This is a genomic window from Sphingomonas sp. UBA978 (assembly GCF_002292295.1).
GTDB lineage: Bacteria > Pseudomonadota > Alphaproteobacteria > Sphingomonadales > Sphingomonadaceae > Sphingomonas.
In genome coordinates this window covers 1-95,045 of record NZ_DBBS01000014.1, presented here as the reverse complement: position 1 = coordinate 95,045, position 95,045 = coordinate 1, and the positions used below count along the sequence as shown (strand labels likewise).

General features: G+C 68.3%; 73 protein-coding genes and 2 pseudogenes. 33 read left to right on the top strand and 42 right to left on the bottom strand.

Annotated elements, in window-relative coordinates; translation table 11 throughout:
• Positions 1-147: 147 nt before the first annotated feature.
• Genes B2515_RS06860 through B2515_RS06850 form a run of 3 tightly spaced genes read right to left on the bottom strand, consistent with a single transcriptional unit; the run spans position 148 to position 3,933 of the window.
• Positions 148-2,397 carry a xanthine dehydrogenase family protein molybdopterin-binding subunit gene (locus B2515_RS06860; protein WP_293875132.1) on the bottom strand — a complete coding sequence of 750 codons (2,250 nt, stop codon included), beginning with the start codon at positions 2,395-2,397 and terminating at the stop codon, positions 148-150.
• Positions 2,390-3,448, bottom strand: coding sequence for an FAD binding domain-containing protein (locus tag B2515_RS06855; RefSeq protein WP_293875129.1), 1,059 nt, complete (start codon positions 3,446-3,448; stop codon positions 2,390-2,392). The genes B2515_RS06860 and B2515_RS06855 overlap by 8 nt, the downstream gene beginning before the upstream one ends.
• The gene (locus B2515_RS06850; RefSeq protein ID WP_293875126.1) at positions 3,445-3,933 is read right to left on the bottom strand and encodes a (2Fe-2S)-binding protein; all 489 of its coding nucleotides are present in this window, start codon (positions 3,931-3,933) and stop codon (positions 3,445-3,447) included. The genes B2515_RS06855 and B2515_RS06850 overlap by 4 nt, the downstream gene beginning before the upstream one ends.
• A gap of 176 nt (positions 3,934-4,109) precedes the next feature.
• On the opposite strand from B2515_RS06850, the gene B2515_RS06845 reads away from it, so the two are divergent.
• Complete coding sequence (locus B2515_RS06845) at positions 4,110-4,622, top strand: TetR/AcrR family transcriptional regulator (RefSeq protein ID WP_293875125.1); 513 nt, start codon at positions 4,110-4,112, stop codon at positions 4,620-4,622.
• A 19-nt stretch (positions 4,623-4,641) separates the two neighbouring features.
• On the opposite strand, the gene B2515_RS06840 is transcribed toward B2515_RS06845, so the two are convergent.
• Entirely contained in the window at positions 4,642-5,640 is a 999-nt protein-coding gene (locus B2515_RS06840; RefSeq protein ID WP_293875124.1) for a LacI family DNA-binding transcriptional regulator, read from the bottom strand.
• Positions 5,641-5,809: 169 nt separating this feature from the next.
• Here B2515_RS06840 and B2515_RS06835 point away from each other — a divergent pair, with 169 nt between their 5' ends.
• The 18 genes from B2515_RS06835 (at position 5,810) to B2515_RS06750 (ending at position 22,450) form a co-directional block, all read left to right on the top strand.
• Positions 5,810-7,024: an MFS transporter gene (locus tag B2515_RS06835; RefSeq protein WP_293875122.1), complete on the top strand. Its 1,215-nt coding sequence runs from the start codon at positions 5,810-5,812 to the stop codon at positions 7,022-7,024.
• Between the two features lie 5 nt (positions 7,025-7,029).
• Positions 7,030-8,085, top strand: a complete 1,056-nt coding sequence (locus B2515_RS06830) for a sugar phosphate isomerase/epimerase family protein (RefSeq protein WP_414711371.1) — start codon at positions 7,030-7,032, stop codon at positions 8,083-8,085.
• Positions 8,082-9,233 (top strand): Gfo/Idh/MocA family protein, encoded by a 1,152-nt coding sequence (locus B2515_RS06825; protein WP_293875120.1) that lies wholly within the window; start codon positions 8,082-8,084, stop codon positions 9,231-9,233. The genes B2515_RS06830 and B2515_RS06825 overlap by 4 nt, the downstream gene beginning before the upstream one ends.
• Positions 9,230-9,619 (top strand): c-type cytochrome, encoded by a 390-nt coding sequence (locus B2515_RS06820; protein ID WP_293875119.1) that lies wholly within the window; start codon positions 9,230-9,232, stop codon positions 9,617-9,619. The genes B2515_RS06825 and B2515_RS06820 overlap by 4 nt, the downstream gene beginning before the upstream one ends.
• Positions 9,616-10,527, top strand: a complete 912-nt coding sequence (locus B2515_RS06815) for a hydroxypyruvate isomerase family protein (RefSeq protein WP_293875118.1) — start codon at positions 9,616-9,618, stop codon at positions 10,525-10,527. The genes B2515_RS06820 and B2515_RS06815 overlap by 4 nt, the downstream gene beginning before the upstream one ends.
• 25 nt (positions 10,528-10,552) lie before the next feature.
• Positions 10,553-11,119: a gluconate 2-dehydrogenase subunit 3 family protein gene (locus B2515_RS06810; RefSeq protein WP_293875117.1), complete on the top strand. Its 567-nt coding sequence runs from the start codon at positions 10,553-10,555 to the stop codon at positions 11,117-11,119.
• Positions 11,116-11,949 carry a sugar phosphate isomerase/epimerase family protein gene (locus tag B2515_RS06805; protein WP_293875116.1) on the top strand — a complete coding sequence of 278 codons (834 nt, stop codon included), beginning with the start codon at positions 11,116-11,118 and terminating at the stop codon, positions 11,947-11,949. The genes B2515_RS06810 and B2515_RS06805 overlap by 4 nt, the downstream gene beginning before the upstream one ends.
• Before the next feature lie 26 nt (positions 11,950-11,975).
• A complete protein-coding gene (locus B2515_RS06800; protein ID WP_293875115.1) occupies positions 11,976-13,652 on the top strand; it encodes a GMC family oxidoreductase in 1,677 nt (558 codons plus the stop codon).
• A gap of 141 nt (positions 13,653-13,793) precedes the next feature.
• A complete protein-coding gene (locus B2515_RS06795; RefSeq protein ID WP_293875114.1) occupies positions 13,794-15,236 on the top strand; it encodes a methyl-accepting chemotaxis protein in 1,443 nt (480 codons plus the stop codon).
• Positions 15,237-15,269: 33 nt separating this feature from the next.
• Entirely contained in the window at positions 15,270-15,557 is a 288-nt protein-coding gene (locus B2515_RS06790; RefSeq protein ID WP_293875113.1) for an STAS domain-containing protein, read from the top strand.
• A gap of 3 nt (positions 15,558-15,560) precedes the next feature.
• Positions 15,561-17,756 carry a chemotaxis protein CheA gene (locus tag B2515_RS06785; RefSeq protein WP_293875112.1) on the top strand — a complete coding sequence of 732 codons (2,196 nt, stop codon included), beginning with the start codon at positions 15,561-15,563 and terminating at the stop codon, positions 17,754-17,756.
• Positions 17,753-18,613, top strand: coding sequence for a CheR family methyltransferase (locus B2515_RS06780; RefSeq protein ID WP_293875110.1), 861 nt, complete (start codon positions 17,753-17,755; stop codon positions 18,611-18,613). Before B2515_RS06785 ends, B2515_RS06780 begins: the two co-directional genes overlap by 4 nt.
• A complete protein-coding gene (locus B2515_RS06775) occupies positions 18,610-19,638 on the top strand; it encodes a protein-glutamate methylesterase/protein-glutamine glutaminase (protein WP_293875109.1) in 1,029 nt (342 codons plus the stop codon). The genes B2515_RS06780 and B2515_RS06775 overlap by 4 nt, the downstream gene beginning before the upstream one ends.
• Entirely contained in the window at positions 19,635-20,195 is a 561-nt protein-coding gene (locus B2515_RS06770; RefSeq protein ID WP_293875108.1) for a chemotaxis protein CheD, read from the top strand. The genes B2515_RS06775 and B2515_RS06770 overlap by 4 nt, the downstream gene beginning before the upstream one ends.
• The gene (locus tag B2515_RS06765) at positions 20,195-20,593 is read left to right on the top strand and encodes a response regulator (RefSeq protein ID WP_414711370.1); all 399 of its coding nucleotides are present in this window, start codon (positions 20,195-20,197) and stop codon (positions 20,591-20,593) included. The genes B2515_RS06770 and B2515_RS06765 overlap by 1 nt, the downstream gene beginning before the upstream one ends.
• A 22-nt stretch (positions 20,594-20,615) precedes the next feature.
• Complete coding sequence (locus B2515_RS06760; protein ID WP_293875107.1) at positions 20,616-21,059, top strand: chemotaxis protein CheW; 444 nt, start codon at positions 20,616-20,618, stop codon at positions 21,057-21,059.
• A 36-nt stretch (positions 21,060-21,095) separates the two neighbouring features.
• A complete protein-coding gene (locus B2515_RS06755) occupies positions 21,096-22,109 on the top strand; it encodes a chemotaxis protein CheB (RefSeq protein ID WP_293875106.1) in 1,014 nt (337 codons plus the stop codon).
• On the top strand, positions 22,106-22,450 hold the full coding sequence (locus tag B2515_RS06750; RefSeq protein ID WP_293875105.1) for a hypothetical protein: 345 nt from the start codon (positions 22,106-22,108) through the stop codon (positions 22,448-22,450). Before B2515_RS06755 ends, B2515_RS06750 begins: the two co-directional genes overlap by 4 nt.
• A 30-nt stretch (positions 22,451-22,480) precedes the next feature.
• Here B2515_RS06750 and B2515_RS06745 read toward each other — a convergent pair whose 3' ends face one another.
• Positions 22,481-23,230, bottom strand: coding sequence for a haloacid dehalogenase type II (locus B2515_RS06745; RefSeq protein ID WP_293875104.1), 750 nt, complete (start codon positions 23,228-23,230; stop codon positions 22,481-22,483).
• A complete protein-coding gene (locus tag B2515_RS06740) occupies positions 23,227-23,727 on the bottom strand; it encodes a winged helix-turn-helix transcriptional regulator (protein ID WP_293875103.1) in 501 nt (166 codons plus the stop codon). The genes B2515_RS06745 and B2515_RS06740 overlap by 4 nt, the downstream gene beginning before the upstream one ends.
• 128 nt (positions 23,728-23,855) lie before the next feature.
• Between B2515_RS06740 and B2515_RS06735 the strand changes: the two genes are divergently transcribed.
• Together B2515_RS06735 and B2515_RS06730 are read left to right on the top strand one after the other, a co-directional pair.
• Positions 23,856-24,701: an alpha/beta fold hydrolase gene (locus B2515_RS06735; RefSeq protein WP_293875102.1), complete on the top strand. Its 846-nt coding sequence runs from the start codon at positions 23,856-23,858 to the stop codon at positions 24,699-24,701.
• Between the two features lie 45 nt (positions 24,702-24,746).
• Positions 24,747-25,103 (top strand): hypothetical protein, encoded by a 357-nt coding sequence (locus B2515_RS06730; RefSeq protein ID WP_293875101.1) that lies wholly within the window; start codon positions 24,747-24,749, stop codon positions 25,101-25,103.
• 42 nt (positions 25,104-25,145) lie between these two features.
• Here B2515_RS06730 and B2515_RS06725 read toward each other — a convergent pair whose 3' ends face one another.
• From B2515_RS06725 to B2515_RS06710, 4 genes are read right to left on the bottom strand one after another with little or no spacing between them, the layout of a single operon-like run.
• Complete coding sequence (locus tag B2515_RS06725; protein WP_293875099.1) at positions 25,146-26,561, bottom strand: uracil-xanthine permease family protein; 1,416 nt, start codon at positions 26,559-26,561, stop codon at positions 25,146-25,148.
• Between the two features lie 26 nt (positions 26,562-26,587).
• Complete coding sequence (locus B2515_RS06720; RefSeq protein ID WP_293875098.1) at positions 26,588-27,955, bottom strand: 8-oxoguanine deaminase; 1,368 nt, start codon at positions 27,953-27,955, stop codon at positions 26,588-26,590.
• A 47-nt stretch (positions 27,956-28,002) separates the two neighbouring features.
• Entirely contained in the window at positions 28,003-29,091 is a 1,089-nt protein-coding gene (locus B2515_RS06715) for a purine nucleoside permease (protein ID WP_293875097.1), read from the bottom strand.
• Positions 29,092-29,109: 18 nt separating this feature from the next.
• Positions 29,110-31,602 (bottom strand): TonB-dependent siderophore receptor, encoded by a 2,493-nt coding sequence (locus B2515_RS06710; protein WP_293875096.1) that lies wholly within the window; start codon positions 31,600-31,602, stop codon positions 29,110-29,112.
• Between the two features lie 409 nt (positions 31,603-32,011).
• Here B2515_RS06710 and B2515_RS06705 point away from each other — a divergent pair, with 409 nt between their 5' ends.
• A complete protein-coding gene (locus B2515_RS06705; protein ID WP_293875095.1) occupies positions 32,012-32,953 on the top strand; it encodes a LysR family transcriptional regulator in 942 nt (313 codons plus the stop codon).
• On the opposite strand, the gene B2515_RS06700 is transcribed toward B2515_RS06705, so the two are convergent.
• From B2515_RS06700 to B2515_RS06620, 17 genes are all read right to left on the bottom strand, one after another.
• Complete coding sequence (locus tag B2515_RS06700) at positions 32,907-34,070, bottom strand: nucleoside hydrolase (protein ID WP_293875094.1); 1,164 nt, start codon at positions 34,068-34,070, stop codon at positions 32,907-32,909. The genes B2515_RS06705 and B2515_RS06700 overlap by 47 nt on opposite strands.
• Positions 34,054-35,349 (bottom strand): guanine deaminase, encoded by a 1,296-nt coding sequence (gene guaD, locus B2515_RS06695; RefSeq protein WP_293875092.1) that lies wholly within the window; start codon positions 35,347-35,349, stop codon positions 34,054-34,056. The genes B2515_RS06700 and guaD overlap by 17 nt, the downstream gene beginning before the upstream one ends.
• A complete protein-coding gene (gene xdhC, locus B2515_RS06690; RefSeq protein ID WP_293875090.1) occupies positions 35,346-36,272 on the bottom strand; it encodes a xanthine dehydrogenase accessory protein XdhC in 927 nt (308 codons plus the stop codon). The genes guaD and xdhC overlap by 4 nt, the downstream gene beginning before the upstream one ends.
• On the bottom strand, positions 36,269-38,575 hold the full coding sequence (xdhB, locus tag B2515_RS06685; protein WP_293875088.1) for a xanthine dehydrogenase molybdopterin binding subunit: 2,307 nt from the start codon (positions 38,573-38,575) through the stop codon (positions 36,269-36,271). The genes xdhC and xdhB overlap by 4 nt, the downstream gene beginning before the upstream one ends.
• A complete protein-coding gene (gene xdhA, locus B2515_RS06680) occupies positions 38,568-39,983 on the bottom strand; it encodes a xanthine dehydrogenase small subunit (RefSeq protein ID WP_293875087.1) in 1,416 nt (471 codons plus the stop codon). Before xdhA ends, xdhB begins: the two co-directional genes overlap by 8 nt.
• 1 nt (position 39,984) lies before the next feature.
• The gene (uraH, locus tag B2515_RS06675; protein ID WP_293875085.1) at positions 39,985-40,320 is read right to left on the bottom strand and encodes a hydroxyisourate hydrolase; all 336 of its coding nucleotides are present in this window, start codon (positions 40,318-40,320) and stop codon (positions 39,985-39,987) included.
• The gene (locus B2515_RS06670) at positions 40,317-41,750 is read right to left on the bottom strand and encodes an FAD/NAD(P)-binding protein (protein ID WP_293875083.1); all 1,434 of its coding nucleotides are present in this window, start codon (positions 41,748-41,750) and stop codon (positions 40,317-40,319) included. Before B2515_RS06670 ends, uraH begins: the two co-directional genes overlap by 4 nt.
• Complete coding sequence (uraD, locus tag B2515_RS06665; protein ID WP_293875082.1) at positions 41,747-42,214, bottom strand: 2-oxo-4-hydroxy-4-carboxy-5-ureidoimidazoline decarboxylase; 468 nt, start codon at positions 42,212-42,214, stop codon at positions 41,747-41,749. Before uraD ends, B2515_RS06670 begins: the two co-directional genes overlap by 4 nt.
• Complete coding sequence (gene hpxZ / locus B2515_RS06660) at positions 42,211-42,603, bottom strand: oxalurate catabolism protein HpxZ (protein ID WP_293875080.1); 393 nt, start codon at positions 42,601-42,603, stop codon at positions 42,211-42,213. The genes uraD and hpxZ overlap by 4 nt, the downstream gene beginning before the upstream one ends.
• Positions 42,600-43,490: an allantoinase PuuE gene (gene puuE / locus B2515_RS06655; protein WP_293875078.1), complete on the bottom strand. Its 891-nt coding sequence runs from the start codon at positions 43,488-43,490 to the stop codon at positions 42,600-42,602. The genes hpxZ and puuE overlap by 4 nt, the downstream gene beginning before the upstream one ends.
• Complete coding sequence (locus B2515_RS06650; RefSeq protein ID WP_293875076.1) at positions 43,487-44,728, bottom strand: pyridoxal-phosphate-dependent aminotransferase family protein; 1,242 nt, start codon at positions 44,726-44,728, stop codon at positions 43,487-43,489. Before B2515_RS06650 ends, puuE begins: the two co-directional genes overlap by 4 nt.
• Positions 44,725-45,984 carry an allantoate amidohydrolase gene (locus B2515_RS06645; RefSeq protein WP_293875075.1) on the bottom strand — a complete coding sequence of 420 codons (1,260 nt, stop codon included), beginning with the start codon at positions 45,982-45,984 and terminating at the stop codon, positions 44,725-44,727. Before B2515_RS06645 ends, B2515_RS06650 begins: the two co-directional genes overlap by 4 nt.
• Entirely contained in the window at positions 45,981-47,582 is a 1,602-nt protein-coding gene (locus B2515_RS06640; RefSeq protein WP_293875074.1) for a gamma-glutamyltransferase family protein, read from the bottom strand. The genes B2515_RS06645 and B2515_RS06640 overlap by 4 nt, the downstream gene beginning before the upstream one ends.
• A complete protein-coding gene (locus tag B2515_RS06635) occupies positions 47,579-48,928 on the bottom strand; it encodes an NCS2 family permease (protein ID WP_293875073.1) in 1,350 nt (449 codons plus the stop codon). Before B2515_RS06635 ends, B2515_RS06640 begins: the two co-directional genes overlap by 4 nt.
• On the bottom strand, positions 48,921-50,255 hold the full coding sequence (locus B2515_RS06630) for an AtzE family amidohydrolase (RefSeq protein WP_293875071.1): 1,335 nt from the start codon (positions 50,253-50,255) through the stop codon (positions 48,921-48,923). Before B2515_RS06630 ends, B2515_RS06635 begins: the two co-directional genes overlap by 8 nt.
• Positions 50,252-50,413: an AtzG-like protein gene (locus tag B2515_RS06625; RefSeq protein ID WP_293875069.1), complete on the bottom strand. Its 162-nt coding sequence runs from the start codon at positions 50,411-50,413 to the stop codon at positions 50,252-50,254. The genes B2515_RS06630 and B2515_RS06625 overlap by 4 nt, the downstream gene beginning before the upstream one ends.
• 79 nt (positions 50,414-50,492) lie before the next feature.
• A complete protein-coding gene (locus tag B2515_RS06620) occupies positions 50,493-52,013 on the bottom strand; it encodes an adenosine deaminase family protein (protein WP_293875068.1) in 1,521 nt (506 codons plus the stop codon).
• Positions 52,014-52,365: 352 nt separating this feature from the next.
• Between B2515_RS06620 and B2515_RS06615 the strand changes: the two genes are divergently transcribed.
• Genes B2515_RS06615 through B2515_RS06595 form a run of 5 tightly spaced genes read left to right on the top strand, consistent with a single transcriptional unit; the run spans position 52,366 to position 58,708 of the window.
• Positions 52,366-54,798, top strand: coding sequence for a DUF1592 domain-containing protein (locus B2515_RS06615; RefSeq protein WP_293875066.1), 2,433 nt, complete (start codon positions 52,366-52,368; stop codon positions 54,796-54,798).
• Positions 54,799-54,808: 10 nt separating this feature from the next.
• Complete coding sequence (locus B2515_RS06610) at positions 54,809-56,170, top strand: DUF1552 domain-containing protein (protein WP_293875065.1); 1,362 nt, start codon at positions 54,809-54,811, stop codon at positions 56,168-56,170.
• Entirely contained in the window at positions 56,163-57,506 is a 1,344-nt protein-coding gene (locus B2515_RS06605; RefSeq protein WP_293875063.1) for an ankyrin repeat domain-containing protein, read from the top strand. The genes B2515_RS06610 and B2515_RS06605 overlap by 8 nt, the downstream gene beginning before the upstream one ends.
• Positions 57,507-57,536: 30 nt before the next feature.
• The gene (locus B2515_RS06600) at positions 57,537-58,013 is read left to right on the top strand and encodes a c-type cytochrome (RefSeq protein WP_293875061.1); all 477 of its coding nucleotides are present in this window, start codon (positions 57,537-57,539) and stop codon (positions 58,011-58,013) included.
• A 5-nt stretch (positions 58,014-58,018) separates the two neighbouring features.
• Complete coding sequence (locus B2515_RS06595; RefSeq protein WP_293875059.1) at positions 58,019-58,708, top strand: cytochrome b/b6 domain-containing protein; 690 nt, start codon at positions 58,019-58,021, stop codon at positions 58,706-58,708.
• Between the two features lie 126 nt (positions 58,709-58,834).
• Here B2515_RS06595 and B2515_RS06590 read toward each other — a convergent pair whose 3' ends face one another.
• Complete coding sequence (locus tag B2515_RS06590) at positions 58,835-60,358, bottom strand: alkaline phosphatase D family protein (protein WP_293875057.1); 1,524 nt, start codon at positions 60,356-60,358, stop codon at positions 58,835-58,837.
• Positions 60,359-60,526: 168 nt separating this feature from the next.
• Between B2515_RS06590 and B2515_RS06585 the strand changes: the two genes are divergently transcribed.
• Positions 60,527-62,818 carry a TonB-dependent receptor gene (locus B2515_RS06585; RefSeq protein WP_293875056.1) on the top strand — a complete coding sequence of 764 codons (2,292 nt, stop codon included), beginning with the start codon at positions 60,527-60,529 and terminating at the stop codon, positions 62,816-62,818.
• A 728-nt stretch (positions 62,819-63,546) separates the two neighbouring features.
• Here the strand turns inward: B2515_RS06585 and B2515_RS06580 are convergent.
• Entirely contained in the window at positions 63,547-66,414 is a 2,868-nt protein-coding gene (locus B2515_RS06580) for a TonB-dependent receptor (protein ID WP_293875054.1), read from the bottom strand.
• 240 nt (positions 66,415-66,654) lie between these two features.
• Between B2515_RS06580 and B2515_RS06575 the strand changes: the two genes are divergently transcribed.
• Together B2515_RS06575 and B2515_RS06570 are read left to right on the top strand one after the other, a co-directional pair.
• Complete coding sequence (locus B2515_RS06575; RefSeq protein WP_293875052.1) at positions 66,655-68,172, top strand: tryptophan halogenase family protein; 1,518 nt, start codon at positions 66,655-66,657, stop codon at positions 68,170-68,172.
• Positions 68,169-69,764: a tetratricopeptide repeat-containing sulfotransferase family protein gene (locus B2515_RS06570; RefSeq protein WP_293875051.1), complete on the top strand. Its 1,596-nt coding sequence runs from the start codon at positions 68,169-68,171 to the stop codon at positions 69,762-69,764. The genes B2515_RS06575 and B2515_RS06570 overlap by 4 nt, the downstream gene beginning before the upstream one ends.
• Before the next feature lie 788 nt (positions 69,765-70,552).
• Here the strand turns inward: B2515_RS06570 and B2515_RS06565 are convergent.
• The 11 genes from B2515_RS06565 to B2515_RS06515 form a co-directional block, all read right to left on the bottom strand.
• A complete protein-coding gene (locus B2515_RS06565; RefSeq protein ID WP_293875049.1) occupies positions 70,553-71,776 on the bottom strand; it encodes an MFS transporter in 1,224 nt (407 codons plus the stop codon).
• Entirely contained in the window at positions 71,766-72,593 is an 828-nt protein-coding gene (locus B2515_RS06560; protein ID WP_293875048.1) for a Rossmann-like domain-containing protein, read from the bottom strand. Before B2515_RS06560 ends, B2515_RS06565 begins: the two co-directional genes overlap by 11 nt.
• On the bottom strand, positions 72,590-73,876 hold the full coding sequence (locus B2515_RS06555; RefSeq protein ID WP_293875046.1) for an ATP-grasp domain-containing protein: 1,287 nt from the start codon (positions 73,874-73,876) through the stop codon (positions 72,590-72,592). Before B2515_RS06555 ends, B2515_RS06560 begins: the two co-directional genes overlap by 4 nt.
• Before the next feature lie 5 nt (positions 73,877-73,881).
• A complete protein-coding gene (locus B2515_RS06550) occupies positions 73,882-74,952 on the bottom strand; it encodes a pyridoxal-phosphate dependent enzyme (RefSeq protein ID WP_293875044.1) in 1,071 nt (356 codons plus the stop codon).
• Positions 74,925-75,827: a hypothetical protein gene (locus B2515_RS06545; protein WP_293875042.1), complete on the bottom strand. Its 903-nt coding sequence runs from the start codon at positions 75,825-75,827 to the stop codon at positions 74,925-74,927. Before B2515_RS06545 ends, B2515_RS06550 begins: the two co-directional genes overlap by 28 nt.
• Position 75,828: 1 nt before the next feature.
• Positions 75,829-77,745, bottom strand: coding sequence for a TonB-dependent receptor domain-containing protein (locus B2515_RS06540; protein ID WP_293875040.1), 1,917 nt, complete (start codon positions 77,743-77,745; stop codon positions 75,829-75,831).
• On the bottom strand, positions 77,742-79,226 hold the full coding sequence (locus B2515_RS06535) for a DUF3526 domain-containing protein (protein ID WP_293875038.1): 1,485 nt from the start codon (positions 79,224-79,226) through the stop codon (positions 77,742-77,744). Before B2515_RS06535 ends, B2515_RS06540 begins: the two co-directional genes overlap by 4 nt.
• Positions 79,223-80,623, bottom strand: a complete 1,401-nt coding sequence (locus B2515_RS06530; RefSeq protein ID WP_293875036.1) for a DUF3526 domain-containing protein — start codon at positions 80,621-80,623, stop codon at positions 79,223-79,225. The genes B2515_RS06535 and B2515_RS06530 overlap by 4 nt, the downstream gene beginning before the upstream one ends.
• On the bottom strand, positions 80,620-81,336 hold the full coding sequence (locus tag B2515_RS06525) for an ABC transporter ATP-binding protein (protein WP_293875034.1): 717 nt from the start codon (positions 81,334-81,336) through the stop codon (positions 80,620-80,622). The genes B2515_RS06530 and B2515_RS06525 overlap by 4 nt, the downstream gene beginning before the upstream one ends.
• Before the next feature lies 1 nt (position 81,337).
• A complete protein-coding gene (locus tag B2515_RS06520) occupies positions 81,338-83,590 on the bottom strand; it encodes a TonB-dependent receptor (protein WP_293875032.1) in 2,253 nt (750 codons plus the stop codon).
• Between the two features lie 534 nt (positions 83,591-84,124).
• A protein-coding gene (locus B2515_RS06515; RefSeq protein WP_293875030.1) for an IS3 family transposase occupies positions 84,125-85,254 on the bottom strand; the annotation gives its coding sequence in 2 pieces (ribosomal slippage) (positions 84,125-84,993 and positions 84,993-85,254; 1,131 coding nt in all).
• A gap of 176 nt (positions 85,255-85,430) precedes the next feature.
• On the opposite strand from B2515_RS06515, the pseudogene tnpB reads away from it, so the two are divergent.
• Positions 85,431-85,586, top strand: a pseudogene (tnpB, locus tag B2515_RS06510) (IS66 family insertion sequence element accessory protein TnpB); the annotation flags it as partial.
• Positions 85,577-85,675 (top strand): annotated as a pseudogene (locus B2515_RS17360) (IS481 family transposase); the annotation flags it as partial. The pseudogenes tnpB and B2515_RS17360, both read left to right, overlap by 10 nt.
• On the opposite strand, the gene B2515_RS06505 reads toward B2515_RS17360, so the two are convergent.
• Together B2515_RS06505 and B2515_RS06500 are read right to left on the bottom strand one after the other, a co-directional pair.
• Positions 85,672-87,039, bottom strand: a complete 1,368-nt coding sequence (locus tag B2515_RS06505; protein WP_293875026.1) for a calcium-binding protein — start codon at positions 87,037-87,039, stop codon at positions 85,672-85,674. The pseudogene B2515_RS17360 and the gene B2515_RS06505 overlap by 4 nt on opposite strands.
• A complete protein-coding gene (locus B2515_RS06500) occupies positions 87,024-93,623 on the bottom strand; it encodes a calcium-binding protein (protein WP_293875024.1) in 6,600 nt (2,199 codons plus the stop codon). Before B2515_RS06500 ends, B2515_RS06505 begins: the two co-directional genes overlap by 16 nt.
• Between B2515_RS06500 and B2515_RS06495 the strand changes: the two genes are divergently transcribed.
• Positions 93,568-95,045, top strand: a 1,478-nt coding sequence (locus B2515_RS06495; protein WP_293875022.1) for a recombinase family protein, incomplete at its 3' end; no start/stop codon positions are given. The genes B2515_RS06500 and B2515_RS06495 overlap by 56 nt on opposite strands.

Genomic DNA, 95,045 nt, shown 5'->3' with positions numbered 1-95,045 from the left:
GGCGGACCCCGGTGGCGTGCCAGATCTGGCGGTAACGCCAGCGTTCCGCGCTCGCCCTCACCCTTTCGGCGCTACGCGTCTCTTCCCTCTCCCGGCGGGAGAGGGAAGAGACGGCGAAGCCGGAGAAAAGGTGAGGATGGGGGCCGCTTACACCAACGTCTCGATCGCGATCGGGAAGCGGCGTGGGCGGACCCCAGTGGCGTGCCAGACCGCATTCGCGACCGCGCCGGCGCTGCCGGTGATGCCGATCTCACCGACGCCCTTGATCCCGAGCGCGTTGACGTGGGCGTCCTCCTCGGGAATCTGGATGCATTCGAGCGAGGGCACGTCGGCGTTCACGGGTACATGGTATTCGCCGAGGTTCGGGTTCATCACCCGGCCGCTGCGCGGATCGACCACCGCCGCCTCGTGCAGCGCGAACGACACGCCCCAGATCATGCCGCCGTACAGCTGGCTGTCGACCATGCGCGGGTTGATGATCCGCCCCGCGGCAAAGGCGCCGACCAGCCGCGTCGCGCGCACCTGACCCAGTTCGGGATCGACCTTCACCTCGGCGAAGACCGCGCCGTGCGCGTGCTTCGAATAGGCCTCGCTTGCCGGGTCGGCGGCGGCATGGCCGTTGCCCTCCACCTCCGTCTTGCCGGCGCGGCGCAGGATCGCGGCATAGCTTTCGCCGCGGCTCTCGTCGTCGCGGCGATACAGATGCCCGTCGCGGGCGACCACGCCGGCATTGCCCGCGCCGTAGAGCGGCGAATCCGGCCGGTCGACCGCCAGCGCGGCGAGCGCGTCGATCACCGCGGCGCCGGCCTCGTGGATCGCCATGCCCGCGGTCGCGGTATGCCCCGATCCGCCGGCGATGCCGGCATCGGGCAGGTCGGAGCTGCCCGAGCGGAAGTCGGTGTCGGCCATATCGAGCCCGAGGCTGTCGGCGGCGATCTGCGCCAGCGCGGTCCACGCGCCCTGCCCCATGTCGTGCGCGCCGATCTCCACCGTCCCGCGCCCGTCGTCGCGAATCACCGCGCGGGCGTTGCCCTCGAACATCAGCGCCGGGAAGATCGCGGTGCCCATGCCCCAGCCGACCAGCAGCCCGTCGGCATCGCGCATCGTGCGCGGCTGCAACGGCCGGTCGGACCAGCCGAAGCGCGCCGCGGCCTGCGCATAGCATTCGCGCAGCGCCTTGGAGGAAAAGGGCTTGCCGTCGAGCGGATCGACCTCGGCATAATTGGCGAGGCGGAAGGCGAGCGGGTCCATCCCGCAGGCATAGGCCGCCTCGTCGATCGCGCATTCGAGCGCGATCGATCCGCTCGCCTCGCCCGGCGCGCGCATGAAGCCGGGCGTGCCCGAATGGACGCGGACGACGTCGTGGCTGGTCGCGATCGCACCCGCCGCATAGACCGACTGGCTGGTGTTGGACGAGGGTTCGAAGAAATCGTCGAACACGCTCGACACGGTGCGGGTGTGATGGCCGAGCGCGGTCAGCCGCCCGTCCGCGTCGGCGCCGATGCGCAGGTCCTGCCGGGTCTGGCCGCGGTGGCTGACCGCGCCGTACATATGCTCGCGGCGCAGCACGAGCTTGACCGGCCGGTCGACCAGCCGCGCGGCGAGGATGCCGAGCACCATCGGCCCGGCCACCATCCCCTTCGATCCGAAGCCGCCGCCGAGGAACGGGCTGCGGATATGGATGCCGGCGGGATCGATGCCGAACAGCCCGGCGATGCGGCCCTGCGCCATCGCCATGCCCTGACTCGGCATGTCGATCGACAGCGTGTCGCCGTCCCAGGCGGCGACGATCGCATGCGGCTCCATCGGGTTGTGATATTGCGCCGGCGTCTCGTAGCGCGCCGCGATCCGCACCGCCGCATCGGCCAGCCCGGCATCGAGGTCCCCCGTCGCCGCGGCGGCGGGCGCGCCCGCGCCGACGACCGGCGGCACGAACGGGTCGGCGGCGTCGAGGCCGATCAGCGGCGCCTCCGCGTCATAGGTCGGCGCCAGCAGCGCCGCGCCCTCGGTCGCCGCCTCCAGCGTCTCGGCGATCACCACCGCGATCGCCTGTCCGGGATAGCGGACGCGGTCGTTCTGCAGCAGGTCGAGCCGGAACATGAAGGGATGCTCCTTCGCGTCCGGGTCCATTGCCAGCGGCGGGCGGTTGGCGGGGGTCATCACCGCGACGACGCCGGGGTGCGCCTGTGCCGCGGCGACGTTCATGCCGACGACGCGGCCGTTGGCGATCGTCGCGACCCGCATCACCGCGTGCAGCAGGCCGTCGGGGTGGGCATCGGCGGCATAGGCCGCGCGGCCGGTGACCTTCAGCATCCCCTCGGCGCGGGTCAGCGGCTGACCGATATTGGAGCCGTGGCGGCGGTGGAGCGGAGCGGGCGTCAGCGTCAGGTCAGCCATGATCGATTTCTCCGGCAGCGGCGGCGAAGGGCGAGGCGGGTAACGGCGGCAGGCGGTCGGGCGTGCCCGCCGCGGCGCGGATCAGCGCGCGGACCGCGATGCGGCGTGCGAGCGCGATCTTGTAGCCATTGTCGCCGGAGGCGCGCGCATCGGCGAGCGCGGCCTCCGCCGCTCGTTCGAAGGTGGCGCGGGTCGGCGCCTCCCCGGTGAGCAACGCCTCGGCGGCCGCGGCGCGCCACGGTCTGGCCGCGACCCCGCCCAGCGCCAGCCGGCCGGCGCGGATGCGGCCGTCGGCGATGTCGAGCGCTGCCGCCGCGGAGACGACCGCGAAGGCATAGGAGGTCCGCTCGCGCACCTTGATGTAGCGCTGGTGCGCGGCGAACGCGCCCGCCGCGGCGGGCAGCCGGATCGCGACGATCAGTTCGCCGGGCATGAGGGCGGTTTCGACATGCGGCGTGTCGCCGGGCAGGCGGTGCAGCGCGGCGAGCGGCACGTCGCGGCGACCGTCGACGCCCTCGACCTCGACGATCGCGTCGAGCGCGACCAGCGGCACGCAGAAATCGGAGGGATGCGTCGCGATGCATTGCTCGCTCCAGCCGAGCACCGCGTGCAGCCGGTTCTCGCCGTCGCGCGCGTCGCAGCCCGATCCCGGCACGCGCCGGTTGCAGGCGCTGGCGGTGTCGTAGAAATAGGCGCAGCGGGTACGTTGCAGCAGGTTGCCGCCGACCGTCGCGGCGTTGCGCAGCTGCGGCGACGCGCCCGACAGCAGCGCCTCGGCCACCGCCGGGAAGCGCGCGGCGAAGCCGGGATCGAAGGCGAGCGTGCTGTTGCGAACGAGCGCGCCGATCCTGACGTCGCCATTGGCCAGCGTCTCGATCCCGTCGAGTCCGGGCAGCCTCGTCAGGTCGACCAGCCGCACCGGCTGCGTCACCCCGCCCTTCATCAGGTCGAGCAAATTGGTCCCCGCCCCCAGATAGGCCGCGCCGTCCGCGCTGCCGGCGCCGACCGCCTCCGCGACGCTCGTCGGTCGATGATAGTCGAAGCGGTTCATGCGAGCTCTCCCGCCGCCATCGCGCGCTGCGCGGTGCAGACCGCCTCGGTGATCCCCTTGTAGGCGCCGCAGCGGCACAGGTTGCCGCTCATCCCCTCGCGCACCCGCTCGGGGTCGTCGCCCGCCTGCCCCTCGGCGATCAGGCCGATCGCGCTCATGATCTGGCCGGGCGTGCAGAAGCCGCACTGGAAGCCGTCATGCGCGATGAACGCCTGTTGCACGGGGTGCAGCGTATCGCCGTCGGCGACGCCCTCGATCGTCAGCACCTCGGCGCCGTCATGGCTGAGCGCCAGCGCGAGGCAGGCGTTGATCCGCCGTCCGTCGACCAGCATCGTGCAGGCGCCGCACTGCCCGCGGTCGCAGCCCTTTTTGGTGCCGGTCAGGTGCAGCCGCTCGCGCACGAGGTCGAGCAGGGTGACGCGCGGATCGTCGAGCGTGATCGCGTGATGCTGGCGGTTGATCGTCAGGCCGATGGAGAATGTCATGCCGCGACTCCGATCGAGTTATGATAGCAAGGATGCCCGGGCCGTTTATACGGAGGATGCCTCCGTTTTTCAACGGTGCTTTTTCAAAGGGGTATGACGGATCAGGGATGGAGACTGCGCCGACACGCCCGACACGCCGGACGAGAGCCGATGCGACGCGCAATCGCGAAACGCTGGTGACCGCCGCTAAGGCCGTGTTCGCGCGGGACGGCGCCGCCGCGAGCCTCGAGGCCGTGGTGCGCGAGGCGGGGTTCGGCATCGGCACGCTCTACCGCCACTTTCCGACGCGCGAGGCGCTGTACGAGGCGGTCTATCGGCGTGACATCGAGCAGCTGGTCGCACTGGCCGATGCGGCGACCGACAGCGGCGATCCGGTCGCGGACCTGCGCCGCTGGCTGCACGCGATGGTCGACATGGTCGCGACCAAGAAGGGGATGATCGCCGCCTTCGCACTGGCCGCCGACACGACGTCGGCGATCTCGGCGCGCTGGACGGGATCGCTGACCGGCGCGCTCGACGCGCTGCTCGACCGCGCGGTGCGCGCCGGCCGGGTCCGGCCGGACATCCGCGGCGAGGAATTGCTGCTCGCGGTCGTCGGCATGTGTATGCTGCGCGACCAGCCCGGCTGGCAGGCGAGCGTCGCCCGGCTGATCGACACCCTGGTCGACGGCCTGCGCATCCCGGACTGACGCCCTCCCCCACCTTCCGTCAGGGCACCCGCGCGGTGCTGCCGCGGACGACCAGTTCGTGATCGAGGGTGACGTGGCGGCTCGGACTCTTGACGTTGCGCAGGATGGCGACGAGCAGTTCGACGGTGCGGCGGCCGATCATCGCCTTGGGCTGGGCAATCGTGGTCAGCGGCGGCTGGAAATAGCGGGCGAGCGGCAGGTCGTCGAACCCCGCCACGGAGATGTCGCCGGGGCAGGACAGTCCGCGCGCCGCGACCGCGGCGATCGCCCCCAGCGCCATTTCGTCGCTGAAGCAGAACAGCGCGGTGACGCCCGCGTCGAGCAGCGCCGCCGCCTGCTCGAACCCCGACCGCGCCGAATAGTCGCCGGTCCGCACCGCCACTTGCTCCGCCAGCCCGGCCCGCTGCGCCGCCGCCATCGCACCCGCCAGGCGGTCGCGGCTGATCGGGCTGATCGCCGGGCCGGTGACGAGGCCGATCGCACGATGCCCGAGCGACACCAGATGATCGACCATCGCCGCACTCGCCGCCGCATTGTCGATATGGACGCTCGGCACGCCGATGTCGGGGCTGTATTCGCAGCCGTTGACGATCGGCGCGGCCGCGCCCTGCTGCGCGAGCAGCGGCGCGAGGCTGGCGGGCAGGCGATGGCCGAGGAAGATCAGCCCGTCGACCTCGCGCCGCGACAGCATCTCGGCATATTGATCCTCGACCTCCGGGTCGTGGCGCGTGTCGCCGACGACCACCGCATAGCCGGCATCGCGCGCCGCCTCCTCCGCGCCGCGGATGACGCTGGCGAAGAACGGGTTGGAGATGTCGGGCACGGTCAGCAGGATCCTGGCGGCCCGCAGCGTGCGCAAGGTCCGCGCCGCGACATTGGGCCGGTAGCCGAGCGCGCGCACCGCCTCCAGCACCCGGTGGCGGGTCGATTCGGCGACGCGATCGGGCTGGCTGAGCACGCGCGACACCGTCGCGGTGGACACGCCCGCCCGGGCGGCGACGTCGATGATCGTCGGCATCGCGCGGTCATGGATCGGGACGGTGACGCTGTCGATCGCGATCGTATGTAATCCTTTACATCGTTGGAGGACCTGCCTAGCCTGATCCCCGTCAAGCAGGCAAACTGCGATGGAGGGGATGGCGATGGCCATAGCGCAAGGTGCTGCGAACGCTGATGGAACCAGGGCCGTGCCCGGGGCCGACGGCTGGCTGACCGGCCGGCTCAGCGCGCTGATGTTCATGCAGTTCTTCGTCTGGGGCGCGTGGAACGTCACGCTCGGCCTCGTCATGCAGACGGTCGGCATCGGCAGCCTGATCGGCAACGCCTTTTCGGTCGGGCCGATCGCCTCGATCGTCGGATCGTTCCTGCTCGGCATGGCCGCCGCCCGCTACGTCGCGCCGCGCATGCTGATGGTGATCCTGCATCTGGTCGGCGGCGCCATCCTGTTCGCGCTGCCCGCGCTGGTAACGCCGGAACATGGCGCGACCTTCGTCTGGCTGCTGCTCGGCTATATGATCCTCTACATGCCGACCGTCGGCCTCGCCAACACGATCGCGCTCAAGAGCTTCGGCGAGCGGACCGACAATTTCCCCTTCGTCCGCGCCTTCGGCACGCTGGGCTGGATCGCCGCGGGGCTGATCGTCGGCTGGGCGGGCCTGTCCGCCAGCCCGGCGATCTTCCAGGTCGCGGCCATCGTCTCGGTCGCGCTCGGCCTCTACAGCTTCACCCTGCCCAACGTCTCCGCCGACGCGCCGCGCGACGAGAGCGTGCTGCGGCAGGTGCTGTGCGTCGAGGCGTTCGGGCTGATGCGGCAGCGCTCGTTCCTGATCTTCATTCTGTGCGCGACGCTGATCTCGATCCCGCTGGCGATGTATTATGCCTATGCCTCGCCTTATGTCGGCGCCGCGGGGATGAGCAACGTCGGCGGCACGCTGGCGATCGGCCAGATGTCCGAACTCGTCTTCATGTTCTCCATGCCGTGGCTCTATCGCCGCTTCGGGGTGAAGCCGCTGCTGCTGGTCGGCATGGCCGCCTGGGCGCTGCGCTATGCGCTGTTCGCGATCGGCGACGGCGGTGCGGGGCTGTGGGCGGTCTATCTGGGCGTCGCGCTGCACGGCGTCTGCTACGATTTCTTCTTCGTCGCCGGCGCGATCTACACCGGCACGATCGCCACGCCCAAGGGCGTGAATGCGCAGGCGCAGGGGATGCTGACCCTGTTCACCTATGGCGTCGGCATGCTGCTGGGGTCGCAGATCGGCGCGGCGCTCTATGCGCAGCTGCCCGCCAACCCGACGATCGCCGACTGGCATGCGATGTGGTGGTATCCCGCGATCGCCGCGGCGCTGATCGCGCTGCTGTTCCAGCTCACCTTCCGGGACGATCGCAAGGGGGTGATGGCGTGACCGCGATGCAGGGGCCGGGCATCTTCCTCGCCCAATTCCTCGGCGATGCGCCGCCGTTCGACACGCTGGAGAATCTCGCGCGCTGGGCGTCGGGCCTCGGCTATGCCGGCGTCCAGATCCCGTGCGATTCGCGGCTGATCGACCTGCGTCAGGCGGCGGAGAGCCAGGCCTATTGCGACGACCTGACCGGCATGCTCGCGCAGCACGATATCGCGATCACCGAATTGTCGACGCATCTGCAGGGGCAGCTGGTCGCGGTGCACCCCGCCTATGACGCGCTGTTCGACGGCTTCGCCCCGCCCGAGGTGCACGGCAGGCCCGCCGAGCGCCAGCGCTGGGCGGTCGAACAGGTCACGCTCGCCGCGCGCGCCAGCGCCAGGCTGGGCCTCAAGGCGCATGCGACCTTCTCCGGCGCACTCGCCTGGCCCTATGTCTATCCCTGGCCGCAGCGCCCCGCCGGACTGGTCGAGGAGGCGTTCGCCGAACTCGCCCGGCGCTGGCTGCCGATCCTTAACGTGTTCGCGGACGCCGGCGTCGATTGCGCGTTCGAGGTCCACCCCGGCGAGGATCTGCACGACGGCGCGAGCTGGGAACGCTTCCTCGAGGCGGTCGGCGGCCACCCGCGCGCGCGCCTGCTGTTCGACCCGTCGCATTTCGTGCTGCAACAGCTCGACTATCTCGACTTCATCGACCGCTATCACGACCGGATTTCCTGCTTCCACGTCAAGGATGCCGAGTTCAACCCGACCGGCCGGTCGGGCGTCTATGGCGGCTATCAGAATTGGGTCGATCGTGCCGGCCGGTTCCGTTCGCTGGGCGACGGGCATGTTGATTTCACGCCCATCTTCAGTAAGTTGGCGCAATATGGCTATCAGGGCTGGGCGGTCCTCGAATGGGAGTGCGCGCTGAAACGCAGCGACGACGGCGCGCGCGAGGGCGCGCCCTTCATCCGGGATCACATCATCCGGCTGACCGATCACCCGTTCGACGATTTCGCCGCGAGCGGCGTCGACCGCGCGGCGATCCGCGCGTTCCTCGGCCTGCCCGGGGACGCGGCATGACGGCGACGCGGCATCCGCTCCGGCTCGGCATGGCCGGCGGTGGCGAGGGCGCGTTCATCGGCGCCGTCCACCGCAAGGCCGCGGCGCTCGACGGCGACTGGCGGCTGGTCGCGGGGGCGTTCAGCACCGATGCCGATCGCAGCCGGCGCAGCGGCGCCGCGCTCGGCCTCGATCCGGCGCGCGCCTATGCCTCGATCGACGCGCTGATCGCCGGCGAGGCCGCGCTGCCCGCGGACGAGCGGATCGATGCGCTCGCGATCGTCACCCCCAACCACCTGCACGCGCCGATGGCGATCGCCGCGCTGGAGGCGGGATTCCACGTCTTCTGCGAAAAGCCGATGGCGATCAGCAGCGACGAAGCGCGCGCCATCGCCGCCGCCGCCGAGGCGAGCGGACGCCGGTTCGCGCTCGCCTTCACCTATAGCGGCTATCCGCTGGTGGAGGAGGCGCGGGTCCGCGTCGCGCGCGGCGACCTCGGCGCGATCCGGCTGGTGCAGGTCGAATATCTGCAGGGCTGGCTCAGCCTGCCGATCGACGGCGAGGGCAACAAACAGGCGGCGTGGCGCACCGACCCCGCGCAGGCCGGCCCCGGCGGCTGCCTCGGCGATATCGGGACGCATGCCTTCCATCTCGCCGAGCATGTCTCCGGACTGCGGGTCGAGGCGGTCGCCGCCGATCTCGCCACGCACGTCGCCGGGCGCCGGCTCGACGACGACGTCGGCGCGCTGCTGCGCTTCAACAATGGCGCGCGCGGGCTGCTCAAGGCAAGCCAGGTCGCGGCCGGCGAGGAAAACGGGCTCAAACTGCGCATCCATGGCGAGCGGGGCGGGCTCGAATGGGCGCAGATGGAGCCGAACACGCTGACGCTGCGCTGGCTCGATCGCCCGGCCGAGACGATCCGCGCCGGCGGTCCCGGCCTCGATCCCCGCACCGGCGCGCTGCTGCGCACGCCGTCGGGGCATCCGGAGGGCTATATCGAGGCCTTCGCCAACCTCTACCGCGCCTTCGCCGCGACGATCCGGGGCGAGGACGCCTGGTATCCGGGCGTCGGCGACGGGTTGCGCACGATGGCCTTCATCGACGCCATCGTCGCCAATGCCGCATCGGACCGGAAATGGACGACTATCCCCTCGGGAGAGACCGAATGAAATTGTTGCTGGCCCTTGGCGCGGGCACGATCGCCAGTGCGGCGCTGCTCGCCGTCGCCGCGCCCACCCTCGCGCAGACGACGGCGGCCGCCGCGCCGCCCGCCTTCGCCGCCTGCCGCGCCTGTCACACGGTCAACAAGGGCGGGCGCAACGGCATCGGCCCGAACCTGTACGGCGTCGTCGGCCGGCCCGCCGCGGCGGCGCCCGGCTTCAACTATTCGCCCGCGATGAAGGCGAGCAAGCTGCGCTGGGACGAGAAGACGCTCGACACCTATCTCGCCGGCCCGGCGAAGGTCGTGCCCGGCACCCGCATGCCGATCGCCACGCCCGATGCGGCGAAGCGCGCGACGATCATCGCCTATCTGAAGGCGGAAGGCGCGAAATGACCCTCTCCCGCCGCACGCTGATCGCCGCGGGTGCCGCCGCCGCCGGCGCCTCCGGTCTGGCCATGGCGCAGGGCCGCCGGTCGAACGCCGCGCGCTTCTCGCTCGGCTTCGCGCCGCACGAGGGCAGCTTCGCCAGCCGCGGCGACCGGATCGAACAGATCGCCTATGCCGCCGACCAGGGCTTTACCGCCTGGGAGGACAATGAGGCGGCGGGCCGGCCGGTCGCCGAGCAGGAGGCGATGGCGAAGGCGCTGCGCCAGCGAAACATGACGATGGGCGTGTTCGTCGCCAGCATGCCGAAATGGTCGCAGTCCCGCCCTCTGCTCGGCGCCAACGACGGGGCGGAGCGCGAGGCGTTCCTCGCCGATATCCGCGCGTCGATCCCGGTCGCCAAGCGGCTCGACGCGACGCGGATGACCGTCGTCACCGGCTTCACGGATCCCAAGGTGCCGGTCGACATCCAGACCGCGCGCGTCATCGACGTCATGCGCCGCGCCGGCGACATCGTCGCGCCGCACGGCATCGCGATGGTGATGGAGCCGCTCAACACCCGCACCAACCACCCCGGCGTCTATATGCGCTCGATCGCGCAGGGCTATGCGGTGGCGCGCGGCGCGAACAGCCCGGCGGTCAAGATCCTCGCCGACCTGTATCACGAGCAGATCCAGTCGGGGAATCTGATCCCGACGCTGGACATGTGCTGGGACGAGGTCGGCTACATCCAGTTCGGCGACAATCCAGGCCGCAAGGAGCCGGGCACGGGCGAGGTCAATTTCGCCAATATCGTCAAATGGCTGCGCGTTAGACGCTATGCCGGGGTGATCGGCATGGAACATGGCAATTCGGTTCCGGGCCGCGCCGGCGAGGACCGCCTGATCGCCGCCTATCGCACGATCGACCAGGCATGACGCAATCGAGGACAGGAGAGCCGCAATGATCGACCGCAGGACCGCGCTCGCCGGCGTCGCCGCCTTGTTCGGGACGACGGTCTTCGCGCCGATCGCGCGCGCCGCCGGGCTGGTGCCGGGCACGCTGCCGACGATCAGCGAAGGCCCGCCGAGCGCCGCGGTGTTCACCGCGCCCCAGCGCGCGCTGATGACCGCGCTCAGCGAACGCGTCATCCCGACCACCGACACGCCGGGCGCGATCGCCGCGGGCGTGCCGGCCTATATCGAGAAGCTGCTCGCCGACTGGGCCTATCCCGCCGACCGCGTGCCGATCCTCGCCGGCCTCGACGCGATCGAGGCGCGCAGCGTGCAGGATTACAGGGTTGCGGCCGCACAGGCGACGCCGGCGCAGCAGGACGCGCTGCTGACGCTGGCGATGGACGACCGGATCCCGGGCGGCGGCCTGTTCTTCACTGCCTTCCGCCAGCTCGTCATCACCGGCTATTATACGTCGGAGATCGGGATCACCCAGGAACGCGAATATCTGCCGGTGCCGGGCGAATACAACGGCGCCTTCCCCTATGCTCAGGTCAACAAGGTCTATAGCGCATGATCCTCGATCGCAGGCACCTGCTCGCCGGCGCCGTCGCGCTGCCGGCACTCACCCTGCCCGGCATCGCCGCCGCCGCCCGGCTCGGCGCGATCGGGCTGCAGCTCTATACGGTGCGCGAGCTGTTCCAGAAGGACCCGGTCGCAACGCTGGAGGCGGTGGCGCGTATCGGCTATCGCGAAGTCGAATATGGCGGTGGCGGCTATGACGCCATGGACCATGCGATGCTGCGCCGGACGATGGATCGGCTCGGGCTGAAGGCGCCGTCGGTCCACATCGCCTATGACGCGCTGCTCGGCCGGTTCGACGCATCGGTGGCGATGGCGAAGACGCTGGGTGCCGACACCGTCGTGCTGCCCTATATGACCGACGAGCATCGCAACGAGGCCGCGTGGCAGGCGGCGCTGCCGAACTTCAACCGCATCGCCGCCGACCTGAAGACGGCCGGGCTCGGCTTCGCCTATCACAACCACGATTTCGAATTCACCAACCGCCCCGGCGGCGTCAGCCTGTACGACCGGTTCCTCAAGGACACCGATCCGGCGCTGGTGACGGTGGAGCTCGACCTCTATTGGGTCGCGCATGCCGGCGTCGATCCGGCGGCGCTGATCGAGCGGCTCGGCCGTCGCCTCTACGCCTTCCACGTCAAGGATACGCGCGCCGACGGCGACATGGCCGCGGTGGGCGCGGGCAAGACCGACTTCGCCCGGCTGTTCCGGCTGAAGGGCGCCGCAGGCGTCCGCCATTTCTACGTCGAGAACGATCGCGCGCCCGCGCCCTATCTGCCCGACATCACGACCAGCTTCCGGACGCTGCGCGCCCTGCGCGTCTGACCACATAACCCTGGGAGGGGATCATCATGGCTGCCACCGACAGGTTCGACGCGATCGTCATCGGATCGGGCATCAGCGGCGGGTTCGCCGCCAAGGAACTGACCGAAAAGGGCATGCGCGTGCTGATGCTCGACCGCGGCACGATGGTCGAACATGCCGAGGGCTATCCCTATGACGGCAAGCCCGCCTATGAGGTGCCGGCGCGCAACGTGATGCCCAAGGCGCTGGTCGACAGCGACTATTTCATCTCGAAGCACGGCTATGTCGCGCCGAGCAACCGCAGCTTCTACAACGATGACCGGCTCAACCCCTATGCCTATGACGAGGGCAGCAAATTCTACTGGATCCGGCCCGCCGCGGTGGGCGGCAAGTCCCTGATCTGGGGGCGCTGGACGTTCCGCTGGGCGCCCGAGGACTTCGCCGCGAACAAGCGCGACGGCGTCGATGGCGAATGGCCGATCGGCTATGACGACGTCGCGCCCTGGTACAGCTATGTCGAGAAATATATCGGCGTGTCGGGTTCGCGCGAGAACCTGCCCTATCTGCCCGACAGCGAGTTCCAGCCGCCGATGCCGATGAACGTCGCGGAGACGTGGCTGAAGCAGCGGCTGGAGACGCAATTCCCCGGGCGCAAGCTCATCAACACCCGCCTGTCCAACATGACCGAGGACAAACCGGAGCAGAACCGCACCAAATGCCAGTTCCGCAACCAGTGCAGCAACGGCTGTTCGTTCGGCGCCTATTTCTCGACGCAGGCGGTCACCCTGCCCGCGGCGCGCGCGACCGGGCGGCTGACGCTGCGGTCGGACGCGGTGGTCACCAGCCTCGACTATGACGCGGCAGGCAAGCGCGTCACCGGCGTCCGCTTCGTCGATGCGAAGACGGGTCAGGCGGAGGTGGTGCGGGCCGACATCGTCTTCCTCTGCGCCTCGGCGATGGCCTCGACCCAGATCCTGATGAATTCGCGCGCGCCCGGCGGCGAGCGCAGCCATTTCGATGAGAGCAACACGCTCGGCCGCTACGTGATGGACCATATCTTCCGCGTCAGCATCAACGGCGAGATTCCAGGGATGCAGGACCTGATCGAATATGGCCGGCGGCCGGGCGGCGTCTACATTCCGCGCTTCCGCAACATCGGCGGCGAGGAGGGCGTCGGCTTCAAGCGCGGCTATGGCTATCAGGGCAGCGCGCGCCGCGATCCACTCGGCCCGGTCGGCTTCGGCGCGACGATGAAACACGGCATGCGCCGCTATGGTCCGTGGAAGTTCGGCATGATGGCGTTCGGCGAATGCCTGCCCTATGCGGACAACCGCGTGTCGCTGCACCCCACCAAAGTCGACCGGTTCGGGATGCCGCTGATGCGCTTCGACGTCACTTTCCGCGACAACGAGCTGCGGATGATGGCGGACGCGCGGACGCAGGGCGAGGCGATGCTGCGCGGCGCGGGCCTCGCCAACGTCACCAGCACCGAGGGCGAACACGTCCCCGGCGACGCGATCCACGAGATGGGCGGCGCGCGCATGGGCCGCGATCCGCGCAAATCGGTGCTCAACGCGTGGAGCCAGGCGCATGCAGCGAGCAACCTCTACGTCACCGATGGCGCGCAGATGGCCTCGGTCGCCTGCGTCAATCCGTCGCTGACCTTCATGGCGCTCACCGCGCGGGCGGTCGACCATGCCGTGGCCCGGGCGCGCAAGGCGTAGCGATTATCCGACAGGGGTCATGTCCATATCGGGCGTGTTTAATACGAATTTAGGCAATTAGGTCCAGAACGCACATAAGGATCGATTCGTGATCCTTAGCCTGCCCGGGATGGTCCCTCGCAGGTAGCGAAGGATCTGCGAATGTTCTCTTGGTTTGAAAAAACGGCACCGATCCGTACCAAGTTCAAAGTGCTCCTGGCGATTCACGGCACCGTAGCCGGCGCGGGCGTCGCCACCACCTATCTTGCCGCAAAGGCCAGTCCGGCAGAGGCGATGGTGTACCTCGGCGTCGCCGGCACGCTGTTCGTGCTGACGGTCGCCATCGTCCTCGCCAGCGGCAAGATGATAACCGATCCCTATGTCGCCACGGTCGCGCGTATGGAAGGCCTCGCCGCGGGCGACCTCGCCACGCCGATCGCCTATACCGACTATCGCGACTGCGTCGGCCGGATGACCCGGGCGATGGAGGTGTTCAAGGTCAACGCCGAAAACGTCCAGGCGGCCGCAACGTCGCAGCAGGTCGTCGTCGGCGCGCTGGGCGAAGGGCTGGACCGGCTGGTATCCAGCGACCTCAGCTATCGCATCGACCAGGCGTTCCCGGCCGATTACGAGCGGCTGCGCACCGACTATAACCGCGCGATGGACGCGGTCGCGTCGACGATGAGCGCGGTGACCGAGGCCACCAACGGCATCAACAGCGGCGCGACCGACATCCGCCAGGCGTCGGACGACCTGTCGCAGCGCACCGAACAGCAGGCCGCCAGCCTCGAGGAAACGGCCGCCGCGATGGACGAGATCACCTCGACCGTCCGCCAGACCGCCGCGGGTGCGGTGCGCGCCAACGGCGTCGTCGAGGACGCCCGCGTCGAGGCCGAACGGTCGGGCGAGGTCGTCCGTCGCGCGGTGCAGGCGATGAGCGATATCGAGCGCGCCTCGAACGAGATTTCCGAGATCATCTCGGTCATCGACGGGATCGCGTTCCAGACCAACCTGCTCGCGCTCAACGCGGGCGTCGAGGCGGCCCGCGCGGGCGAGGCGGGCCGCGGCTTCGCGGTCGTCGCATCGGAAGTGCGCGCGCTGGCGCAGCGCTCGGCGGACGCCGCCAAGGACGTCAAGACGCGCATCACCGCATCGACCCAGCAGGTCGATACCGGCGTCGAACTGGTGAGCGAAACCGGCAAGGCGCTGGACCGCATCATCGCACGCATCGCCGAGATCAACACGCTGGTCGGCCAGATCGCGGTCGCCGCCGAACAGCAGGCGACCGGCCTGCAGCAGGTCAACACCGCGGTCAGCGAGATGGACGGCGTCACCCAGCAGAACGCCGCGATGGTCGAGGAATCGACCGCCGCCGCACGCAGCCTCGCGGCCGAGGCCGACGAACTCGCCCGTCACGTGTCGCGATTCAAGATCGACGCGAACGCCGGCCAGGGTGCGGCCGGCGCCGCGCTGCCGTCGGGCCGTCCGGTCGTGCATCAGCTGCAACAGCGTGCCGCCGACGCCGGCCGCCGGATCGCGAGCCAGTCGCGCCGCAACGGGTCCGCTGCCGTCGCCGTCGCGACGGACGACTGGTCGGAATTCTGATCCAGCCAGCCGTCATTCGCGAAGGACCACCCCATGCCTGCCCATCCGCTGCCGACCACCCTCGATACCGACGCCGCCGGCCCGCTGCGTCAGGCCCTGCTCGCCCGCATCCAGCGGGGTGAGGACATCCACTGCGACGGGGTCGAGGTGTCGCGGATCGGGCAGGCGTGCCTGCAGATCCTGGCGAGCGCGCGGGCGACCGCCCTCGCCCGCGGCCTCGGTTTCCGCATCGACAATCCCAGCGATGCGATGAACCGGATGATCGCGGTCGCGGCGCTGTCCGATGCGCTGGCCCCCGTTACCGCCGCCGGAAAGGCCTGAGCCATGAACCTCGACGAGATCCAGCAGATCTTCTTCCAGGAATGCGACGAGGGGCTCGCGACGATGGAGGCGAGCTTCGCCACCATCCGCCAGGGCGCCGACGATCCCGAGACGATCAACACGATCTTCCGGTCGGTGCATTCGATCAAGGGCGGCGCCGGTGCGTTCGGCCACGAACGGCTGCAGGCCTTCACCCACGAATATGAGACGCTGCTGGACCTCGTCCGCAACGGCACGCTGTCGCTGTCGTCGGACCTGCTCGGCACCATCGTCGGCGCATTCGACATGCTGACCGACCATGTCGCCGCCGCCCGCGACGGCGGCGATGCGCCCGCCGATGCGGCGATGCTCGCCCGGCTGGTCGCCGCGTCGAAACCCGAGGCGCAGCCGCAGCCGGCCGCGCAGCCCGCCGCCGCCGCGCCGGCCCCGGTCGAGACGCCGGCCGCCGCCGCCGCTGCGCCGGGCGACGATTTCGACGACCTGTTCGCGCTGTGCGAACCGGCCGCCCCCGCGACACCCGACGAGAGCGCCGACTGGGTGGTGACCTTCTGCCCCGGCGAATCCGCGCTGGAGAACGGCGGCGACCCGCTGCTGCTGCTGCGCGAGCTGACGATGCTGGACGGCGAGGTGATCGCCGTCGACACCGCGCGCCTGCCGCTGCTCGACGATCTGCACCCCGAACGCTCCTATCTCGGCTGGACCGTCAGCGTTCCCGCCGCAGCCGCCGAGGACGACATCCGGTCGATCTTCGAATTCATGGGCCCGTGCGACCTCGAGCTGGTCCGCCCCGGCGCGACGGCCGACGATGCCGCCGCCGACGCCACGGACATGTCCGGCGACCTGCTGGTCGACCTGCTCGACGAACCCGCGCCGGTCGCGGCGACGCCGGTCGCGGTCGCCCCGGTCGCACCGGTCGCCCAGGCGGCACCGGCGCCGGCGCCCGAACCGGTCGCGAGCCCGGCCGCCGCGACGGTCGAACCCGCCGGCCCCCGCTCCGCGGTGGCGCCGCCCGCGCAGACGATCCGCGTCGACCTCGACAAGCTCGACCGCCTCGTCAACCTCGTCGGCGAGCTGGTCATCACCCAGGCGATGCTGGCGCAGCGCCTGTCCGAACACGGCATGGCCGGGATCAGCGAGCTGACCGACCTCGATCACCTGACGCGCGAGCTGCAGGAATCGACGATGGCGATCCGCGCGCAGCCGATGAAGACCGTCTTCAGCCGCGTGCCCCGCATCATCCGCGAACTGGAGGTCGAGACCGGCAAGCGCGTTCGCCTCGATATCGTCGGCGAGATGACCGAGGTCGACAAGACCGTGGTCGAGCGCATCGGCGAACCGCTGACCCACCTGATCCGCAACGCGGTCGACCACGGGCTGGAGACGCCCGCCGACCGCCTCGCCGCGGGCAAGTCCGAGGAAGGCGTCGTCACGCTGTCGGCGGCGCACCATTCCGGCCGCATCGTCATCACCGTCGCCGACGACGGCCGCGGCATCGACCGCAAGCGCGTCCGCGCCAAGGCGGTCGAGCGCGGCATCATCGCGGCGGATGCGATCCTGACCGACGAAGAGGTCGACAATTTGATCTTCGCGCCCGGTTTCTCGACCGCGGCGACGGTATCCAACATCTCCGGCCGCGGCGTCGGCATGGATGTGGTGCGCAAGAACGTCCAGGCGCTGGGCGGGCGGATCGGCATCAATTCCAACCTCGGCTCGGGCAGCAGCTTCGCTCTGTCGCTGCCGCTGACGCTGGCAGTGCTCGACGGCATGATCGTCACCGTCGGCGACCAGACCTTCGTCATCCCGCTCGGCCATATCGTCGAAAGCCTGCGGCCGAACGACGAGGGCGTGAAGGTGCTCGGCCCGACCGCCTCGCTGCTCGACGTGCGCGGCTCGTACGTGCCGGTGCATCGCGTCGCCGAACAGCTCGGCATCCACGGCGCGCAGCGCGATCCGACCCAGGCGGTGCTGATCGTGGTCGAATCCGACACCGGCCAGGCGGTGCTGATGGTCGATTCGATCCAGGACCAGCGGCAGGTGGTGGTGAAGAGCCTCGAGGCCAATTACGAGGCGATCCCCGGCCTTGCCGGTGCGACCATCCTCGGCGACGGCCGCGTCGCGCTGATCCTCGACGTCGATGCGCTGATCTCGCGCTGGCGCCGCGATCCGCGTCTCGCCGCGCCGCTGGACCTCGCCGCATGACCGCGGTGACGATGACGGCGAGCCGCCAGACCGAGTTCCGCTTCGACCCCGCCGATCACGCCACGATCAGCGCCTTCGTCTACGACGAGGCGGGCATCCTGATGCCGCCGGGCAAGATGCAGCTCGTCTATGGCCGGCTGGCGCCGCGGGTGCGCGCCAGCGGCCTGACGACCTTCGCCGATTATATCGCGCTGATCGAGGAGGATGGCGACGAGCGCACGCGCGCGATCGACGCGCTGACCACCAACCACACCAGCTTCTTTCGCGAATCGCATCATTTCGACCATTTCCTCGAACATGCCTGGCCGGCGCTCGACCAGCGGCTCGCCGCGCGCGGCAAGGTGCGGATCTGGTCGGCGGCCTGTTCGAGCGGCGAAGAGCCCTATTCGCTGCTGATGGCGATGTTCGGCAAGGATCGCGGCAACGGCCAGCGGCTCGCGCGCACCGACCTGCGCGTGCTCGCCACCGACCTGTCGACCGAGATCCTCGCTGCGGCGCGGGCCGGGCGCTACACGCTCGACACCGCATCGGGCATTCCGATGTCGCTGCGCCAGACCTGGGTGAAGCGCGACGGCGACATGGCGGAGGTGCATCCGCTGCTGCGCGAGCGCTGCGCCTTCCGCAAGCTCAACCTGCTCGAAGCCTGGCCGATCCGCGGCCTGTTCGATGCGATCTTCTGCCGGAACGTCATGATCTATTTCGACGAAGCGACCAAGGAGCGGTTGCAGACGCGGCTCGCGGACCAGCTGGTGCCGGGCGGCTTCCTGTATATCGGTCATTCCGAGCGGCTCTCCGCCTCGGTCGCGCCACGCTTCACCTGCGTCGGGCGCACCACCTTTCAGAAGGTGGCGGCATGACCGCCGCCCGTCCGGTGCGCGCGCTGGTCGTCGACGATTCGGCGACGATGCGCGCGATCGTCGCGCACAGCCTGTCGCAGGATGCCGGCATCGAGGTCGTCGGCACCGCGGACGGCCCGCATTCCGCGCGCGAGATGATAAAGAGCCTCAATCCCGACGTCATCACGCTCGACATCGAGATGCCGGGGATGAACGGCCTCGAATTCCTCGACAAGATCATGCGGTTGCGGCCGATGCCGGTGGTCATGCTGTCGACGCTGACCGGTCGCGGGGCGGAGGCGACGATCCGCGCGCTGGAGCTGGGCGCGTTCGACTGTTTCGAAAAGCCGACGCAGGCGGTGCGCAACGGGCTGGGCGAGGAACTCGCCGAACTGGTCAAGGCGGCGGCGAAGAGCCGGGTGCGGCCGCGCCACGTCGCTTCGCCCGCAGCGCAGCCGGCGGCCTATACGCCGCGCGCCGATGCGATGATCGCGATCGGCGCGTCGACCGGCGGGGTCGAGACGCTGATCGAGCTGCTGCGCGGCTTTCCGGCGAACTGCCCGCCGACGGTGATCGTCCAGCACATGCCCGAAACCTATGTGCCGACCTTCGCCGCGCGGCTCGACCGGCTGTCCGCACCGACGGTCAGCGTTGCGCGGACCGGCGCGCCGCTGGAGGCGGGGCAGATCTACGTCGCGCCGGGGGGCTCGCACCATCTCGAGATCGGCGGCGGCACGGTCCGCCGCTGCCGGCTGGTCGCGGACGAGAAGATGAGCGGTCACCGCCCCTCGGTGGACCGCCTGTTCCTGTCGGTGGCGCGCTGGGCCGGTGCCTCCGCGGTCGGCGCGATCCTGACCGGCATGGGCGCCGACGGCGCGCTCGGCCTGAAAACGATGAAAGAGAGGGGAGCGATGACGATCGGCCAGGATGAGGAAAGCTGCGTGGTCTATGGCATGCCCGCCGCCGCCAAGCAGATGGGCGCGGTGACGGTGCAGCTGCCGCTGTCGCGCGTCGCCGCCCGGCTGCTGTCGGAGTGCCGCGCATGAGCGCGCTGCCGCGACCGAGCGACGGGCTTACCCGCATCACGATCATGCAGGGCGAAACCCGGATCTCCGACGATCCGTCGGTGATCCTGACGACGGTGCTCGGCAGCTGCATCTCGGCCTGCCTGTACGATCCTTTGGTCAAGGTCGGCGGGCTCAACCACTTCCTGCTCGCCGAGCCGGGTAGCGGCGACACCGACATCCAGTCGCTCCAGCGCTACGGCGTCTATGCGATGGAGGTGCTCATCAACGCGATGATGGCGATGGGCGCGACGCGGTCCAACCTGAAGGCGCGGATCTATGGCGGCGCCAGCCTGCGCGACGGCTTCCGCGACATCGGCGCGACCAACGCGCTGTTCGCGCGCCGTTTCCTGCGCGACGAGCGGATCGCCCTGGTCGGCGAGGACGTCGGCGGCACCGGTGCGCGCCGCGTCGAATTCCGTCCGACACTGGGCCTCGCCCGCTGTCGCGTCGCCGATACCCGCCCGGTCGAACCGGCGCGGTTGCGGGTCGCCCCGCCGCCGCCGCCCGCCTCGCTCGGCGACGTGGAGTTCTTCTGATGACCTTTCCCCTATCCAACGAAGGAAATCCCGTGCCGAGCACGATCATGACCGTCGACGATTCCCCCAGCATGCGGATGCTGCTGAAGGCTGCGCTGACCGACCTCGGCTACAAGGTGCTGGAGGCCGAGGACGGCGTCGAGGCGCTGGAGCGGCTCGGCGGGGTGGAGCCCGACCTGCTCATCACCGACATCAACATGCCGCGCCTCGACGGGTTCGGCCTGATCGAGAAGGTGCGCGAACAGGACCGGCACCGCAACCTGCCGATCCTGGTGCTGACCACCGAAAGCTCCGACGAGAAGAAGCAGCGCGCGCGCTCGGCGGGCGCGACCGGCTGGATCGTCAAGCCCTTCCACCCCGACAAGCTGGCCGCGGCGATCCGCCGCGTCCTGCACTGATCGTCCTTTCAGGAGCCAATCCATGTCCCGTCAGCTCATCACCTTCCAGATCGGCGAGCAGGTCCTCGGCGTCGATATCATGGCGATCCGCGAGATCCGCGCCTGGTCGCCGGCCACCCCGTTGCCCAACGTGCCGCCGCACGTCCGCGGCGTCGTCAACCTGCGCGGCGTCGTGCTGCCGGTGCTCGACCTCAGCCACCGGCTCGGCTGGGGGATGACCGATCCCTCGTCGCGCCACGTCATCATCGTCGTGCGGATCGGCGACCAGCTGCAGGGCCTGATCGTCGATGCGGTCAACGACATCGTCACCATCCCGACCGACGGCATGCAGCCGCTGCCCGATATCGGCGAAACCCCGGCGGCGCATTTCCTCGAAGGGCTCGCCACGATCGACGAGCGGCTGATCCTGGTGCTCGCGCTGGACCGCCTCGCCGACACGTCGATCACCCTCGCGGATGCCGCCTGAGCCTCCCCCGTCATCAATCCAAGGAAAGTTTAGGTCATGGCTGCCCCGGTCAAGGTTCTCGTCGTCGATGATTCGCTCACCATGCGCGCGTTGCTGTCGGGTGCGCTCGAACGCATTCCCGGCGTCACCGTCGTCGGATCGGCCAACGGCGCCGACGAGGCGCGCGCGATGCGCGAACAGCTCTGCCCCGATGTCATGACGCTCGACGTCGAGATGCCGGGGATCAGCGGCCTCGAATATCTCGCCGAGATGATGGAAAAGCGGCCGATGCCGGTCATCATGTTCTCCACCCGCACCGATGCGGGGGCGGAGGCGTCGATCGAGGCGCTGCGGCTCGGCGCGATCGATTGCTTCCCCAAGCCCAAGGTCGCGGTGGCGGCCGAGTTCGACAAGATCCTGAGCAAGCTCGGCAAGCGCATCAAGGCCGCCAAGGGCGCGCCGGTGAAGAGCACGGGCGGCACCAAGGCCACCGTGGCCGCCCCGCCGCTCGACTGGAACGGCCGCATCCTCGCGATCGGCGGCGAGGCGGCGGCGACGCAGGCGATGTTCGACCTGTTCGGCAGCTTCCCGGCGAACTGCCCGCCGACCGTCGTCGTCCAGCATCTGGGTCAGGGACTCGCGGGCACGATGATCGACGCGCTCGGCGCCGCGATCGCGCCGCGCATCGTCCTTGCCGAGGACGGCATGGCGGTCGAACAGGGGACGATCTATCTCGCGCCGCCGGGCGACCATCACGTCGTCGTCGACGCCTGGCCGAACGGCACGCTGCGCATGCTGCCGCGCGATCCGGTCGCGGGCGAACGGCCGTCGATCTCGATCCTGTTCGCCTCGATCGCCAAGGCAGCGGGGGCGGAGGCGATCGGCCTGCTGCTCGGCGCGGACGGCGAGGACGGCGATGCCGGCGTGCGCGCGTTGCAGGCCGGCGGCAGCTATTGCATCGTTCCGGCCGAGGTCCGCTCGGAAGGCTTCGTGCTGTCGCGACGGATCGCGGCGCAGGCGGTGCCCGCGGACCAGCTGGCGCGCAGCATCCTCAAGCTGGTCAGCAAGTGATCCAGCGCGCCATCGACGCCGCCGGCGCGGAGCCGCTCGGCTGGGCGATCGGGCCGGAGCGCGCGCTGGCCCATGCGCTGGCGGACGAGCTGGTCGCGCTCACCGCGGCGCTCGCCGACCTCGCCTATGACCTCGCCGGCAATCCGGACACGCTGCGCCACCATATGCACAGCCTGCAGAGCGTCGACCGGATCACGCAGACGCAGCTGGCGATCGCCGACCTGCTGCGCTCGCCCGCGCCGGTCGGCGACGCGCTGCAGGCGGTGACGCTGGAGGAACTGGGCAGCAGCGTGCGCGCGGCGGTCGAGCGCTATCGGCAGGACGGCGTCACCGACTATTGATGCCGGCGCGCACCGCCGGCGCCCCCGGCGTCAGCGGTCGAGCAGGTCGGCGAGCGCGACAAGGCTGTCGGCCGACCAGTCCCAGTCCTGCGCCGCATCCGCATCGGGCGCACGGCGGCCGCCATATTCGTGCGGCCGGTCGATATAAGCGGTCTTCAGCCCGCAGGCGCGCGCCGCGGCGAGGTCGCTGTGGTGCGCGGCGACGAGGCAGATGTCGGCGGGCGCCAGTCCCAGCACCTCGGCGGTGCCGGTATAGGCGCGCGGATCGGGCTTGTAGACGCCGGTCACCTCCGCCCCCAGCAGCGCGTCCCACGGCAGGCCGCCATGGCGGGCGAGCGCCAGCATCAGCGCGATATTGCCGTTCGACAGCGTGACGAGCGGCATCCGCCGCTTGAGCCGCGTGAGCCCCTCGACCGCATCCGGCCATGGCGCCAGCCGGCGCCAGGCGAAAGTCCAGTCCTGCAGCAGTGCGGCGTCGAGCCCGGCGGGATCGACGGCATAAGCGCGCAGCGTATCGTCCAGCATCTCGCGATGCAGCGTATCGAGGATGGTGAATGCGCGGCCGGAGGCGGAATAGCGCGCCATCACCGCGATATAGGCGAAGCGCCACACGTCGGTGAACGCCGCCGCATCCAGATCGTCGCGGCCGATCCGGCGCAGGAAGTCCGCGGATTCGGCGATGACGCTCGATCGCCAGTCGACCACCGTGCCGAACACGTCGAACGCCAGCACCCTGGGCAGGGACGGCGCGGCGGCAGCGCGGCCGGGTGCGGGCGTCATCGTGCCGCCCCCGCCAGCGTGTCGAGCAGCGTCCGCACGCCCGCGTCGGCCCCCGGCCCGGCGCGCAACGACGCACGCTCGCGCGACACGATCGCACCGGTTTCGGCGTCGACCAGCGCGAGCGTCAGCCGCCGGCCGGTTTCTCGGTCGACCGTCTCCAACGGTGGCGCGCCGGCACCGCTCGCGTCCCAGCGATCGCCCCATTCGCGCAGCGCGACGCTGACCTGCCACAGGTCCTGCCCCTTGGCGGTCAGCCGATATTCGTCGCGCGGCGGCCGTTCCTGATAGCGGACGCGATCGACGATGCCGACCGCGACCAGATGCTTCAGCCGTGCCGCCAGCGTCGCCGCCGGGATACCGGTGCTGGCGCGCAGATCCTCGTAGCGGGCAAGGCCGAGGGAGAGGTCGCGGATCAGCAGCAGCGTCCAGCGATCGCCGACCATTTCGAGCGCGCCCGCCACCGAACAGCACATGCCGGCAAAGGATTTCGGCTTCATCGACCATTCCCATCTTGTAACTTCAATCATTGAAGTATATTGGACCGTCACGATTTGCAAGCGCTGCGACGCGCCCGAACACCCCGGATACGACGCCCGAACCCGCTGAAGCACAAGGGAAGACCCGCATGACCGACACGCATCTGACCGCACCGACCCGCTTCGTCACCGTCGAGGGCGACCAGCTCGCCTACCGCCGCTGGGGCAATGCCGCCGCGGGAGGGCCGCCGTTGTTCTTCCTGCAGCATTTCCGCGGCGGCCTCGACCATTGGGACCCGCTGATGACCGACGGCCTCGCCGCCGGGCGCGAGGTGATCCTGTTCAACGGGCGCGGCGTCGCCTCGTCCACCGGCACGCCGCGCACCCGGATCGAGGCGATGGCCGACGACGCGGCCGCGGCGATCCGCGCGCTCGGGCTGAGCAAGGTCGACGTGCTCGGCTTCTCGCTCGGCGGCTTCCAGGCGCAGGACCTGACGCGCCGGCATCCCGATCTCGTGCGCAAGCTGATGCTGCTCGGCACCGGCCCGCGCGGCGGCAATCCCGATTCCGAACCCGGCGTGCTCGAAGCGGCGCCGCGTCCCGTGCCGACGCTCGACGACTTCCTGTACCTGTTCTTCGGCCGCTCCGAGGCGGCGCGCGAGGCGGGCCGGGCGTTCTGGGCGCGCCGTCACGTCCGTGTCGACCAGGATCCGCCCAGCTCGCCGCAGGTCATCCAGGCGCAGATCGAGGCGAACATGTATTATCTCCCCAAGCTGGATGCCGCCGACCCCTTCGCGCACCTGCGCACGATCACGCAGCCGACCTTCATCCTCAACGGCAATGTCGACGTGATGATCCCGACGATCAACTCCTTCTCGATGGCGCAGAATATCCCGAACGCGCAGCTGTTCATCTATCCCGACGCGGGTCACGCCGCGCAGTTCCAATATCCCGAACGCTTCCTGCGGCACGCGATCCAGTTCCTCGACGAATGACGCCGCCCCCCGTCACGACACCGGCCCGATGAGGACATTACGACCATGTTGAAATTCACGTTCCTGCTATGGATGATGGAAAAGCTGATAAAGCGGACCATCCGGACCAAACCCGCCGCCGCGGCCTATGTCCGCGGCAAGACGCTGACCTTCCAGATCCGCACGGCGGACGGGACGGGCCGCCACTACAGGATCGCGAACGGCACGATCAGCTCGGCCGCGGGCCTCGCCGATGCGCCGGCGTTCACGCTCGCCTTCGCCACCCCCGCCGACGGCTTCCGCATCCTGACCGCCAAGGACAGCAAGGGGGCGTTCCTGCAGGGCCTGCACGAGCGCACGCTGGTGCTGTCGGGCGACTTCGTCGCGATCATGTGGTTCCAGGGGCTGACCGACTTCCTCTGATCTCGCGCGGCGGGGACGGGCGACCGGGCGTCGGGCCCACCGTCACCCGGCCGCAGGAGCGCTCCCGATCCGCTCCGGCACGGTGAGATTCAGCACCACCGCGATCAGCGCCGCGGGCAGCACCCCCGACGTCAGCACGATGCGCAGCGTCTGCGGCAAATGCTGGACCGATGCGGGCTCGAGCTCCAGCCCGATGCCGACCGACAGCGCGATGCCGAAGATCAGCATCGTCCGCTGCGTCCACGCCACCCCCGACAGGATCGACACCGCCGCCGAGGCGACCATGCCGAACATCACGATCACGCCGCCGCCCAGCACCTCGATCGGGATCGTGGTGATGAGCGCGCCGATCTTGGGCAGCAGGCCGCACAGGATGAGGAACAGCGCGCCGATCTTGACGATATGGCGGCTCATGATCCCGGTGATCGCGATCAGGCCGATATTCTGGCTGAACGAGGTGTTGGGCATCGCCCCGAACACCGCGGCCAGCGCGGTGCCGACGCCGTCGGCGCTGGTCGCGCCGATCAGTTCGCGGTCGGTCGCGGGGCGGCCGGCGCTGCCCTCGCAGATCGCCGACACGTCGCCGATCGATTCGATCGCGGAGATGAAGCCCATCAGGCAGAAGCCGAGGATCGCGGAGGCCGACACCGCGAAGCCGAAATGGAAGGGCGAGGGCAGCATGATCCATCCCGCGCCCGCGACCGGCGCCAGCGACACCCGCCCCATCGCCACCGCCGCGCCATAGCCCGCCAGCAGACCCAGCAGCACCGCCGCGGTCGACCAGATGCCGCGCCCGAAGAAGCTGAGCGCCAGCGTCACCACCACCACGATTCCCGCGAGCAGCCAGCTCGACCCGGCCCCGTAGGCCGCCGTCCCCTGCGCCGGGACGCCGCCCGCGGCATATTGCACCCCGATCCGCATCAGCGACAGGCCGATCATCAGCACGACCAGCCCGGTCACCATCGGCGGCAGGGCGACGCGGATGCGGCCGACGAACACGCTCAGCCCGGCGTGGAACAGGCCGCCGACCAGCGCCGCGGTGGTCAGCGTCGCCATCGCCGCCACCCCCTGCCCGGCGACGATCGGGATCATCACCGGCAGGAAGGCGAAGCTCGTCCCCTGTACGATCGGCAGCCGCGCGCCGACCGGGCCGATGCCGACGGTCTGGATCAGCGTCGCCATGCCGGCGAACAGCATCGCCATCTGGATCATATAGATCATCTCGCGCGGGTCGGCCGATCCGTAGCCGAAGCCCGCCGCCCCGGCGACGATGATCGCCGGCGTCAGATTGCTGACGAACATCGCCAGCATGTGCTGGATGCCGAGCGGGATCGCGACCGCCAGCCCGGGAAAATGATCGGGATCGCGCGCCTGTTCGGGCGTCATGATCGCACCGCCCCTAGCGGGCGGCCGGATGGCGGGCGGCATGGCGGGCAGGTCCGGCGCGGCGATCGTCATCCCGTCTCCTTCGTGGCTTCGCATCGTCACGCCAGCGCCATCAGCCGCGCCAGCGACGCGTCGGCGGCGCGCAGCACATCCCGCCGCGCGACCCGCACCAGTTCGCCGTCGCGCACCACCGCGCGGCCGTCGACGAACACGTCGCGCGCGCCGGCCGGCGGGCAGAGGACCAGCGCCGCGACCCTGTCCCACGCGCCGGTCGCGGTAATGCCGGTCATGTCCCAGATCGCGATATCGGCGCGGCTGCCGGGCGCCAGCATCCCGCAATCGGGCCGCCCCAGCACCGCCGCGCCGCCGTGCGTCGCCATGAACAGCGCCTCGCGCGGATCGAACGCCGCCGGTCCGCCGGTCGCGCGCTGCAGCAGCATCGCCTGCCGCGCCTCGGTCAGCACGCTGGCGCCGTCGTTCGACGCCGACCCGTCCACCCCCAGCCCGACGCGCACGCCGCGATCGACCATCGCGCGCAGCGGCGCGATCCCCGATCCCAGCCGGCAGTTCGATCCCGGACAATGCGCCACCCCGGTGCCGGTGCGCGCGAACAGGTCGATCTCGCGCGCGTCGAGCCGGACGCAATGCGCATGCCACACGTCCTCGCCCAGCCAGCCGAGCTGCTCGGCATAGTCGCCGGGACGGCAGCCGAACCGCGCCAGCGAAAAGGCGACGTCGTCGGCATCCTCGGCCAGATGCGTGTGCAGCATCACCCCCTTGTCGCGCGCCAGCGCCGCGGCGTCGCGCATCAGCCCCTGGCTGACCGAGAAGGGCGAACAGGGCGCCACGCCGACGCGCAGCATCGCGCCGTCGCGGGGGTCGTGATAGGTGTCGATGACGCGGATCGTATCGTTGAGGATCGCGCGCTCGTCCTCGACCAGCGCGTCGGGGGGCAGGCCGCCCAGGCTCTCCCCCACGCTCATCGCGCCGCGCGTCGGGTGAAAGCGCAGCCCGACCGCCTGCGCCGCGGCGATCGAATCGTCCAGCGTCACGCCATCGGGAAACAGATAGAGGTGATCCGAACTCAGCGTGCAGCCGGCCAGCGCCAGCTCCGCCAGCCCCAGCTGGGTCGCGGCGAACACGTCCTCCGGCCGGTACCGGCCCCAGATCGGGTAGAGGCGTTTGAGCCAGTCGAACAGGGACGCGTTGATCGCGCCGGGCAGCGCGCGGGTCAGCGACTGGAACAGATGGTGGTGGGTGTTGACCAGCCCCGGCGTGACGACGCAGCCGTGCGCCTCGACGATCTCGCCCGCCCCGTCCGCCAGCATCGCGAGTTCGGCACTGGTGCCGACCGCGACGACCGCGCCATTGCGGAACGCGACCGCCCCGTCCGCGATCTCCCGCCGGGCGTCGTCCATGCACACGACCCGGTCCGCATGCCGGACGAGGATCAGGCCCCGGTTCATGGTCGGCGGCGGCTCATGAGCGACGGGGGGTCATCGACGCGACGGGGTCATCGCGGGATCGTCGTCGCGTAGCGGTCCCAATGGCCGGTCAGTTCGTCGACGACGCGCGATCCGACCGCGTACAGGCTCTCCACCGCCGCATTGAGGCCCGAATAGCCCTCGTTCTCGCGCAGCAGATTGGCGGCGGCGGTCACCCCCGGCGGCGGCATGGTGAAATTGCTGCCGGCGCGCAGCACCATCACCCGGTCCTTGTCGACCCGCCCGATCCGGTCGAGATAGGTGATCGCCTGATACGTCCCCGTCTCCTCCATCGCCGAGGTGACGAATTCGCCCTTGCCGCCCGTCCAGTAGCGCACCCAGTCGTTCGCCCAGCCGTTCATCTTCGCGCCGCGCCAGAAGGTCATCGCCGCGACATGGTCGCCCTTCAGCACGAACGGCGCGCGCTGCGCCATCGGGTGGTCGGTGTAGCGCGCGCGCTCGGCGCGGATCGTCGGGTCGTCGGGCAGCGCGATGTTGCGGGTCAGGCCATAGGCCCAGTCGCGCAACGCGCCGTTCAGTTCGAACATCTCGCCCTGCGACGGCGGCGCCGGACGCGGATCGTTGGGGCCGTTGCGACCGCGGGCGAAATAGCCCGACTGCCAGTCCGCCGGAATCTCGCGCGCGTCGATCTCATGCGCCAGATCGCCGTCGACCAGATAGCGCGACCAGGCCGCCGACCCGATCGAGGCATCCTCCGGGTCGATCCCGGCGATCCCGGCGACCAGCCAATAGGCGCGGCGCAGGTCGAACCGCTGGTCGAGCCCCAGCGCCATCGTCGCGGTCGCCGACTTGGCGGTCCCCACCCCGGTGACGACGCCCATCACCTGCGTCTTCGGATTGTAGAACAGGTCGTGGTGCGATTGCGGGAAGGGGATGCGCGTGGTCAGGCCGGCGCGCGTCTTCCACAGCTGGAACTCGCCGGCCACGTCGCCCTCGTCCTTGCCGATCTCGAACATCGTCACGATCACCACGCGCACCGGCAAGGGCCGTGCGCATGCCCCGCCCGGCACGCACGCCGCCGCCGCACCTTTCGCGCCGGCGGGCGCGGCGATCGTCGCAAGAACCAGCATCAGGCCGGCGGTCAGGATACGCATCATCTCGTTATCACCTGTGCGTCAGAACTTGTAGACGACCGACCCCTGGAAGCTGCGCGGCCGTTCCGGCAGGACGATCGTGCTGCCGAACAGCTCGGTGAAGTTCGCGCGGAAATACTTCTCGTTGGTCGCATTCTTGACGGTCAGGCGGAACAGCCAGTCGCCCGTCCCATACGAGGCGCCAAGGTCGAACAGCGTGTACGCGGGCAGCTTCACGACCCGCGACTGGCCCGAGAATACCGAGTCGACGTGGACGACGCTGCCGCTCAGCGCGATGCCGTTGTCGAACGCATAGGTCGCGGTCGCCGAATAGAGGTTGGTCGGGATGCCCTGTCGCCGCGACGCCTCGCGGTCGGGGATCGGCACCAGCCCGCCGACCTGGCCACCCAGCGTCAGCGTCGGGTTGACCACGTTCACCAGATCCTCGATCCCGAAAAAGCTGAACGTCGATCCCGCATCGAGGAAGGTCAGGTTGTAGACCTTGGCACGGGTATAGGCGCTGGTGATGAGCAGATGCTTGTCCACCGACCAGCGCATTTCCGCCTCGACGCCCTTGGTCTGCACCGACTGGTTGACGGTCGAGGACTGGATGTTCCGGTCGGTCCGCTCCTGCTGGTAGACCGACAGCGCGCCGTACAGCCGGCCGCCGAGCCAGCTGCCCTTGACGCCGCCCTCGTACAGCTTCGACGCGGTCAGGAACAGGCCGCCATTCGCGGTCGCGGCGTCGATCTCCGACCCCTGCCCCGCGATCACCGTCGTCTGCCGCGCGATCGTCGCATAGGGGATGATGCCGAACGGCAGCTTGTACGAGACGCTGCCATTGTACGACCATCCGCCCTTCGACCCCGATCCGGTCGGCACGACGTTATTGGTGACGCGCAGCTTGCCGAGCACGTTGGTCGACGTCACGTCGACCGTATCGTAGCGGACGCCCAGGATCACATCGAGGCCGAACGCGAAGTCGAGGTCGGTCAGCGCGGCAAAGCCGTAATCGGTGTAATGGCCCTTCAGATAGTTCGAATAATTGCTGTCGCTTTCGGTCGACAGCAGGCGGTCGGACAGCGGCGTATAGCCGACGGTCAGGTCGACCCGGTGGAAATATTCGAAGTTGAAATCGTCGCCATGCTTGAAATCGGTATAGCGGATCGACGGCGACAGCTGGACCGAGAAATTGCCGACCTGGTTCTTGAACGTCTTCGATACCACGACCTTGTCTTCGATGACATAGGAATTGTGGAATTGCGAAAAACCGTAGCTATTATTATTTTTGTTATCGATGCCGTCGTAGAAGAGCTGGTTCTTGATCTCCAGATCGTTGCCGCCATCGTAGATGATGTCGAAATAGCCGGTATAGGCCTTGTTGCGCAGGAAATCGTTGGTGCCGGTCAGCACGTTCTTGCGGCTCAGCTTCGTGGTGCCGGTGTTCTGCAACGCCAGATAGGGATAGGTCGAATTGAGGCAGGCGTCGGTGAACGACGACGCCAGCACGCTGCCGCCACCACAGCCGAAGGTCCCGAACGGGTTGAAATTGCCCGCCGCGAGGAATTCGGCCGGCGCCAGCTGGCCGTCGCCATTGGTGTCGAGCGGCTTGGCGCTGCCGGTGATATAGGTGCCGTTGTCGACCAGATCCTGGGTCAGGCGGTTCCAGCCACCGTTCTGCTGGCCGTCGTATTTCTGGTACATGCCGCCGAACTCGACGCGCAGCCGCTCGGTGATCTGATTGTCGAACGCGCCCTGCAGGACGACGTTGCGGGTCGACATGTTGCGGTAATAGCTGCCGGAATCCTCGACCTCGGCATAGAGGCTATAGCCGAATTCGGTGCCGCCGACGCGCAGCGGGCCGCGCAGCTGCGCCTTCAGCACGTTATAGTCCCAGCTGCCGCCGGTGTAGCTGACCTCGCCTTCGGCATGGTCGAGCAGGGCACCGCCCGACACCCGCGCCGATTTCGGCACGAAGTTCATATAGCCGCCGGTCTTCGACGGGCCGTAGATCGGCGAGGACGGGCCGCGGACGATGTCGATCCGGTCCGACGCGCCGATCGGGGTCGGGTAGTTGCCCGGATTGTCCAAGCGCCGGACGCCGCGGAAATAGACCTCGCCCGGCGTGCCGCGGATGTCGAGCGCGCCGCCGACGCCGAAGAAGGAGTTGGTGAAGGTGCCGGGCGCCTGCGCGACGAGGTCGTAGATGTCGGTGACGCCGAACCGCTCGATCTGCTCGCTGCTGATCGTCGAGGCGGAGCGCGGGGTCTCGACCAGCGTCTTGGCGAAGCCGAAGACCGATCCGACATCCTTGTTCGGCAGCGCGTCCAGCGTGCCGGTGACGACGATGTCCTGATCCTGCGGTTCCTCCGCCGCGGTTGCGGCTGCCGCGGTCGTCGTCGCCGCGGTCGTCTGGGCCCAGGCGGTGCCGGTCATCGCGGTACAGCACAGCAGCGCCGCCGCGATCCCGGCGATCGGCCGGTGCAGCCCCGCCCGTCGTGTCGTCGCCAGCCCTGCGAGGTTATTCCGTGCCATCGTCCCTTGCCCCCTTGTGTCGCTTCGCGCAGCCCGCCGTCGATCCCGTGGACCGGGCGCATCGGGCATGCCGCGTCGCGATATGTGAATGTTGTTCATGCGAGAATCTAAGCAGAACCACCCGGAAACGACCCGCCGAATCAGTCTTTGCAATGTCACGGCATGCCAGGCATTGCGCTGATTTTACGGCTATATTTGAACACGCAGGTATAGGATCGGCCGATAACCGGTTAAGGTCCGTCCGTTCCATCGTCTCTTCGGCTTCTGCCGGCCGGCAACGCGGTTCTTCATTGTCGCGAACCCGCGCACTATCACTCCCCCCGGGTGATATTGTGTGGACTAAGCACCCGACGTGATGCAATCAAACGCAATGATTCCGACACGCCGTTGCGAAAATTAGGGAGGGTCCATGCCTGCATTTTCCCGCTTCCTGCGCTATTTCATGGCGGTCGGCCGGCTCGGCTCGATCCGCAAGGCGGCGGACGAGCTGAACGTCTCCGCCTCCGCGATCGATCGCCAGATCCTGAACGTCGAGGCCGATATCGGCGTGGCGCTGTTCGAACGCCTGCCCACCGGATTGCGGCTGACCGCGGCGGGCGAGATCATGATGGCGGCGGGGGCGGGCTGGCAGAAGAACATGGCCTCGGTCCGCGCCCAGATCGAGGATCTGCGCGGGCTGAAGCGCGGCCATGTCGACATCGCGATCATCGACGCGCTCGCCAAGGGCTATATCCCGGAGACGATCCGCACGATCCAGAGCCGCCATCCGGGGATCACGATCGGCATCCGCGTGCTGAACAACGATGCGGTGCGCGTGGCGATCGCCAGCGGCGAGGTGGATTTCGGCATCTTCTTCGGTCCGCAATCCTATCGCGACATCAACGTCCGCGCCTTCGTCGACGTCGTGCTCGGCTTCCTGACCCCCGCCGGCCACCCCTTCGGCCAGCAGAAGAAGGCGCGCTTTTCCGCGTCGGTCGGTTCCGCGCTGATCGTCCCCGCCGAACCGCTGGCGGTGTGCCAACAGATCGCGGTGCTGGAAGGGGTGACCGGCGCGACGCTGGACCGGACGGTGACGTCGGACAATATCCAGATGATTACGTCGCTGGTGATGCAGGGGGTCGGCATCGGCATCCTGACCTCGCTAGACGTCATCACCGAGGTGAAGCGCGGGCTGCTGTCGTTCACGCGCATCTCCGATTCGGTGTTGCGGCCGATGACGCTGGCCCTGTGTACCGCCTCGGCGCGGACGCCGTCCTATGCCGCGGGGATCGTGCTGCGCGAGATCGAGAACGGCTTCGCGCAGCTCAGTTACCCGGCGTCGATCGAACCGGCGCTCGATCTGGACGGGTGACCGACGCGCGGCGCCCCACCGCCCGCACCATCAGCGCCTCCAGCCGTTCGGGGTCGATCGCCCGGACCACCTCCGCCGGCCGTTCGCCCAGACCCGGCTGATAGCCGGCACGCCACGACAGCGTGTCGCCATAGCCCGGCCCGAACTGCGTATCGTAATCGACGTACAGCGTCGCGCGATCGGTGACGATCGTCGGGTCCAGCCAGACCGCGGCCGCGATCTCGTCCCACAGCGGAAATCCGGGCTCCATCCGGTCGATCAGCCGCGCCACGCCCGGCGTCGCGACCGCGGCCAGCCGGGTCAGCAGGCCGCGGCCGAGCTGCGTCGCGGTCGACGGATCGACCGGGACCATCGTGATCTTGCGCCACGGGCTGCGCGACACGATGCTCGCCGCCTCGGGATCGAACCGCGCGTTGAACTCGCGCCGCGGCGAGTTGACGAACTCCCGCGCGAAGTCGCGCGCCGATCGGTCGCCCAGCACCTGCCGGGGATTGAGGCTGCCGCCCATATAGACCAGCTCGCCGGCCAGCGCGGCGAATTGCGGGTCGAGCCGCTGCGCGAGCGCGAGATTGGTCAGCGGCCCCGCGGCGAGGATCGTCACCTGCCCCGGATAACGGCGGACCATGCGGATCAGGAAGGCGGCGGCGATCTCCGGCGACGGCTTGGTCACCGGATTGCCCCAGGGCAGGACGACCGGATCGTCGGGGCCGTGATAGTCGGGCGTGCTCTGCTGCGTCGGTTCGACCCAGCGTTTCATCCACGCGCCCTTCCACGTCAGCCTGCCGTACAGCGATTCCCACCGGTCGGTCAGCAGTTCGGAGTTGAGCAGCGGCCAGGTCGCGCCCTGCACCACCGGCACGTCGGTGCGGCCCGCCGCCTCCACGCCGCGCAACGCCAGCGCGGTCGCGCGGTTGGCCCAGACGTTGCCCGACACGGTGGTGATGCCCAGCACCTCGACATCGGGCGATTCGAGCAGCATCAGGTGCATCAGGGCAAAGCCCTCGTCGTCGATGATGACCTTGCGCCGCGCGTCCTGCGCCTGCGCCGTCCCCGCGACCAGCAGCAGCCACGCGAACAGCAGGCCGACGACGCCCCGCATCTCAGCGCGCCGCCGCATCGCGGTCCCATGCGCATTGCCCCATGACATAGGTCTGCCGGATCGCACGATCGTCCCCCAATATCTGCAACGCGAACAACCGCTCCGCCAGCGTCGCGCCCGCCGTCCGCCGCGCCAGCAACGGCGTCGCTTGGTCGTCCAGCACGACGAAATCCGCCTCCTGCCCCGGGGCCAGCGCCCCTACCCGGTTGGCGATCCGCAACAGCGCCGCACTGCCCGCGGTCGCCAGATGGAGCGCGCGGAACGGGTCGAGCGGCGCGCCCCGCGCCAATGCGGCCTGATAGGCGACGCCAGCGGTGTGCAGCATCGAGAAGGACGTCCCCGCCCCCACGTCTGTACCCAGCCCGATCCGCATCCGGTGCGCATCGGCCTGCCCGAAGTCGAAGACGCCCGATCCCAGGAACAGGTTGGAGGTCGGGCAGATCGCCACGCCCGCATCGCTATCCGCCAGCCGGGCGCAGGCGCGGTCGGACAGATGCACGCCGTGCGCGAACACCGATCGCGCGCCGACCAGCCCGAACCGGTCGTAGACGTCCAGATAGTCCGCCGCGTCCGGAAAGCGCGCGGCCACTGCGGCGCATTCGCGGAGGTTCTCGGCGAGGTGGGTGTGAAGCAGCACGTCGGGATGCGCGGCGAGCACCGCCCCCGCGCTCGCGAGCTGGTCGTCGGACGAGGTCAGCGCGAACCGCGGCGTCACCGCATAGCCCAGCCGCCCGCGCCCGCGCCACTGCGCGATCAGCGCCTCCGTCTCCGCCCGCCCCGACGCCGCCGTGTCGGCCAGCCCCGGCGGCCCGCGGTCCATCATCACCTTGCCCGACACGATCCGCATCCGCCGCGCCAGCGCCGCCTCGAACAGCGCGTCGACCGACGTTGCGTGGACGGTCGCGAACACCAGCGCGCTGGTGGTCCCGTGGCGCAGCAGTTCGGCCAGAAACGCCGCGGCCACGGCATCGGCATGCGCGCGGTCGGCAAAGGCCTGTTCGGCCGGAAAGATGTGGCGGTCGAGCCAGTCGAGCAACTGTTCGCCGTGCGAGGCGATCCGGTCCATCTGCGGATAATGGACGTGCGCGTCGACGAAGCCGGGGACGATCAGTCCGGCCAGCCGCTCGACCGGCACGCCGCCCAGCCGGTCGGCCATGGCCGCGAACCGTCCGCGCGCGACGACGATGCCGTCCTCGACGACCAGCACGCCGTCCGCCTCGTACCGGACGGCGTCGGCATCGTCGCGCGGGTCGTGCCCGACCGAGAGGATCTCGCCGCGATAGGCCCCGATCGTCATGCGCGGTCCAGTTGCAGCAATTGCGCCAGCGTCGCCACCGCGATCACATCGGGTTCCTTGCCGCCGATCCCGGCGATCCCGATCGGACAGGTCAGCCGGTCGCCCCCATCCACCCCGTCGCGCCCCAGCCGTGCGGCGAAGCGCGCGCGCTTGGTCGCCGATCCGATCAGCCCGACGAACGCCAGCGGCACGCCCGCCTGCACCCGCGCCAGCGCCGCCCGCGTCAGCCGGTAATCCAGCGCATGGTCGTGCGTCAGGATCACGATCGCCGCATCGTCCGGCGCCTCGGCGACGCATTGGCCGATCGCATCCTCGGGCACGATCGCGACGCCGGGCACCGTCTCGAACACCGGGCGCGTATCGAACCACGCCAGCCGGAACGGCAGCGGCGCGGCATGGCGGGCGATCGCCTGTCCGACATGCCCGGCCCCGAACAGATAGAGCGGGCGGCGATACCAGCCGATGATCTCCGCGAAACTGCTCCCCGCGCGCGGCCGGTCGCCCCGCGCCGGCACGGCGACCGCCGCCGCATCGCGCGCGACATGGCGCTGCACCCCGTCGGCCGACAGCGTCGTCACCAGGAACCGACCCTCCGCCGCATCGCCGGTCCAGCCCAACCCGGCCGGATCGACATGATCGACCAGCAGCCGCACCCGCCCGCCACAGCATTGCCCCAGCAGCGGCCCCAGCGGATAATCCTGCACCCGCCACGCGCCCGCCGGTTCGGACAGGATCGCGCGCGCCTGCTCGACCGCGCGATATTCCAGCTGCCCGCCGCCGATCGTGCCGTACAGCGCGTCGGCGGTGACGATCATCCGCGTCCCCGCGCCGCGTGGCGCCGACCCTTCCGTCGCCAGCACGCTGACCATCGCCGCCGGCCCCGCCGCGGCCGCGTCCCGCAGCCAACGCGCCCATTCGATCATGCGCGATGCCCGGCGATGGCGCGCAGGATCGCCTCGGGCGTCGCGGGCGCGTCCAGCGGCGGCATCACGCGGACGTCGGGCGCGGTCGCGGCCACCGCCCCGGTCAATGCGGAAAAGACCGCGATCGCCAGCATGAACGGCGGTTCGCCCACCGCCTTCGACCGGTTGATCGTCGGTTCGGCATTCTCGCCGTCCCACAAGGCGATGTGCAGCCGCGCCGGGCGATCCGACGCGGTCGGAATCTTGTAGGTCGCGGGCGAATGGGTCAGCAGCCGGCCCTGGTCGTCGAACACCAGTTCCTCGGTGGTCAGCCAGCCCTGCCCCTGCATGAACCCGCCCTCGATCTGCCCGATATCGATCGCCGGGTTCAGCGACCGGCCGACGTCGTGCAGGATATCGACCGCCAGCACGCGATGCTCGCCAGTCAGCGTGTCGATCACCACCTCCGCCACTGCCGCGCCATAGGCGAAATAATAGAAGGGCCGGCCGCGATGCGCCGCCCGGTCGTAGGCGATTCCCGGCGTGGCGTAATAGCCCGTCGCCGACAGCGAGATGCGGCCGATATGCGCCCGCCGGCACAGGTCGCCGAACGCCAGCCTTTCCTCCCCCGCGACCACGCCGGCCGGGGAAAAACGCACCGCCGCCGCCTCGCATCCGGTGCTGCGCGCCAGGAAATCGATCAGCCGGTCGCGGATCGTCATCGCCGCGTTATAGGCCGCCATGCCGTTGAGGTCCGCACCCGACGATGCCGCGGTGGCGGAGGTATTGGGCACCTTGTCGGTCCGGGTGGCGGTGATCCGCACCTGCGTCACCGGCACCGCGAAGACGTCGGCGACGATCTGCGCGACCTTGATGTACAGGCCCTGCCCCATCTCGGTGCCGCCGTGATTGATCTGGATGCTGCCGTCGGCATAGACATGCACCAGCGCCCCCGCCTGGTTCAGGTGGGTGGTGGTGAAGCTGATCCCGAACTTCACCGGGGTCAGCGCGATCCCCTTCTTCAGCACATGATGCCGCGCGTTGAACGCCGCGACGGCCGCACGCCGTTCGTCGTAGCGCGCCGCGTCGCGCAGCCGGGCGATCAGCGCCGGTGCGATATTGTCGGCGACGGTCATGCCATAGGGGGTCGTGTCGCGGCCCGGCCCGTACAGATTGGCGACCCGCACCGCCAGCGGATCGCACCCCAGATGCTGCGCGACATGGTCGATCACCCGCTCGATCGCCAGCATCCCCTGCGGCCCGCCGAAGCCGCGAAACGCGGTCGCGGACACGGTGTTGGTCTTCAGCCGTTCCGACACGATCGCGACGTCCGGCAGCCAGTAGCAATTGTCGGCATGGAACATCGCCCGGTCGTTGATCGCCGGCGACAGATCGACCGTCGCCCCGCACCGCGACGCCAGCCCCAGCCGCAGCGCCAGCAGCCGCCCGGAATCGTCGAACCCGACGTCGTAATCGACGAGGAAGTCGTGGCGCTTGCCGGTCATCGCCATGTCGTCGTCGCGGTCGCAGCGGAACTTGGCGGGACGGCCGGTACGATCGGCGACCAGCGCCGCGGCGGCGGCGAACAGCGCCGCCTGCGTCTCCTTGCCCCCGAACGCCCCGCCCATCCGCCGGACCTCGACCGTCACGTCGGCCGAACGACGGCCGAGCATGTGCGCGACCAGATGCTGGACTTCGCTGGGATGCTGCGTCGAACTCAGCAGATGGATCTGCCCGTCCTCGCCCGGCGTGGCGATCGCGATCTGTCCCTCGAGATAGAAATGATCCTGCCCGCCCATCGCGAACCCGCCCGACAGGCGATGCGGCGCCGTCGCCAGCGCCGCGGCGGCATCGCCGCGCGCCATCCGCTGCGTCGGCTCGATCAGCGATCCCGCCGCGCGCGCCGCCGGGATCGTGACGATCGCGGCCCGCGGCGCATAGTCGATCCGCGCCAGCCGCGCCGCCAGCCGCGCCGCGCGCTGGCTGGTCGCGGCGACCAGGAACACCGCCTGCCCGATGCTCGTGACCTCGCCGTCCGCGAGCAGCCGGTCGTCATGCGCGACCGGGCTGACGTCGTTGGCGCCCGGGATGTCGGCCGCAGTGAACACCGCGACCACGCCGGGCGCGGCGCGCACCGCGGTCAGGTCGATCGCGACGATCGCGGCGCTGGCCTGTTCGCTCTGCCCGAACGCCAGATGCAGTATCCCCGCCGGCTCCGGCTCGTCATCGGCATAGCGCGCAGTGCCAGCGACGTGCAGCGCGGCGCTGTCGTGCGGGTGCGACGGCCGGGCGAGCACCGGCGTCAGGGCATCGCGATCAGCCATCGATCGCCTCCAGCACCGACACCGCCTCGCCCTGCCGGCGATGCCACAGCCGCCACAGCAGATTACCCGCCGCCTCGACGCGATAGGCCGCACTGCCGCGCACGTCGGTCAGCGGGGTGAAGTCCGCGCGCAGCGCCTCCACCGCCCGTGCGATCGTGTCGCGGTCGAACCGCGCGCCGGTCAGCGCCGCCTCGCACCCCGCCGCCCGCCGCGGCGTCGCCGCCATCCCGCCGAACGCGACCCGCGCATCGACGATCCGCTCGCCCGCCATCGTCAGCCGGAACGCGCCGCATACCGCGGAGATGTCGCTGTCGAACCGCCGCGACAGCTTGGCGATATGGACGATGGCGTCGGGTGCGGGTCGGGGCAGGTGCAGCGCCTCGACGAACTCGCCCGCCCGCCGGTCCTGCCGCCCGTAATCGAGGAAATAGTCCTCCAGCGGCATCGTACGCCGCCCGTCGACGCTGCGCAGCGTCAGCGTCGCACCCAATGCGATGAAGGCGGGCGGCCCGTCGCCGATCGGCGACCCGTTGGCGATGTTGCCGCCGACCGTGCCGGCGTTGCGCACCTGCAGCCCGCCCAGCCGCCGCACCAGTTCGCCCAGATCGGGGTGCAGCCGCGCGAACGCCGCATGCGCCTCGGCATAGCGGACCGCGGCGCCGAGGGTCAGCCCGTCCGCCGTCTCCTCGATCCCCCGCAATGCGGCGATGTCGCCGACGAACACCACCGGCGCGATCGTGCGCAGCCCCTTGGTCACCCACAGCCCAACATCGGTCGCGCCCGCGACGATCCGCGCTTCGGGATGCTCGGCCAGCACCGTCGCCAGCGCGTCGGCGGTGCGCGGGACGAACCATCGCCCGGCCGCATCGCCGTCGCCGAGCGCGAGATCGCGCAGCATCGCGACCAGCGCGGCGTCGTCGCGGGCGAGCGCGGTCACCTCTGCCGCCGCCGACAGGATCGGGCCATAGCCGGTGCACCGGCACAGATTGCCCGCGATCACGTCCGCCACCGGCAAGGCGTGGCCCGCCGCCCCGATCGCCCGGCCGTACAGCGACATGACGAAACCGGGGGTGCAGAAGCCGCATTGCGAGCTGCCGTTGGCGGCCATGCACGCCTGCAACGGGTTGAGCGCGCGCCCGTCGGCCAGGCTCTCCACCGTCAGCAACGCCTTGCCGTCGAGCATCGGCAGGAACAGGATGCACGCATTGACCGCGCGCCATTGCATCGCGTCGCGCGCCGGCGTCAGCTCGCCGACCAGCACGGTGCACGCGCCGCAATCCCCCTCGGCACAGCCTTCCTTGGTGCCGGTGCGGCGCATCCGGTAGCGGAGGTGGTCGAGCAGCGTGTCAGTCGGTCCGGCGTCGGGCAGGTCGACGATCGCGCCGTCGAGGATGAAGCGCACCGCCATCTCAGCTGCCCCGATAGGTGGAATAGCCGAACGGCGCGACGAGCAGCGGCACGTGATAATGCCCGCCATCCGCGGCGACGCCGAAGTCGATCGCGACCCGGTCGATGAACGGCGGATCGGGCAGGACCACGCCAGCCCCCCGGAAATAGGCCGCGACCGCGAACGTCAGCCGGTATCCGCCCGCCGCGATCCCCGGCATGCCCGGGCAGCGGCCGTCGCCGTCGGTCGCGCCCGACCAGATCACCTCCCCCGCCACCGTCGCCAGCGTCACCGCGACCCCCGCCGCCGGCCGGCCGTGCGCGGTATCGAGGACATGGGTGGAAAGGGTCGCGCTCATGCCGCCGCCTCCTGCCGTCGCGGCCATTCGCCGATGAATTCATGCTCGTCATAGTCGATCAGCGCCGCGACCAGCGCCGCGCGGTCGTCGAGAAACAGCTGGTCGGTCACGCCCTTCACCAGCCGCGGCAGGGCGGTGCGCAACCCCGACAGCGCCGCCGCCGACAACCCGAGGCTGACCAGCGCGGAATAGTTGAACGCGAACAATCCGTGCAGCATCGCCGCATCGGCGTCGTCGCGCGGCAACAGGTCGAACCCGTCGCCCAGATAGGGGTGCGCGTCGATCAGCGGATGCGCCGCCCCGGCCGGCGCGAACCGGTCGCGCCAGCGCGCGATCCGCCCGGCGACCAGCCGCAGTTCGGGGCGCAGCGCCGGGTCGCTGACCAGCCCGGTCGACAGCACGAGGAAGTCGAAGTCGTGCGTCCCGTCCGGCGTCGTCACCCGCGCCCCCGCACCCGCCGGTACGACCGACAGCCATGGCGCGCCGAGATGCAGCATGAAGCCCGGCCGCGCCGCCGCCCGCTCGAACATGTCGTTGGTCGGCGGCTGGTTGTGCCCGAGGAACGAGGTCATCACCGCATATTTGGCGGCATCGTCCAGCGCCGGATAGCGGCCGGTGAAGCCCACCCGCTCCATCAGCCGGATCGGGTTGATCCGCGGCAGCACCGCGCGCCGGATGAAGACGTGCGCCTCCGCCACCCCCAGCGCCAGCGCGGCATTGGCGTTGTCGAACGCCGACGCGCCCCCGCCGAGGATCGCGACGCGCTTGCCCGCCAGCGCGGCATAGTCGATCGGCGCGCTGGTATGCGCGTACAGATGCGGGGACAGCGCGTCGGCGACCATCGGCGGCACATGCCATGCGCCGCCGCCCTGGATGCCGGTCGCGAGCACCACCTTGCGCGCCAGCAGCGGCCGCTGGCCTTCGATATGCAATCGGTGGAGGCCATCGCCCAGTGGCTCGACCAGCGTCAGCCGCGTCTCGTTGCGCACCGGCAGCGCCAGCACCCGGCGATACCAGCGCAGATACGCCATCCAGTCGCCGCGCGCGATCTTGCCGACCGCCGCCCAGCCCGCCGCGCCATGCTGCGCCTCCCACCAGGCGCGATAGCTGAGCGCCGGGATGCCGAAATCGATCGGGTTCAGCTCCTTGGGCGTGCGCAGCGTCAGCATCCGCGCATAGGTGTCCCACGGCCCTTCATAGCCGGCCGGGTTGTCGTCGATGACGAGGATGTTGGACACGCGTTCGCGCAACAGGCCGAACGCCGCCGCCAGACCGCTCTGCCCGCCGCCGACGATCACCACGTCATGGACATGGCCTTCGGCATGCTGGCGCGGCGTCGTCCAGTCGGGGCCGCCATGGCCGATCAGCACCAGCTGCCGTGCCAGTTCCGCCTCCAGCGCGGGCAGGCCGATCGCGTCCGCCCCGCTCATCGCAGATCCTCCAGCCGAAGCCGCACGATCTCGCCGATCTGTTCGATCGCCGTCGCGATCTCGGTTTCGCGATCGTTGTCCAGCCGCGTCTGCATCGCGGCGAGAATGCCCGCCTTGTCGGTCAGGCGGACGCAGATGATGAACGGAAAGCCGAACCGCGCACCATAAGCGGCATTGAGCGCGTGGAACCGGTCGTATTCGGCCGGCGTCAGCCGGTCGAGCCCCGCCGACGCCTGCTCCCCCGCCGACGCCTCGGTCAGTGTGCGGTCGATCGCCGCCTTGCCCGCCAGTTCGGGATGCGCGCAGATCAGCGCCAGTTGCTCCTCCGGCGTCGCGGCATGAACCTGCGCCATCAGCCCGGCGTGCAGGTCGGCGAAGGGTGCCTGCGCGGCGGCGCGCTCCACCACCCAAGGCGAATGCTCGAACAGCGCGCCGTAGCGCGCGACGAAGGCGGCGGCGCTCATGAGCTGCTCCCTTCCAGGCTGACGTGCGCCGAAACGATCTTCCACCCGTCGGGGAAGCGCACCCAGCTTTGCGTCTGACGGCCGCGCCGGTCGGTGCCGTCGCGAAAGAATTCGGCATCGGCGGTGGCGAAGGCGTCGCCGTAGACGGTGCCGTAGACGGTGATCGCCACCCGCCCCAGTTGCCGCTGCGGCGACCCGCCGCGCCCGCGCCGGAAATCGCGGATCGCTGCGATGCCGTACAGCACCTCGCCCACGCCATAGCGGTTGGTGGTCGGCGCATCGTGGAACAGCGCGTCCATCGCCGCGATATCGTCCGCCATCAGCGCGCGCTCATAGGCGTGGAAGGCGGCGGTCACCTCGGCGAGCAGCGCGGGATCGTCGATCGTCATGCCGGGTGCCGCTCCATCCAGTGGCGGGCGATGTCGATCCGCCGCGCCACCCAGGCATCGCCGCTCGCGACGACATGGTCGACGAACCGCGCCAGCGCCAGCGCCCGTGCCGGCCGCCCCGCGATGCGCGCGTGCAGCCCGACCGACATCATCCGCCCACCCTCGGCGCAAAGCATCTCGAACGTGTCGCGCAGGTAGCGGAAGAACGCCTCCCCCTCGGTAAAGCCGTTCAGCGCCACGAACTTCATGTCGTTGGCGTCGAGCGTATAGGGGACGACCAACTGCGCCCGCCCGTGCCGCCGGTCCCAGTACGGCAGGTCGTCGGCATAGCTGTCGGCGTCGTAGACGAAGCCCCCCTCCTCCGCGATCAGCCGCGCGGTGTTGGGCGACGTTCGGCCCTGATACCAGCCGAGCGGGCGCTCCCCGGTCACCTCGGCGTGCAGCGCGATCGCCGCGGCGATATGGTCGCGCTCCACCGCCTCGGGCACGCGCTGGTAATCGATCCAGCGCAGGCCGTGGCTCGCGATCTCCCACCCCGCCGCCTGCATCGCCGCGACCGCGTCCGGGTTGGTCGCCAGCGCGGCGGCGACGCCGAACACCGTCACCGGCAGGCCGCGCGCCGCGAACAGCCGGTGGAGCCGCCAGAAGCCGGCGCGGCTGCCATATTCGTACAGGCTTTCCATCGCCATCGCCCGGTCGGGATGGCTCTGCGCGCCGACCATCTCGGACAGGAACGCCTCCGACCCGGCATCGCCGTTCAGGACGTTGTTCTCCGCGCCTTCCTCGTAATTGACGACGAACTGCACCGCGACGCGCGCGCCGCCGGGCCACGCCGCCGCCGGCGGGGTCGCGCCATAACCGGTGAGGTCGCGGGCGGCGGCGCTCATGCGTCCCACGCCGCCATCGCCGCCGCCACCGCCTCGCCCGCGGGCAAGGCGAACCCCTCCTGCCGCAGGCACGCTTCCAGCGCGCCCAGCGTGATGAGCACCTTGTGCTTCATCGCATTGTATCCCATCGCGCCGATCCGCCAGATCCGCCCCTGCAACGGGCCGAAGGCGGTGCCAATCTCGATCTCGAACTGGTCGCGCATCGCGGTGCGCACCCGCTCCCCGTCGACGCCCTCGGGAATATGGACGCCGGTGACGTTGGTCATCCGGTGCGCGTCGTCGCCGAACACCGTCAGCCCCATCGCGCGCAGTCCCGCGGTCACCGCGCGCCCGGCGGCGGCATGGCGCGCGAAGCGGGCGGGTAGCCCCTCGCCCAAAGCGACGCGCGCGCATTCGCGGGCGGCGTACAGCATCGACGTCGCCTCGGTATGATGATTCAGCCGCTTTTCCGACCAATAATCCATAATCATCGCCAGATCGAAATAGTTGGACCCGATCCGCACCCCCGCCCCGTCGCGGATGTCGTCGCGGCGGATGCCGCGCTCGACGTGGCGTCGCGCGGCGATATGCGCGGCGGCGGCATCGGACAGCGTCACCGGCGCCGACCCCGATGGCCCGCCGAGGCATTTCTGCAGGCCGCCGGTGACGATATCGACGTCCCACCGGTCTGCGGCGATCTCCATGCCGCCCAGCGTCGCGGTAGCATCGACATAGCTCAGCGCCCCCTCCGCCCGGCACAGCGCGCCCAGCCCGTCCAGCGGCTGCGCCATCGTCGTCGACGTATCGCCATGGACGGTCGCGACCACCTTCGGCCCGATCCGCGCGATCGCGGCGGCGACCGCGTCCATCGGCACCACCTGTCCCCAGTCCGCCTCGACCGTATCGACCACCGCGCCGATCCGCGCGAGGATCTCGGTCAGCAGCAGGCCGAACCGGCCGAAATTGAGCACCAGCACCCGGTCGCCGGGCGCGACCAGCGACACCAGCGCCGCCTCGATCGCCGCGCGCGCGGTGCCGTCGATCAGCATCGTCCAGCGATTGGCGGTGCCGAAGACCGGGCGGTACAGCGCCATCACCTGGTTCATATAGCCGGTCATCTCCGGGTCGAACTGGCCCAGCAGATCGGCCGACATCGCGCGCAGCACGCGCGGATGGGCATTGACCGGCCCCGGCCCCATCAGCAGCCGCTGCGGCGGATCGATCTCCCCGAACAGGTCGGGCGTCAGGTCGGGCGTCATGCGCGGTCCCCCAGGCGGTCGATGAAGCCGAGCAAGATTTGCAACGCGATCTCGACGTCGGCGGGGTCGACCTGTTCGGCGGGATGATGGCTGATTCCGTCGCGGCACCGCACGAACAGCATCGCGGTCGGGCACAGGTCGGCGAGGATCATCGCGTCATGCCCCGCGCCCGACACCAGCCGGTGCACCGGCTGCCCCGCGGCGACGGTGGCCGCGTCGAGCAGGTCCATCAGATCGGGCGCACACGGGCTCGCCGGCAGGTCGTGGACAGGCTCGATCGCGACCGCCAGCCCGCGGTCGGCGGCGATCCCCGCGATCGCGTCCAGCATCGCCGCCGCCGCCCGGTCGCGGCGCGCCGCATCGCCCGACCGCACGTCGACGGTGAACGACACCGCCCCCGCGATGACGTTCGCCGCCCCCGGCGCCGCCGCGATCGTACCGACCGTCGCGACGAGGTCGGAGGCGTCGTCGCGCGCGATCCGCTCCACCGCCAGCACCATCGCCGCCGCACCGGCGAGCGCGTCGCGGCGCAGCGGCATCGCGGTCGTGCCGGCATGGCCCGCCATGCCCGTCACCTGCACCGCATAGCGGCGTTGCGCCGCGATGCCGGTGACGGTCCCGACCGCCAGTCCCGCCGCCTCCAGCGCCGGGCCCTGTTCGATATGCGCCTCCAGATAGGCCAGCGTCGTTCCCGGCGCGCGCGCCGCCTCGCGATAGCGGCCGACGTCGAGCCCCGCCGCCGCCAGCGCATCGGCCAGCGTCACGCCGTCGCGATCGACGACCGCGAGCGCCTCCGCGGCCAGCGTGCCCGCGACCGCGCGGCTGGTCAGCATCGCCGCGGGAAAGCGCGATCCCTCCTCGTCGCCGAACGCGATCACCTCGATCGCGAACGGCATCCGCCGCCCCGCCGCCGCCAGCGCCGCGACGCATTCGATGCCCAGCATGATGCCCAGCGGCCCGTCGTAGCGCCCGGCGTCGCGAACGCTGTCGATATGGCTGCCGATCAGCAGCGCCGGCGCGTCGGGGGCCGTCCCCTCGTAGCGGCCGATCAGATTGGCGGCGGCGTCGACCGCGACGCGCATCCCCGCCGCCGTCATCCACGTCGCCACCTGCGCACTTGCGGCCCGGTGCGCCGGCGTCAGATAGCCCCGGTACAGCCCGTCGGCCATGTCGCTGTACGGTGCGACGCCCAGCGCGTCGCACCGCGCCACCGCGCGTGCGCCGCCGCCGGCACCGATGAGGGCTGGGTCGCTCACCACGCCACCACCCGGCCGTCGCTGCGCGGGTCGGTCGCGCCTTCCAGCCGGCCGTCGGCGTGGCGGACGATCGCGCCGGCATGGCCCATCATCTGGCCGTGCGCCGCGACCCGCTCGACCTGATGCCCCGCCGCCGCGAGATCGGCGTAGAGCGCGGGCGTAAACCCCTCCTCGATCTTCAGCGTCGTGCTGTCCGCGCCCCAGGTCCGGCCGAGCAGCCAGCGCGGCGCGCTGATCGCCGCCTGCAGATCGATGCCATAGCGCGCATAGCGGGTGAACAGCGCCGCCTGCGTCTGCGGCTGCCCCTCGCCGCCCATCGTGCCATAGGCCATCGTCCGCCCGTCGTCGAAGCGCGCCAGCGCCGGGTTGAGCGTGTGGAACGGCTTGCGGCCGGGCTTGAGCGCATTCCATCCGTCCGCCGCCAGCCGGAACGAGCTGCCGCGATTCTGCCAGGTGATACCGGTCTGCGGCAGAACGATCCCCGATCCGAATTCGAAATAGGTCGACTGGATCACGCTCGCCACCCGCCCGTCGCGGTCGGCGGCGGCGAACCAGCAGGTATCGCCCGGCATCGACGGCTGCGGCCAGGGCAGCGCCCGCGCGGGGTCGATGGCCGCCGCCAGCCGGTCCAGCGCGGCCCCGTCGTGCAGCAGCGCCTGCAGGTCGACATGATGCCAGTCGGGATCGCCGACATGCCGGTCGCGCAACAGGAACGCCTGTTTGGTCGCCTCGACCAGCGCATGGAGATGCACAAAGCCGTCGGCATGCGCCGCCTGCAACCGGTCGAACAGGGCGAGAATCATCAGCGACGCGAACCCCTGCGTCGGCGGGGCGGTGTTGAACAGGTCGATACCGTCGATCCGTGCGCGCAGCGGCGCCGGCCGCGTCGCGCGATGCGCGGCCAGATCGGCGGCATCGACCGGGCTACCGGTGGCGGCGAGGTCCTCCGCCACCAGCGCGGCCAGCCGCCCGCCATAGAAATCCGCGACGCCGTCCGCCGCGATCGCCCGCAACGTCGCCGCCAGCGCCGGCTGGCGCAGCGTCTCGCCCGCGCGCATCGGCCGGCCGTCGGGTTCGAAGATCGCCGCCCATGCCCCCGGTTGCCCGCGCAGTTCGTCGCCCTTCGCCGCCGCGATCGCCGCGCCGCCAGCGGTGATCGCCACCCCCGCCTCGGCATGGCCGATCGCATCGCGCAGCAGCCGCGCCAGCGGCAGCCGCCCGCCGTCGTCGGCGAGCGCCGCGGCCCAGGCCGACAGCGTGCCCGCCACCGTGTTCGCCGCCAGTGGTCCCCGCGTCGGGACAGCGGCATGGCCATCGTACAGCGCGAGGTCGGCACGCGCCGCCGCGCCGCCGCAGCCGTGGATCGCGCGCACCGCGCGGTCGGGTTCGGCGACCAGCCAGAAGCCGTCGCCGCCGATCCCGGTCATGTGCGGATAGACCACCGCCAGCGTCGCCGCGACCGCCACCGCCGCCTCCACCGCGGTGCCGCCGTCCTTCAGCACCGCGCACCCGGCCTCTGCGGCGAGGTGATGCGGCGCGGTGACCATGCCCGACGCGCCGGTGATCGTCGCTGGGACCGTCGCCGGCATCGCCATCATGCCGCCCCCATCCACACGAAGCGGACGACGAACAGCGCCGCCAGCACGAACAGAAACCAGTCCGCCCGTCCCGCGCGGCCGCGGACCAGCTTCAGCAGCGCATGCGCGACGATCCCGAACGCCATGCCGTTGGCGATGGAGAAGGTCAGCGGGATCATCGCGACGGTCAGGAACGCGGGGATCGCCGACAGCGGGTCCTCCCACGCCACCTCGCCCAGCGGCAGCAGCATCAGCCCGCCGACGATGATGAGCGCGGGCGCGGTCGCCGCCAGCGGCACGATCTGCGCATAGGGCGCGACGAACATCGTCGCGAGAAACAGCAGGCCGGTGACCACCGCGGTCAACCCGGTGCGCCCGCCCGCCTGCACCCCCGCCGCGCTTTCGACATAGCTGGTGACGGTGCTGGTCCCCGCCAGCGACCCGACCACGGTCGCGGTCGCATCGGTCAGGAGGATGCGGTTCAATCCCGGTATCCGCCCCGCCGTGTCCATCAGCCCGGCCCGCTTCGTCACCGCGACCAACGTGCCGATATTGTCGAACAGGTCGACGAACAGGAACACGAACAGGATCTCGAGCAGCCCCAGCCCGTGGCTGCCGGTCAGCCCGAACACGCCCGGCAGGTCGAGCTGGAACGCGGTGCCGGCCAGCGCCGACAGGTCGTAGGGTTCGGGCTTCACCACCACCTGCCCGGTCAGCCAGCCGACGATCGTCGTCGCGACGATCCCGATCAGCATCGCACCGCGGACGTTCCACACGCTCAGCCCGCCGATCACCAGCAGCCCGAACAGCGCGAGCATCGCCCCCGGCGCCTTCAGGTCGCCCAGCGCCACGAAGGTCGCCGGGTTTGCGACGATCAGCCCGGCGTTCTTCAGTCCGATGAAGCCGATGAACAGCCCGATCCCGCCCGCCACCGCGGCGAACAGGTACATCGGGATCGCCGCGACGATCATCTGCCGCACCCCCGTCAGCGTCAGCACGAGGAACGCGATGCCCGACACGAACACGCAGCCCAGCGCGACCGGCCACGGCACCCCCATCTGCTGCACGACGGTGAAGCTGAAATAGGCGTTCAGCCCCATGCCCGGCGCCAGCGCCAGCGGCGTGTTGGCGACCATCCCCATCAGGATCGATCCGAACGCCGCGGCAAAGCAGGTCGCCGCCGCGACCGCCGCGACCGGCATCCCCGCCTGTCCCAGGATCGCCGGGTTGACCAGCACGATATAGGCCATGGTCAGGAACGTCGTGACCCCGGCCAGCACCTCGGTCCGCGCGGTCGTGCCCCGCGCGCTGAGCGCGAACCGCCGGTCGAGCCGGCCGGAAGGTGCCGTGGCCGCTGCGTCAGTCATCGCTCTGTCCCCCGTCCGCCGGCGGCGACACGCCGACCAGCCCCCCGTCTTCCAGCATCTGCGCGAACCGGAACAGCGTCGCCTCGCCCCCCGGCCGCCCGATCAGCTGCAACCCCAGCGGCAATCGCCCCGGCCGGTACAAGGGCACCGCCAGCGCCGGCAGCCCGGCGAAGCTGATCGGCTGCGTATGGATGCCGAGATCGGCGCGCGCCGGCACCATCGCCCCGTCGATCGCGATCCGCGGATCGGCGACCGGCGGCGCGACGCAGGGCGTGGCGGGCGCGACCAGCACGTCGTGATCGGCGAACAGCGCCGCCGCCCGCTGCCGGAAGCCGGCGCGAAACGCCTGCGCCGCCGCGACCAGCCCCGCCGGCAGCAGCGCGCCCGCGATCAGCCGGTCGCGCGTCGCCGGGTCGAACGCCATCGCCGCGCGCGCCAGCGCATCGCGGTGCAGAGTACCCCCTTCCGCCGCGGTGATGACGAACGCCGCCGACCGCGCCCGCGCGATATCGGGCAAATCGACCGTCGCCGCGCCGGGCGCGATCGCGTCGATCGCCGCGACCTGATCGGGATCGACGTTCGCGGCGAAGCGCCCGCCCAGCCGCGCGACGCGGACCGGCGCGCCATCGTCGGCAGACGCCCCGCCCAGCACGTCCCAGACCAGCCGCAGATCGGCGACGCACGTCGCGAACGGGCCGATGTCGTCGAAACTGTCGGCGAAGGGGAACACCCCCGCCATCGGCAGCGCGCCATGCGTCGGCTTCAGGCCATAGACGCCGGTCAGGCTGGCGGGCACGCGGATCGATCCGTTGGTATCCGACCCCAGCGATAGCGGCGTCAGCCCGGTCGCGACCACCGCCGCCGACCCGCCCGACGATCCCCCCGCCAGCCGGCTCGGGTCGTGCGGGTTGCGGGTCGTGCCGTGGCGCGCGTTGATCGTCGCGAAGCCATAGGCGAATTCGTCCATGTTCAGCGTCGCGACCAGCACCGCCCCCGCGTCGCGCAGCCGCGCGACCGCGGTCGCATCCGCCGCGGCGGGCGGCGCGTCGGCATAGAGCGTCGATCCCGCCGTGGTCGGCAGGCCCGCGACGTCGAACAGGTCCTTCACGCCGTAGACCACGCCCGCCAGCGGCCCCGGATCGCCGCCCGCCGCGACGATGCCGTCGACCCGCGCCGCCTCCGCCCGCGCGCGATCGGCGAGGATGCGCGTCGTCGCGACCAGCCGCGTGTCCGCCGCGGGCAAGGTGGCAAGGCATGCCTCGACCAGCGTCAGCGCGGATTCGCGCCCGGCGCGCACCGATGCGGCGATGGCGACCGCCGTCCTCATCCGCCCGTCCCGCGCAGGATCGCGGCATGGCGATCGAGCAACGCCAGATTGGCGACCACGCCGGGCAGGCACGCCGGCGGGATGGTCAGGCCGATCGCCGCCGCCGCGGCGGCGATGGCCGCTTCGGTGCGGGGGATGGGATCGGCGTCGGCGTTCATGACCACCTGATGCCCGACCGCACCCTACCGATCCAACGCAATGACTGCGACGGATCGTTGCAAAAAACAGCGCACCTGCTCACCGCTCCATGGCCTCGAACGCGGTCATGTCCCGCTCCAGCTGCATCTGCCGCGTCGCCTTGGCGCTGGTCGCGAGGAACGCCGCACAGGCCGGCGCGCTGGCCACCGCGCAGGCCGCGACCCGCGCGCCGCCCGCCCGGTCGCGCCACAGGCTGGCCCCCGGCAGGAAGGCATAGTGCAACCCGTCGCGGACGATCTGCTTCAGGTCGCGATAGCGCAGCCCCTGCTCGGTCACGGCGCGCACATATTCGTTGGTCATGTCGCTGCGCGACACGCCTTCGTCGTCGGTCGACAGCACCACCGGCACCCCCGCCTCGCGATAGAGCGACAGCGGGTGGTCGCGGCCCTTCACGCCCAGGATCACCGCATTGCTGGTCAGGTTGATCTCCACCGCGACCCGGTCCCGCGCCATCCGCCGCAGCAGCGCCGCCGCGTCCGCCTCATAGGCGATGTCGACGCCATGGCCGATCCGCCGCGCCCCCGCGACCGCCACCGCGTCGCGGATGTGGAACGCCAGCTCGCGCGGCGGCACCAGCCCCAACACCAGCTCGCCGGCATGCAGCGACAGGTTCACGCGCGGATGCCGCGCCTTCAGGAAGGCGATCATCCGCATGTGCAGCGCATAGTCGCGGATCGCGACCGGATCGTGCTCCGGCGCGGCGATGTTGACACCGACGAAGCGCGGATCGGCCTCCGCCATCGCGAACGCCAGCGCCAGTTGCGCGAACACCTTCGCCGGGGCGATCGTCCGCAACGCGGTGAAGAGATAGCGCACCTCGACCGCGCAGGCCGGCTGCGCCGCGGCGGTCCCGCATTGGTCGATCGCCGCCGATGCCGCCTCGCCCGCGTCGTAATCGGCGCGCACCTGCGCCACCACGGCGGGCAGCAGCGGCGCCAGCCGCGCGGTCATCGCCGCGAAATTGTCGCTTTCCCGCTCTTCCATCGCCGTGACCAGCGTCATCGCCGCGCGCGATCCGGCCCCCAGTTCGACATAGGACACCCGGTCGGCCGCCGCCTGTTCCCGCGTCGCCGCCAGCTCCTTGCCCATATTGCCCCGCGACGCGGCGGAGAAGGACGCGAAGGTCGCGAAGAACCGGTCGTAGCCCGACACCGACCGGTCGCCGACCCCCGCCTCGAACCCGCGGGTCGACAGCGCATCGATCGCCCCCGACCAGCGTGGATAGTCCAGCTCCAGCCCCGCCGCCGGCACCCGACCCGGCGCGTCGCACGGCGGATCGACGATCGCATAGCCCGGCGTCGTCAGGCACAATCCGCCCGCGCCCGCCCAACGCAGATAATCCTCGGCATAGATCGAGCCGCCCATATGGTTGTGCAGGTCGCCGCCCTTCGGCATCGCCTGCAGGAACAGGCGCAGCCGCGGTGGGCTGTCGGCGATCCGGTCCAGCCGCGCCGCGGTTCGCGCCTCTGCGCTCGCCGCCGCACCCGCCGCCGCCTTCGCCGCTGCGGGCGACGGCAGCGAGGCCAGCACCATCGTGATCGCAGCAACAGCCGCCCGCATCGTCGTCCCCCCGGTTGGTATGTGGCTGGCGGCCGCGTCGCCCGACGTCGATACCGCCCGGGCGGCTCCCCCCAGGGCCGCCCGCGCCCGACCTAGCGCCGCCGCCCCCGCCTGCTCAACGACCATTAAAAGCACGATGCGTTGCCGAAATTCGGCAGGGGTGGGTGAACGCCGCCGCCTCCGGGCATGCGCTCATTTTGCGCTCCGGGCGTCGCGTTAACGGCAATGGACGCGGCAAGTCCCCGTCCGTTACCTCCCCGGCATGCCGCATTCGCCGGCCGGCGCCCCGCGCCGCCGCGACATGGCCCGACGGTCGCCTCGCGGCCACTCGGAAAGGATGGACCTGAACCGCATGAGCCCGACCTGGCGCCCTACCCTGCACAGCGGCGTGCTGATGCTCAGCGCGCTGATCGCCGCCGGATCGGTGCTGGCCCGGTCCGACGATGGTGCCGCGCCGCCGCCCGCGGCGCAGGCGGCCGGGCCGGATGCCCCGCCGGCGCTGCTCGACCAATATTGCGCGCGCTGCCACAACGACACCGACAAGGCCGCCGGCCTCTCGATCGAGGATCTGCGGCCCGGCGATCCCGCGCGGGGCGCGCATGCCGACGAATGGGAAAAGATCCTGCGCCGGGTCAGCCAGGGCGAGATGCCGCCGCTCAACCGGCCGCAACCCGATGCCGCCGCGCGCACCGCATTCGTCACCTGGCTGCGCCGCGCGCTCGATGCGCGCGCGATCGCGCATCCCGATCCCGGCCGCGCCACCATCCGCCGCCTCAACCGCGTCGAATATGCCAATGCGGTCCGCGACCTGCTGGCGCTGAACGTCGACGTCAGCCGCGACCTGCCGCAGGACAATTCCGGCTACGGCTTCGACAATATCGCGGACGTGCTCAGCGTCTCGCCGACGCTGATGGACCGCTATGTCGCGGTCGCGGGCAGGGTCGGGCGGCTGGCGACCGGGCTGGCGTCGCGCCGTGCCATCGTCACCACCTTTCCCATGCCAAAGGACGGGTCGGTGATGAACGGCGGCCGCCCCGCCTATAACGAACGCGCGGGCGACGACCTGCCGCTCGGATCGCGCGGCGGCGGCGCGGTGCGTTACTATGCGCGCCACGACGGGGTGTACGAAATCACCGCGCATCTCAACGCCAACACCAACAACGAAACCGACGACCTGCCCGAGGATCGCGTCAGCGTGCGCGTGCCGCTGAAGGCGGGGTCGCACGCCATCGCGCTGTCGTTCCGCCGCCGCCTCGCGCCCGACGAGAGCATCCAGACGCTGCGCAACACGCTCGACGTCGTGCCGATGCCGACCGCGCCGCCGGTGATGTTGCCGCTGGACGTGTCGGTCGACGGCGCGCGGGTGCGGCAGCTTCAGGTGCCCTCCTATCGCCTGTCGCCGCGCTACGCGCAGCAGAACTGGCCGCGCGACGTGTTGCAGGTCGACGTCGCCGGGCCGTTCGCCTCGGCCGGCGCGGGCGACACGCCGAGCCGCCGCCGCATCTTCCTGTGCGATCCGAAGACGAAGGGCGCGGAGACGCCGTGCGCCACCCGCATCGTCGCCGCCCTCGCCCGCCGCGCCTATCGCCGGCCGGTGGTCGCGGCCGACCTCGCGCCGCTGATGCGCGTCTATGCCGCCGAACGGTCGCGCAGCGATTTCGCGCACGGGGTGGAGGCGGCGGTGGAGGCGATCCTCGTGTCGCCGCACTTCCTGTTCCTGATCGAATGCGATCCCGCCGGCGCACCGCCGGGCAGCGTCCATCCGCTCGGCGACCTCGAACTCGCGTCGCGGCTGGCGCTGTTCCTGTGGAGCAGCATCCCCGACGACGCGCTGCTCGCGGTCGCCGAACGGGGCCGGCTGCACGATCCGGCGGTGCTGGTCGCGCAGGTGACGCGGATGCTCGCCGATCCGCGCGCCGACGCGCTGACCACCAATTTCGCCGGCCAGTGGCTCTACCTGCGCAACCTCGACCAGCAGCGCCCCGACATCGCGGTCTTCCCGACCTACGACCTGCGGCTGCGCAGCGCGATGGCGCGCGAGACGGAGATGTTCTTCGGCCACGTCCTGCGCACCGACCGCAGCGTGCTGGACTTCATCGCTGCCGATTACACCTTCCTCAACCAGCGGCTGGCGCAGCATTACGGCATCGGCGGCGTCACCGGCCCCGCCTTCCGCCGCGTCGCGCTCGCGCCCGGGTCGAACCGCGGCGGCCTGCTCGGGCAGGCGAGCATCCTCACCGTCACCTCCTACGGCAACCACACCTCCGTGGTGAAGCGCGGCAAGTGGATCCTCGACAACATGCTGGCCGCGCCGCCACCACCGCCGCCGCCCGACGTGCCGGCGTTGCAGGACAAGCATGACGGCCGCCTGCTGACCGCGCGCGAACAGCTCGAGCTGCACCGTAAGAGCCCCGCCTGCGCCGCCTGCCACGTGAAGATGGACCCGCTCGGCTTCGCGCTGGAGAATTTCGACGCGATCGGCGGCTATCGCCGGGTCGATGCCGGCCAGCCGATCGACGCCGGCGCGACGATGCCGGACGGGACGAAGTTCGCCGGGCTGGCGGGGTTGCAGGGCATCCTGATGACGCATCGCGACGAATTCGCCGCGGCCTTCACCGAACGGCTGATGACCTATGCGCTCGGCCGCGGGCTGGGCGCGGCCGACATGCCCGCGGTGCGCCAGGTCGCGCGCGCGGCGGCGGCGGACGACTACCGAATCCAGACGATCGTCCGCGGCATTGCGACCAGCGCGCCCTTCACCCAGCGGAAGGTGCCCCTGAAATGAGGGACATATCATGAGACTGTTACGCGGACCGATCAGCCGCCGGACGCTGTTGCGCGGCGCCGGCACGACGATCGCTTTGCCGTTCCTCGAGGCGATGATGCCCGCCGCCCGCGCCGCCGACCGCGCGGCCCGGCCCAAGCGGCTGCAGATCTTCTATTCGCCCAACGGCATGATGATGGACGGATTCGTGCCCGAGCCGGGCACCGGGTCCGCGCTGCCCGCCGTCCTGCCGCCGACGCTCGCCCCGCTGGCGCCGTTCCGCGACCGGGTGACGGTGGTCAGCGGCCTCGCGCATCCCAGCGCCGCGGCGATGGGCGACCGGCCGGCGGGGCACGGCCGCTCCTGCCCCGCCTTCCTCACCGGCACCCATGTCCGCCAGACAGAAGGCACCGACATCCGCTGCGCGATCTCGGTCGATCAGGTCTATGCCGCGCATCTGGGCGACGCGACCCGGCTCAGTTCGCTGGAACTGGGCATCGATCAGGCCAGCCTGCTCGGCAGCTGCGACATCGGCTACAGCTGCGCCTATACCAACGGCATCTCGTGGCGCGGCCCGACCGTGCCGCTGCCGGTCACGGCCAACCCCGGCGACGTGTTCGAGCGATTGTTCGGCGATGGCGACGCGCTCGACGCCGCCAGCCGGCTGGCGCAGCTCCGGCGCCAGGCGAGCATCCTCGATTTCGTCATGGACGACACCGCCCGCCTGTCCGGCCGGCTGGGCGCGGAGGATCGCCGCAAGCTCGACGAATATCTGGAGGCGACGCGCGATATCGAACGCCGCATCCAGCGCACGATGGCGGCGGAGGGCGCTGGCGGCGACGGACCGCAGGCGACCGCCATGCAGCGCCCGGCCGGCATCCCGGGTTCGTTCGACGAGCATGTCCGGATGATGATCGACCTGCAGGTGCTGGCGATGCAGGCGGACATCACCCGCGTCGGCAGCTTCATGATCGGCCGCGAGCTCAGCAACCGTACCTATCCCGAGATCGGCGTCCCCGATTCGCACCACATGCTCAGCCACCACGGCAACAACCCCGACAAGATGGCGAAGCTGGCGCGGATCAATCGCCATCACATGGAATATTTCGCTTATTATCTGAAGCGGATGCAGGAGACGAAGGACGGCGAGGGATCGCTGCTCGACCGGACGCTGGTGATCCGCGGCTCCGCCTTCGGCGACCCCAACGAGCATGACCATATGAACCTGCCGGTGATCGTCGCGGGCGGGCTGGTGCAGGGGAACCGCCACATGGCGGTGACGCCGCACACGCCGATGTCGAACCTGCTGCTGGCCGGGCTGCACCTGCTCGACGTGCCGGCGCGGACCTTCGGCGACAGCACGGGTGTGCTGGCGGGGCTGGCCCATGGCTGAGCGCTGGCCCCTGCCGCTGCTCGCCGCCGCGGTCTTGCTGGCCGGCGCGGCACCGGCGCACGCCCGCGATCCCGAAGCGCTGGTCCGCGCGATCCGCGACACCGACGTCGCCGCCGCGCGCGCCGCGATCCGCGGCCGGGGCGACGCCAATGCGCGGCTGGCGTTCGGTGCGACCCCGCTCGGCATCGCAGTCGATACGCAGGACCCGACGATGGTCGCGATGCTGCTCGCGCAGGGTGCCGATCCGCAACGCGCCGACGGCGATGGCGTCACCCCGCTGGCGCTGGCGTGCGAACTGGGCGACGGCGGGGTCGTCGCGCAGCTGCTGGATGCCCGCGCCGCCGTGCGCCGCGCCGGGCCGGAGGGGATCACCCCGCTCGCGATCTGCGCCGCCCACGCGCCCGCCGCGGTGGTGGCGCGGATGCTCGCGGCGGGCGCGGCGGCCGATGCGGTCGACGATCGCGGCCAGACGCCGCTGATGTGGGCGGCCGCCGCCGGCCGAACCGAGGCGATGGCGCTGCTGCTCACCGCGGGCGCCGCCGTGAACCGGGTGTCGAAGGCGGGGTTCACGCCGCTGTTCTTCGCGATCAAGAGCGGCGTCCCCGCCGCGACCGAAGCGTTGCTCGCCGCCGGCACCGACCCCACGCATCGCGGGCCCGAGGAGACCAGCGCCGCGCAACTGGCGCTCTACCAGCACAATCCCGCCGCCGCCGCGCTGGTGATCGCCCGCGGCGCCGACCTGACCGCCCGTGACCGCAACGGCAACCAGCTGCTCCACGCCGCCGCGGCGGAGGGCGATCCCGCCCTGATCGCGCTGCTGCTCGCAAAGGGGGCCGATCCCAACGGCCTGACCGGCGCGTCGCGGATCACCTGGGTGACGGAGGCCAATTTCGGGGTGCCGCCGCCTCCGGTGCCGCCGACGCCGCCGCTGCTGGTCGCCGCCGCGCATGGCCGGGCGGAGGCGATGACGCTGTTGCTGGCGGCGGGCGCCGATCCGCATTTCGTCGCGGCGGACGGGACGAACGTCGTGCTGGCGGCCGCCAATGGCGGCAGCGCCGCGGCGATGGCGGTGGCGCTGGACGCGGCGCCCGCGGTCGACGTCGCCGATGCCCGCGGGCGCACCGCGCTGCACCGCCTGCTCGGCGCGGGGATGCCGCCCGACATGGCCGCGACGATGCGGTTGCTCGCCGACCGCGGCGCGCGTACCGATATCGCCGACCGGTCTGGGCATACGGCGGCGGCGATCGCCGACACGGGCCTGACCGACGTGAAGACCCTGTTCCATCAGGTCTTTGCGGAACCGACACCGATACGGCTCGCGGCGGCGCGCCGGTGATGCCGCCCTCTTCAAGCACGGGATGATCGCATGACGACGACACGACATTTCCAGATCGGCCTGCTCGGATTCGCCGCGGCGACGCTGGCAGCCTCCGCGACGCTGGCCGCGGCCGGTCCCACGCCCGCGGCGGCGGTGGCGGCGCGGCAGGCCGGGTTCAAGAAGATGGGCGGCGCGATGAAGGCGCTCAACGACCAGCTGAAAAGCGATGCCCCGGCGAAGGATGCGATGACCGCCGCCGCGCGCGTCCTCGCCGCGACCGCGCGCGAACAGCCGGCGCTGTTCCCCGCCGGCAGCGGCGCATCGGCCGGCGTGCCCAACGACGCACTGACCACGATCTGGAGCGACCGCGCCACCTTCGACGCGCAGATGGCGAAGCTGATCGCCGAATCGGGCAAGTTGGTCGCGGTGACGAACGGCGGCGACGTCGCCGCGATCCGCGCGCAGGCGAAGGCGACCGGTGCGACCTGCGCCGCCTGCCATCGCCAGTTCCGCGCCGACAGCTGACCGCGATGGCGGCGGAGCCCTCCCCCGGCACGACCGCCCGCGTGCCCGTCTGGGACGCCGCGGTGCGGCTGTTCCACTGGACGCTGGTGGTGCTGATGGCCTTCTCCTGGTGGAGCGGCGAACGCCACGACATGGCATGGCACCGCCTGTCGGGCTATGCGATCCTCGCGCTGGTCGTGTTCCGCCTTTACTGGGGCGTCGCCGGCGGCCGCACCGCGCGGTTCGCGCAGTTCGTGAAGGGACCGCGCACCGGCATCGCTTATGCCCGCGGGCTGATCGCCGGGCGCGACGAAGCCCCGCCGGGGCACAATCCGATCGGCGGATGGAGCGTGATCGTGATGCTCGCCGCATTGGTCGCGATGGCCTTGGCGGGCCTGTTCGCGGTGGATGTCGACGGGCTCGAATCGGGTCCGCTCGCCGATTACGTCAGCTTCGAACAGGGCCGGCTTGCCGCCTCGGCGCACGAACTGATCTTCAACCTGCTGCTCGCGCTGGTCGCGCTGCATGTGATCGCGATCCTGTTCCACCTGATCCGCCTGCGCCACGACCTGATCGGTCCGATGATCCACGGCCGCAGCCCGGCCGGCACGCGCCACCCCGCCGAACCGCTCGGCGCATCGCCGTTGCGTGCACTTGCCGGGATCGTCGCGGCGGCGCTGTTCGCCTGGTGGGCGGCGCAAGGGTTTCGCCTCTAGCATTGCGATCCGCGAGGGACCGGGGATGCGCAGGCGCCGGCGTGTGTCTGTGCCGGCTTCGGCTGTGCGCGACCGTACGTGCCGGTCAGGCTCCGGACCATCCGGCCCTGCGAGCCGTTACGATCCCTAAGCCGCGGAGAGCGTTCGCGCCCCCGCGGCGATGACGAACGCGCCGCCGCTGCGGATGGCGCCGTTGCGGTCGCCCCTGTCCACGATCATCCGCATGTCGGCGCGCACGCGCGCGCGATCGATATCGATCTGCGTCCAGCCGCTATGCCGGACGTCGTGGAAACGAACGTGCGGGTTATTCTGCCCGACATCGCCGAAGCGCCCGGTCGGCGGCGGCGCGGCGCCCAGCGCGGAGGTGACGAGTTCGGCCCCTGTGACCGTACCGTCCTCGCCGCGAAGATCGTTCGCCCAAAAGGAATGCACGTCCCCGCTCAACACGATCGGGTTCGTCACCGCCGGCCGCTGCATGTCGCGCAGCAGCCGGGTACGGTTGGCCGCATATCCGTCCCACTGATCGCTGAACGTCGACGTCCGCGCGCCGTCCAGCCAGAGCGGGGCGAAGAACACCTGCTGCGCGATAAGTGACCAGGGGCGGCGCTCGCCGGCAAGGCGATCGGACAGCCAGCGTTCCTGCGCGCTTCCCAGGATCGTGCGACCCGGTGCCGACGCCGCGGCGCAGTCCTCCAGCCGGACGTTCCGCGCCACGTCCGGCGCGGCGCATGGCGGCGCACTGCGATACTGGCGGGTGTCGAGGACCGACATCGACACCAGATCGCCCCAGTCGACGGCGCGATACAGGCGCGGTGCGCGACGATTGCGCCACAGGCCGGGCCGGATCGGCATGTGTTCGAAATAGGCCTGATAGGCCGCCGCACGCCGCGGTGCGAATAATGCGGGCGGCAATCCTTCGCGGTTGGCGAGGCCGGCATAGTCGTTCAGGACCTCATGATCGTCCCAGGTCACCACCCAGGGGCAGGCGCGGTGTGCGGCCTGAAGATCGGCATCGGTCTTGTAGAGCGCATGCCGCTGCCGATAACCGGCCAGATCGCGCGGCTCCGACGCGCCGAAGTCGCGGATGCGGGGCAGGTCGGGGTAGCTCTGCTCGTAGATATAGTCGCCGAGCTGGACGATCAGATCGGGTTCGGCGGCGACGATGTCGCGATAGGCGCCGAACCATGCCTGTTCCCAATGCTGGCAGGACGTCACCGCCAGCCGCAACCGGTCCGCGATCACCGGCGACGTCGCCGCCCGCCCGACCGGGCTGGTCGCGCCGAGCGCGTGGAAGCGATACCAATAGGGCCTGCCCGGCGGCAGACCCGTGACCTCGACGTGTACCGCATGGGCGCGCTCGGGAAAGGCGCCGCCCCGCCCGCGACGGACGATCGTGCGGAAGTGCGGATCGGTCGCCACCTCATAACGGACCGCAACCGTTGCGGCCTGCAGCGGCGTGGCATGCGGCCCGATCAACCGCGTCCACAGGACGAAGCCGTCCGTCGTGGGATCACCGCTCGCCACGCCGAGGGCGAACGGGTCCGCATCGGTCCGCGCATGGGCATCGAGCGGGATCGACGGCATCACCGCCAGCCCGGCCATGGCGGCGAGTAGCGCCCGGCGATGCCACAGGTGATCGGATGTCGTCATGCGCATCCATCCTGTCCGCCTGCCATGACGCGGCGATGACACGGAGAACCGGACGTCACGGAAACGTCGCAGAAGCGCAACGAAAACGTCCCCGGGCGATCGTAACCGGGCCCTGACGATCGTCGACGAACGACGACCTTACGACGCTTCTCAAAAGGTGGGAACCCGATGATCCGCAAGACGATGCTGCTCGCCTCGGTGAGCGCGCTGTTCGCCATCTCCGGCGTCGCGCGCGCACAAACCGCACCCGACGACCGGATCGCATCGGCCGAACCGCAGGAGTCCGGAGGCGAGATCGTCGTCTATGGCAGCGGCAAGGTCCGCCAGGAACAGACGGTTTCGCGCAAGGCGATCGAGATTCTGCCACCGGGCAGTTCGCCGCTGAAGGCGGTCGCCCGCCTGCCCGGCGTGGCGCTGCAAAGCTCCGACCCCTTCGGGTCGTACGAACTGGGCACCCGCCTGTCGGTGCGTGGCTTCAACCAGAGCCAAATGGGCTACACCCTCGACGGCGTGCCACTCGGCGACATGTTCTACAACAATCACAACGGCCTGCATGTCAGCCGCGCGATCGCAACCGAGAATATCGCGCGGGTCGACGTCTCGCAGGGCGCCGGATCGCTCGGCATCGCCTCGACCAGCAATCTCGGCGGCAATCTGGAGTTCGTGTCGCGCGCGCCGTCGCAGGATCTCGGCGGCGAAGTGGCACTGACCTATGGCATGTACGACACGGTGCATCTGTATGGCCGGCTGGACAGCGGCGAACTGGCGACGGGCACGTTGCTGTCGGTTTCCGGCGTCATCCACGACGCCAGCAAGTGGAAGGGCTTCGGCGGCCAGTCCGACAACAAGGTCAACGGCAAGATCGTCCAGACAATCGGCGATGCGACGCTGACCGGCTGGCTCAATTACTCGCTCCACAAAGAGCGCAACTACGCAGATTTGTCGCCGGCGACGCTGTCGCGCATCGGCTACGACCTTGATTTCCTGCGCCCGGACTATGCCACCGCGATCCTGCTGTCGCAGGTAAGTGCGAACCGGACCGCTGAGGCCGCACGCCGCCCCCTGCCCTTTCCGACCGCAGGCGTCGCCTTTCCGGCACCCTATACCAACGTCAACGACACCTATTACGACAGCGGGGGCGTGCGGCGCGACTGGCTGGGCGCAGTGACGCTTGACGTGCCGGTCGCCGATTGGCTGGATGCGAGCGCCACCTATTACCACCATTACGACAAGGGCAGCGGCGGCATCTACACGCCGGCGGTCTTCTCCCCCGATGGCTTCCCGCTGTCGGTCCGCACCACCGAATATGGCATCACGCGCGACGGCGGCCTCGCCCGCGCGACGGCGACGCTCGGCGGGCACACGGTCCAGATCGGCTATTGGCACGAGGACAATCGCGCCAGCACCGACCGCAATTACTATGCCGCCAGCCTCACCAACCGGCCGGACGTCACCAGCTTCCTGACGACGCCATTCCGCAGCGATTTCCTCACCGACCTGACCACCGTGACGAACCAGTATTTCGTCAGCGACAGCTGGAAAATCCTCGACGCGCTGACGATCGCCGGCGGCTTCAAGGGCGCACGCGTGTCGAACGGCATCACGACCACCGTCGGAACGCCGTTCATCAACGGCCGGATCGCCGCAAGGGATTGGTTCCAGCCCCAGATCGGTGCGACCTATCGCATCGGTCGTCAGGAGCTGTTCGCCAATTACGCCGAGAACATGCGCGCGTACATCAGCTCGTTCCGCGGCCCCTTCGGCACGACCCAGGTCGGTTTCGAGGCCATCCGCGACACGCTGAAGCCCGAGACGTCGCGCACCATCGAGGCGGGCTGGCGCTTCGATCTCGGCCGGGTCCGCGGGGTGCTCGCCGGCTATGACGTCAAGTTCAGGAACCGGCTGCTGGCGGCCTTCAGCGGTGCGAACATCCTCGGCAATCCGAGCATCCTGCAAAACGTCGGCAGCGTCACGAGCCGCGGCGTCGAAGTGGCCGCCACCTATCAGCTGGCGCGTCCGCTCGCGCTGATCGCCTCCTATTCGTACAACGACAGCACCTACGACGACGACACGGTCAATGGCGCGGCATTCGTCCCGACCCGGGGTGTGCGCACCGTCGACACCCCCGCCCATCTCGGCAAGGGCGAGATCAACTATGACGATGGCCGGTTCTTCGCCAATCTGGCGGGCGCCTACACCTCCCGCCGCAACGTCACCTATACCGGCGACGTGACGGTCAAGGGCTACACGCTATTCGACGCAGCGATCGGCTATCGCTTCCCCGCGGACAGCACGTTCGCCGGCGTCGAGGTCCAGATCAATGCCGTCAACCTGACCGACGAAACCTACATCGCGGCGCTCGGCTCGGGCCAGTTCTTCAACACGGCGGCATCGCTGAACAACACGCTTCAGGCCGGATCGCCACGTCAGGTCTTCGGCACGGTGCGGCGCAGATTCTGAGCGGAGCGGCGCCGATCTTGCCGGCAACGGCCCCGCCCGAGGAGCGAGTCCGATCGAGCCGAAAAGGCACACGCTCCAGAGGCGCATTTGGTTGGGATCGCTTTTGCTCCGGAAACGCGTTGCACACCAACGAAAGCTTCCGGTGCGCTTGATCGCCGGTCGTGCCCGCTGTGGCAGGTACGTACCGCCAGCTGCATGCGCACCGCGATCCTGTCTCGGCGCCGCTCGGTCAGCGGTCGACGGTCATATGCGGGGCACGGGACCGGATAGCTCCGTTCCGTCCGTGCCCCTGCCATCTGCGCCGTCAGACGCTGACCGTCGCCGCGCCGCCCGGACCGCAGTCGGCATTTATGCTGCGATCGGTCGTCGTCTTGCGTTCGATCATCGTTCCCTCCTGCTTCACGTGATTTGATGGTCGCGCATAACTCTCGGTCGTCGATGGGAAGGCGCCGTGGAAACCCGTCGGCCGCAGGCCGCGGTGGACCGCACCGGCCTGACATGTCGCCTCACGAACCCCGATCGTTCGCGACGCATGTCTTGGGGAAATATATCTCTGGCAAATTGGCATGACCCGATGCTCACCGTGACCATCCGGCGGCACCGCGAAACAAAGGGGCGTGGTCGACTGCGGCTATGCTGCGGCACAGATCGCACCGCTCACGGCCATGACCACCACGCCCAGTGGGGGGACCCGACGAGGATTGGGAAACGCCGAGCCCCCCGAACCATCAGAACATGCGGAACGTCACACCCGCCGTAAGGCGCGCGCCGTAGCGGTTCCACGCCAGCGGCAGGTTGCCGTTGGTCGTCGGCCTTTCGGTCGCGTCGAGGATGTTCTGCGCCGCGATCGTCACGGCCAGCCTGTCGGTGATGTTGTACGCCGCCTGGGCATCCAACTGTCCCCAGGCGTTGACGTAGGTCGGCGCGTCCGTTTCCGTCCCGACCGTGTCGAGATACTTGCTGCGCCAGGTGTAGGAGACACGAGCCTGGACCGGCCCCCGCTCGAAGAAGGGCGAAATCGTATAGCTCAGCTTCGAGAGGTAGGGGAGGGGGAGTTTGCCGGGAGCATTGAAGTTGTCCGTGAAGGATCCGTATTTCTGGTCGAGCACCGTCGCATTGGTCTGGATGCCGAATCCCCAGGCCAGATTGCTCGTCAGGCCGATCGACGCGCCCCGCACCTGCGCGTTGCTGCCGTTGAAGGGCGTGTTGACGAGCATCGTGTTCGTCCGCTGCAGCTTGCCGTTGCAGAAGAGCGACCGGTTCTGCCGGCAGAAATCGACCGCTTCGGTCGGGACCACGACCTCGACGAAGGCGTTCTTGCGCACGATGTACGACTGGATATCGTTGACGAACAGATCGACGTTGAACAGGCTGCCCTTCGCGAAATACCATTCGAACGCCGCATTGTAGCGCCACGCGCGATAGGGTTTCAGGTCGGGATTGCCGCCGTTTCCGCCAAAGAACGGCCCGAAGCTCGAATACCGGTCGATGCTGTATTCCACCTGCCCGGACATGTCGGCGAAGCTCGGGCGCGACACGACCTTGCTGGCCGCGGCACGAAGCTTGATGTCATCGGTCACCTCATAGGCGGCGTTGAACGACGGCAACCAGTCGTCGTAGCCGCGCTTGATCGTGACCTGCTCTTCGTACCACGGGTCGTAATCGAGCGTCGAGCGATAGGTCTGTTCGTTGCTGGTTCTGGCGTAGCGCACGCCGATATCGCCCGACAGGCGGCCGACGCTGTAATTGATCTGGCCATACGCGGCGTTGGTATTCTCGATCGTGTTCCAGAAGTTGCCGGCATCGCGGTAATTGCCGCTGGCATTGCCCGGCGACCGGTTGGCCTCGGAGAATTTGGTCAGCGAGTCCTGTGTCAGGCCGACGATGCTGCGCAGCGCGCCGCCTGCCCCCAGCCCTCGCCACAATGTCGGGTCCAGAACCGACGTCTGATACGCCGCCATGCTCTCGGTGCGCGGGAACACGGTGTTGTAGAAGGTCGGCTTGTTCAGCGAGCGATGCTGCTGGATGCGGCCACCGAACAGCAGATCCTTCACCGGGCCCCAATCGAGGTTCAGCTTGCCGTCGAACTTGGCATATTGGTAGCGGTCGAGGGTCTCGGCAAATTTCACGAACCCGGCCTGCTGGCCGGCCGCGCGCGTCTTGAACAGCGCCGGATCGGTCGGCGACGTCGCCAGCGTCAATGCAGGCCCGTTGCGGTCGAAGGCGAAGCTGCCCGACGTGTTGCCGTAGAAGCTGAGGTAATATTCCGGGTCGCTGCCGCCGGTCGCCTGGGTGATGCCCGCGTTCAGGACCATGTCCAGCCGCCCGGGCGACCAGCGCGTCCGGATGTTGTAGACCTCGGTGTTCAGCTTCGAACGCTTGTAATATTCGTCCATGCGAACCGCGAAATTGCCCGCGCCGCCGGTGATGCCCGCCGCCTGGGTGGTCACGGTCGACAGCCGGGTGATCGGCGCGGATCCCGCGTCATAGGCGTTGCTCTGGTTCCAGGGCACGCTGAAGTCGGTCTGGAAGGTCTGCGTGTAATCCGAGAAATCGCCCCAGATGCGCAGCGCGGTACCCTGCATCTCGAAATTGTCGACCGGCTTTGCCTGGACCGCGAGATAGCCCGTGGTGCGGATGCTGTTCGACCGGGTCGCGCTCATCCACAGGAATTGCGGCACCAGCATCGCGCTGTTCAGCGCCGGGCCACTGGTCACGGTGGGCAGCAGTGCGGCGTTGCGGAACGCCCCGGTCGCGCCGTTGGTGCAGCCGCCCCAGCCATTGCCGTTGCAGGCCGGGCCATAACGCGTCTCGAACGACCCCGAACCCAGCACCGACTTGTTGTAGGCGAGGCTTGCCAGAATGCCGAAGGTCTTGTCCTCGGTGTACCAGCTGTACAGGATCGACGCGCGCGGATCGCGTTCCTTGTTGCGCAGGTTCAGATTGTAGTTGGCCGCCACCGACAGGGTATTGCGGGGCAGTTCGAACGGCAGGCGCGAATTGACGATGATCGAGCCGCCGACCCCGCCTTCGTCCAGCCGCGCCTCGGACGTCTTGTAGACCTCGACCGTACCGATCAGTTCCGGCGCCAGATTGCGGAAATTGAAGCTGCGGCCGGTATCGCGGTTGTTGGCGCCGGTTTCGGCGGTCGCGATCGGCTGGCCGTTGAACTGGGTCAGGATCAGCCGGGAGTCGATGCCGTTGATCGACACCTTGGCGCCCTCCCCGCCCGCCGTACGATCGATCGTGATGCCCGGCAGGCGCGACAGCGATTCGGCGACGTTGACGTCGGGATAGCGGGACACGTCCTCCGCGGTGATGACGTCGATCTGCGCCGACGATGCCCTTTTCGTGTCGATCGAGTTGGCGATCGCATTCCGCGTGCCGACGACGACGATGTCTCCATCGCCATCGGTATTGGCCTCTCCGCGCTTCTCCAGCCGCTGCGTCACGCGATCAGCGGTGCTGCGGGGCGCGTCGGCCTGCGTCTGCTCCTGTGCAGGCGTATCGGCGACCTGATCCTGCGCGGTGGCGGAAACCGACCAGCCGACGCTGGTGATCGCCGTAGTAAACAACGCAAGCGTACGAACTTTCATTGAGCCCTCCCTGTTTCCGTGTGCCGCCCTCTTCGGCCCACCCCCGGAAGGAAGGCTATGTTACAATACCAATCTATGTCAATTACGGACTTATATTTTTCGGTCAAAGTCGACATATATGGCGACATATGATGACAATTTTTATCGTCGCCGGGCACCGAAACCTTCGGACCACCGGCTGCGATCACCTCCGTAAAAGGCAGGTTTTCCGTTAGAAGAGTTCATCGGGAGGACAGGGGAATGGCGGGAGAAGCCGTACGCAGGATCGTCATCGCCGGGGGCGGCGCGGCCGGATGGATGTCCGCCGCGGTGCTGGCGAAAGTCCTGCAGCACCAGGGCTGTACGATCCAATTGGTCGAGTCGGATGATATTGGTATTATCGGTGTCGGCGAAGCGACGATCGCGGGTATCCACTGGCTGAACAATGTTCTGGGGATCGAGGAGGACGCCTTCGTCCGCGCGAGCCAGGCGACGTTCAAGCTGGGCATCGACTTTCGCGACTGGACCGGCGCGGGCAGCCGCTACTACCACCCCTTCGGCCGGTACGGCGCGCCGCTTCGCGGGGTCGGATTCCAGCATCTATGGGTCAAGGCGCGGCGCCGGGGGCTGGTCACGTCGTTCGAGGATTATTGCATGACCTCGGTCGCCGCGCGGATGCGCCGGTTCGACCGCCCGGATCGTGCGCCGCCCGGCTCGCCGCTCAAGACGCTCAGCTATGCCTATCATCTGGATGCCGGGCGCTACGCCCGGTATCTACGTTCCCTGGCCGAAGCGATGGGGGTCCGGCGGATCGAAGGGATCATCGAGCGGGCCGATCAGGATCCCGAAACCGGTCACATCGTGGCGCTCCACACCCATCGCGGCGACGTCGTCGAGGGCGACCTGTTCCTCGACTGCACCGGTTTTCGCGCGTTGCTGATTCAGGGCGTGCTGAACACCGGAACGATCGACCTGTCCGACCTGCTGCCGTGCGATCGTGCCTGGGCGGTCCCCTGCGCGGCAACCGCCGAGATCGATCCGTCCACCCGGTGCACCGCGCGGCCTGCAGGCTGGCAGTGGCGCATCCCGCTGCAGCATCGCACGGGCAACGGCCATGTCTTTTGCAGCGCATTCATGAGCGAGGACGAAGCGCGCGACGTGCTGATGCGCAACCTGGACGGAGCACCGCTAGCGGAGCCCCGAATGATTACATTCCGGACGGGGCGCGCGAGACAGATCTGGAACAAGAACGTCATCGCGGTCGGCCTGTCGGCAGGCTTTCTGGAGCCGCTGGAGGCGACGACGATCCACGTCATCCTCAACTCGCTCAACAAGATCATCGGCCATTTCCCGCGCCGGACGCCCGATCCTTGCACGGTGGCCGAGTTCAATCGCCAGCTCGACCTGCAGTTCGATACGATCAAGGATTTCCTGGTCCTCCATTATCGCCTGTCGGGCGCGCGCGAGGAGCCACTGTGGCGCTATTGCCGGGCGCTGGCGCTCCCCGAACGGCTGGAGCGGATGATGGAATCGTTCCGGACGACGGCACGGATCGCGCCCGGCGAGTTCGATCAGTTCAAGGAAGCCAGCTGGTTCAGCGTGATGCTGGGTCAGGGGATCGTGCCCGACGATCACGATCCGCTGGCGGACGGTATCGACGACGACGCGCTGACCCGCCATCTGGCGAGCATCCGCACCGGCATACGACAGGTCGCGGAACGCATGCCGACCCACGAAGCCTATATCCGCGCGCATTGCGCCGCGCCGGTCCCGGCATGACGCGGACCGGCCCTGCCCGACCGCTGGTCGCCGCCGCGGATGCGATGCGACGGGGCGATGCGACGACGGCGATGCGGCTGGCCAAGGGGGTGACCGACCGGTCGCCGGACGACATGGATGGCTGGTGGCTCTATGCGCAGGCCGCGATGGCCGCCGGGCGGATGGTGGACGCGGAACGCGCGTTCGCCTGCGGCGCGCGGCAGGCCCCGGCACGATCCCCCGTCGAGGCGCGCTTTCTGGCGCAGCGGGCGCGGCCTCTCGTCGAGGAAGGACGGCTGGCGGATGCCGTGCGCAGCGTGCGTGCGGCGGTGACGGCGGGGATGAGCGATCCCCGCGACCTCGTGCTGGCGGGCTTCACGCTGACCCATGCCGGATTGCCCGCAGAGGCCTTGCCGCTTGCCGAGCGGGCCTGCGCGGCCGTGCCGGACGACGCCGACGCCTGTTACAATCTGGGTAGCATCCGCGAATATGTCGGCGACCGGACCGGCGCGCAGATGGCGTTGGAGCGCGCCATCGCCGTGTCGGGCGGGCGCTTCGTCGCGGCTAGCCACCGCCTGTCGCATCTGCGCCGCTGGACCGCGAGCGACAATCACGTCGCCGCGCTCGAACAGGTCGCCTGCCGCAGCCCGGCCGAGGCCGCACGCGTCGCTTATGCCTTGTTCAAGGAATATGACGACATCGGCGACACCGACGCCGCCTGGAACTGCCTGCAACGCGGTGCGGCGATCATGCGACGGCTGGAGCCCTGGTCGCGCGACGAGGAGGCCGCGACGATCGCCGCGTGGCGGACGCACTGTCCTGCCGCCGCCTTTGCCGCGCCCGATGCGGTACGGCGCGAAGGACCGCGACGGATCTTCATCGTCGGCCTGCCGCGTTCGGGAACGACGCTGGTCGAGCGGATCCTGGCGGCGCACAGCCAGGTCCATGCCATGGGCGAACCCAAGGCGTTCGCGATCGCGGTGGGGCGGCTGGCGAATTGCGCCGATGCGCCGCTGCTCGATGCGCGCGTCGTCGCCGCAGCCGTCACGGTGCCGCCGGCCGCCATCGCGACCTGTTACACGCGCGAGATGGCACCGTTCGACGGCGGGCGGACGGTCACCATCGACAAGCGGACGCAGAACATCCACTATGTCGGCCTGATCCGGCGCGCCTTTCCCGATGCGGCGATCGTCGCACTGGAGCGCGATCCGATGGATGCGCTGTTCGGCGCCTACAAACGGCTGTTCGCGGGGAGCCACAGCTGGTCCTATGCGCAGGACGACCTGGCCGACCATTACCGCCACCATCGCGCGTTGATGGAGCATTGGGGCGGCATTCCGGAGATCGGGCTGATCCGCGTATCGCTGGAGGCGTTGATCGCCGATCCCGAACCGCACATCCGCCGCCTGCTCGACGCATGCGGCCTGCCCTTCGAGGCCGCATGCCTGCGCCCCCACGAGGCGACGGGCGCGGTGATGACCGCCAGCGCGACGCAGGTCCGGCGCCGGATCAATGCCGACGGCATCGGGGCGTGGCGGCGTTATGCGGATCACCTCGGATCGCTTCGGGACAGACTGGTGCGTGACGGGTTGATGGATGCGGTGGTACGCTGAGGGGGGCTTTGGGTGATACCGAACCCGGCGTGTGGAGCGTGCGTCGCAATAGTTCGCATGCCGCGACACTGGTCGTGTGCGACGCCAGCGTTTTTCCGCCTCATCGTCAGCGGGAGAAGGCCGCCTCAGTCGGATGATGCGCCCTGCAAGATGACCTGCTCCCCGGTTCATGTTGCGGCTAAGGTAGCTTTCGTGTCCTCATGTCCCATCAACGGGAATATCGGCCGGGTAACGCTGACGCCCGGCGCGAAGCGAGGCGAGGTGCATGTGCCGCTGCACGGCGAATTCCGCGCCATCCTCGCATGGGTGAGTGCGCGGGAGAGGAAAGAGGCGAGAAACGCCGAAAGCCCCGGAGCGGGTGCTACGGGGCTTGGGTGTCAATGATGTTCGGTTGCGGGGACAGTAACCACAATCATCGTTCTTCGTATCATAGGTCATCGTTATTGCGTGTATATTCTCACGCAGTTTTTGCAGCCCCCCCCGTAGCATCCCACTATGACCGCAGACATGGTGAGAAGTGCTGGAACTGGGTTTAACCGCGATACCCGTCGCAACGGCCTTGTACCCTGTCCTCTCGACCAGCTTAGCCGCGGTCAGACTACTGTTCAACACTGGCCCGACCCGAGTCACCACGCGGGCCTGTCCGTCGACGACATCGATCAGCGCGATGTCGATCAGGATGTGCCGATAATGAGGACGAGATACTCGATCAACCGGACCGCGCACAGCCAACCGCAAGACAGCGCCGAACTCACCAGCGGCGGGCAGCCTCGCGCCCCAAGCGGATTCTAGCCGCCGGAGGTACTGCTAACCGAAGCCGCAAGCATTCTTCGGCCAAGAAGCGCACGCAGCGCGAGACTGGTGAAGAGGGCGACGATCGCAAAGACCAGCCAGGGCAGCATCGGGGTTGCCATCCGGCCGGCGGTATCGAACATCCAACCGCCGAGAAAATTTCCCATGCCGCCGCCGATGGCCAAGGCCAGCGAGTTGAAGCCGAGAAACGTGCCCAACGCATTCCTGTCGGCGAGGCCGGCGGTGATGGCCTGCTGCGTCGGGCGCGTGAGAAGAGTGCCGAGGGAAAATACGGCCACCGCGGCAAGAAAGGTGGGAAAGCTGCCGACGAACGCGATCACCAACATGCCGACTGCCATAAGAACCACGCCCACAGTCAGAATCTGCTCGGTCGCCAAGCGCAGTTCGAGCCAGCGCGTCGCAGGATATTGCAGCAGGATCGTCATTGCGGCGGATAACGCGAACATTACGCCGATGCCGTCTTCCGAGCCGGTCAGCCGGACGACGAGCAGCGGAAACGTGATGTTGATCTGGACCGAAACGAACCAGTAGCCCATCATGATCAACGTCAGCAGTACGAACGGACGGTTGCGCAACACCAGCCGGAAGCCCTGAGCTAGACGCGGCGCCTCCGCTGGGACGGGCAGGCGCGGAAGCAGCAAGGCAACGGCGGCATTGAGACCGAAACATGCCGCCGCCGCAAAGCAGACGATCCGGAAATCGAACCGCAACAGCGCCACCCCCAGCAACGGCCCGCCGGTCGTGGCAATCCCACTGATCGTGTTGCTGATCGAGTAATAGCGTGCTCGGTCGTCGTCCGTCGTCAGACTGGCGATAGCGGCCTGATACGGCGCCTCGAACAAGGCGCCGCCGAGAGCGGAGACGAGCATCGCGACGAACAACGTCGGCATATCTGTGGCGAAGCCGAGCGCCGTGAAGCCGAGGGCGCGCAGCAACACGCCCGCGACGATCATCGGGCGGTTGCCGATCCGGTCCGCCAGCGCGCCGCCGAAGACGGCAAGCCCCTGCTGCGTGATCTGCCGAATCGCGAGTGCCGCACCGATCGCTGCCGCGGTCAGGCCTATACGATCGACGAAGTGAACCGCGACGAGCGGCATCACCATGGTGAACCCTGCCACCATGAAGAACGTGTAGACGAGAAGAGCGTTGAGCGCCCGCCGTCTGGCGCGCTCGTCCAACGAAGCCGCGTCAGCCGCCATGATCGTGCCGGTAGAGGTAAATGGGCGTCGGATCACCGCTGAACTGCGAGAAGGGGAACGGCTCGCTGGACAGGGCGGTCAGCCCATGGCCCAGAAATTGCGGAAGGATCGCGCTGCCCGTCTGCGCATAGGCGACCAGAGGAACGTCGCGCCGACGTGCCGTGTCGACGATCCTGTCGAACGAACCGTTGCCCAGCGTCATCCCGGTCACGAGCAGCATGTCCGCCTCTTCCAGCACCCCGGTCATGTCGGCAACGACGGGCTGCCCGTCCTGCGTCCGCTCCATGTTGAAGTCGCACGGCAGACAGACGCCACCTTGCGCCTTGATCGCTGCGACCAGCGGATTGACGACACCGATCAGCCCGACCTTCGTGCCGGGCGCAATCCGAAGAAGCTGCACGATCGCCTCGTCGCGGGCGACGGCACGCGTAGGTGGATCGCCGAAGGGCAACATGACACGTTGGGCACGTCCGTCGGCGTCGTGCGGTCGCTGACCAGCGAGATATGCGTCCAGCGCTGCGATACGAACCGGAAGGCGCGCATCGTGAAGCAGATCGGCGATCGTCGATCCCGCCAACTCGTCGGCGATGCTCGCGTCGAACTGGTTCCGCTCGACACAGCACGCTCCGAAATGGGCACCGGCGCGAAGCAGCAGGTAATAGTTACGATAGGTCTGACTGGTGCCGGGGAAACGCGTGCTCTGCGCTACCCAGAAGACGCCGATGACCGGCACGGCGGCCGGGTCGGCGCCGAAGGCGCCGCCGAGCACCGCCTGGATCAGTGCATCGACGGTTGCCGGCTCGAACGAGGCAGTCATGCGGCAACTCCCGGTCGCGGTGCTGCCGCATCGGCGTAGCGCAGGTCAAGGCGAGCGACGGCCGCTTCTGCCAGCCGGCGCGCATCGCCTCCAGTAGGATCGACCGCCACGACGTGACCGAGGTAGCAGCCGTTGTCGATCGCCGCCGGCACTTCGATCCCGGCGATTGGTGGCACCGCATGGCGCGCGATCGCGGGATCCGAGTCCAGCGTCTCGCGCCGATCGATTGCCTCGATCGTACCCGCGCGTGGCGGCACCAGGAATTTGATCGCGGCGCTTCCGACATCATTACGCTGGCGGGTCAGGTTGGGCCGCCGGCCAAGTGCGAGATCAATCTGTACCGCCAGTAGATCGATACCGGTAACACGCTCAACAAGCTCGACGATATAATTGCCGCCGGGACGCGGATTGATTTCGACGATGCGCGGGCCGTCCGGCGTCAACTTGACCTCGGTATGACTGATTCCGTGATCGTGCCCTACCGCCTTCAATACATCGCAGACGAGCGCGGTGACTGCCGCGCTCGTCACGTCGTCGAGCCCCGCGGGAAACATGTGTCCGTCCTCGATGAAGTGCGGAAAGCCCGTGACGCTCTTGTCGGTGATGCCAAGGATCGTCGTCTCGCCCGCGAAGGTCACGGCCTCCACACTGACTTCCTCGCCCTCCATGAACGCCTCGATCAGCCACAACGGCTCGCGCGCCTGATCGCGGAAGTTGCGCGAAAACGCGGCCAGCGCGTCGAACGCGGCGCGCAATTCGGCTTCGTCGCGCACCAGCCGAACGAACGCACTGGATGCAAGGTCAGACGGCTTGAGGATCAGCGGATAGCCGATTCCCCCGGCAATCGAGACCGCTTCCTCCCACGAATGCGCCGCACCGAAGCGCGGATTGGGCAGTCCGGCGCGATCGATCGCCCCGCGCACCCAGTGCTTGCGCCGTTCGGCGGCCACGTTCGAGGAAAAACCCTGCGGCAGGCCAAGCGCCTGCGCGACCTGCGCAACCGTGTCGATATAATAATCGCAGATGGTGACGACGCCGTCGAACCGCAGGATGGCGTGCTGCGCACGCAGGAAATCTATGAGCGCCGGCACGTCGTTCGTTTCGGTCGTCAGCACATGATCGGCATGATCGATGACCGGATGGATTTCGCGCGTATGCGGGTCGCGGTAGTGATCGCGATTACGACTCACGAACGTGTAACGATGCCCGCGCGCGGTGATGGCCGGCGGAAATATCCGACCTGTCCCACCCACCCAGCTTTCCAGCATCAACAGATGCGCCATGGTTCCTATCCTTCGTTCATGGAAAACTTGAAAGGAGCGCCCCGCACGTCGTCGAACCGCCGTCGGTTCCAGGCGAGCGCCGACCAGGGCAACGCCAGTTCGTCCAGCGTCTCGATCTTGATGGGTGCCAGCGTCTCGGGCCGTGTCGCCTCGGCATGACGCGCGAATACCGCATCGATGTAGCGGTGACCGGTGTCGGGCGCGATTAACAGGATGTCGCGGTCGGGGTGCCGCCGCGCTTCTTCCAGCCCGACCAGATAGGTGCAACCGCTAGACAACCCGGCGAAGATGCCATGGTCACGCAGCAGGGCCACGGCCCCAGCCATGCCGGCGTCGAACGAAACCCAGTGGATCGCATCGTAAAGCTCGTGCCGCACGTTGCGGAACGGGATCGAACTGCCGATGCCAGCGATGATGATCCCGGGGTCGACGACATGTTCGCTACCGAAGGTTACGCTGCCGAATGGCTGGATGCCAATCATCGCGACGGCGTCGTCGTGCAGGCGTAACGCTGTGACCAGCCCTCCGGTCGAACACCCCGACCCGACCGACCCCACCAGCGTCAGCCGACGTACGTCGAGCATGGCGGCGATATGCGCGGCCACCGGTTCGTAGCCCAGATAATGGATGTCGTCGTGATACTGCTGCATCCAATGTGTGCCGGGATGCGCGGCTAGTAGCTCCGCGACCCGTTCCACTCGCCGGCTCTGGTCGAGCTTCAGCGTCGCCAGCGCCGGCACCTGCTCGACCGTCGCGCCGAGGATCTGAAGTTGAACGAGCAAGGTGCGATCGACCGTCTGCGACCCGACGATGTGGCACTTCATGCCGAACTTGTGGCAGGCCAGCGCCAACGCATAGGCGTAGATTCCGCTGGAGCTGTCGAGCAGCGTATCGCCGGGGCGTACAAGCCCGCGGTCGAGCAGTGACTTCACGGCGACCAGCGTCGAATAGACCTTCATCGTCTCGAAACGGGCAAGGTACAGGTTCGGCGTAAGCCGGATGAGCGCCGGCGCCTTGATGGCGTCGGCAATATGATCGAACATCATCGTCAGAACCCCGTCCTTACGCAGGAACATTGATGGCCGAGGCTGCGGTAGAAGGCCGCGAGCTCACCCAGCCGCCGCGGATCGGGGCGATCGGCAAAGAGATAGCCGATCAAGCTGCCGGTATGAGCGACGACGATGCCGTCTGCCCCGAACCGCTCCCGCTCCGCGTCCAAGGCGGTAAATGCGCGTTTGGGCGTCACCTTCTGCGCCAACGCCGCGCTTCGCGTCGCGGCTGCGGCGATTGCGATCAGGTCACACCGCTGAAACGCCTCCAGCATCGTATCGAGAATGCGCGCATAGTCGTTGCGAAGTGCGTCATAGTGATCGAGCAGCCGGTCCGTGACGGCTTCCGTATCGATGGTACCCCCGTCGTCCAGATAGCAGACGTGGAAACCGGGATTGTCAGGCAGGGATCGCACCAGTTGCTGCGCCCCGCTGAGGTAGAGAGCGTGCTCGGTCAGGAACACACTGTCGGATCGCTCGATCGCACGCAGGATGACGGGCACCAACTCGCGGCTGTCGGTCCCGTGCAGCGCATCCAGGCAGCGAATCGTCGCGACGATATCGGCCGTCGAGCTGGCCATACCCTTGCCGCGCGGCAACTCGCTGGCGAAGCTCCAGCGTCCTTCTGGCATGACGCGTCCGTGATGGGCTTGAAAAAGCTCAATGGCGCGCCGGCAGCGCGGACGGTCCGCGGTTTCGGCGTCCAAATCGCCGGGCACTCCCGCCTCGAAATGCGCCCAACTATAACGGCGGATCGGCAGTGAGATGATTGCGATCTGCGTCACCCCGCCGTCATCGTACGGCCCCTGGAACAACTCGCCCAACGTGCCGTGGCACACGCCGCTATAGTGATCGCAGATGCGGCCAGGACGGCAGTCTTCATGGAGAAGCGCCGTCGCCATCTCAGAAATCCGCGAGCAGGAAGATGCTGACCCGACGCTTGTCCATCAGGCCGTAGCTGTTGCTGCCGACGATGTTCCAGGCGAACACGTCGCCGACATTCTGCATCTGCACGCGCAACGTCGCCGGTGCCTTGCCGATGCGAAAGCGGTAGCGGGCGCCAACGTCGACCAGCGTATAGGACGGCACGCTGATCATATTGTCGCGTGAGGCATAGCGGCTGCCGATGTTCGCGACAGCGACGTCGACCGAGAAGCCGGGTGCGAAGCCCGGGCGATATTCGGCATTGCCTCGCAGCGTGCGTGCAGGCTGGTTCAACGGGCGCGCGCCCACCCGGCCGTCGTCGACGGCGGCACCGGTGACCCGCGGCTGCATCAGCACGGCACCCGCGACCAGCGACAGTCGCTCGGTCGGGTTGCCGGCCAGGCTGAACTCGGCACCACGGTGTCGCACGTCGCCGAGCACGGTGAAGACGTTGCGTTCGTCGATGTTGAAATAGGGCTTCGCGACATCGAAGACCCCCGCCACCAGCTTCGTGCCGCCCGGCAACGCCCAGCGGATACCCCCGTCTACTTGCCGCGTACGGATGGCGGGCAAGGCTTCGTTGCGGTTGGCGGCATTGACCGGGGCGATCCCGCTTTCCTCCAGCCCACGGGTATAGCTCGCATACAGGGCGAAACGATCGGTGATCGTCGCGGCGGCGCTGGCGTTGAGCAGCCAGGGCCGATCGATCGTACCGGTACGTGGCAGGCCGGGCTGTTCGATCGTCTTGCTGTAATCGGCGCGCTGAATGCCGATGCCGATTTCCCCCACGCCCTTCCATCGTCCCTCATAAGCGACGCCGACCGTCGTCTGGCGGACGCGATCATGGGTACGGGCGCCAAAGCGCAGGTCGACAGGCGGCGCGACCGGAACCGGCACGCCGAGTTCGCGCGGCCCGAGATCGAGCGCCGGTGCGGCCCCGCCATAGAAGCTGTCGAGCGAGCGCGCCCTGATGGTGGCATGAACCGTGTGCAGCCGCGGTCCATCGACCATGCTGCGGCTGACGCGGACTTCGCCGCTGGTGGAGGCGTAGCGCTGGCCGGGATCGGCGATCACCCGTTCGGTCGTCGTCCCGTCGGCGGTCGTATCCGCGAACAATTCGGCGAAGTTGCGCGCGTTGACGAAGATCGAGCGGAAAACCCCCGCCGTGATCGACCAGTCCTGGCCGAGCCGCGCCTTCGCAATGACGCCGGTGTTGACGCTGCGCGTGTCCTTGTTCGCCCATTGCTGTCCGAAGTAGCGCCGCCGCGGCGCCTCCGGGGGTACGGCGTTGCCGGCGGCGATGACGGTCGGGGCGACCTGCTCGTCGCGGCCGAGCGAGATCGAATAGAACGGAACGACCTCGATCCCGTCACGCGGCCGCCAGCGCGGGATCAGCGCGGCACGCACATAGTGCGCGTCGGAACCGTCGTAATATTCCTCGTGCGCCCACGAAGCGCCCGCCGCCACCCCCAGCGTGCGCCCCGCGATCGGCAGTTGCGCATCCAGTTCGAAGGTCGGTGCGCCATAGGCAAAGCTGCCGGCCACGACGCTGACGAGCGGCCGGTCGCCGACGCCGCGCAGCTTGTAATCGACGATCCCGGTCGGTGCGGGGAAGAGATAGCCCTGCGCGGACAAACCGACCCGTATCGTCGAGCCGGACACCAGCCGCTGCGAAATGGCCCCCTGCCGGTCGATATAGACGCCCTCGATGCGCACGTTGCCCGCCGCGACCGGCGAGAAGCCGCGCACCTGACTGGGGCCGTACAACCCGATCGTCTCGTTGCCGATTGATGTGCCGAACGCATCTTCCGCAGCGGTCACGGCATTGTCGGCGGCCCGCTGCGCTGCTGCCGGCGCGGCAACGACCAGCACGGCTGGGAGGATCAGACGCCTCACAGCGCCCACCGATCGGCACGACGCAGCCCAAGCCCCCCGAGGGTTAGCCCCGCAAACCATAGCCACGCGACGAACGGCAGAACCACAGCCGTGCGACGGTGCGACGGTGCGTCCGTCATGGCGAACGCCGGAATGATGTCCGGATCGGATAGGCTGAATTTGCCGCGCGACGCCCCGCGCGATGTGGGATCGACCGCTTCGCGCTGCACGAGCGGATAGAGCGACCGCCGCAGACCAAGCTGATACGCACGTACCTGGGCCTCAAACGCACGATGTCTGCCGCCATCGGTCCCCGCCAGTGTAGCCAGCATCTGCGTCAGCCCAAGCGGCGGTGCTACATAACCTATCACCGCCGCCCATGCCGCCTGATCCCGTGCATGGACCGCACGCGCGTCGTGCCGGGCGGCAAACCGACGCTCGGTTTCGGGCGCCAGAAAGGTCAGGCGAGTGGCGTGATCCAGCGTGGCGATCCGGTCGGCCATGCCAGACAAGTCGGGCCGGGCCGCTACCGCCCGCGCGATAATGCGATCTCGGTCGCGCTGGATGGCGTCCGCTACCCGGCGCTGCGCATCGATCCATACGCTGGCGGACGGGGTCGGCGCCACGGTTGATATGATCGCGCTCGCAATCAGCGGCACGCCGAGTGTCAGGACCGCCCAGATCGCGGCCAGCGTACCCAGCGCTGCCGCCGCGCCGGGTAGTCGCGACAGGACGAGCAGCGCGATGCCGGTCCAGAACGCCATATAGGCGACGACAAGCAGTAATGCCGCCGCGAGCTCCCCGACCGCCGACCCCAGTTGAGCACCTGCCATGGCCAGCGCCAGAACGAGTCCGGCGAGCGTCATCGGCATCGCCCATGCCGTGATCGCCGCCACACGCGCCGTCAGCCAGACGCGCGGTGCGGTCGCCTGCGCCGCCACCAGCCGCAACATGCCCCGGTCGCGCTCGAACGTGACGAGCAGGCCATGCTGCAGGATCAGCGCCAGCGGCAGCAGAAGTGCCAGCACGAAAGCGAGATCGAAACGCCCGAGCGCCAGCCCGCGCGGATTTTCGAAATCGTAGCGTTCATCGATACCGAACGGCGTAGCCAGCTTCACTTCCATGCGCGTCGGCGCAAGGTCGCTGGTGCCGACCGTAAGCGGCGACAACGGCAGATGCGGCTTCGTGGCGGGTGGTGCGACGAAATACTGGCTGAACCCGGCCACATCGCTCGGGTCCTGCCAATAGGGCACCACCGGAGCGGCGGGCGTGACGGGCGCGCGATAGGCGTCGAACCGCTGCCGCACGCTGGCCCGATGCGCGGCGTCGGCGGCAAGCGTGCGGGCGATTGCGGCGTCCTGCCCGCGGTGGAGCGCAGCGGTGTCGAGCGCTGCCCAGATCATGCTGGCAACCAGCGCACCCTGGATCAGCCAGAAAAGCGGCGTCGCGGCAACCCGCCGCCATTCCCAGGCGAACAGGGTCGCGAACGAGGCACCGGTCACGGTCTCAGCCTCCGCGTTGCGATCGACAACAGCGTCGCTGCGAACAACCCCCAGCCGAGCAGGGCCGCAAGCGGCACCACCAGCGTGGCAGCCGTGCCGGCCAGAGCAGGCGGCGCGAACGCAAACGCCGGGATGCTGGACCACAACGCGATGTCGGCGGTATGCGCCGCCTCCCCCGGCTTGACGGCATGCGCCATGCCGTCCGCGTTCATCCGGTCGACCAGCGCGCGCCGGTAACGCTCCGCCTGATCGATGAAGGCACGATGCTGGTCGAAGTCGGTACCCGCCAGTGCCGGTGACAGACGCTGCATCGCGATCGTCGGCGATACGATGCCGAAGACACCGAACAGACGATCCTGCGCCGCCACCCGCGCATAGAAACCGCCCAGGACACGATCGAAGACCGCGTGGCTGTGCCGCTCCACCAGATCGAGTTCGGCCATGCGATAGTTGGGAATATCCTCGACGCGCGCCACGCGATAGCGGGCGAGCAGTTCGGCCTTGTGCCGCGCGCCCTGCTCGGCCGACCAATAGGCCGGAGCCGCTGCGTCGATCGCCTGGCGAACGCTCTGCGTCGATGGCAACGGGCGCAGGTCATCGGCGACGCCGCTGGCAAGCCGCGGCACGGCCAGCGCGAAGAAGATCCACAGACCGAACAGCGAGGCCAGCCCGATCCGGGCCGAACCGCATGTCATCGCCACCGCTAGCCCGATCGCGGCGATGATCGCGACATAGACCGACATGACGATCGCCCATGTCAGCAGTCGCAGCATCGCATCACCGTCCAGCGCGCTGTGGAATGCCGCCACCCCGACCATTGCGATCGTGACCGGCACGACCAGTGCCGCCACGCCACTACTCGCGACCGCCAGCAGCTTGGCGACCACGATCCGCCCCGGCCGCGTCGCCGCACCCAGCGCCAGCCGCAACGTTCCACGCTCGCGCTCCTCCGCCACCGCCGCGAACGCCAGCAGGAAGATCGCCAGCGGCCCGAAAGCGAGGATCAAGGCGGCGGGATCCGCCATGCCGGCCCGCTGGAGTGGCGAGGCATCCTGCTGCGGTCGATGCAGCAGGTCGTTCTGGTGATGCGCCTCCAGCCATACCGCCTGCCCGACGAACCCGCCGACACCGGGATCGAGCGGCGCGAGTGCGGGAGACGGCTTGAACGCATAGACCGCATAATGCGCGGCGCTATGCGGATCCTTGCTCCCCTGCCCCAGCCAGCGGGCACGTTCCGCTGCTGCCGCTGCGTACTGCTGCGCGTCGGTCCGTGCCGCATCGGCCGCAACACCCATAAAGGCCAGCAACACGAGGGCAGCAAGGGTAACGAGCGCCAGCATCGCGCGACGTTCCCGCCTTAGCATCGCCAGTTCATAGCGGGCGAGCGCGAGAATCATCCCGCCAGCGCGTCCAGATACAGCCGTTCCAGTGCCGGCGGGGTCAGGCTGGACGTCTTACGTTCGTCGACCAACCGCCCAGCGCGGAGGATGCCGAGCCGGGCAGCTACGTCGTGGACGCGAAACAGGTCATGCGTCGCCATGAGCACCGCGATCCCGCGCACCGAGGCGGCGCGGATCGTCGCGGAAAGATCATTGGCGGCCGATGCGTCGAGTCCGGAGGTCGGCTCGTCCAGCAGCAGCAAGCGCGCCTCCTTAGCAAGCGCGATGGCGACGCCGACCTTCTGTCGCATCCCCTTGGAGAATCCGCCGGCGCGCCGTCCATGCGCCTCGCGCTGCAATCCGGCCGCGTCGAGCAGCGACCCGGCCTGCGTCGCATCGACCTTGCGCCCGGCGAGCAGCGCGAAGTAGCGCAGGTTCTCGGTCGCGGTCAGCGCCGGATGGAGCATCACGGTCTCGGGCAGATAGGCGGTACGCGCGCGCACCGCGAGCGGATCGGCCACCGCATCCACGCCGCTTACCGCGATGCTGCCGGCGTCGGGCGCGAGGAAGCCGAGGATCAGGTTGATCGTCGTCGTCTTGCCGGCACCGTTTGGCCCCAGCAACGCATACACCTCACCCGCCGCCAACGTCAGCGACAGACCATCCAGCGCCGGGCGCCCGCCGAACGCGAGCGATACGCCGTCGAGGCGCAGGGCAGCCGGGTCCGTCATGTCAGAGACGCGCCGTGAAGCTGATGTCGACGCTCCGCGGCGCACCGAGCGTCAGTTGCCGCGCCGAGCCGCCGAACCAATTGGCATACAGCCGGTCGGTCAGGTTGCGTCCACGCAAGGTCACGTCGCCATATGGCAGCCGCCATGCGATTGCCGCATCGAACACGGTGCTGCCGCGCACGCGCACGCTGTTGGCATTGTCGGTGAAGAAACGGCTCATGTACCGCGCGCCGCCGCTCACCGAGATCGGCAGCGCATCGAACCGGTAGATGCCGAATACGCTCGCCACCCGCTCCGGTACGACCGGCGGTGTATTGCCGGCGCGATCGCCCCCTGCCTCCCGCAAGACGTCGAACCGCGCGTCGAGGATCGCCAGATTGGCATCGAGGCGGAACTGCCGCGTCACGGCGCCCGACGCTGACAGCTCGAAACCACGCGAGGACTGGCTGCCGCCCTGCACGGCGATGCTGGTATTGGCGGGATCGCGCGTGACGATGCCCTCCTGTTCGATCCAGTATCCCGCCGCCGTCAGGTCCAGCCGATCCCCGAACAGCGTCGTCTTCACTCCACCCTCTACCGATCGCCCGGTCGTCAGGTCGAACGAAGAGTTGGCTAGCGACAGCAAGGCGAGGCTGCCCACCGGGGCCACGGCATAGCTGTACTGCGCGAAGAACTGAGTCTTGGGCGCAAGATCGAAGACGGCACCCGCCCGCCACGACACCGGATTCCACGATTTCGAGAACCCGGTGATGCGTCCGGCATTCAGATCGTTGACGCTGCGATCCAGCGCGATGTCGTCGTAGCGGAGACCGCCGACCAGCAGCAGCCTAGGCGTCAGGTTGAACGCTTCCTCGGCAAAGACGGACTTGATGACGGTGCTGGAGCCGAAATCCGCCCGGCCATCCGGGAAGTTCGCCGAGGTCTCGGCCAGCGACAGCACGCCGCGGGCCGGGTCGAAGATGTCGACCGCGGTGGTGGAACCGAAGCGGCGCGGCACCGCCAGATCGCTGTCGCTATATTCACCGCCGATCGAGAAGCGATTGCGGTGGCCGCCGATCTGGATATCGCTTGCCAGCACCGCGCGGTCCACCACGAACCGATGATGGTGGTCGATCCGGGTCGTACCGCGCCGGAAAGATCCGTTCGGGAAAGCAGCGCTGGGCGCGGCTAAGGTATAGACCTCCGCGTTACGGAAGCGCCGGTCGGCGTGATAATAGCTAAGTTCATTGGTGAAACGCAGCGCGTCCGAGAACTCATACGCGACCCGCGAGCGCGCCCACCACGTTTCCGATCCCTGATCCGCGTTCGACACATTGTAGTTGCGATCGCGGATCGCGCGATCGAGGACGAAGCCGTCCGTCGTTCCCACCAGATCGCTGGGGTCACGCGCGATGCTGCGCGGCACCAGCGGCGTCCCCCAATAGGCCGTGCCGTAGCGATCCTCCAGATAGTCGCCCGCCAGTTCGATCGACAGTCGCTCGACCGGCTTCAGCGTGACGGCCAGAGTCGTCGCCAGGAAACGCGCATCGGTGTCGTCGATGAAGCCGCCCGTCCGGTTGGCGCTGGCGACGCCACGCACGGCCACCGTGTCGCTCAAAACGATGTTCGCATCCACGCCGGCGCGCAACGTATCGAAGCTGCCATAGCCGACCGTCGCGGCATAGGCATCGCCGTTGAACCGCGGCTTCTTCGGTACGAGGTTGACCGCGCCCGCCAAGGATCCCTCGCCGTACAGGACGCTCGCCGGCCCCTTCAGCACCTCGATCCGGTCGAAGCTCCAGCTATCCAGATTACGGATGATGAGCGCCGAGTTGGTCTGGCGGACGCCATCCCAAAGCAGCGACACCGCACCGGCCGTGAAGCCGCGCATCGACATCTGCCCCGGGCTGCTCGCCAGTTCGCCCGACGTGGCACCCGGCGTGGCGTTCAACGCCTCAACGGTCGTGCGCAGCCCGCGCTCCTGCATCAATTCCTGCGACAGAATGTCCACGATCGCGGGGGTTTCACGTACGGTCAGACCCAACCGGCTTCCCGTCTCGGTGCGGGCGTCCAGCAGCAGCTGACGGTTCGCCGTTCCCGTCACGATGATGTCACTCGCCTGCTCGTCCTGTGCCGCCGATGGCGCGACGTCCTGTGCAAAGGCGACAGGGCTGCATCCGACAATCCCCAGCAGCACGGCACCGCAGCGCCAGCCGTTAAGCCTTGTTGTCGTGTAGACGCGACGGTTCGCGCGCTCATGATTGGTCAGGTTCATCGGCCCCCCGGTCACTGCAACCATTCGCAATTCCGGCATGCCCCCGAATCACGTTATGTTGTAACATACCTCATCCTAGGCGTTTTGGTCAACGCGGTTGAACAAGGGCGGTCGCTGGCACGACAACGTGTTCGTGGAGTACCGCTGTCGCTCGGTGAAATATGAGAGGTGTAGTTCAACACCCACGCCTCGGACCCAGAACCCCGCGCTGGCATTGCCGCTACTTAGCGCGCTACAACGCCGTCAGATCCCATTCGCGCTTGGCGGCCGCAAGCCCGACCAAGTATGTGTCCGTCAGCCGCTTCTCGCCGCCTCGTGCTCAACCAGCGGCACTCCACTTATCCGGACCGCGAGCCTGCGCGAGGGCACGCCGGCGGGTGCCGTTCCTTCGTTGCCGGTGTTCGCCGAGGTGCAGGTTGCGGAACTGAGTCCGCCAGTGCCGCAGACGGCACCATGTTCCCCAGGCCTCATCAGAGGTGCCTCGGTTTGTCTGCACAGGCTCGCGGTCCGGATAAGTGGAGTGCTGCTGGTTGATTATGCCGCTGCGAGAAGCGGCTGTGTGAAGTATATCTGGTCGGGTGTGCGGCCGCCAAGCGCGGAGTGCGGCCGGACCGCATTGTAGAACCCGATGTAACGGCCGATGCCAGCACGGGCCCCGGGGACCGAGGCGTAGGCATGGAGGTACACCTCCTCGTATTTGAACGAACGCCAGAGGCGCTCAACGAACACGTTGTCACGCCTGCAGCCCTTGCCATCCATGCTGATGGCGATCTTCTCGCGCAGGAGGACGGCGGTGAGCGCCATGCTCGTGAACTGCGAGCCCTGATCGCTGTTGAAGATCGCCGGCTTGCCATAGCGAGCCAATGCTTCCTCGAGCGCCTCGATGCAGAACCCGGCGTCGAGTGAGACCGATACCCGCCACGCCAGCACGCGCCGGGTGAACCAGTCGACGATGGCGACGAGATAGACGAAGCCGCGTGCCATGGGCACATACGTGATGTCCGTCGCCCAGACCTGGTTCGGCCGCGTCACCGGCAGCTTGCGCAGCAGGTACGGGTAGATCTTGTGCCCCGGCGCCGGCTTCGACGTGTTCGGCCGGCGGTAGATCGTCTCGATCCGCATCCGCTTCATCAGCGTCGCGACGTGGAGCCGGCCAACCTCGATGCCTTCTTGCCGCAGCATATCGCGCAGCATCCGGCTTCCGGCAAACGGATAGAGCAAATGCAGTTCGTCGATCCGCCGCATGATCGTCAGATCGGCCGGGGATACGGCCCGCGGCAGATAGTAGATGCTGCCGCGGCTGATGCCGAGCTGTCGCGCTTGGGAGACCAGCGGCAGCGCATGACCACGGTCGATCATCGCTTTGCGCTCGGCAACAGATCGGCCTTCCCGAGCGCACCGGCCAAAAAATCGTTCGCCAGCGTCAATTCGCCGATCTTCGCGTGCAGCACCGTGACGTCGACCGTCGGTTCTGCCGGGGCCGGCTCCGACCCGAACACATCCGCCGCACCCTCCAGCAGTCGCGACCGCCACTGGTTAATGAGGTTCGGGTGCACGTCATACTGCTGCGCCAACTCCGCCAGCGTCTTCTCGCCCTGCACGGCAGCCAACGCCACCTTGGCCTTGAACGCCGGACTGTGGTTCCGGCGTGGTCGCTTGCTCATCTTGCCTCCCGCTCGCGGCCAGCATGGCCGCTGTCAGATCGGCAATCCACTTATCCCCGCTGTGCAGATATCCCGAGCCACCTCTCATCCGCATCGCGCTGTCGGACGGCGTGCGAGTGAGCGCCGAATGCGTATGTGGATGCGGGCGCACTGGCACGGGTGTTGTCGGTGCTGCGATGAACCCCGTGCCAGTGCCGTTGCCGACGCGGGTGTTTCTGGCGTGCGGGGTGATCGACAAGCGCAAGGGGTTCGACGGTCTGGCGGTGCTGGTGCAGCAGGTGCTGGCGCAGAACCCGCATTCGGGTGCACTGTTCGCGTTCCGGGGCTCACGCCCTACGAATACATCGCCAAGATCTGGACGTCAGAGCCAGACCGGTTCATCGTCGACCCGATCCACCAGATGCCGGGACTAAACACCTAGGTCATCTCGTAGCGTTCCCCAATGGACTGACGCTGATCCAGTGCCATCAAGTCGGCGATCGACGCTATTCCTCTATTATTGTATGTCTCGCCCATCATGGAGCCATTACGGGCACCGAAGATTACAACTGCCTCGCTGAGCTGTGCAGCCGCGACATGGATATCGTTGGCTCGGTTAAAGGATGTTGTCTGCTTGCCATCGTCGTTGTCAAACGCTTCGCGAAGCCAAGAAACAGATCCATTTGCTAGGTCGCTGTATGGAGGCAGGGACATGGCATTACGTCGGAAACTAGTAACATTTGCGTCTGACTGAAACTCTTCTCCTCTGACGTCAAAAAGATCATCATCAGAGAATGCTTGCGAATATGTTGCGTCGCCTATTGTTAACATCCGATTAGCCCCGTTCATTGCCGAGGGCAGTTGAGATTGGATGGTATTCCTGTCCCACAGCGTACCGTCGGCGAACGCGATCTGCTCGATGCCGTAGGTGGCGTCCGAATAAAACTGGTTTTCGACCCGAATTTCCTGACCGGTGCTTAAATCCTTGACGTACAGCTGATTGCCGTCACGGCGCAGTGCAACTTGAGCCGGGGTAAGGTCCAGGAGCTTCAGCACGTCTGTGTCGACGGCCGTGCCCCATTCATCGATCCGGTCGCTGCCGTCGCCGGAGGAGTAGCAATAGGTATCGCTACCCTTTCCGCCTGCTAGATAATCGGCACCGCCATTGCCCTGGAATGTATCGGCTGTGTCGTAGCCGTACATCTGATTGGCACCGGCATCGCCCATGAGCACAGCCGCCTGCTGGATCGCCTCACGGTTCCAGGATGTACCATCCGAAAAAACAATTCTCTCGATGCCGTAGGTCGCGTCCGAATAGAACTGGTTTTCAACTCGGATCTCTGCGCCGGTCGCGATATCCTTGACATACAACTGGATGCCATCGCGCCGCAGTGCGACTTGGGGCAAAGTGATGTTCAAGAGCTTGAGGACGTCCGTATCCCCGGCAGTGCCCCATTCATCGATCTGATCACTGCCGTCGCCCGAGGCGTAGCGATAGGTATCGCTACCCTTGCCGCCGGCCAGATAATCGGCACCGCCATTGCCCTGGAATGTATCGGCTGTATCGTAGCCATACATCTGATTGTCATTGGCATCGCCCATGAGCACAGCCGCCTGCTGGATCGCCTCACGGTTCCAGGATGTACCGTCCGAAAAGACAATATTCTCGATGCCGTAGGTTGCGTCCGAATAGAACTGGTTCTCAACTCGGATTTCTGCACCCGTGGCAATGTCTTTTATGTACAGCTGGATGCCATCACGTCGCAAGGCGACCTGCGCTGCCGTGATGTTCAGAAGCTTGAGCACGTCTGTGTCGACGGCCGTGCCCCATTCATCGATCTGATCACTGCCGTCGCCCGAGGCGTAGCGATAGGTATCGCTACCTTGCCGCCTGCTAGATAATCGGCACCGCCATTGCCCTGGAATGTATCGGCTGTGTCGTAGCCATACATCTGATTGTCATTGGCATCGCCCATGAGCACAGCCGCCTGCTGGATCGCCTCACGGTTCCAGGATGTACCATCCGAAAAAACAATTCTCTCGATGCCGTAGGTCGCGTCCGAATAGAACTGGTTTTCAACTCGGATCTCTGCGCCGGTCGCGATATCCTTGACATACAACTGGATGCCATCGCGCCGCAGTGCGACTTGGGGCGAAGTGATGTTCAAGAGCTTGAGGACGTCCGTATCCCCGGCAGTGCCCCATTCATCAATCTGATCACTGCCGTCGCCCGAGGCGTAGCGATAGGTATCGCTACCCTTGCCGCCGGCCAGATAATCGGCACCGCCATTGCCCTGGAATGTATCGGCTGTATCAGTTCCAAATAGAGAGTTCGCGCCCGCGTCCCCGTTGATCCATACCGGATCAGGGCTGGCTAAAGTCGACTTGGCCATCAGCGTCGCGAAATCCCACGTCGTGCCATCGGCAAAGGCAACCGTCTCGACCCGCGAGTTACCATTCGTGATGGCCTCGTACATGCCGACGCTGCCCCCGCCGTTGGATACTGTCAGGATAAAATCGCGGCCGTTGTTGGCCTGGGTGACGATCACGTCGGCGGGGTTGATCCCCGCCTCAAAGCGCAGCGTGTCGTTGCCACCATAGCTGCTCGTGCGGCTCCACTCCGAGATATAGTCTGCACCGTCACCCCACGCGAAAACATAAGTGTCATCACCGCCATCGCCCGACAGGTTGTCGTTGCCGAGGCCGCCGATGATCACGTCGTTGCCGCCGCGGGCGATGATGCGATCGTTGCCGGCACCGCCATCCAGCGTTTGCGAATTGTCGTCGCCGTAGAGCGCGTCGTTACCGGATGTCCCCGTCATCGACTTGGCCATCAGCGTCGCGAAATTCCAGGTGGTGCCATCGGCAAAGGCAACCGTCTCGACCCGCGAATTCTCGTCCGTGATGGCTTCGTAGATGCCGACGCTGCCACCGCCGTTGGCGATGGTGAGCATGAAGTCGCGACCGTTGTTGGTCTGCGTCACGATCACGTCGCCGGGATTGATCCCCGCCCCGAAACGCAGCGTGTCGTTGCCACCATAGCTGCTCGTGCGGCTCCATTCCTGAATGTAATCGGCCCCGTCGCCACGAGCATAGATGTAGGTGTCATCACCGCCATCGCCCGACAGGTTGTCGTTGCCGAGGCCGCCGATGATCACGTCGTTACCGCCGCGGGCGATGATGCGATCGTTGCCGGCACCGCCATCCAGCGTTTGCGAATTGTCGTCGCCGTAGAGCGCGTCGTTGCCATCGGTGGGTATGATCGAGCGGGCGAACAGATCGGCCGCCGTCCACACCGTGCCGTCGGCAAACTTGACCTGTTCGATCACGTTGCCGCCATCGGTCAGCGGTGAGTTACCGATGTAGATGCTGTCGCCCTGCCCCAGATCGAGCTTCAGGTCGCGGCCGTTGGCCTGCTGCGACACCGTGACATCGGACGCCAGGATCCCGGCGCCCAGGACGATCGTGTCGTTGCCGCCGTTGCCGCCATCCCAATAGTCGATCCCGTCGAGGATCGTATCCTGACCATCGCCGCGATTGAAGATGTAGGTGTCGTTCCCCGAGCCGCCGCCCAGCGTGTCGTTACCGGTACCGCCGATAATCGTGTCGTTGCCGCCCCGACCGTTGATCCAGTCGTTGCCGGCACCGGCTCGCAGCGTTTCAGCATCATTGGTGCCGTAAATTCGATCGTCACCGTTGGTGTACGGTACAACAGCTCCCGTCAATGAACTGCGAGTCCATATAGTACCGTCGTCGAATCGGATTTCATCGATCCAATAGTCTTCCGATGCCGACGCCCCGTTGATCACGCGCACGGTATCGCTGCCGTTGCCGATCGAGAAGACGAAGTCGGCGCCATTGTTTGCCGTCGTAACCTGGACGTCTTCGGGCCGAATACCTCGTCCGAAGCGCAGCACGTCCAGACCGCCGCCAGCGCCGCTCAATCCCTCGCGGATGGTGTCGTGGCCGTCGCCAAGCGAGAACAGATAGGTATCGTCTCCATAGCCGCCGGTCAGCGTATCGTTGCCCGCACCGCCCTCGATGGTGTCGCTGCCACCGGTGCCGACGAACACGTCGTCGCCCGCGCCGAGCGTAATACGTTCGATGCCTGTCAGCGTCATGCTGCTGAGATCCAATGTGTCGGCGGCATCGGTGGTGCGGACCGTGACGCCCACATGGCCGTCAGCCGTGATGGCCTCCACGCTGGCAAGATGTTTCAGACCGATCGTGACACCGTCAGCGGTCGCCTTAATCGTGTCGATGCCTGCGCCACCATCGATATCGTCGCTGCCATCGCTTATCCCGACTAGGAAAGTGTCGGCTCCGTTGCTGCCGCGAATGACATCGTCGCCCGCCCCGCCCACAATCCCGGCAATCCCAGTCACGGTAAGCGCTGAGAGGTCGAGCGTGTCCGCCGTTTCTGTGAGTGAAATCGTCACGCCGGCATGACCGGCCCCGTCGATCGCCTCGACGCCTGCCAGTGCGGCAATCCCCATGACCGCGCCGTCGGCGCTCGCGCGAAGGGTGTCGACCCCGGCTCCGCCATCGATCCGATCATGGCCGTTGTTGCCCGAGTCGAACTCGAAGACGTCGTCACCCGCGTTGCCGGCAAGCACGTCGTCGCCACCCCCGCCGCGGACCACGTCCGCTCCCTGACCACCGATGAAAGTATCGTCACCGCCGTCGAGCTCGAAGCGCGCGACGCCGACATAGGCCGTCTTGGTCAGGTCAAAAACATCGGCCGCGTCGGACCCTTCCACTACCACATTGGCGAAGCCCGCCGCGGTAACGGTCTCGATACCGACCATGCGCGATACATGAATCACGGTGCCGTCCGCTGTCGCTTCGATACGGTCGTTACCCTCGCCGCCATCGACATCGTCGCCAGCGGACAGTGTGGCGCCGTAGCGGAGCACATCGTCACCCGCACCAAGATCGATGACGTCCGCGCCCGCCGATCCGGTCAAGATATCGTTTCCATTACCCATCAGGATTGACTGGATATCCTGAAGCGTAACGCCGGAGAGATCGAGCGTATCATCGCCATCGGTTGCACTAACGACCACGCCGGTATGACCGCCGCCGCTGATCGTCTCGACATCCTGAACGCCGGCAAGGGCGATTACTGTGCCGTCGGACATCGCCAGGATCGTATCGGCTCCAGCCCCCCCATCGACGGTGTCGACGCCGTCTTCGTCACCGTCCACTAGAAATATGTCGTCGCCACGCGCGCCGCGCAGAACGTCGTTACCGCTGCCACCACGCAGCGTGTTAGCTCCACCGTCCCCGATCAGAACGTCGGCACCAATCCCGCCGATCGCCGCTTCAAATCCGCTAATCGTTTCCACCTGCGGCTTATCGACACCGATCATGGTCGCCGTTCCTGCTGCGAGATCGATCGACCAGCGATCCAGCGAGAAACCGTAATCCACCGTGTCGAAGCCTGCGCCGCCATCCAGCGTGTCGATGCCTTCTTCGCCCGAAATCACATCGTCGCCGTCGCCGCCGTGGATCGTATCCGCGCCCACGCCGCCGTGCAGCGCGTCGTTACCCGCGCCGCCGTAGATTGTGTCGTCGCCCTCCATGCCGAAGATCGTGTCAGCGCCAGCGAGTCCATCGATCGTGTCACCGCTGGAGCTTCCCACGATAAAGTCATCGCCAGGCGTCGCGGGCTGGGCAAGCATGCGCCGCACGATGTCGTCGCGAGACAGCGTCACTCCATCTGCGAAACGCACCTGCTGGATTCCACCTGCACCCTCAAACTGGCCGCGCACGACGATCCTGCCGCCTCCCGCGACGGTGATAAAGAGGTCAGTCGGCGCGCTTGCACGCCGATCAAACCTAAGATCGGTCAAAGCGATATCCGCCCCGAACGCCAGTATATTGGTTGCACCATCCGCCGTTTCGACGATCGTGTCGTCGCCATCGCCGCGCGCATAAACGTAAGTATCCGCGCCTTTGCCGCCGATGAGCATGTCATTCCCGGCCCCGCCGATGAGGATATCGTTGCTGGCAAAGCCACTCACAACATCGTCGCCAGCAGTGATCGCCGCGCCGATGGCGGCGCCGCGAAGGGCTGCAAACGCAACGGTACTGCCATCCGCGAACGCCAGAAGCTCGATGCCGTTTGCACCGCCCAGATCCTGGCCCTTGAGGAGCAGCGATTCCGAGTGACCAGCGATCGTGAGCATCATGTCGCCGCCCGTACCGAGCGCGGCCAACCAGAGATCAGCGAAAGCAATGCCCGCACCAAAGCGTATCGTATCAAGATCGGTGCTGGCAGGTGCGAGCTTGGACCCGCCGACAATCGTTTCGTCGATCGTATCGGCGCCATCTCCAAGATTGAAGAGATAGGTATCGCCGCCACCGAGGCCGACCAGGACATTATTTCCCGCCCCGCCATGGAGCGTCTCGGCAAAGTTGGTGCCGACGATCCGTTCGGCCAAGGGCGCAGAGAACGCATTGGCCGCTCGATCGGCCAGCTGCTGCTTATTCCAAACGATGCCATCGGCAAAGACGACCTGATCGATACCGCCACCCGCGACATTCTGCTGATCGAGATAGATCGTTTGTCCGTCGGAAACTTCGATAATGATGTCATCGGCATCCGTCGGTGAATTAACAACACGAACGTCTGCGGCATTGATTCCCGTAAGTTCAAGCCGATCGACGGCTTCGGAGTCGACAGCATCGTAGATTACGTCGTTGCCGTCGCCGCGAGCGTAGATGTAGCGGTCCGATCCCATGCCGCCGCGCAGTACTTCATCGCCGCCCATGCCGCGCAAAACATCGGAGCCCATGGTACCGGTGATCGTATCATCACCCATTGTCGACGCGACTATAACCCCGCCCAGCGTGTTTGCCTGGGTAAGGTCGGTGATAGTCTGCCAGGCCCATGTCGTCCCATCTGCGAAGACGAAACTCTCGACGCGGCTACCGGGGTTCTGCTGACCGACGATGTATAGCCGATCTTCGATTCCCTTGATCGCCAATACAATCTCGGCATCGTCACCATCCTGCATCGATCGCGATACCGTCAGGTCACCGGCCAGAACACCCGGTGCGAAGCGCACGACATCCAGTCCGCCAGCGTCCACGATCGTATCCCAGCCATCGACCCTACCGAAGAGATAGGTGTCGTCGCCAAAACCGCCTTCCAGGCGATCGGCACCGCTGCCGCCATCGAGGATGTCGTTGCCGTCATCGCCGTAGAGGAAATCGTCACCTGCGCCGCCGTACAGACTGTCCTTTCCGCCCGAACCGCGAATAATGTCAGCGCCAGCGGTGGTCGCCTGTTCGTAGAGGTGCGCTCGCAGCTCAGCGAGCGTCCACCGAGTACCGTCGGCGAACTCGATATGCTCGACAGCTTGGCCGGCGCCTTGAGCACCGATGAGATATACCCTGTCTTCCGTATTCCCGATTGCGATTACCAGTCCGCGTGTATCGCCGTCTTGAAGCGATCTCGACAACACGAGATCAGCAGCGGTGATCCCTGCACCGAAGCGCAATGTGTCGTCACCGCTTTCATCCCATATGGCGTCTCGACCATCACCGCGATTGTAGACATAAGTGTCGTTACCACTACCGCCCTCAAGACGATCCACGCCAGCTCCGCCGGTCAGCGTGTCATCGCCGCCACGACCGTAGAGGTAATCGTCTCCGTCTGCTCCAGAGAGCTGATCCGAGGCATAGGATCCTTGGATGACGTCATCACCCGCGGTCTGTTCGTCGGCAAAGAGACGAACCCTGAAGTCTGCCTCCGTCCATTTGGAGCCATCGGCGAATTCGACGCTGGCGATACGATTGGGACCGTCGAGCTGCCCGGTTATGTAGAGACGGTCGTCAGTCCCGACGATCGACAAGACGATGCCCCCGACATCTCCGTCCTGAAGCGCCCGAGAGAGACGGACGTCCGCCGCAGCGATGCCGGCACCAAGACGAACGACGTTTGATCCTGAAAAATCGACGATCGTATCGGATCCGTCACCGCGATTGAACAGGTATATGTCGTTGCCGTCGCCGCCCTCGAGACGGTCCGCGCCGGTCCCGCCCGCCAGCGTGTCATTACCGCTGCCTCCATCAAGCCGATCGGAACCAGCCCCACCAGACAACACGTCGTCACCGCCGCCACCATAGATACGGTCGTTGCCTGCTTCTCCAGACAGCTGGTCAGGCGAATAGGAGCCCTGGAGAATGTTCGATCCAGACGCCTGCTCGCTTGCATAGAGGAGAGCCCGGAGATCCGCTGCAGTCCACGTGGTGCCGTCAGCGAACTCGAAATTGACAATCCGCTCCCGCCCATCGAGCTGGCCGATGACGTACAGTCGATCGTCGGTGCCTTGGATCGACAGCACCACGCCGCTCGACAGCGAGATGCGGCGCGAGGTCATCAAGGTTGTGCCCGAGCTCTTCGAGCAGACGATCATGTTCGTGATCTCGACTGAGCGGAAGGACTTCGCAGAGCGGTTTTACGGGCGCGACGGCGCCCGCTTCATCACGCTGGTCCGCGGAGCCGACGGCAGGCGGGGCCTGCGCGGCAAGGCGACGCGCGGTGGCGCCACAGGCGGTCGCGTGCTCGGCTACCGCCGCGCGATCACCGGCGAGGATGCGCAAGGACGCGAGCTCGACCAGCTCGCGATCGACGACGAGCAGGCCGAACTCGTCCGCCGGATCTTCCGCCTGTACGCGGAGGGCTGGAGCCTGAAGCGGATCTGCAACGCCCTCAACGCCGACGGCATCCCCTCCCCGCGCGCCCGCGAGCGCGGCAAGTACAATGCCGGAGTTTGGAACCCCTCGACGCTGTCGGGCGACGTGACGCTGGGTGAAGGCATCCTCAACAACGCGCTCTACATCGGTCGCCGCATCTTCAACCGCCGCACGTGGGTCGAGGTGCCCAATGAGCGGCGTGGCTTCTCGCGTCGCCCGCGCCTCAATCCGGAGGCGGAGTGGATCATCCGCGACGAACCGGAGCTGCGGATCATCGACCAACCGCTGTGGGAGCAAGTGAAGACGCGGCAAGCCGAAGCCCGCAGCGCGCGCGACGCGAAGTTCAAACTGACCGGCAATCCGCTGAGCGGCGCCAAGCGCCCCACCCACCTCCTCTCCGGGCTGGTGACCTGCGGCGCGTGCGGCGCCCCGTTCTTTGCGACCGGCGCCGGACGGTGGCGCTGCAAGGGGCACCGCACGGGAACATGCGACAACGGCTCGATCACCACGACCGAACTCGAAGCCCGCGCACTGGCGGGCATCCGTGAGCGGCTGCTGACCCCGGCACTCATCAAGCGCTTCGCGGCGCTCCTCCAGCAGGAGCTCGCGGTCGCAGCACAGGCCGGAAACGCCGAGCGTGCCACGGCCGAACACGAGCTGGCGGAGACCCGCGCCCGCATCGCCAACCTCGTCACCCGCATCGAGGAGGACAAGGATGCACCGCGCGCACTGACGGCGCGCGTGAAGAATCTGGAAACCGAGGAACGGCGACTGGAGGAGATCATCGCTGCAACGCCAGCGTCGCCTCTCGTGCGACTGCCGGCGAACTATGAGAGCCTGTACACGCGCGCGATCGCCGAGCTCGATGCGCACTTGGCCTCAGACGACGGCGCGAGCGCCCGGCAGACTATCCGCCCGCTCATCGAGAAGATCGTGGTGCAGCCAGGCAGCGCGCGTGGTGGCAAGCGCCGTCCCATCCAGCTGTACGGGGACCTGTACCGGATGCTGGCGTTCGCGGAGGAAGCGTGCGCGCCAAACGCACAACAGGCCCGTCTCTTACGAGACGGGCCTGTTGTGATACGGTTGGTTGCGGGGACAGGATTTGA

What these genes read in the sequence shown, in the direction of transcription:
- B2515_RS06860 (WP_293875132.1), bottom strand. Translation starts at nt 2,397, where the DNA reads ATGGCTGACCTGACGCTGACGCCCGCTCCGCTCCACCGCCGCCACGGC.
- B2515_RS06855 (WP_293875129.1), bottom strand. Translation starts at nt 3,448, where the DNA reads ATGAACCGCTTCGACTATCATCGACCGACGAGCGTCGCGGAGGCGGTC.
- B2515_RS06850 (WP_293875126.1), bottom strand. Translation starts at nt 3,933, where the DNA reads ATGACATTCTCCATCGGCCTGACGATCAACCGCCAGCATCACGCGATC.
- B2515_RS06840 (WP_293875124.1), bottom strand. Translation starts at nt 5,640, where the DNA reads ATGCCGACGATCATCGACGTCGCCGCCCGGGCGGGCGTGTCCACCGCG.
- B2515_RS06830 (WP_414711371.1), top strand. Translation starts at nt 7,030, where the DNA reads ATGCAGGGGCCGGGCATCTTCCTCGCCCAATTCCTCGGCGATGCGCCG.
- B2515_RS06825 (WP_293875120.1), top strand. Translation starts at nt 8,082, where the DNA reads ATGACGGCGACGCGGCATCCGCTCCGGCTCGGCATGGCCGGCGGTGGC.
- B2515_RS06820 (WP_293875119.1), top strand. Translation starts at nt 9,230, where the DNA reads ATGAAATTGTTGCTGGCCCTTGGCGCGGGCACGATCGCCAGTGCGGCG.
- B2515_RS06815 (WP_293875118.1), top strand. Translation starts at nt 9,616, where the DNA reads ATGACCCTCTCCCGCCGCACGCTGATCGCCGCGGGTGCCGCCGCCGCC.
- B2515_RS06810 (WP_293875117.1), top strand. Translation starts at nt 10,553, where the DNA reads ATGATCGACCGCAGGACCGCGCTCGCCGGCGTCGCCGCCTTGTTCGGG.
- B2515_RS06805 (WP_293875116.1), top strand. Translation starts at nt 11,116, where the DNA reads ATGATCCTCGATCGCAGGCACCTGCTCGCCGGCGCCGTCGCGCTGCCG.
- B2515_RS06800 (WP_293875115.1), top strand. Translation starts at nt 11,976, where the DNA reads ATGGCTGCCACCGACAGGTTCGACGCGATCGTCATCGGATCGGGCATC.
- B2515_RS06795 (WP_293875114.1), top strand. Translation starts at nt 13,794, where the DNA reads ATGTTCTCTTGGTTTGAAAAAACGGCACCGATCCGTACCAAGTTCAAA.
- B2515_RS06790 (WP_293875113.1), top strand. Translation starts at nt 15,270, where the DNA reads ATGCCTGCCCATCCGCTGCCGACCACCCTCGATACCGACGCCGCCGGC.
- B2515_RS06785 (WP_293875112.1), top strand. Translation starts at nt 15,561, where the DNA reads ATGAACCTCGACGAGATCCAGCAGATCTTCTTCCAGGAATGCGACGAG.
- B2515_RS06780 (WP_293875110.1), top strand. Translation starts at nt 17,753, where the DNA reads ATGACCGCGGTGACGATGACGGCGAGCCGCCAGACCGAGTTCCGCTTC.
- B2515_RS06775 (WP_293875109.1), top strand. Translation starts at nt 18,610, where the DNA reads ATGACCGCCGCCCGTCCGGTGCGCGCGCTGGTCGTCGACGATTCGGCG.
- B2515_RS06770 (WP_293875108.1), top strand. Translation starts at nt 19,635, where the DNA reads ATGAGCGCGCTGCCGCGACCGAGCGACGGGCTTACCCGCATCACGATC.
- B2515_RS06765 (WP_414711370.1), top strand. Translation starts at nt 20,195, where the DNA reads ATGACCTTTCCCCTATCCAACGAAGGAAATCCCGTGCCGAGCACGATC.
- B2515_RS06760 (WP_293875107.1), top strand. Translation starts at nt 20,616, where the DNA reads ATGTCCCGTCAGCTCATCACCTTCCAGATCGGCGAGCAGGTCCTCGGC.
- B2515_RS06755 (WP_293875106.1), top strand. Translation starts at nt 21,096, where the DNA reads ATGGCTGCCCCGGTCAAGGTTCTCGTCGTCGATGATTCGCTCACCATG.
- B2515_RS06745 (WP_293875104.1), bottom strand. Translation starts at nt 23,230, where the DNA reads ATGACGCCCGCACCCGGCCGCGCTGCCGCCGCGCCGTCCCTGCCCAGG.
- B2515_RS06740 (WP_293875103.1), bottom strand. Translation starts at nt 23,727, where the DNA reads ATGAAGCCGAAATCCTTTGCCGGCATGTGCTGTTCGGTGGCGGGCGCG.
- B2515_RS06735 (WP_293875102.1), top strand. Translation starts at nt 23,856, where the DNA reads ATGACCGACACGCATCTGACCGCACCGACCCGCTTCGTCACCGTCGAG.
- B2515_RS06730 (WP_293875101.1), top strand. Translation starts at nt 24,747, where the DNA reads ATGTTGAAATTCACGTTCCTGCTATGGATGATGGAAAAGCTGATAAAG.
- B2515_RS06725 (WP_293875099.1), bottom strand. Translation starts at nt 26,561, where the DNA reads ATGACGATCGCCGCGCCGGACCTGCCCGCCATGCCGCCCGCCATCCGG.
- B2515_RS06720 (WP_293875098.1), bottom strand. Translation starts at nt 27,955, where the DNA reads ATGAACCGGGGCCTGATCCTCGTCCGGCATGCGGACCGGGTCGTGTGC.
- B2515_RS06715 (WP_293875097.1), bottom strand. Translation starts at nt 29,091, where the DNA reads ATGATGCGTATCCTGACCGCCGGCCTGATGCTGGTTCTTGCGACGATC.
- B2515_RS06710 (WP_293875096.1), bottom strand. Translation starts at nt 31,602, where the DNA reads ATGGCACGGAATAACCTCGCAGGGCTGGCGACGACACGACGGGCGGGG.
- B2515_RS06705 (WP_293875095.1), top strand. Translation starts at nt 32,012, where the DNA reads ATGCCTGCATTTTCCCGCTTCCTGCGCTATTTCATGGCGGTCGGCCGG.
- B2515_RS06700 (WP_293875094.1), bottom strand. Translation starts at nt 34,070, where the DNA reads ATGCGGCGGCGCGCTGAGATGCGGGGCGTCGTCGGCCTGCTGTTCGCG.
- guaD (WP_293875092.1), bottom strand. Translation starts at nt 35,349, where the DNA reads ATGACGATCGGGGCCTATCGCGGCGAGATCCTCTCGGTCGGGCACGAC.
- xdhC (WP_293875090.1), bottom strand. Translation starts at nt 36,272, where the DNA reads ATGATCGAATGGGCGCGTTGGCTGCGGGACGCGGCCGCGGCGGGGCCG.
- xdhB (WP_293875088.1), bottom strand. Translation starts at nt 38,575, where the DNA reads ATGGCTGATCGCGATGCCCTGACGCCGGTGCTCGCCCGGCCGTCGCAC.
- xdhA (WP_293875087.1), bottom strand. Translation starts at nt 39,983, where the DNA reads ATGGCGGTGCGCTTCATCCTCGACGGCGCGATCGTCGACCTGCCCGAC.
- uraH (WP_293875085.1), bottom strand. Translation starts at nt 40,320, where the DNA reads ATGAGCGCGACCCTTTCCACCCATGTCCTCGATACCGCGCACGGCCGG.
- B2515_RS06670 (WP_293875083.1), bottom strand. Translation starts at nt 41,750, where the DNA reads ATGAGCGGGGCGGACGCGATCGGCCTGCCCGCGCTGGAGGCGGAACTG.
- uraD (WP_293875082.1), bottom strand. Translation starts at nt 42,214, where the DNA reads ATGAGCGCCGCCGCCTTCGTCGCGCGCTACGGCGCGCTGTTCGAGCAT.
- hpxZ (WP_293875080.1), bottom strand. Translation starts at nt 42,603, where the DNA reads ATGACGATCGACGATCCCGCGCTGCTCGCCGAGGTGACCGCCGCCTTC.
- puuE (WP_293875078.1), bottom strand. Translation starts at nt 43,490, where the DNA reads ATGAGCGCCGCCGCCCGCGACCTCACCGGTTATGGCGCGACCCCGCCG.
- B2515_RS06650 (WP_293875076.1), bottom strand. Translation starts at nt 44,728, where the DNA reads ATGACGCCCGACCTGACGCCCGACCTGTTCGGGGAGATCGATCCGCCG.
- B2515_RS06640 (WP_293875074.1), bottom strand. Translation starts at nt 47,582, where the DNA reads ATGATGGCGATGCCGGCGACGGTCCCAGCGACGATCACCGGCGCGTCG.
- B2515_RS06635 (WP_293875073.1), bottom strand. Translation starts at nt 48,928, where the DNA reads ATGACTGACGCAGCGGCCACGGCACCTTCCGGCCGGCTCGACCGGCGG.
- B2515_RS06630 (WP_293875071.1), bottom strand. Translation starts at nt 50,255, where the DNA reads ATGAGGACGGCGGTCGCCATCGCCGCATCGGTGCGCGCCGGGCGCGAA.
- B2515_RS06625 (WP_293875069.1), bottom strand. Translation starts at nt 50,413, where the DNA reads ATGAACGCCGACGCCGATCCCATCCCCCGCACCGAAGCGGCCATCGCC.
- B2515_RS06620 (WP_293875068.1), bottom strand. Translation starts at nt 52,013, where the DNA reads ATGCGGGCGGCTGTTGCTGCGATCACGATGGTGCTGGCCTCGCTGCCG.
- B2515_RS06615 (WP_293875066.1), top strand. Translation starts at nt 52,366, where the DNA reads ATGAGCCCGACCTGGCGCCCTACCCTGCACAGCGGCGTGCTGATGCTC.
- B2515_RS06610 (WP_293875065.1), top strand. Translation starts at nt 54,809, where the DNA reads ATGAGACTGTTACGCGGACCGATCAGCCGCCGGACGCTGTTGCGCGGC.
- B2515_RS06605 (WP_293875063.1), top strand. Translation starts at nt 56,163, where the DNA reads ATGGCTGAGCGCTGGCCCCTGCCGCTGCTCGCCGCCGCGGTCTTGCTG.
- B2515_RS06600 (WP_293875061.1), top strand. Translation starts at nt 57,537, where the DNA reads ATGACGACGACACGACATTTCCAGATCGGCCTGCTCGGATTCGCCGCG.
- B2515_RS06595 (WP_293875059.1), top strand. Translation starts at nt 58,019, where the DNA reads ATGGCGGCGGAGCCCTCCCCCGGCACGACCGCCCGCGTGCCCGTCTGG.
- B2515_RS06590 (WP_293875057.1), bottom strand. Translation starts at nt 60,358, where the DNA reads ATGACGACATCCGATCACCTGTGGCATCGCCGGGCGCTACTCGCCGCC.
- B2515_RS06585 (WP_293875056.1), top strand. Translation starts at nt 60,527, where the DNA reads ATGATCCGCAAGACGATGCTGCTCGCCTCGGTGAGCGCGCTGTTCGCC.
- B2515_RS06580 (WP_293875054.1), bottom strand. Translation starts at nt 66,414, where the DNA reads ATGAAAGTTCGTACGCTTGCGTTGTTTACTACGGCGATCACCAGCGTC.
- B2515_RS06575 (WP_293875052.1), top strand. Translation starts at nt 66,655, where the DNA reads ATGGCGGGAGAAGCCGTACGCAGGATCGTCATCGCCGGGGGCGGCGCG.
- B2515_RS06570 (WP_293875051.1), top strand. Translation starts at nt 68,169, where the DNA reads ATGACGCGGACCGGCCCTGCCCGACCGCTGGTCGCCGCCGCGGATGCG.
- B2515_RS06565 (WP_293875049.1), bottom strand. Translation starts at nt 71,776, where the DNA reads ATGGCGGCTGACGCGGCTTCGTTGGACGAGCGCGCCAGACGGCGGGCG.
- B2515_RS06560 (WP_293875048.1), bottom strand. Translation starts at nt 72,593, where the DNA reads ATGACTGCCTCGTTCGAGCCGGCAACCGTCGATGCACTGATCCAGGCG.
- B2515_RS06555 (WP_293875046.1), bottom strand. Translation starts at nt 73,876, where the DNA reads ATGGCGCATCTGTTGATGCTGGAAAGCTGGGTGGGTGGGACAGGTCGG.
- B2515_RS06550 (WP_293875044.1), bottom strand. Translation starts at nt 74,952, where the DNA reads ATGTTCCTGCGTAAGGACGGGGTTCTGACGATGATGTTCGATCATATT.
- B2515_RS06545 (WP_293875042.1), bottom strand. Translation starts at nt 75,827, where the DNA reads ATGGCGACGGCGCTTCTCCATGAAGACTGCCGTCCTGGCCGCATCTGC.
- B2515_RS06530 (WP_293875036.1), bottom strand. Translation starts at nt 80,623, where the DNA reads ATGATTCTCGCGCTCGCCCGCTATGAACTGGCGATGCTAAGGCGGGAA.
- B2515_RS06525 (WP_293875034.1), bottom strand. Translation starts at nt 81,336, where the DNA reads ATGACGGACCCGGCTGCCCTGCGCCTCGACGGCGTATCGCTCGCGTTC.
- B2515_RS06520 (WP_293875032.1), bottom strand. Translation starts at nt 83,590, where the DNA reads ATGAACCTGACCAATCATGAGCGCGCGAACCGTCGCGTCTACACGACA.
- B2515_RS06500 (WP_293875024.1), bottom strand. Translation starts at nt 93,623, where the DNA reads ATGACCTCGCGCCGCATCTCGCTGTCGAGCGGCGTGGTGCTGTCGATC.